At 62.5% G+C, this 85,146-nt stretch carries 74 protein-coding genes and 1 pseudogene (1 of these 75 running past the window's edge); 48 read left to right on the plus strand and 27 right to left on the minus strand.

The genetic code is table 11. From position 1 onward, the window contains the following. The 8 genes and pseudogenes from CQ012_RS12430 to CQ012_RS12470 form a co-directional block, all read left to right on the plus strand. A protein-coding gene (locus CQ012_RS12430; protein ID WP_105656616.1) for a hydroxypyruvate isomerase family protein crosses the window boundary here: on the plus strand, positions 1-674 show its 3' portion. Its footprint begins 130 nt before the window's first position; only the last 674 of its 804 coding nucleotides appear in the window; the start codon falls outside the window, past its left edge; it ends in the stop codon at positions 672-674. A 25-nt stretch (positions 675-699) separates the two neighbouring features. Next, a complete protein-coding gene (locus CQ012_RS12435; protein WP_286134666.1) occupies positions 700-1,611 on the plus strand; it encodes a 2-hydroxy-3-oxopropionate reductase in 912 nt (303 codons plus the stop codon). 267 nt (positions 1,612-1,878) lie between these two features. Continuing rightward, entirely contained in the window at positions 1,879-3,672 is a 1,794-nt protein-coding gene (gene gcl / locus CQ012_RS12440) for a glyoxylate carboligase (RefSeq protein WP_105656403.1), read from the plus strand. Positions 3,673-3,823: 151 nt separating this feature from the next. Next, entirely contained in the window at positions 3,824-5,203 is a 1,380-nt protein-coding gene (allB, locus tag CQ012_RS12445) for an allantoinase AllB (RefSeq protein ID WP_105656402.1), read from the plus strand. 249 nt (positions 5,204-5,452) lie between these two features. Further along, a complete protein-coding gene (locus CQ012_RS12450) occupies positions 5,453-5,770 on the plus strand; it encodes a hypothetical protein (protein ID WP_105656401.1) in 318 nt (105 codons plus the stop codon). A 426-nt stretch (positions 5,771-6,196) separates the two neighbouring features. After that, positions 6,197-7,250, plus strand: a pseudogene (locus tag CQ012_RS12460) (IS3 family transposase). 130 nt (positions 7,251-7,380) lie between these two features. Beyond that, complete coding sequence (locus tag CQ012_RS12465; protein ID WP_146112961.1) at positions 7,381-7,821, plus strand: hypothetical protein; 441 nt, start codon at positions 7,381-7,383, stop codon at positions 7,819-7,821. Positions 7,822-8,054: 233 nt separating this feature from the next. Then, positions 8,055-8,393 carry a hypothetical protein gene (locus CQ012_RS12470; RefSeq protein ID WP_146112222.1) on the plus strand — a complete coding sequence of 113 codons (339 nt, stop codon included), beginning with the start codon at positions 8,055-8,057 and terminating at the stop codon, positions 8,391-8,393. A gap of 463 nt (positions 8,394-8,856) precedes the next feature. Here the strand turns inward: CQ012_RS12470 and CQ012_RS12475 are convergent, their stop codons facing one another. The 4 genes from CQ012_RS12475 to CQ012_RS17470 all read right to left on the minus strand — a co-directional run bounded on the left by CQ012_RS12475 (position 8,857) and on the right by CQ012_RS17470 (position 14,150). Continuing rightward, a complete protein-coding gene (locus CQ012_RS12475; protein WP_105656397.1) occupies positions 8,857-9,084 on the minus strand; it encodes a hypothetical protein in 228 nt (75 codons plus the stop codon). A gap of 162 nt (positions 9,085-9,246) precedes the next feature. Further along, positions 9,247-10,197 (minus strand): class C sortase, encoded by a 951-nt coding sequence (locus tag CQ012_RS12480; protein ID WP_286134068.1) that lies wholly within the window; start codon positions 10,195-10,197, stop codon positions 9,247-9,249. A 96-nt stretch (positions 10,198-10,293) separates the two neighbouring features. Next, entirely contained in the window at positions 10,294-11,790 is a 1,497-nt protein-coding gene (locus CQ012_RS12485; protein WP_181148774.1) for a SpaH/EbpB family LPXTG-anchored major pilin, read from the minus strand. A gap of 131 nt (positions 11,791-11,921) precedes the next feature. Next, entirely contained in the window at positions 11,922-14,150 is a 2,229-nt protein-coding gene (locus tag CQ012_RS17470; protein ID WP_105656395.1) for a SpaA isopeptide-forming pilin-related protein, read from the minus strand. Positions 14,151-15,118: 968 nt separating this feature from the next. Here CQ012_RS17470 and CQ012_RS12500 point away from each other — a divergent pair. The 4 genes from CQ012_RS12500 (at position 15,119) to CQ012_RS12515 (ending at position 19,513) form a co-directional block, all read left to right on the plus strand. Beyond that, a complete protein-coding gene (locus CQ012_RS12500) occupies positions 15,119-15,400 on the plus strand; it encodes a hypothetical protein (protein WP_105662320.1) in 282 nt (93 codons plus the stop codon). An 871-nt stretch (positions 15,401-16,271) separates the two neighbouring features. Beyond that, complete coding sequence (locus CQ012_RS18055; protein ID WP_219844368.1) at positions 16,272-18,512, plus strand: sigma-70 family RNA polymerase sigma factor; 2,241 nt, start codon at positions 16,272-16,274, stop codon at positions 18,510-18,512. A gap of 71 nt (positions 18,513-18,583) precedes the next feature. Further along, on the plus strand, positions 18,584-19,114 hold the full coding sequence (locus CQ012_RS12510) for an ASCH domain-containing protein (RefSeq protein ID WP_105658909.1): 531 nt from the start codon (positions 18,584-18,586) through the stop codon (positions 19,112-19,114). A 102-nt stretch (positions 19,115-19,216) separates the two neighbouring features. Then, entirely contained in the window at positions 19,217-19,513 is a 297-nt protein-coding gene (locus CQ012_RS12515) for an antibiotic biosynthesis monooxygenase family protein (RefSeq protein ID WP_105662322.1), read from the plus strand. Positions 19,514-19,587: 74 nt separating this feature from the next. Here CQ012_RS12515 and CQ012_RS12520 read toward each other — a convergent pair whose 3' ends face one another. Together CQ012_RS12520 and CQ012_RS12525 are read right to left on the minus strand one after the other, a co-directional pair. Continuing rightward, positions 19,588-20,985, minus strand: coding sequence for an MFS transporter (locus CQ012_RS12520; RefSeq protein ID WP_105662323.1), 1,398 nt, complete (start codon positions 20,983-20,985; stop codon positions 19,588-19,590). Continuing rightward, positions 20,982-21,416: a MarR family winged helix-turn-helix transcriptional regulator gene (locus tag CQ012_RS12525; RefSeq protein WP_105662324.1), complete on the minus strand. Its 435-nt coding sequence runs from the start codon at positions 21,414-21,416 to the stop codon at positions 20,982-20,984. The genes CQ012_RS12520 and CQ012_RS12525 overlap by 4 nt, the downstream gene beginning before the upstream one ends. A 472-nt stretch (positions 21,417-21,888) precedes the next feature. Here CQ012_RS12525 and CQ012_RS12530 point away from each other — a divergent pair, with 472 nt between their 5' ends. The 3 genes from CQ012_RS12530 to CQ012_RS12540 all read left to right on the plus strand — a co-directional run bounded on the left by CQ012_RS12530 (position 21,889) and on the right by CQ012_RS12540 (position 24,627). Beyond that, complete coding sequence (locus CQ012_RS12530; RefSeq protein ID WP_105658913.1) at positions 21,889-22,539, plus strand: cyclodeaminase/cyclohydrolase family protein; 651 nt, start codon at positions 21,889-21,891, stop codon at positions 22,537-22,539. Further along, positions 22,536-23,423, plus strand: coding sequence for a bifunctional 5,10-methylenetetrahydrofolate dehydrogenase/5,10-methenyltetrahydrofolate cyclohydrolase (locus CQ012_RS12535; RefSeq protein ID WP_105662325.1), 888 nt, complete (start codon positions 22,536-22,538; stop codon positions 23,421-23,423). The genes CQ012_RS12530 and CQ012_RS12535 overlap by 4 nt, the downstream gene beginning before the upstream one ends. Before the next feature lie 487 nt (positions 23,424-23,910). Then, positions 23,911-24,627, plus strand: a complete 717-nt coding sequence (locus tag CQ012_RS12540) for an NADPH-dependent F420 reductase (RefSeq protein WP_105662326.1) — start codon at positions 23,911-23,913, stop codon at positions 24,625-24,627. A gap of 180 nt (positions 24,628-24,807) precedes the next feature. Here the strand turns inward: CQ012_RS12540 and CQ012_RS12545 are convergent, their stop codons facing one another. Genes CQ012_RS12545 through CQ012_RS12555 form a run of 3 tightly spaced genes read right to left on the minus strand, consistent with a single transcriptional unit; the run spans position 24,808 to position 30,062 of the window. After that, on the minus strand, positions 24,808-27,327 hold the full coding sequence (locus CQ012_RS12545; protein ID WP_105662327.1) for a GcvT family protein: 2,520 nt from the start codon (positions 27,325-27,327) through the stop codon (positions 24,808-24,810). Between the two features lie 42 nt (positions 27,328-27,369). Then, a complete protein-coding gene (locus CQ012_RS12550) occupies positions 27,370-28,761 on the minus strand; it encodes a flavin reductase family protein (RefSeq protein WP_105662328.1) in 1,392 nt (463 codons plus the stop codon). After that, positions 28,758-30,062, minus strand: a complete 1,305-nt coding sequence (locus CQ012_RS12555; protein ID WP_105662329.1) for an aromatic ring-hydroxylating oxygenase subunit alpha — start codon at positions 30,060-30,062, stop codon at positions 28,758-28,760. Before CQ012_RS12555 ends, CQ012_RS12550 begins: the two co-directional genes overlap by 4 nt. A gap of 151 nt (positions 30,063-30,213) precedes the next feature. Between CQ012_RS12555 and CQ012_RS12560 the strand changes: the two genes are divergently transcribed. The 3 genes from CQ012_RS12560 to CQ012_RS12570 all read left to right on the plus strand — a co-directional run bounded on the left by CQ012_RS12560 (position 30,214) and on the right by CQ012_RS12570 (position 34,566). After that, positions 30,214-31,152, plus strand: coding sequence for a LysR family transcriptional regulator (locus CQ012_RS12560; RefSeq protein ID WP_105662330.1), 939 nt, complete (start codon positions 30,214-30,216; stop codon positions 31,150-31,152). 128 nt (positions 31,153-31,280) lie between these two features. Then, entirely contained in the window at positions 31,281-32,495 is a 1,215-nt protein-coding gene (gene fdhA / locus CQ012_RS12565) for a formaldehyde dehydrogenase, glutathione-independent (protein WP_105658920.1), read from the plus strand. Between the two features lie 199 nt (positions 32,496-32,694). Next, positions 32,695-34,566 carry a BCCT family transporter gene (locus CQ012_RS12570; RefSeq protein WP_105662331.1) on the plus strand — a complete coding sequence of 624 codons (1,872 nt, stop codon included), beginning with the start codon at positions 32,695-32,697 and terminating at the stop codon, positions 34,564-34,566. Positions 34,567-34,593: 27 nt separating this feature from the next. Here CQ012_RS12570 and CQ012_RS12575 read toward each other — a convergent pair whose 3' ends face one another. Further along, entirely contained in the window at positions 34,594-35,262 is a 669-nt protein-coding gene (locus CQ012_RS12575) for a GntR family transcriptional regulator (protein WP_105658922.1), read from the minus strand. Between the two features lie 450 nt (positions 35,263-35,712). Between CQ012_RS12575 and purU the strand changes: the two genes are divergently transcribed. The 10 genes from purU to CQ012_RS12620 all read left to right on the plus strand — a co-directional run bounded on the left by purU (position 35,713) and on the right by CQ012_RS12620 (position 46,366). Continuing rightward, a complete protein-coding gene (gene purU, locus CQ012_RS12580) occupies positions 35,713-36,585 on the plus strand; it encodes a formyltetrahydrofolate deformylase (protein WP_105658923.1) in 873 nt (290 codons plus the stop codon). 295 nt (positions 36,586-36,880) lie between these two features. Next, positions 36,881-37,009 carry a hypothetical protein gene (locus CQ012_RS17925; protein WP_286134668.1) on the plus strand — a complete coding sequence of 43 codons (129 nt, stop codon included), beginning with the start codon at positions 36,881-36,883 and terminating at the stop codon, positions 37,007-37,009. Next, positions 37,006-38,553 (plus strand): sodium/proline symporter, encoded by a 1,548-nt coding sequence (locus tag CQ012_RS12585; protein ID WP_105658924.1) that lies wholly within the window; start codon positions 37,006-37,008, stop codon positions 38,551-38,553. The genes CQ012_RS17925 and CQ012_RS12585 overlap by 4 nt, the downstream gene beginning before the upstream one ends. Next, positions 38,546-39,040, plus strand: coding sequence for a hypothetical protein (locus CQ012_RS12590; RefSeq protein ID WP_105658925.1), 495 nt, complete (start codon positions 38,546-38,548; stop codon positions 39,038-39,040). The genes CQ012_RS12585 and CQ012_RS12590 overlap by 8 nt, the downstream gene beginning before the upstream one ends. Positions 39,041-39,118: 78 nt before the next feature. Continuing rightward, the gene (locus tag CQ012_RS12595; protein ID WP_105658962.1) at positions 39,119-40,186 is read left to right on the plus strand and encodes a M14 family zinc carboxypeptidase; all 1,068 of its coding nucleotides are present in this window, start codon (positions 39,119-39,121) and stop codon (positions 40,184-40,186) included. Positions 40,187-40,334: 148 nt separating this feature from the next. Then, positions 40,335-41,558: an amidohydrolase family protein gene (locus tag CQ012_RS12600; RefSeq protein ID WP_105662332.1), complete on the plus strand. Its 1,224-nt coding sequence runs from the start codon at positions 40,335-40,337 to the stop codon at positions 41,556-41,558. A 238-nt stretch (positions 41,559-41,796) separates the two neighbouring features. Beyond that, a complete protein-coding gene (locus tag CQ012_RS12605; protein WP_146112962.1) occupies positions 41,797-42,705 on the plus strand; it encodes a hypothetical protein in 909 nt (302 codons plus the stop codon). Between the two features lie 398 nt (positions 42,706-43,103). Then, entirely contained in the window at positions 43,104-43,676 is a 573-nt protein-coding gene (locus tag CQ012_RS12610; protein ID WP_105662334.1) for a copper chaperone PCu(A)C, read from the plus strand. Then, positions 43,676-44,878, plus strand: coding sequence for a Dyp-type peroxidase (locus tag CQ012_RS12615; protein WP_105662335.1), 1,203 nt, complete (start codon positions 43,676-43,678; stop codon positions 44,876-44,878). The genes CQ012_RS12610 and CQ012_RS12615 overlap by 1 nt, the downstream gene beginning before the upstream one ends. Positions 44,879-44,917: 39 nt before the next feature. Beyond that, the gene (locus CQ012_RS12620) at positions 44,918-46,366 is read left to right on the plus strand and encodes a PepSY-associated TM helix domain-containing protein (protein ID WP_105662336.1); all 1,449 of its coding nucleotides are present in this window, start codon (positions 44,918-44,920) and stop codon (positions 46,364-46,366) included. 537 nt (positions 46,367-46,903) lie between these two features. Here CQ012_RS12620 and CQ012_RS17655 read toward each other — a convergent pair. From CQ012_RS17655 to CQ012_RS12640, 5 genes are all read right to left on the minus strand, one after another. Next, complete coding sequence (locus CQ012_RS17655) at positions 46,904-47,041, minus strand: hypothetical protein (RefSeq protein WP_181149073.1); 138 nt, start codon at positions 47,039-47,041, stop codon at positions 46,904-46,906. Positions 47,042-47,106: 65 nt separating this feature from the next. After that, entirely contained in the window at positions 47,107-47,934 is an 828-nt protein-coding gene (locus CQ012_RS12625) for a class II fructose-bisphosphate aldolase (protein ID WP_286134669.1), read from the minus strand. 18 nt (positions 47,935-47,952) lie between these two features. Further along, entirely contained in the window at positions 47,953-49,341 is a 1,389-nt protein-coding gene (locus CQ012_RS12630; protein WP_105662338.1) for a GntP family transporter, read from the minus strand. A 58-nt stretch (positions 49,342-49,399) separates the two neighbouring features. Continuing rightward, the gene (locus tag CQ012_RS12635) at positions 49,400-50,293 is read right to left on the minus strand and encodes an NAD(P)-dependent oxidoreductase (RefSeq protein ID WP_105662339.1); all 894 of its coding nucleotides are present in this window, start codon (positions 50,291-50,293) and stop codon (positions 49,400-49,402) included. Positions 50,294-50,321: 28 nt separating this feature from the next. Then, positions 50,322-51,791: a four-carbon acid sugar kinase family protein gene (locus tag CQ012_RS12640; RefSeq protein ID WP_286134670.1), complete on the minus strand. Its 1,470-nt coding sequence runs from the start codon at positions 51,789-51,791 to the stop codon at positions 50,322-50,324. 147 nt (positions 51,792-51,938) lie between these two features. Here CQ012_RS12640 and CQ012_RS12645 point away from each other — a divergent pair, with 147 nt between their 5' ends. After that, positions 51,939-52,640 carry a FadR/GntR family transcriptional regulator gene (locus CQ012_RS12645; RefSeq protein WP_105662341.1) on the plus strand — a complete coding sequence of 234 codons (702 nt, stop codon included), beginning with the start codon at positions 51,939-51,941 and terminating at the stop codon, positions 52,638-52,640. Positions 52,641-52,765: 125 nt separating this feature from the next. Here CQ012_RS12645 and CQ012_RS12650 read toward each other — a convergent pair whose 3' ends face one another. Next, the gene (locus tag CQ012_RS12650) at positions 52,766-53,683 is read right to left on the minus strand and encodes an LLM class flavin-dependent oxidoreductase (protein WP_105662342.1); all 918 of its coding nucleotides are present in this window, start codon (positions 53,681-53,683) and stop codon (positions 52,766-52,768) included. 280 nt (positions 53,684-53,963) lie between these two features. Here CQ012_RS12650 and CQ012_RS12655 point away from each other — a divergent pair, with 280 nt between their 5' ends. Both CQ012_RS12655 and CQ012_RS17930 read left to right on the plus strand, forming a co-directional pair. After that, positions 53,964-54,464 (plus strand): hypothetical protein, encoded by a 501-nt coding sequence (locus CQ012_RS12655; protein WP_105662343.1) that lies wholly within the window; start codon positions 53,964-53,966, stop codon positions 54,462-54,464. Between the two features lie 556 nt (positions 54,465-55,020). Continuing rightward, positions 55,021-55,275 carry a DUF3253 domain-containing protein gene (locus CQ012_RS17930; protein WP_286134677.1) on the plus strand — a complete coding sequence of 85 codons (255 nt, stop codon included), beginning with the start codon at positions 55,021-55,023 and terminating at the stop codon, positions 55,273-55,275. Between the two features lie 637 nt (positions 55,276-55,912). Here CQ012_RS17930 and CQ012_RS12670 read toward each other — a convergent pair. Further along, positions 55,913-56,395, minus strand: a complete 483-nt coding sequence (locus CQ012_RS12670) for a hypothetical protein (RefSeq protein ID WP_105662345.1) — start codon at positions 56,393-56,395, stop codon at positions 55,913-55,915. Positions 56,396-56,530: 135 nt separating this feature from the next. Next, a complete protein-coding gene (locus tag CQ012_RS12675; RefSeq protein WP_105662346.1) occupies positions 56,531-56,974 on the minus strand; it encodes a hypothetical protein in 444 nt (147 codons plus the stop codon). Positions 56,975-57,181: 207 nt separating this feature from the next. Here CQ012_RS12675 and CQ012_RS12680 point away from each other — a divergent pair, with 207 nt between their 5' ends. Beyond that, on the plus strand, positions 57,182-57,730 hold the full coding sequence (locus tag CQ012_RS12680; protein ID WP_105662347.1) for a MarR family winged helix-turn-helix transcriptional regulator: 549 nt from the start codon (positions 57,182-57,184) through the stop codon (positions 57,728-57,730). A gap of 284 nt (positions 57,731-58,014) precedes the next feature. Further along, positions 58,015-58,314 (plus strand): hypothetical protein, encoded by a 300-nt coding sequence (locus tag CQ012_RS12685; protein WP_105658941.1) that lies wholly within the window; start codon positions 58,015-58,017, stop codon positions 58,312-58,314. A gap of 88 nt (positions 58,315-58,402) precedes the next feature. Here CQ012_RS12685 and CQ012_RS12690 read toward each other — a convergent pair whose 3' ends face one another. Continuing rightward, the gene (locus CQ012_RS12690) at positions 58,403-58,663 is read right to left on the minus strand and encodes a GlsB/YeaQ/YmgE family stress response membrane protein (RefSeq protein ID WP_105662349.1); all 261 of its coding nucleotides are present in this window, start codon (positions 58,661-58,663) and stop codon (positions 58,403-58,405) included. Between the two features lie 178 nt (positions 58,664-58,841). On the opposite strand from CQ012_RS12690, the gene CQ012_RS12695 reads away from it, so the two are divergent. Next, complete coding sequence (locus tag CQ012_RS12695) at positions 58,842-60,728, plus strand: glycerophosphodiester phosphodiesterase (RefSeq protein ID WP_105662350.1); 1,887 nt, start codon at positions 58,842-58,844, stop codon at positions 60,726-60,728. 10 nt (positions 60,729-60,738) lie between these two features. Here CQ012_RS12695 and CQ012_RS12700 read toward each other — a convergent pair whose 3' ends face one another. Beyond that, positions 60,739-61,971: a glutaminase gene (locus tag CQ012_RS12700; RefSeq protein ID WP_105662351.1), complete on the minus strand. Its 1,233-nt coding sequence runs from the start codon at positions 61,969-61,971 to the stop codon at positions 60,739-60,741. Positions 61,972-62,196: 225 nt separating this feature from the next. Here CQ012_RS12700 and CQ012_RS12705 point away from each other — a divergent pair, with 225 nt between their 5' ends. The 3 genes from CQ012_RS12705 to CQ012_RS12715 all read left to right on the plus strand — a co-directional run bounded on the left by CQ012_RS12705 (position 62,197) and on the right by CQ012_RS12715 (position 63,820). Beyond that, positions 62,197-62,412: a cold shock domain-containing protein gene (locus CQ012_RS12705; RefSeq protein WP_105662352.1), complete on the plus strand. Its 216-nt coding sequence runs from the start codon at positions 62,197-62,199 to the stop codon at positions 62,410-62,412. A 191-nt stretch (positions 62,413-62,603) separates the two neighbouring features. Then, positions 62,604-62,924 carry a putative quinol monooxygenase gene (locus CQ012_RS12710; RefSeq protein ID WP_105658946.1) on the plus strand — a complete coding sequence of 107 codons (321 nt, stop codon included), beginning with the start codon at positions 62,604-62,606 and terminating at the stop codon, positions 62,922-62,924. A gap of 95 nt (positions 62,925-63,019) precedes the next feature. After that, a complete protein-coding gene (locus CQ012_RS12715) occupies positions 63,020-63,820 on the plus strand; it encodes an IclR family transcriptional regulator (RefSeq protein ID WP_105662353.1) in 801 nt (266 codons plus the stop codon). A 17-nt stretch (positions 63,821-63,837) separates the two neighbouring features. On the opposite strand, the gene CQ012_RS12720 is transcribed toward CQ012_RS12715, so the two are convergent. Next, positions 63,838-65,424 (minus strand): GMC family oxidoreductase, encoded by a 1,587-nt coding sequence (locus tag CQ012_RS12720; RefSeq protein WP_105662354.1) that lies wholly within the window; start codon positions 65,422-65,424, stop codon positions 63,838-63,840. Then, a complete protein-coding gene (locus CQ012_RS12725; RefSeq protein ID WP_286134671.1) occupies positions 65,421-65,870 on the minus strand; it encodes a gluconate 2-dehydrogenase subunit 3 family protein in 450 nt (149 codons plus the stop codon). The genes CQ012_RS12720 and CQ012_RS12725 overlap by 4 nt, the downstream gene beginning before the upstream one ends. A 416-nt stretch (positions 65,871-66,286) precedes the next feature. Between CQ012_RS12725 and CQ012_RS12730 the strand changes: the two genes are divergently transcribed. The 3 genes from CQ012_RS12730 to CQ012_RS12740 all read left to right on the plus strand — a co-directional run bounded on the left by CQ012_RS12730 (position 66,287) and on the right by CQ012_RS12740 (position 70,123). Beyond that, positions 66,287-67,075 carry an SDR family NAD(P)-dependent oxidoreductase gene (locus CQ012_RS12730; RefSeq protein ID WP_105662356.1) on the plus strand — a complete coding sequence of 263 codons (789 nt, stop codon included), beginning with the start codon at positions 66,287-66,289 and terminating at the stop codon, positions 67,073-67,075. A gap of 661 nt (positions 67,076-67,736) precedes the next feature. Continuing rightward, positions 67,737-69,083: a hemolysin family protein gene (locus tag CQ012_RS12735; RefSeq protein ID WP_105662357.1), complete on the plus strand. Its 1,347-nt coding sequence runs from the start codon at positions 67,737-67,739 to the stop codon at positions 69,081-69,083. Next, positions 69,080-70,123 (plus strand): hemolysin family protein, encoded by a 1,044-nt coding sequence (locus CQ012_RS12740; protein ID WP_105662358.1) that lies wholly within the window; start codon positions 69,080-69,082, stop codon positions 70,121-70,123. Before CQ012_RS12735 ends, CQ012_RS12740 begins: the two co-directional genes overlap by 4 nt. Before the next feature lie 209 nt (positions 70,124-70,332). On the opposite strand, the gene CQ012_RS12745 is transcribed toward CQ012_RS12740, so the two are convergent. Then, a complete protein-coding gene (locus tag CQ012_RS12745) occupies positions 70,333-72,114 on the minus strand; it encodes an ABC transporter ATP-binding protein (protein WP_105662359.1) in 1,782 nt (593 codons plus the stop codon). After that, positions 72,111-73,859, minus strand: coding sequence for an ABC transporter transmembrane domain-containing protein (locus tag CQ012_RS12750; protein ID WP_181149074.1), 1,749 nt, complete (start codon positions 73,857-73,859; stop codon positions 72,111-72,113). Before CQ012_RS12750 ends, CQ012_RS12745 begins: the two co-directional genes overlap by 4 nt. 133 nt (positions 73,860-73,992) lie before the next feature. Here CQ012_RS12750 and CQ012_RS12755 point away from each other — a divergent pair, with 133 nt between their 5' ends. The 5 genes from CQ012_RS12755 to CQ012_RS12775 all read left to right on the plus strand — a co-directional run bounded on the left by CQ012_RS12755 (position 73,993) and on the right by CQ012_RS12775 (position 79,097). Continuing rightward, the gene (locus CQ012_RS12755) at positions 73,993-74,982 is read left to right on the plus strand and encodes an ABC transporter substrate-binding protein (RefSeq protein WP_105662361.1); all 990 of its coding nucleotides are present in this window, start codon (positions 73,993-73,995) and stop codon (positions 74,980-74,982) included. A gap of 143 nt (positions 74,983-75,125) precedes the next feature. Next, positions 75,126-76,001, plus strand: coding sequence for a siderophore-interacting protein (locus CQ012_RS12760; protein WP_105658956.1), 876 nt, complete (start codon positions 75,126-75,128; stop codon positions 75,999-76,001). 5 nt (positions 76,002-76,006) lie between these two features. Then, a complete protein-coding gene (locus CQ012_RS12765) occupies positions 76,007-77,116 on the plus strand; it encodes a FecCD family ABC transporter permease (RefSeq protein WP_105662362.1) in 1,110 nt (369 codons plus the stop codon). A gap of 62 nt (positions 77,117-77,178) precedes the next feature. Then, on the plus strand, positions 77,179-78,213 hold the full coding sequence (locus CQ012_RS12770; RefSeq protein WP_286134672.1) for a FecCD family ABC transporter permease: 1,035 nt from the start codon (positions 77,179-77,181) through the stop codon (positions 78,211-78,213). Next, a complete protein-coding gene (locus CQ012_RS12775; RefSeq protein ID WP_286134397.1) occupies positions 78,210-79,097 on the plus strand; it encodes an ABC transporter ATP-binding protein in 888 nt (295 codons plus the stop codon). Before CQ012_RS12770 ends, CQ012_RS12775 begins: the two co-directional genes overlap by 4 nt. Before the next feature lie 237 nt (positions 79,098-79,334). Here CQ012_RS12775 and CQ012_RS12780 read toward each other — a convergent pair whose 3' ends face one another. Further along, entirely contained in the window at positions 79,335-80,564 is a 1,230-nt protein-coding gene (locus CQ012_RS12780; protein ID WP_286134674.1) for an MFS transporter, read from the minus strand. A 453-nt stretch (positions 80,565-81,017) separates the two neighbouring features. Here CQ012_RS12780 and CQ012_RS17485 point away from each other — a divergent pair, with 453 nt between their 5' ends. From CQ012_RS17485 to CQ012_RS12795, 3 genes are all read left to right on the plus strand, one after another. Beyond that, positions 81,018-81,275, plus strand: a complete 258-nt coding sequence (locus tag CQ012_RS17485) for a hypothetical protein (RefSeq protein WP_146112340.1) — start codon at positions 81,018-81,020, stop codon at positions 81,273-81,275. A gap of 446 nt (positions 81,276-81,721) precedes the next feature. Beyond that, positions 81,722-82,153 (plus strand): transporter substrate-binding domain-containing protein, encoded by a 432-nt coding sequence (locus CQ012_RS12790; RefSeq protein ID WP_105662383.1) that lies wholly within the window; start codon positions 81,722-81,724, stop codon positions 82,151-82,153. Between the two features lie 106 nt (positions 82,154-82,259). After that, entirely contained in the window at positions 82,260-83,111 is an 852-nt protein-coding gene (locus CQ012_RS12795) for a cation diffusion facilitator family transporter (protein ID WP_353616149.1), read from the plus strand. 119 nt (positions 83,112-83,230) lie between these two features. Here the strand turns inward: CQ012_RS12795 and CQ012_RS12800 are convergent, their stop codons facing one another. Both CQ012_RS12800 and CQ012_RS12805 read right to left on the minus strand, forming a co-directional pair. Beyond that, positions 83,231-83,671: a hypothetical protein gene (locus tag CQ012_RS12800; RefSeq protein WP_105662366.1), complete on the minus strand. Its 441-nt coding sequence runs from the start codon at positions 83,669-83,671 to the stop codon at positions 83,231-83,233. Between the two features lie 701 nt (positions 83,672-84,372). Next, the gene (locus CQ012_RS12805) at positions 84,373-84,576 is read right to left on the minus strand and encodes a cold-shock protein (protein WP_105658961.1); all 204 of its coding nucleotides are present in this window, start codon (positions 84,574-84,576) and stop codon (positions 84,373-84,375) included. Positions 84,577-85,146: the final 570 nt, after the last annotated feature.

Here is an 85,146-nt window from a genome sequence, read left to right on the forward strand (position 1 = left end):
GCAAGCAGGTCGACGAATTTCTCGCCTCGCTGGCCAACGCGGGCGTCCAGCTGGACGGATTGAACTTCTTCGCCGGCGACATGCCGGCAGGCGACCGCGGACTGGTTTCATGGCTGGGGCGCGAGTCCGAATTCAAGGACAATGTCGACGCCGTCGTGGCCATCGCCGAAGCTACCGGCTGCAAGGCCTTCAACGCCCTGTACGGCAACCGCATCGAGGGCGCCGACCCGGCGGCCCAGGATGCGCTGGCCTTGGAGAACCTGGTGTCCGCGGCCCAGGGCGTGGCCAAGGTCGGCGGCACCGTGCTGATCGAGCCGGTCTCCGGCACGGAAGCCTACCCGCTGAAAACTGCGGCCCAGGCGCTTGCAGTCGTCGAGGCTGTCAAGGCCCAGGGCGAAGGGAACATCGCGCTGCTGGCCGACTTCTACCACCTGTCAGTCAACGGCGATGACGTCGCCGCCGTCATTGAAGCGCATGCCAAGGACTTCGGCCATATCCAGATCGCCGATGCACCGGGCCGCGGAGCTCCGGGCACCGGGGACCTGCCGCTGCAGGACTGGATCAAGCGCTCGCGCGAGTTGGGCTACACCGGCAACGTCGCCCTGGAGTACAAGCAGGAAGCGGCCACCGCCTTCGACTGGCTCCAGAACGCCAGCAGCAGCGCCGCAGTCTAGAGAACACCTTTTCGCACAAGAATTTTTGGAGAATCACATGTCGCAGAACATCGCCTTCATCGGACTGGGCATCATGGGCCTGCCGATGGCCAAGAACCTGGTCAACGCCGGCTATCACGTCACCGGCTACAACCGCAGCGACAAGGCCGGCAACGAGCTGGCCGCCGCTGGCGGAACCAAGGCCGCCTCCATCGCGCAAGCCGTGGCCAATGCAGACGTGGTCATCACCATGGTCCCGGATTCCCCGGACGTCCAGGCTGTCACCCTCGGCGAAGAGGGCGTCTTCGCCAACGCGAAGGCCGGAGCCCTGTGGATCGACAACTCCTCGATCCGTCCCGACGTGGCCGTCGAGCTTGCGGCCTCGGCCCGAGACGCCGGACTGCGCCCGCTCGATGCCCCGGTTTCCGGCGGCGAAGCAGGGGCCATCGAGGGCGTGCTGTCCATCATGGTCGGCGGCGAGCAGGCCGACTTCGAGGCTGCCGCCCCGGTCCTGGAAGCTATGGGCAAGACCATCGTGCTGGTGGGCCCTTCGGGCTCGGGGCAGACGGTCAAGGCGGCCAACCAGCTGATCGTCGCCGCCAACATCCAGGCCCTGTCCGAAGCCGTGGTCTTCCTCGAAGCCTATGGCGTGGACACCGACGCGGCCATCAAGGTCCTCGGCGGCGGCCTGGCCGGCTCCAAGGTGCTTGACCAGAAGTCCCAGAAGATCCTGGACCGCGAATTCGCCCCGGGCTTCCGCCTGGCCCTGCACAACAAGGACATGGGCATCGTGACCTCCGCGGCCCGCGAAGCAGGCGTCGTGCTGCCCCTGGGAGCATTGGTCGCCCAGCTGGTCACCTCCACCGTGGCTTCCGGCGACGGGGCACTGGACCATTCGGGCCTCTTCCGCGGGGTGCAGCGCCTGGCCGGAAAGATCGACGCCCCGGTCCCTGCCTAGCACCACCAAATCTTCCTACGGCGGGGACAACTAGGTAACCCGCTTCTTCAGCTAGCGGCCGCGCAATACCGGCTACGCTCCGGTGCCGCCGGACCCCTGGTACACGGCAGGGGCCCGACGCGCCGTATCCGCTGCGCAATGGGCTTTGTTCCAGTTCATCGCCGCTAGCTGGTGCTCAAGGAAGCGGCGTTGTGGTGACTCATGCACCTTGGCTTCCCGCCGTAGGTATCCTTCTTTTCTTCTTCTCGTTCCAAAGGACGTATTCCCATGCCTAAGATGCGCGCAATCGACGCCGTCGTCCAGATCCTGGCCAAGGAGGGCGCCACCGAGGCGTTCGGCCTGCCAGGAGCCGCGATCAACCCGCTGTACTCGGCCATGAAGGCTCACGGCGGCATCCGCCACACCCTGCACCGCCACGTCGAGGGGGCCAGCCACGCCGCCGACGGCTACTCGCGGGCCACTGGCAAGATCGGCCTGTGCCTGGGCACCTCCGGTCCTGCCGGCACCGACATGATCACCGGCTTGTACGCCGCGATCGCCGACTCCATCCCGATGCTGTGCATCACCGGGCAGGCCCCGACCAATGTGCTGCACAAGGAGGACTTCCAGGCCGTGGACATCGAGTCCATCGCCAAGCCGGTGACCAAGTACGCCTCGACCGTGCTGGAGCCGGGACTGGTTCCGGGCACCTTCGCCAAGGCTTTCCAGATCATGCGCTCGGGCCGCCCGGGCCCGGCCCTGATCGACCTGCCGATCAACGTGCAAATGGCCGAGATCGACTTCGACATCGATGCCTACGAGCCGTTGCCGGTGGAAAAGCCGAAGGCCACGCGCGGCCAGGCCGAGAAGATCGTGGACCTGCTGCTCTCCGGAAGCAAGCCGATCATCATCGCCGGCGGCGGCGTGATCAACGCCAACGCCAGCGCGCAGCTGGTCGAACTCGCCGAGGAATTGGACATCCCGGTCTCCCCGACCCTGATGGGCTGGGGCGCCATCCCGGATGACCACCGCCTGCAGTCGGGCATGGTCGGCATCCAGACCCACACCAAGTACGGCAACCAGACCTTCCTGGAATCGGATATGGTGCTGGGCCTGGGCAACCGCTGGGCCAACCGCCACACCGGGGATCTGGCCACCTACCGCGCCGGACGCAAATTCATCCACGTGGATATCGAAGGCACGCAGATCGGCCGGGTGTTCTCCCCGGACCTGGGAATCACCTCGGATGCCGGGGCCGCCATCGAAGCCATCCTGGAAGTCGTGCGCGAGCGCAAGGCCGCCGGCACCCTGCCGGACTACTCGGCCTGGGCCAACGAGGCCACGGCCCGCAAGTCCACCGGGCACCGCAAGACCAACTTCGAGAACGTGCCGATCAAGCCGCAGCGCGTCTACCAGGAAATGAACGCCGCCTTCGGCCAGGGCACTACCTACGTGTCCACCATCGGGCTCAGCCAGATCGCCGGTGCGCAGATGCTGCATGTCTACAAGCCGCGCAACTGGATCAACGCCGGACAGGCCGGCCCGCTGGGCTGGACCGGACCGGCCGCCCTGGGCGTCGTGCGCGGCAAGCCGGGGGAAAAGGTCGTGGCCCTCTCCGGAGACTACGATTTCCAGTTCATGATCGAGGAGCTGGCCGTCGGCGCCCAGTTCAAGCTGCCGTACGTGCACGTGGTGGTCAACAACTCCTACCTCGGACTGATCCGCCAATCGCAGCGCGCCTTCGAGATGGATTACCACGTGTCCCTGGGCTTCGATAACATCAACTCCCCGGAAACCAACGGCTACGGCGTGGACCATGTGAAGGTCGCCGAGGGCCTGGGCTGCAAGGCCGTGCGCGTCGAGGATCCGAGCCAGCTGGCTGCCGGATTCGCGCAGGCCAATGCGCTGGCCGAAGAGCACCAGGTGCCAGTTGTGGTGGAAGTGATCCTGGAAAAGGTCACCAACATCGCCATGGGCGCGCAGCTGGATGCCGTCAATGAATTCGAAGACCTGGCCTTGGACGCCGCCGATGCACCAACCGCGTTGGTGCCGATGGCAGCCTCGGCCACCGTGGGTGCGTGAAAGGGCAGTCGTCGCTGACCTGCAACCCGCAAAGTTTGGCGCGGGGCACCGGTTCACCAATACGGGTGTGCCCCGCGCCACAACAACCTAGACTTGGCATAGAGCTGCCGAGCCCCAAGAACACCTAGCAATTAACGAGTAGGAACGCCTCATGAGCATCAACGAAGCTGTTGGCCGCACATCGTCCCAAGCCACCGAAACCACCTATGACCTGGTGCTGCGCGGGCAGCAAGTGCTGGCCGGGCAGGAAATCGCCCCGCGGGAAATCGGTGTGCGCGACGGAAAGATCGTCGCCGTGCAGGAATTGGGTGCTGGACTGGCCGCAGAGCGCGTCATCGAGGTGGCCGCCGACGAGGTCCTGCTGCCCGGACTCGTTGATACCCATGTGCACGTGAACGAGCCAGGCCGCACCGAATGGGAAGGCTTCGAGTCGGCTACCAAGGCCGCCGCTGCCGGCGGGGTGACCACCATCGTGGACATGCCGCTGAACTCCATCCCGCCCACGGTGAACCTCGAAGCGCTGGAAATCAAGCGCGCGGCCGCTTCCAAGAACGCCTATGTCAACGTCGGCTTCTGGGGCGGTGCCATCCCGGGCAACAAGAAGGATCTGCGCGAGCTGCACGAAGCCGGAGTCTTCGGCTTCAAATGCTTCCTGCTGCATTCGGGCGTCGACGAGTTCCCGTCCCTGAGTGTTGGCGAGATGGAAGAGGACATGGCCGAACTGGCGTCCTTCGACTCGCTGATGATCGTGCACGCTGAGGACTCCGATATCATCGGCAACTCCCCGCAACCGGTGGGCGGCAAGTACGCCGGCTTCCTGGACTCGCGCCCGCGCGATGCCGAGAACACCGCCATCGCGCAGGTGATCGAACGCGCCCGCACAACCGGAGTGCGCGCCCACGTGCTGCACCTGTCCAGCTCGGATGCGCTCCAGATGATCCGCGAGGCGAAGGCCGAGGGCGTGCTGCTCACCGTGGAAACCTGCCCGCACTACCTGACCTTGCTGGCCGAGGACATCCCCGACGGCGCCACAGCCTTCAAATGCTGCCCTCCGATCCGCGAGAATGACAACCGCGAGCTGCTGTGGAAGGGCCTGGAGGAAGGCATCATCGACTGCATCGTTTCGGACCATTCCCCGTCCACCATTGACCTCAAGGATGTGGAGAACGGCGACTTCGGCGTGGCCTGGGGCGGGGTGGCCTCGCTGCAGCTGGGCCTGCCCCTGATCTGGAGCGAGGCGAAGAAGCGCGGACTGAAGCTGGAACAGGTCGTGCAGTGGATGGGCCTGAATCCCGCGAAGCTTGCCGGACTGGGCTCCAAGGGCAGCATCGAGGTAGGCAAGGACGCGGACTTCGCGGTCTTCGCTCCGGAGGACACCTTCGAGGTGGACGTCCAGAAGCTGCACCACAAGAACCCGATCTCCCCGTACCAGGGCAAGACCCTGAACGGCGTAGTCCGCCGGTCCATCATTGCCGGGACCGATGTGGATTTCCAGAATCCAACGGGTCAGCTGATCCGCCGCGAGAGCTAGGAACCGGTACCTCGCAAAGCCCCTGTCCGCAGGACGGGGGCTCTGCTGCGCCGTGGGCAATAATAGCCCCGGCGTGCTTTGGCCACCACAGATTCGCAGTGTATTCACCGGTGGTACGCAGGCTATTTCCCTGGCGCATAACAAACAGGTATCGATTGGATGTGGCGTTAAAGGATTGGGCTGCCCAGCTCATAGACTGTCAGCACTATGGGGATAGAGCAGCCGTCACTCTGAATACAGGAAATGGGTATGAACGCGATTACTGCTGCTTCGATAATGAGCAAAGAAGTCGACGATCTGGCGTTGGGCGAAGTGGTCCAGGCGTCGCTGGTCTTCGGCGCAATCCTCATGGCTGTGCTCCTTGCCTTCGGGCTCAAGACCTATGCCCATTGGCGCCGTCATGCCAACGGCACTCCAGCTGATCAGCGTCCGGCCGAGCGTGATGAGGCTCCGAGTCCAGCAAGCGGTACCCGGAAACTTCCAGCACCGCGGATTGAAGTGCTTTCGGCGCTCGGGGACCTGCGCCGGACCGGGGCCTTGAAGCGCGGTTTAGAGGACAGCAGATGAAGACAGGGATTCGGCCGGACGCAACGGGATAGTTAGTCAAAGACGAGATTGGTAGTCTCAAGCCCATGCAGGGCCGCACTTGGCTTGGCCCACGCGATAACGGGCTGGAGGTATAGCGGTGGTTGAAGCAACCCGGGTGCACCCGGCCTTGCCACGCCTCTTGCTGGTGCGCGCAGCGCCCGAAACCGGGCGGATCTGGTTCGCGAAATCCTGGATGGGGACCGGAAGGGTGCCGTCCATGATTTCTCGGAGCGGCCATTCGAGGTGCTGGAAGAACTCGAGAAGATTTCCCTGCTGCTAGCCCGAGACCCGCAACTCCATGCCGCAGTGGTGCTTGCACCGGGGCATACGGTGTGCTGAGGGTTTGGTTGACACTTCGACCGCATGACCAAGCTTTGGTTATGCGCAAACGAAGGAACAAAAGCCATGCCAAGAATCTTCACCGAAGAATTCAAGAAGGCCGCAGTCGCTCTCGTCGAATCAGTGATGTCGCAGAAGCAAGTCGCTGCGGATCTGTGAGTCTCAAAGACAGCACTGCAAACTTGGGTTCGCGATGCCCGCTACCAATCCCACGGATTCGCCCCATCCTCCGATGCTGACGAATGCAAAGAAATGATCCAGGCTCTCAAACGGATCCGGGAGCTCGAATTGGAGAACGAAGTGCCGCGCAAGGCTGCAGCTTACTTATCCCAGCCGCACATCCGTTGCCCAATATATTGGGCCCGTTCGTCCAAGAATTAGTCGCCAGAACAGGCAGTAAACGCATTTCTGTGGCGGTGACGCGCCGGGTCTTGGGATTCAGCACCCAGGCGTATTACAAGTAGCTGAAGAGCCCCGTCTCTGAGCGGCGGGTGTGGAGGCTGTGTCGTGAGGCTGCAATCCGCTTAGTGATCAGTCAACACAAGCGCAAGCACGTTCCGGCAGGCCCTGTGGTGCATGATGACCTTAGTGCAGCGGAACTTCACCGCCGAGCGGCCCAACCAGTTGTGGTTGACCTATATCATCGAGCACCACACGAGTGAGGAAAAGCTATACCTATGCGCGATCAAAGACGTCTTCATCAACCGGATCGTTGGCTATTCAATGGATTCGCGGATTAACGTCCAACTGGCTGTCAACGCCGTGGAAATGGCAGTGGCGCACCGAGGCCATCCGTGTGGGGTCACAGTTCACAGCGACCGTGGCAGCCAATTCCGATCCAGGAAATTCACCCAGGCTCTCGAGCGTCAGGGGCTGGTTGGTTCGATGGGCAGGGTTGGGGCAGCTGGTGACAATGCGGCTATGGAGTCGTTCTTCAACATGCTGCAGAAGAACGTGTTGGACCGTCGCTGGTGGTCCTCCCGCCAGGAACTTCGTCTGGCCATTGTTGGGTACCTGGAGGGGAGGTATAACCGCAAGAGCAGGCGACGAGGTTTTGGGGAAAATGACCGCGAGCCAGTTCGAGGCTACAATGTTCGAGTCTGTCGCTCTGGCAGAATAAACCTTCGTGTCAACCAAACCCTCAGCAGACCCCGCAGCAGGGCTATTCCTCAACCTGCGAAGCCCCTGGTGGTTTCAACTTTGGTGACCTGGAAGCGGATGAATGGGCACACCTCATGCCCAATTCGAGGATGACCTCTCCATTCGGGCCGCGTGCGTGCCCGCTGGCCAGCTGCTGTGGCATGCCTTTCCTGATGATGCAGGAAGGCGTTTACCTGGCAGGATCAGACCCCTACTTCCACGATCCCACGGACATGAAAATCACGTATGCCAGAGTCGGCAAGATCGACAAGCTCTACGACTCCAATGGCAACTACATCGTCGCCCAGTTGACCGAAGCATTGTATTCGGAATTCGAGTTCCACGAAGCCCAAGGTCACTCCCTGCTGGTCAAAACCGGGGATGTGGTGAGAAGGGAAAACCGCTGGGCAAACCGGGTGCTACCGGCAATTCCAGCGGCATCCACGTCCACCTCCAGACCAACAACCCGAAAACTTCAGGTTTCGACCGCCCAGCAATCAACAACGGCAATACCTATGACCCGGTATCGATCCTTCGACAGCAAAAAGTGAACATCCAAAGACCCCCCCCAAACTCATGAGCCTCGCCCTGGTGGCGGCACGCGTTACAGAGCTGGCCGGATGCACCAGTGCGGGAACAGACGCCGAACCTATCAGTTTCCCGCCCATGACGGCTATGCGGACACCAACTGCCAGTAGCCCCTCCCTAAGCAGCGGCCCCAAGCACGGGGATGCTGTGGATGATCCCGCCAAAATCGAATTGACCAAGCAAAGCAGCAATGTTCATGACCACCTGGAAACCGAACAAGGATTTCAACCGCACCGCAGCTGAACTGCGCGCCCGCAAGCTCATGACCAGCGAACGGCCCAAAGAGGTCATCGGCTCGGAACGGCCCTCAACCGGTGTTGAATGGTTGACAGCCGCAGAAAAGAAGGCGACCAGCAAGCCCTCGGTGAAGCTGATGGCAGAGCGCCACGAGCCAGACCGTTGCGGTCACCGCCACCTGGCAATGGGTCGCCAAGAACGGAGTATCCTGGGCTGGGGAGGGAATCAGACGTTCTTCTCCACTTTCACCGACACCGCACCGTACAAGGTTCACGACTACGTTTCATTGAGCAAATAAGCAGCCTGGACGGCGCTGCCGATTTGCCTCTTGGAAAAGACAAAGCGACATGAGAACTACAGAAAGATCCTGCGGGCCCGCATTCTCGAGGTTCTATGCGTTACGACATGCACCGCTGGCAGCAAAAATGGTACGGAATCCTCCGCTTATCGTGCGGTCCAGCATGTCGGCAAACCGAAGATACGGATTTACAGCTAGGCTAGTTTCGTTTGCTAGATTTTCAGATCCAACCACTGGGCGGCGAATCGTTTTTTCCCCCAAGAATAACGATTCCCAGTGGGCCCGCTGGTTTTCCCCAAAAACTTGCGGGTTGCTTTCCTTGCCGATGAGAAGACCCCGCGTGCATTGACAGCGGGGGTCTTCTCATCAAGGGACTGATGCTGGTTATGCAGCCACACACCCAAGAAGTGTTCTTCTTCAGCATTACAGGCCGTAGATTCCCAAGCAGACCATTTGCTGGCATTCAGTCTCCCAATACCAGTGTGGCATCACCATTCGGCGATTCTTCCCATGCTTCTTCGACCACCTGGATCAAATGAGTGACGGAACTAAGGATTGCCGGTGATTCCGATGGGCCCGATAACAAACCATCTCTGTATCTTTTCAGCGCTTCATACAAGGCGTAGCTGGAATCATCATCTTCCATCCGGATAGTGAGCGAGTATGGAACGAAATGCTTGTCAGAATCCATGATTCCTGCTTGATTGTCGTGTCGGAGAACTATCCGCGGCGTATTTGATTGGATGGGCGCTCAGCCGAGATACCGAAGACGTATCTCTCGTGAGAGGTTTGGCTGTTATCGGAATACTTCTAACTCTGCATGCTGTTGGAAGCCGTAAACAGCAAATGGTACTCATGTGTTTTCTTCAGCCATGCGCTTCGAGGCGCGGGTATGTCTGTTGGCCTGCGCGTAGCCAGCGCGCCAGACGAATGCAACTGCCGCTAGAAGCACAGCGCTCAGGACTACGGCCCACCACGGAAAGCCAGGTAGTTCGGATTTTTCTGCTGCGGCGAGTTCATCTGCTGGTGGAGTCGGTGTTACTCGCACTGCATTGACGAGAATCCTGTGGCTGTTCAGCCCGAGAGGAGTGCAGGTAACAAGTGTCAGCATGTCGGTATTGGCGACAGGGAGTATAGCTTCGGTTTCGTCTGGGTCAATGACCACCGTTTTTACAACTTCGTAGGTTAAAGTCTGATCGAGCACCGAAACAGTTAGGCGGTCTCCGATCTGTGCCCGATCCAGATGGGTGAATAGCGTAGATTCCGGTAGTCCGCGGTGCGCTGTCAATACAGAACGGGTTTCATTTCCACCGACCGGCAGCGAAGTTCCCTCCAGATGGCCAATGCCGCGTTGCAGTGTTTCGTCACTTGTGCCGTGGTAAATAGGAAGGTCAATGTCGAGAGATTCATATCGAAGGCGCCCCATGAACCCGTTGCCGGTGGTGTCCAGCATTGAATCGTAGTCCAACTTTTCTTCAGCGACGTTGATATCACTGCTGGCGATGTTCTCATTGGCCCGGTATACCGCGCCACTAGCTAAGGCGTCATTGTACTCATGGGCGCGGCTAATCTGTTCTGCCCGATATGCTGCGTCATTGGTCGGAGCTTCTCGCATCTCGTTGAGCGCCATCTCAGTCACGCGGGACTGCTCGCGCTGCGAGAACCATGACGCCGTGCGAGGATACATGAAAGTCATGACTCCTGCGAGGATCAGGATGGCCGCGAGGCTCTCCAGCCAGGGCAGCTTCCAACTCCGATGGCGCCCGCTGTGCGGTGCGTGACGCCTAAGTCTCGATGTACTCACTAGTTTTCCTCATAGGTGGTGAAATAGATTTGGCGGCGGCACATGAATGCACCGCCGCCAAATTCTGGGCCTTTATACGTTCAGGCCAGCTGGAGCTTAGGCATCCTGCTTGTTGTTACGGCGACGGGCTGCGAGGAGGAGTCCTCCGCCTGCCGCAACGATTACCAGTCCGCCTACGGTCAGCAGGATCGTGCCCTGAGCACCGGTCATCGGAAGATCTGGACCTTCAGTCTTGGCGTTCACCACGGTCATCGAATTGACATTGTTCTCACCCGGGGTGATGGTGACAGGATTGTCGATTGGCGTTGCGGTGTGGCCAGCTGGAACCACAGTTTCATAAACGCAGTAGTCCTTGGATGGGGCAGGCGCCGCTGGACCGTTGTCAACGTTGGTGATCCAAAGGCCCAGAGGGCTGCTGGCTGGGGTGGTGTGGCTCCACTGCACAAGACCGTTGGCATCGGAGGTGCCGGTGGCCACGGTGCCATTAGCTGGAGCTTCTGCCGGGCAGGTCTCACCGGTGAGGTTGAAGACCTGGAACTCAGCGCCTGCCAGCTTTAGCGCGTTGGGCTTGGAATCATCGGTCTTCAGAATCGAGAGTTGTCCCCAATAGGTGTAAGGAACTTGTTCGCCTGGAACCGTGGTGCCGTTGAAGGTGCTCTTGTAATCGTCGTTCGGGATAGCCCCGTTGCCGACAGAAATCACGGTGGTGTCGAAGCTAAGAGCGATGCTTTCGCCCATATTCGCATCGAGCACTGCGCGGCCAGCTGCGGTGAAGGTCCACACGGCGTTTCCAGTGACGTTGTAGTGGGTTCCTTGAACAAGTGGCGTACCTCCGACCGTGGCAACTGTCGAGTCAGCTACGTAGCGCAGGCGGGAATCGAGGGCGTCGCGAACGATGGCTTCAGTGAACTTCTCGCCATTGTTAAGGGTAGGTACTGGAACGTTCAGCGTCCAGGTCACATCGCTGCCTACGGTCAGTTCGGACTGTGCAGGATCGATGGTCTTGGTTGGTTCATCCAGGATCTGGTTCTTCGGGTCGGCTACTACGTTGTAGTTCCAGCCGCTGCCTTCGGCACCTTCAGAGGTAGGGATCGAAACATAGAAGTCCGGGACCTTGGAGACGATGTTGTTTTGGCCTGGGTCAGTTTCGCGAACGAAGTAGACACCTAAGTCCAAGTTGAAAACAGTAGAGCCATCCACTGTCGACTGGGCAACATCGGTCCCTGAAATCAAGCAGTACGGCGCGGAAGGAGCAGCTGGTGCTGAGTTGAACAATCCGTTCAAGCCGTTCCAGTCGGTAGCCGCAGACAGATCGATTGGATCACATGAATTCCCTGCGTTGAGCTTACCGACCTGCTGCACGGTGAATTCAACCCCATCAAGCAAGTTTTCGGGGTCAGGAGTTTCCTCAGTACCAACTGGTGAACCCGAATACTTGTTCACCGTCAGGGTGCCGCTAGACGGAGCGCCCGGCTGGTCGGGGCCCACAGCTGCAAAGGCAGGTGAACCAAGAAGCAGCAGCCCGCTAGCTGCGATCGAGATGGCTCCAATGGCGGCGGTTGCGCGCCTTAGGAGCGGATTCTTAACGGTCATTGTTTTTCCGTTTTCCTTTCGTTCCCTCACCGCGCATCGGGTTCGGGTGGACTGATGAATTGTTCTTCGAGTGGATTCGAGATGAGGGATTAGTGTGCGCATGATGCGGGTTTTACAAGGAGGTATTGATGTTATGAAACCCCCTGACGGCGTTTGCGCAGACGGATAAGCCCTGCACCAACAAGACCCGCGGCCAGGATCCCGCCACCGAGCATGCTGTAGAAATCACTGCCTAGCCCGCCAGTCAGTGGTATTGCCGGGCCCTCGCGCCGGGTGTTCTCAATTGGGCCGAGGTCGAGAGTCAGGGTATCGGCAGATACTTCAAACACGAGTGGGTTTTCGAGTGGGTAATAGCCAGCTGGTGCTTTGGTTTCTTCCAACTGGTATTCTCCCCATGGCAATTCAGGTATCTTGAAGCCGCCTGCCCGCGGATCACGGTCTGCACCGGTGCACGAAGAAGCTTCCTGCGCGGTGCAGTCCTGGATTGCTAGCCCCTGCCCGCCATTGAAATTCGATGGCCCGGTGAGCGTCCACTGCGATCCGGAGAGGGCCTTGCCGGCCTCGTCGATCTTTTCCCAGAGAACTGCTCCGCTCTTGGGCTTATTGGTGAAGGTGCATTCAGCAACGTCACCTGGTTTAAGACCTGTCAGGACTGAAGCCGCTGAAGAGAGGCTTTTTTCTGCTTTGGCTCCGCCGGCACTAGTCACCGAGCACACACCGCTGACGAAGTCGTACCCGGTCTGCATGGTCTCGCTGATAGTCACGTTGGCAGTGGCCGTAGGATTGTTCGGAAAATTAATAGCCCATGGTGTCGCGACCTCGCCATCGGCACCAGTCAGCGCGGTTGGCGGGGTGCTGATGCTGGTTCCAGAACTGCTTCCGGCTGCCAGGGTGGCGCCTACGGTCCAGTTGTTGGCTGGTTTAGGGTTCTGTCCCTTGAAATCCTGAAGGTGCTTTCCGATTGATACGCTTGCCGGTTTCAAGCTGTTGACGAACGTGCAGTCAACTACGTCCCCGGGAACGATTCCAGCTGCAGGATTGTTGTCCGGACCGGTCAAAGCGATAGTCGTTTTGGTTCCGTCAAGCTTGGTCACGTCGCATTTTCCGCTAGCGAATTTGTAACCGTCCTGCATGACTTCGCGTACTTTCAGGTCAGCTTTGTGGGTGCTTGCACCGAATTGGAAACGCCATGAGGACGATCCTTCCGCATTCGTCTGCTGCGTAGTTGCTGATGGGCTAGAAGATACGGAGCCGGTTACAGATTGCGCAGCAGCGCCTACAGTCCAGTTCCTTCCTGGCTGAGGGTTCTCACCTTTTGAGTCGGTGACTTGCTTGTGGACGTTCACTTGCGCGATGAGCGGTGAATTGTAGAACCGGCATTCCACTGCTTGGCCGCTGGAAGGAATCGTGATTTTTCCTGCAGTACCTGTGCCTTGAACGGTTTGAACGCCATCGACCAGACAACGGTAGCTAGAGGCGTAGTTGCTTAGGGTTGTGGTTCCTGCGGCGGTTTCCGCGAAATGCAGTTCGACATTGCGTACAGTCGGCAGGGGACCAACACGCTCGGGCTGCTGCCCATTAGCGTTGCCAGTAGTTGTTGCCGTGCCGATGACAGTGCCGCTAGCGCTTCCCTGGCGTAGGGACAAACCGAATTGATCACCTGATGCTACACGTCCACCTTCAACAAACTTCTCAATGGTGATGGTCGGCGGTGATCCGCATGATGCGAGGTCCGTACTTCCGCCGAAATTCGAGCTCACGACGGTTTTCGGATTGCTCCACCCAGGCATGTCATAAGATTGCACAATATCGCCCGAGCTCAGATAACCCTTGCCGTCGGCGTCGAAGGCCACACCGTTGACGTTGGTCGTGGTGTTATTAACCGTGTTACTGACTGACGAAGTGATAATTCCGCCATTCGCAGACGCCAGATTAGCTGCCGTCACAGAGTATATGGTCGCAGTGCTTCCGGAGCCACGGACAACGAAGAGGTTTCCGTTCGCATCGAAACCCATGTCGCCGTTCGCCGCAGCGGTGGATCCAGTATCTGTAGCGATCCGCCCTTTGTAAGAGATCGCATTTGTCGCAGGATTGTATTCCCATAGCTGGAATGACCGTGTGCTATTGCCGGTAGGGGTGTAGCCGCCGATGTAATAGCGACCGGTGCCCAGATCGACTGCTCCTGCAACGAATACTGCCGAACGATTCAGTGTGCTGGAGTTTACCGCAGCGCCGGTGGTGGACCAGGAACCTGTGTTGACGTCGAAACGGTAAACCGTGGCACCTAGCGTGTCCGTGCTGCGGTGGTAAGCGAATACTGTGGATCCGCCGGCACCGATTCCTAGGCCGTTCATCTGCATGTTTGCCTGGTTGACAGCACTGCCCAGGTTTGAAACAGCTCCACCTGGTGCGACGGCACGGATTTGTCCAGCAGAGGTCAGCCCGTAGACATATCCGGGACCACAGATTGGGGAATAGGTTGCCGCAGCTCTAAGAGCTCTGGACTCCACTACGGAAGCACCCGACTCTTTGGCTGTTGGTTCCGAAGAACTTGGCTCTGGCTCCGGGTCAGTGGTTGACTCGACCGACTTCGAGCTGGAGGGGGACGGCGCTGGTGTTTCCGAAGGATTGTTCAGGAGAGCCGAGGGGAGCGATTCGTCGGTTATACCGGACGACTCTTCCAAGGAGGAGCCCGATGGCTGCGCAGATTCGGAAACTTCAGGGCCGGCAGTGGACGCTGGACTCTGGGATGCCATTACTGAAAGTTCGCCAGTGTCGGAAGTGGTGCTGGACAATGGCGTGGCAAATGCGGCCCCGGAGTGCTGAAAACTTAGGCTTCCGATTGCAACGAGAGCTGCGCAGAAAATGAGCCAGTTCCGAGCTCTTCGGTGCTGAAGAACATCCCGGCCTTGGGAGTTTCTTGGCGCTGGCAGGCCGCTAGGCAACTTGGTTCTGCCGTTACTTTTGCGAGTGCGACGATTCTCGTAGTGCTTGCCCAGCATTTATCGTTCCCCAACTGATGAAAGGCGTGGGGAAGAATGTCACTAGGAAAAGGAAACAAAACCAGAGAGAACTCGCATTAAGCGTTTAACGAAAAATCCCCAAGGTAATAAATCCAGGCCCCCACACCTGAATGTATGATTCGGGATCAACCTACCAAGGAGTTGATGAATAGTCATCTTTGGACTTAGTAACATTTCGTAATAAAGTTTGCTCTCATGCATTTCGATGGGTGCATTCGGGGCCGCTATCCTAGGCCCGACCAAGGGCGTCGATGAGTTGTCCGGTGTCCAATTTGGCATAGCCTCCGCCCACGTCGGATTAACTGGTGGATGGACGTTCTCGCAGCTATTTCTACTTCCTGAGAGGGGCATCCTTCCGAAAACTGGCAAGCATTTCGGTGTGGAAAGAGGGTGGGCTTGATACCAGGCTTGTCGAGCTGGTTAGTGAAGTCGTTCGGCGCTATGTGCGCGATGGCATCAACGTCACCGAGCTGATGTTTCCCAGTTGCGCGTTCGGCGATGAGGACTTGGAGAATTTCGCGAAGTTCAGCGAGTGCCCTGATTGGCCGAGGTCGGCTGACGGAACGATCGATTCTATGTCAGATTAAATCTACCTATAGCGGTCAAACCCGGTCACCTCCATCATGAAGAAAGTGGCTGGAACTCTGGACGAAGCCGGTCCGGTGCTCACCATGGATGTGCGATCACCTGCCAACGAAGATCCGAGGGGGACGTCCTGATCCCGGCCAAGATTACGGGCAGCTTCTGAACGTTGTTGACCGCCTGAACATCTGGAATTTTCGGGGCATCGCATCGTCCAATCGGGTTTCGACAGACGAATTGGTGTAGCGGTACATGAAGCAGGAACCTGAAAATTATTCCTTGGAAATCGGGCGTTGGGAAGGCGCAGGCTCCATGCACAGCAGATCCGTGAGCAAGGAACTGCGAAATGCCGAGGGCCATTCGTTGCTGCATGTCTCCGCTACGCCACTTCGTTGATGGACGACAGCGTGGGGTCCGCATTGGAGGGGGCTTCGAGCCAATTTCCTGCTACTCGCCAGGATGCGGACCAGCCGTGGAATCTATACGAACTCCGGCTCGAAGAAAAAATTCCAAATTAATACGGATTCTTGCGTCATGATTCCCTTTTCCGCGTATCTAAGTGGTGTAGGCGCTGAACTGGGCAACAAGGAATTATGAGGTTTCGAGACGTCCAGTTGTCTTATGGGGAAGGTGCTGACGGGTGGGCGAGTTGCAAGTTTGGGGGATGGAACTCGCCCACCTTTCGGGATTTTCAGGTCCATTTCACAGATATATTGGAAAAATCCTGATATGTTCTAGAGGATGAAAGTGGCGCCCAAACTCGGGCGGCATCGTCGACGGGGCGCAGGTTGCCGTTAGTCGGCCCCAGGGGTTGGGGAATCTTTGGGGGGCGGCTGCGAGCACCTGCCTTGTCGCACGAAACGTTATGGGGACGTAGTGACAATTGATTCTGGGGCACGCTTTACTGAAGTCGGCGATGCAGATTTAATTCGTGGTGTTAGGACAGGAAGCCGCGAAGCCCAGGAGCACCTGTATCGACGGCACAAGCAAGTGGCGCTGAATGTAGCGTTCAGGCATACGAACTCTCCTTCCGACGCCGAGGATGTTGTCTCTGAAGCTTTCTTGCGGGTCTTCCGCATCATCGAGCGTGGGGCAGGACCGGATGAGTTCTTCCGCGCCTATTTAATGACTGCGGTATCCCGTGAAGCTTTTTCCAGGAATAAGTCGGCCACGAAGCAAATTGCTGTCGAGGATGTCCAGGAATTCCTTCCAGGCGATGCACACGCGGACGAAGCGATGGAACGCCATGAATCCAACTTTGCCATCGCTGCGTTCAATGCCTTGACCGAACGCTGGAAGACGGTGCTATGGCTCACCGAAGTAGAGGAGCTGCCGCCGAGAGACGTCGCGCCAATTCTAGGAATGACACCCAACGCGGTTTCAGCATTGGCGGTACGGGCGCGCGAGGGATTGCGTGAAGCCTACTTGGCCGCGCACATGAATGGTCGGTCTGGGGTTCCTGCAAATTGCGCCGACATTCGAGAGCATTTGCCTGCCTTTATCCGAGGTACGTTGGGGATCCGGAACGAGCGTGATGTCAAAGAGCATTTGAAATCGTGCCCGAACTGCGCAGTAGTGTTCGGGGAATTGAACGAAATCGGTGCCACGTTGCGCGCTTATGTCCTTCCTCTGTTTGTTGGCGGGATAACTGCGCTGGGGATTCCTGCCTCGGGAGGTATTGCTGGAATGGGATTTTCAGCTGCCTCAGCAACGGTGTCTGCGGGAGCTACTGCTGGTACAGCATCCGCTGATGCATCGGGCGCCGGATTGAGCATAACGGGAGGAAGCAGCCTGGCCGTCACTTTGGGCATTGGGTTGGTGAGCGTCGCCGTAACCGCGTCCGCTATCGGCCTGATACCGAAACTGATTGTTCAGGAGGAAAGGGAACGGGCCGCACCGTCCAGCGCGGACCAGACCCAGCCGCAGGTGCAAGGTGTTGAAGCCCCGATAGCTGGGGCCCAGCCACCCGTCGTAATGAGTCGTGCCATGTTCTTGCGAGACATGATTGCGCAGACTGTTCCTGATGCGAAGGACGCACCAGCAATCACGAACCAAGTGGAGTCGCCATTCAGTAATCCATTTTCTCCGCTGACACGTGTGCCAGCGGCTATGCCGTCGCCTGAAGAGATCTCTGAATCTACTCTTGATTCGACTCCGGAACCAACTCCGGAACTGACGGTGGAGCCTACTCCGGAACCAACCCTTGAGCCGACGGTGGAGCCGACTCCGGAACCGACCCTTGAACCGACGGTGGAGCCGACGGTGGAGCCTACTCCGGAACCGACGGTGGAGCCGACGGTTGAGCCGACTCCGGAACCGACTCCGGAACCGACCCTTGAACCGACGGTTGAGCCGACTCCGGAACCGACCCTTGAACCGACGGTGGAGCCGACGGTTGAGCCGACTCAGGAACCGACCCTTGAACCGACGGTGGAGCCGACGGTTGAGCCGACTCAGGAACCGACCCCTGAACCAACCCCTGAACCGACGGTGGAGCCGACTCAGGAACCGACCCCTGAACCGACGGTGGAGCCGACGGTGGAGCCTACTCCGGAACCGACCCCTGAACCGACGGTGGAGCCGACGGTTGAGCCGACGGTTGAGCCGACTCAGGAACCAACCCCTGAACCGACGGTGGAGCCGACGGTTGAGCCGACTCCGGAACCGACGGTGGAGCCGACGGTGGAGCCTACTCCGGAACCGACCCCTGAACCAACGGTGGAGCCGACCCCAGAACCATCCCCTGAGCCGACGGTGGAGCCTACGGTTGAGCCGAGCGCTGAGCCGGAAGACGGCCAGGCCGGTTCTGAATTCCAGGTCGCCATGACGCAAGAGGAAGGCGGATTCTTTGCGAATTACACCTTCGATATCAGCGGAGCTTCGGAAAGCGATCCCATAAGTTTCGAGGTGCGGCTCAACTGGCTTTGGCTGGATAACATGACCTACGAGGGGAATTGCATTCCCTCGAACGTAAGAGCCAATTCATTCAGGCTTACCTGCGAAGGCCCAGCAACGTTAAAGTTGAAGCAGTTCTACCTGCTTGGAGACCGGGCTATCGCATTTGAGAGCCGAGGGAACTCGAAGGAGAAGTTCGAATTCAAGATTCCAGGACTCTAGACGCAGTCCAACCGTCCTCCCATAGCCATTCCAGGGCCATGCGGAATGTCCTTCGCGGCTAGGATCGACACATGGCAGAAAATTCCATGCCTGAGCTGCCTCCCGTCGATGCAGAAGCTGCTGAACAGATGTGGTTTGAGTATCTGGCGAGCAAAGGGATTCCGCGGGCCGATGCACCGCACCATGTCGCCGAATCCTTCGGGGACCATCCCGCGCTTGCTGATGAGCTTCTGGATGAAATGCTGCACGGAACCAAGCGAGCGACTTCGTCTCTGGCTAGCGACTACGTTTATTACAACGAACGTGTCCCGCAACCTGAAGACCACTGCATTGTCTGCGATGGCCAAGGGCAGCCGCGAGCAATTTTGCGCGTGCTTTCCGTCGAGCGCTCCACGTTCTTCGAGGTAGGCGCGGAGTTTGCCGCGGCCGAGGGAGAAGGGGATCTCTCGTTGGAATACTGGCGCGCAGAACATAAGAAATTCTGGCGCCGTACGCAGAAATCCATAGGAATCGATTGGAAACCTGAAGACACCGCCAAAGCCGGGGGAGAGTTGGTCTTGGAACGCTTTGAAATTTGCTGGCCAGAGGAGCATGCCGACTAGCCGGTCGAACTTCGTCACGCTGGCCTGCGGTCGAGGATATGCAAGCGTAGGGTGGATGCAGTGGGTTTCCCGTGAACGAAGCCCGGACAAGAAAGGTTGAACATGTCGATTGTCGTCATCAATGCCCTATCGGTTCCCGGCGAAGCTGGGCCGGAACTGGAGAAGCGTTTCGCTGCTCGCAAGCATTCGGTGGATTCTTCACCGGGGTTCGAGGGGTTCAAGCTGCTGCGTCCGGTCAATGGTGGAGACAAGTACTTTGTGTACACCCAGTGGGCAACCCGCGAGGACTTCGAGAACTGGCGTACCCAGCGCGCTGATGCGGCCCATGCTGGCAGCGATGCCAAGAAGCCAGTGGCCAGCGGCGCTGAACTTCTGGAATTCGAGATCGTGGAATTCTAGGCGCTGCAGCCTGCTGGCAACGCCCCGATGCCTTCGTGGTATCGGGGCGTTATCTGCATCCAGGACCTTTTTGCCTACCTGCGTCCCTTGAACTTGCGCCGTGCCGAATCGGCCAGCAACGCAGCACCCAAGGCGATGCAAAGCAGTGCGCCGATCAAGAAGGTCATGTCGATGCCTTCCGGACTGGCCTCGCCATTGAGTCCGGGGTGGGTGGCGATAATGGCGGCGGAAATCGCCGTGCCGAAGGAAGAACCTACAGTACGCAGCACCTGGTTGAAACTTACCGAGCTGCCTAGCTCCTTGGTCGCTACGCTGCGGGCGATCAATGCCGGCATGGCCGCATAGCTTGCGCCCATGCCGATGCCGAAGACCAGCATGCTCAGCAAGATCTCCCAGAGCGCCGAGTGGGGCAGCCAGAGCATGGTGCCTGCTGCGGCCATGATGATCGCTCCAATGGGAAGCATGACCTGGATGCCAACGCGTTTGGCAAGTATGCGCACCACGCGGTTGGCAGCCAAGCTGCCGACCGAGAGCGGGAAGATGACAAATCCTGCCCAGAAGACCGGCAGGCTCAGCCCGTAGCCAGTTGCCGCATCTGCCTGGGCTACCAGTGATGATACGGACATGCCGATATACAGTGCGGCGCCCAGGGCGATGGCCGAGATATTGGCCAAGAGGACTTCGCCCTGCTTGAGCGTGCGCAGATTAATCAGCGGGTGGCCAAGGCTGTTTTCCACCCTCACCCAGATGATCAGCACGATGACCGAGAAAGCGCCCAAAGCAAGCGTTGCAGGTGAAGCCCAGCCCCACTTGGGCCCCTCGGATATGGCCAGCAGCAGGGAGGTGAGCCCCAGGGCCAGCAAGCCGGAGCCGGTGTAGTCGAAGGGACGTTGCTCGGCCTGGGTATCGGGGCCTGCAGGAACAACTTTCCACACCACGCAGATGGTGGCCAGCACGAATAGCGCACCGAACCAGAACGCGTAGGAGTAGTCGAAAATGCCAGCGATGATGCCGGTCAATGGATAGCCGATGCCGATTCCGGAAGCAACCGTCACCGACAAGGTGGAGATGGTGTTCTGCAGGTGCTCGGCCGCTACATAGCGCCTGGCGATGGCGATGGTGACCGGAACAATGCCGTAGGACAATCCCTGGAGCACGCGTCCGGCAAGGAACACGCCAAAGCTCGGTGCGGACGCTGCCATGACAGAGCCTACGAACATGGCCGCCAGCGAGACGAGCAGCAGCCGCTTCTTATGTGGTCCATCGCTGAGGCGTCCCATGATGGGTGTTGCCACGGCGCCGGCCAGCAGATTCACGGTGAGCATCCACTGGGCGGCGGCAATATCGACATTGAACCGCAAGGAAATCGAGGGGACCAGCAGCATGCCCAGCGAGGAGACGATTGCCGTGGCAAGCGCGGCGAAGACCAGCGTGGGCACCAGCGGGCTCTGGTTGGATGCGTTGCGGCTCATGGGCGGACCGCGGTATTGATTTTCTTGAGCGCGGGCAAGGCGGAGCGGATCAGGGAACGGTCCTCCTCGCTCAGGTTCTCGCCCATGGCTTGGAGCAGCGCGGTCCGGCCGAGCAGGATTTCCTGGTCCAGCTTTTGGCGGCCGTCATCGGTGAGCTGGAACCAGAGCTTGCGGCGGTCGGCCTCGTCCCGGTGCCGCTCGATCAGTCCGAGGCCTTCCAATTCCTTGGTCGTCAGCGAGATGGCCTGCTGGCTGACCCCGATGGCCTGGCTCATCCGGGCGGCACTGGCCCGGCCTTCGATGGCCAAGGTGTGCAGGATTCCCAGTTTGCCCGGGGAGATGGATCGTGCCGTGCGAATCAGGCTCAGCAATGGCGAAAGCACCTCGAGCATCTGCTGGGGAAGGTCTGCGGGCTCGGGATCAATTTCCATAGCTATAGAATACAATTAACTTGTACAAGCTTCTTGTGGAATGCTCGTGAGGCTGCACACTGCCCCGATCCATCGGGCGCGAGAAGGTGGTACTCGCTCGCTTGGCCCCGTGGCTCGCAGGCATGTCGCCGCAGCAAGTGGTTGTCGTTTTGGTGCGCTCCTGATGGATTCCGGCTCGTGCCGCGCACTCCTGGCCCTGCGCCGGGACCGCGTGTGCGCCGCAGGGAAAATGCCTTCCGGACCCTGTTGGCCGGCATGTGCAAGACCTGGATGGGCTAGCGGGGGATCCGGTCGCGTGGCGCTTGGATGCCGGGGGTGTTCCGGGCGGCAGAAAACCCTTGACCGGCGTTCGGTAGGTGCTCTAGGCTTCAAGATAACCTGATATACCAGTCGGATACTAAGGGGTTCCGGCGGCCTGGACCGTGGTCCTGCGCGCCGGAAATCCCGCCGAACGGTGCAGGGATCAACTTCCATGCGTCCCGAACGAGGGGAAACCCCATTGATCTCCAATGAAACTGTCAGCAGCTACCTTGAGCGGCTTGCCTCGGGCGCCCCGACGCCAGGAGGGGGCGCGGCCGCGGGCCTGCATGCGGCGCAGGGCGCGGCATTGGTGTCCATGGTTGCCGAATTCACTTCCGGACCGCGGTACGCGGACGTCCAGGAACAGGCCCAGCAGATTTCCGAGCATGCCCGGCTGCTGATGCGCCAGGGGCTCTTCGCCGCTCAGGAAGACGAAAGGCTGTTCGGCGCCCTGGGTGCCGCGTACAAGCTGCCCAAGGAAAGCAGCGAGCAGAAGTCGGAGCGCAGCGCGGCAATTCAAAACGCCACCATCGCCGCCGCCGCACCGCTGGTCTCTACCGTCGAGGCCTCCATTGAGGTCATCAAGCTGGGCCAGCGCCTGCTGCCCATTGGCAACCGATCGGTTCTCAGCGACGTGGCCGCCGCGGCCGAAGCTGCCCGGGCGGCCTTGGCTACCGCGCTGGCCACCCTGGAAATGAACATCAGCTCAATCAAGGACATCGCCCAGCGCGACCGGCTGGTCCAGGCGGCCAGCCAGGCCAGTGAGGCGATCGCCCACGCCGAAGAGCTCAGCGCGCACGCCCGTGCGGTGGTGGCAGCATGACGGCACGCAATTTAGCCGGGCAGCCGGTGGCTGAAGCGATCCGCGCCCGCACCGCAGAACTGGTGGTGCGCATGGCCAGCGAGGGCACCAGTGTCCGGATCGCGGTCGTGCTGGCCACCGATAACGAGGCCACCGCCTGGTATGTGCGCTCGATCGAACGGGCCGCCGCGCAGCTCGGGGTGGACTGCCAGGTCGTGGACCTGACCGGGTCCGGCCAGGAGCAGCTGTCCGAAGCGATCACCGCCTTGAACGAGGACAGTTCGGTGCACGGAATCATCTTGCAGACCCCGTTGCCGCCAGGGGTGGATGCCGCGGCGCTGGTGGCGCTGATCGACCCGGCCAAGGACATTGACGGGGCCAATCCGCTGAGCCTGGGACGGCTCAGTGTCGGCCAGCCGGCCTTCGCCCCGGCTACCGCACGCTCGGTCATCGAGATCCTGGAGCACTACCGGATCCCGCTGCCCGGGCAGCATGTCGCGGTGGTCGGACGCTCTGCGGTGGTGGGCAAGCCGTTGGCCCAGCTGCTGCTGCAGCGCGATGCCACGGTGAGCATCTGCCATTCGAGGACCGTCGATCTGGCCCAGTTAACGAAGTCCGCCGCGGTGGTCGTCATGGCCGTGGGCAAGGCGAACCTGCTTACCGGCAGTGAGGTGGATGAAACCTCCGTGGTGATCGATGTCGGAACCAATGTCAACGCTGAAGGCAAGCTGGTGGGGGACGTCCATGCGGCATCGGTGCGCCCGCTGGTGCGGGCCCTGAGCCCGGTTCCGGGGGGCGTGGGCACGGTAACCACGGCGTTGCTGGTCCTTCATGCCGCGCAAGCCGCGGAGGCAAGCCTGCAGGCGGCCCCGGCGAAGGGAGCGCGCATGGCCGGACGCCGGTAGCTGGCTGGCCGGTGTTCCGGGTTCCGCTGCGGGCAAGCCAGCGTGCAGCGGAACCCGGAATGCCGGAACCGCAATTGCCATGGCGAAGCGAATTACGTGCACAGTGCACGCCGGAGGGGAACATGAACTGGGATCTGCCGCCGGCCAGATGCACCACGTGCCGCCGCCGCATCATCGATTGGGAGGTTGATGATGCGGTGGCTTTCTGCTGCCCGCCGGTTTTAGTTCGCCCGGGTTAATGCCGCTGGCCTGGCGATTTCTCCCCGGGCTCCCTTGCGTCTACCTTCGCTCGGAAACGGGCGCCAGGGCGTTCAAGGCCGCCTCGGATGCGGCCCCGCTGGGAGCGTTGCCGCGCAAGCACTGGATAGCTTCGCCAGTATGTCACGTAGGGAATTTTGGTGCCCGGAAGGCAGTTCAACCAAAGGGGATAGCTGCTGCGAAGAGCGGCAGGCACCCGCAATGCCGGACTTTGCTGAAGGGAAATGGAATGCCAACGCTGGGAATCATCGGAAGCGGGAATATCGGATCTGCAATCGCCCGATTGGCCGTTGCCGCGAATGTGAACGTGGTGATTGCGAATTCCCGCGGAGTCCAATCGCTGCAGGAACTCGTGGCCGAGCTGGGGCCGCTGGCCGCAGCCGGCACGGTTCAAGAGGTGGCCGAAGCGGGCGAAGCCGTGGTGCTGTCCATTCCGCTCGCTGCGGTACGTGAGCTGCCAGCCGGGTTGCTGCGCGGCAAGACAGTGCTGGACACCAGCAACTACTATCCATCCAGGGATGGACGCATTGCCGAACTCGACAGCGGGACGATGACGACCAGCGAACTGGTGGCGAGCTGGCTCGATGGTGCTCGCTATGTCAAAGCCTTCGGCAACATCCTGGCCCACCACATTCCGCTGCTGGCCCGTCCCGCCGAGGCTGCTGGCCGCTCTGCGCTTCCCATTGCCTCCGATGATTCCCAAGCGAAGGAGCAAGCAGCAGCAATCATCGAACGCCTCGGCTTCGATACGCTGGACGCGGGCGCGCTCGCGGAAACGTGGAAATTCGAGCCCGAATCCGCCGGATATACGCGCATCTACCTGGCGGATTCCACGACCCCGGATGACCAGCTGCTTTCCTCGATTCCAGCGCCAACACCAGCGGACCAGGTCAAGGCAGCACTGGATTCCGCGGCTCGCGTGAATGTTCCCGAACGCGCCTTCTGAGCGGCCCGTTGCCCTCCAGCGGAAGGCCATCCGCGGCCGCTATCGGCAGGCCACCCCTATTAAGAGGCATGAATGCATGGCGTACCGCCTCGGCGTGCAGGCAGCCACGCAGGTTAACGACGACAGGCCGGGCACCGCTCGCATGAGCGGTGCCCGGCCCCGGGTACGTGCGTATAGCCGCTAGCTGGCCGAAGTGGCCAGCGAAACTCCGCGCAAGCGGTCCATCTGCGGATCGTACAGCGGATCATCGACCACGGTGGCGGCAATCTGCTTGCCGAAGTACTCGATCGCCACCGGGTCTCCGGTTTCCACCGAGATCGGCAGCCACGCGTAGGCGATCGGCTTGCGGACCGTGTATCCGTAGGCGGCGCTGGTGACGTAGCCGGAAGGCTTGCCATCCACGTAGACCGGTTCCTTGCCCAGGACCATGGACACGCCATCATCCACGGTCAGGCAGCGCAGGCGCTTGGTGGCCGCCGCGGCACGTTCGGCCAGCGCCGACTTGCCCACGAAGTCCGCGGTCTTGGCGGCCTTCACCGCGAAGCCCAAACCGGCCTGTTCCGGTTCGTGCTCGCTGGTCATATCGGTGCCGAAGGAGCGGAAGCCCTTCTCCAGCCGCATGGAGTTGAACGCCTCGCGCCCGCCGGCAATGATGCCGTGCTCCTGCCCGGCTTCGAAGATCGCATCCCAGAGCTTGGCGCTGACATCCGCCGAGGCGTAGAGCTCCCAGCCGAATTCGCCCACGTAGGACAGGCGCATCGCGGTGACCGGGATGCCGGCGATGGAGATCTGCTTGGTGCGGAAGTACTTCAGCCCCTCGTTGCCCATATCATCGCCGCTGATCTTGGCCATGACCTGTGGGGCCAGCGGGCCCCACAGGCCGATGCAGGAAGTCCCGGCGGTGATATCGCGAACTGCCACCCACTGGCCCGGGTTGGCCTCATTGAACTTGCGCGCTTCGCGGTCCAGGTAGGCGACATCCACGTTGGAGTTGATGCCGGCCTGGTAGACCTGTTCGGAGAGCCGGGCCACGGTGATGTCGCTGGTGATGCCGCCGGCATGGTCCAGCAGCAGGGTGTAGCTGACCATGCCCGGGGCACGCAGCATATTCGCCGTGGTCAAGCCCTGGAGCATCGGCCCGGCACCGGGGCCGGTGACTTCCACGCGCTTGAGCGGGGTCATGTCGAACATGGCCACCGCGGTGCGGGTCTTCCAGGCTTCCACCGCGGCAATCGGCGAGTGGAACTTGCTTGACCAGCTGTCGCGCTCCGGGGCCGCCCACTCCGCCGGCAATTCATCGAGCAGCGCCGCGTTGGCCTCGTACCAGTGCGGGCGCTCCCAGCCGGTGCCCTCCAGGAAGAAGGCGCCCAGCTTTTGCTGGCGGGAGTAGAACGGGCTGGTGCGCACGGCGCGGGGCTTGGTGCGCGGTTCCAGCGGGTGGCGGACATCGTAGATTTCCACGAAGTTCTGCTGCGAGGTCTCGCTGACGTACTCCTTGGTGGTTTGCACGTCCTCGAAGCGGTTCAGGTCGCAGTCGCTCAGGTCCGTCGTGGAGGTGCCGGTGGTGATCAGCTCGGCCACGGCCTTGGCGATGCCCGGCGCGTGGGTCACCCACACAGCCTCGGCCGCGTAGAAGCCGTCCACTTCCCTGGACTGGCCTACCAGCGAGCCGCCGTCCGGGGTGAAGGAGAAGATGCCGTTGAAGCCGCGCTGGATCCGGGTGTTGCGCAGATCCGGCAGCAGCTCCTGGCTGGCTTCCCATTCGGCGGCGAAGTCCTGCGGGGTGAATTCCAGCGAGGAAGGCATCCGCTCGTGGGTGATCTCTTCCGGGCGGTAGGCCTGCAAGGTGTCCAGGTCCACCGGCATCGGGCGGTGGGCGTAGGAGCCGATGCCGATGCGATCTCCCCACTCGCGGTAGTAGAGGTCGCGGTCCTGGTAGCGCAGGATCGGGCGGCTGGCACCGGCCGGCAGCTCGTTGACGCCGGCCAGCGACGGGGCCGGGGTGCTCCAGGCGAACTGGTGGCCCAGCGGCAGCAGCGGGATCGAGGTGCCCACCATCTTGCCGATATTCGGTCCCCAGAAGCCGGCGCAGGAGACCACGATGTCCGCTGCGAAGCGCTCCTCGCCGCAGATGACCGCGGCGACCTTGCCGCCGGAGACCTCAATATCGGTGACGATGGTGCGGTCGCGGAACTCGACTCCCGCGGCCTTGGCGCGTTCCATGACCAGCGCGGTGCCCTTGGCGGCCAGGGCCAGGCCGTCGCCCGGGGTGAACAGGCCGCCCAGGACCTTCTCCGGGTTGAGCATCGGGAACTTCGCCAGGCAGGCGGCGGCGTCGATGACTTCGGCGTCGACCCCGTAGGAGCGGTTCCAGCCGGCGCGGCGATGCAGGTCGGCCAGGCGCTCATCGGTGGTGGCGATTTCCAGCCCGCCCACCGGGAGGAAGGAGCCGCGCCCGTCGGCGCCCACCAGGCCGGTGAGCTTCTCGATGGTGTACTGCGCGAATTCGGTCATGGACTTGGACGGGTTGGACGAGAAGACCAGGCCCGGGGCGTGCGAGGTGGAGCCGCCGGGAAGATCCAGCGGACCCTGCTCGATGACCAGGGTATTGGTGTGGCCCAGCGCGGCCAGTTCGTCTGCGAGGTTGGCGCCGACGATGCCGGCGCCGATGATGACGATCCGAGGGGAAAGACGGGACATGGGGACTCCTTGAAAGCTGATGGTGTGGTGGTGGCCGGCGCGCTAGGCGTCGATGACCAGGTCCGATTGGGCGGTGGAGCAGCAGGGCAGGAATTTCCCGGCCGCGATTTCACGGGCGCGGATACCGCCCTGGTGGTTCATCGCCACCTCGCCTTCGAGCTTGACGACCTTGCACGAGCCGCACATGCCCTCCTGGCAGTTGGCGCCGATGCGCACCCCGGCCCGCTGGGCGACACCCAGGATGTGCTCCTGGGAACTGATCCGGACAGTCACCGCGGTGCGCAGGAAGGTCATGGTCAGCTCGCCTTCGCCCACGGTGGGGAAGGAAGCGGTATCCGGCGGGTCCTGCGCGGGAACCAGCGGCGCGGCTGGCGGCAGCGGGGCATTGGAATCGACCGCCACCAGCTTCTGGCCGCTGGCCTCGATGGTGCCGCTCTGGTCGTACTCGGGTTCGTACATCCCCAGCTCCGGCGGCTGGCTCTCGTAGAACTCCTCCACGGATTCGGCCACCTCCTCGGCGATGGACCCGGCCAGAGCGATTTCCTCCTGGTATTCGAGCAGCGTCTTGCGGTCCCCGGAGAAGAACTCCATGAACACCGAGGTGTCATCCACCCCGGCCTCGCGCAGCAGCTGGGTGGCCGAATTCAGGTAGCCTTCCGGCCCGCAGGCGAACACCTTGCGGCCATTGGCATCCGGGGCCACCGCGTCGATCATCGCCGTGGTCAGCCGCCCGGCAAAGCCCTTCCAGCTCTTGGGCTTGGCCCGGTCGCCCAGCGAGTAGAACACCTTGATCCGCGAATCGACCTGCGCGATGTATTCCAGCTCGGGCCAGAAGGCGAAGTCCCCGGGCACGGTGCCGTGGCAGAGCACCACCACATCGGCCTGGCCGGGCAGCGAGTGGATGGTGCGCACCATCGACATGATCGGGGTGATCCCGGCTCCGGCCGCAAGGAACAGGTAGCGGGCGCGCCGGTCGGAATCGCCCAGGTGGAAGGCGCCCACCGGGCCGAGCATCTCCAGCACCATGCCCGGACGCAGGTTCTCATGCGCCCAGGAGGAGACCAGGCCCTTGGGATCGCGCTTGATGCTGACATTGAAGGTCCAGGGCACGGTGGGCGCGCTGGAAATCGAGTAGCTGCGGTCCACCGGGTCCTGGTCTTCGCCGTGCACCGGGAAGGCGACGTTCAGGTACTGCCCGGCGCGGAAGGCCAGCGGGGCGCCGTCGGCGCGGCGGAAGACGAAGGTCATCAGCCCGCCGGCTTCCTCGATGGTCTGCACGCATTCGGCCAGGAACTCCTGGGGGTGCCATGGTCCCAGCGCGCGGGCCGCGCTCGCCGGGCCTTCCTGGGAACTGAGGACCCGGTTCCACGGCATTTCCAGCCCGCGGATGCGCTGGGCCGCTACGCTCGATGCCAGCTGGGCGCCTGCGCTCATGCCAGGTGCTCCAGCACGCGCTGGGTGTACCAGTTGATGAACGCCTCGACCTGGTATTCGCTCTTCATGTACGGGCCCGGCTGGTAGGCGGGGCTGGCTGCGCCCTTCTGGCACAGCTCGACGAAGGCCTTGTCCTGCAGGTTGGTCTGCTTCCAGGTGTGGGTGAGCTTCTCCAGATCGTAGTCGTCTCCTTCGACCGCGTCATCGGCCACCAGCCAGGTGGTGCGCACCAGGGTCTGGTGCTCGTTGATCGGGAAGGCGGCGAAGGTGATCACGTGGTCGGACTGGAAATGGAACCAGCTGTTGGGCTGCAGGTGCATGGAGCAGCGGCCCAACCGGAAGTCGCGCAGCTCGCCGAGCAGCTTCTTGGACAGGCGGTGCCCGTCGGCGGAGAAGGATTCCCCGTCGCCGTCCAGGGATTCGCGGGAGATGCGGATGCCGGCGATGCGGGTGTCCAGCTGCTCCACGACCTCGTAGGGCAATCCGTAGCGGCGGCAGCGTTCCTCCAGGGCCGCCTGGGCTTGCTGGTTGCGCTCCCATACCTCTTCCAGGTGCGGCGGAACGGTGTCGTCGCTCAGCCCCCAGGTGGGGAACAGCGAGCAGGCCAGCTCGGGGTGCCCGTCGCAGTGGTAGCACTCGCGGTTGTTCTCCATCACCAGCTTCCAGTTGCCCTCCTCGATGATGTCCTGCTGGTAGGCGACCTTGGCGCGGGCGATATCGTGCGGGGCCAGGTAGGGCTCGAAGATGCCGGCGACCTCGTCGAAGTCCGCCGGCGGTTCCTGGGCCAGGGAAACGAAGACCAGCCCGGCGTGGACCCGGCCGTGGGCGCGCTTGAGCGCGAAGCAGCTCTTGTCGAACTTGCCTTCGCCCGGGGCGGAGGCGTGGATCAGGTCCCCTTCGGGGGAGTAGGTCCACGAGTGGTAGCCGCAGACCAGGTTCCCGGTGCTGCCCGAGGCTTCGGTGAGCACGCGGGCGCCGCGGTGCCGGCAGACGTTGTGCAGCACGTTGACCCCGCCCTCCTCGGTGCGCAGCACGATCAGCGAATGCGGCCCGTAGTCCACAGTGACGTAGTCCCCGGGCTCGGGGATCTCGGCAATGCTCGCGGCGAACAGCCAGTGGGTCCCGAAGATGGCCTGCATTTCGACATCGAATACTGAGGGGTCGGTGTACAGCGGGGCTTCGAGCGAGTAGCCCTTGCGCCGGTTGCGGAAGAGTTCGGTGATCTCGGCGAGCTGTTCTTGGTTCACCGACGTAGCGAGCTTCCCACGCGTAGTGCGCGGTGCGCTTACCGAAGCGGTCATCTGTTACTCCTTGGAACACGACGCGGCTGGCGTCCTCGGGCTGTGGTTGCGCGGGCCGATGTGAGGCCGGTCACCGCATGAATCGAGACTAGGAAGAAATAGTCGGCAAGAAAAGCGCAAGAAATTGAACGGAACCGTGCACAATTGGTGCATGATCGATCCACGCTTCGCCACCCTGCGGGTCTTCTCCTCCACGGGCTCGGTAGCGCGCACCGCGGAACTGACCGGCTACTCGGCCTCGGCGGTCTCCGCGCAGCTGCGCGAACTGCAGCGCACCCTGGGCATCAAGCTGATCACCAAGGAGGGCCGCGGGGTGCGGCTGACCTCCGCGGGCCGGCATTTCGTTGCGGGCCTGGACGGGATTGTGACGCAATGGGAGCTGCTCGCGGCGTCCGCGCGCAACGCCTCCGGGCAGGTGCAGGGGCAGTTCGGCCTGGGCGGTTTCTCCACCGCTGCCGCGCAGCTGCTTGCCCCGCTGGCCGCGAACCTGCGAGCCACTCGGCCCGATACCGAAGTGCAGCTGATCGAAGCGCAGCCGCAGCGCTGCCTGGACTTGCTGCTCGCGGAGCGGATCGACCTGGCCGTGATCGTGGCCAGCCAGACGTCCGGGGGTTCTGCCGCCAGGGACCGGTTCGAGCAGACCGTGCTGCTCGATGACCCGCTGGATGTGGTGCTGCCCGCCACGCACCGGCTGGCGCAGCACAAGTCCGTGGCCCTGGAGGACCTGGCCGATGACCCGTGGATCTCGGAATCCGGGCAGTCGGTCTACCGGGCGCTGTTCGTTGCCGCCTTCACTTCGCTGGGGGTCACCCCGCATATCGCCCACGAGGCGGTGGAGTGGGAAACCATGATCGCGTTCATCGGGGCGGGCCTGGGCGTGGGGCTGCTGCCCCGGCTGGCCACCCTGGGCGATGCGCAGAACGTGGTGCGCCGCCGGATTTCCGGGGCGGCCAAGCCCTCGCGGCGCATCGTGGCGGTGACCCGCAAGGGCAGCCGCGGCTCGCCGCTGATCGAGGAATCCCTGGATATCCTGCAGCGCACCGCCAAGGACATCATTTCCCTGCGCTCGGCCGAGGAACTGGACGGGTAGCCGGTCGCTGGCGGGCTGCCGGACCCGGCGGATTTCAGGCCGGGCTATTGACATGGATCACATCCAGTGGTCAGACTTGGGCACATCCGATTTGGTATCCAACTGATATTTCAAGGAAGTGGTCCGCTATGGGCAACTTGGCAGTAAGCTACGCCGGGGCAGGCAAGGTCGAGCTGATCGACACCCCGTACCCCGAATTCGAATTGAAGGACGGGCCCGGGGTCCACCCGGCAAACGTCGGGCGGCAGGTGCACCACGGGGTCATCCTGCGCACCATCGCCACCAACATCTGCGGTTCGGACCAGCACATGGTCCGCGGCCGCACCACCGCGCCCGTCGGGTTGGTGCTGGGCCACGAGATCACCGGCGAAGTGGTGGAAGTAGGCCGCGATGTGGAATTCCTCAAGGTCGGCGACGTCGTCTCGGTGCCCTTCAACATCTCCTGCGGCCGCTGCCGCAACTGCAAGGTCGGGCAAACCGGCATCTGCCTGAACGTCAATCCCGACCGCCCCGGTTCCGCCTACGGCTACGTGGACATGGGCGGCTGGGTGGGTGGCCAGGCCGAATACGTGCTGGTGCCCTACGCTGACTGGAACGCCCTGAAATTCCCCGACCGCGACCAGGCCATGGAGAAGATCCTGGACCTGGCCATGCTCTCGGACATCTTCCCGACCGGCTACCACGGAGCCATCGGCGCCGGGGTCACCGTCGGCTCCACCGTCTATGTCGCCGGCGCCGGCCCGGTGGGCCTGGCCGCGGCCACCTCCGCGCAGCTGCTGGGTGCGGCCACCGTGATTGTCGGGGACCTGAACGCCGACCGGCTGGCCCAGGCGCGCAGCTTCGGCTGCGAGACCGTGGACGTCTCGCAGGGCGACCCGGCCGAGCAGATCGCCCAGATCCTGGGCGTGCCCGAGGTCGACTGCGGCATCGACGCAGTGGGCTTCGAAGCGCGCGGGCACGGGCACGACGCTGGCAAGGAGCAGCCTGCCACGGTGCTCAATTCGCTGATGGAAATCACCCGTGCCGGCGGCAGCCTGGGCATCCCGGGACTCTATGTCACCGGGGATCCGGGCGCCGAGGACGAAGCGGCCAAGGTCGGTTCGCTGTCCATGCGCTTCGGCCTGGGCTTCGCCAAGTCCCACACCTTCGTCACGGGCCAGTGCCCGGTGATGAAGTACCACCGCGGGCTGATGCAGGCGATCCTCTCGGACAAGGTCTCGATTGCCAAGAACGTCAACGCCACGGCCATTGGCTTGGACCGGGCCCCGCAGGGCTACGCGGCCTTCGACGAAGGCGCCGCGCAGAAGTTCGTGCTCGACCCGCACGGGCTGATCCGCGCTTGACGCGCATTTAACCGCTGCCCGCCGTGCCGGCCGGGAACAATTCCCGGCCTGCACGGCGCACTTCCGGCCGGCTCTTGAGCCCGGCCGATTTGCCGGCCCCGGCCACCACTCACGAGCAAACCCGGGACCCCGGCTGATTCGGCGCGCCCGCATTCCCCTGCCGGCCCGCCACCTATTGCCTTTATTGAAGGAAACCGAAATGAAACGCACTGAGCAACCCGTGAACGACCTGGTCAGCGAGCTGCACTCGGCTCGCCGGCGCCGGCCCAGAAGATACCTGTCCTCCGGCACCGACTACTGGGTCTTCGGCATTGCCGGACTCCTCGCCCTGGCGTTCATCGCCTGGGGCTTCGCTTCGCCCGAAGGGCTGGGCTCCGCGGCCGGGAAGGCCCTCGACTGGGTGATTACAAACACCGGCTGGGTCTTCGTGATCGCCGCGACCGTTTTCACCCTGTTCGTGCTGGTGGTCGCGGCCAAGAGCTTCGGGCGCATCCCGCTGGGCAAGGACGGGGAGAAGCCGCAGTTCAGCACGGTTTCCTGGATCTCGATGATGTTCGCCACCGGCATGGGCATCGGGCTGGTCTTCTACGGGGTGGGCGAACCGCTGTACTTCTACATGTCTCCGCCGCCGGAAACCGTGGGCGGGCAGACCTCGGCCGCGGTGGGCACGGCCATGGGCACCACCATGTTCCACTGGACGCTGTTCCCCTGGGCCATGTACGCGATTGTCGGGCTGGGCATGGCCTACGGCAGCTTCCGGCTGGGCCGCCCGCAGCTGTTCTCCTCGATGTTCACCTCGATCTTCGGCGAAAGGGTCGTCCACGGCTGGGGCGGGAAGACGATCAACATCCTGGCTATCCTGGCCACGCTTTTCGGCTCGGCCTGCTCGCTGGGGCTCGGCGCGCTGCAGATCGGCGGCGGCATCCAGTCCGCCGGGCTGCTGTCCTCGGTGGGTTCGGGGGTCCTGGTACTGATCATTGCGGTGCTCACCGCCTTGTTCGTGGCCTCGGCCGTCTCCGGAATCGAGCGCGGCATCCAGTGGCTGTCCAATATCAACATGGTGCTGGCGGTGATCCTGGCGCTGATCGTGTTCATCGGCGGGCCGACGCTGTTCATCCTGAACGTGATTCCCAATGCGGTGGGCTCCTTCATCGCGGATCTGCCGGAAATGGCATCGCGGACCGCGGCTTCCGGGGACGGCGACATGGCCGCCTGGCTTTCCTCCTGGACCATCTTCTACTGGGCCTGGTGGGTTTCCTGGACCCCGTTCGTGGGCCTGTTCATCGCGCGGATCTCGCGCGGGCGCAGCATCCGCCAGTTCGTCACCGGGGTGCTGCTGGTACCTTCCACCGTCACGCTGTTCTGGTTCGCCATCTTCGGCGGCGGCGCCATCGGCCTGCAGGAGCGGGCCGAGCGCAACGGGGATATGGGTCAGGCGCTGGCCCAGATGGTGGACGGGGCCCCGGACATCGACTTCAACTCGGTGCTCTTCGAGCTGCTGGGCGCACTGCCATTCCCCGAATGGTTCTCCATTGCGCTGATGGCTCTGGCCGTGGTGCTGATTGCCATCTTCTTCGTCACCGGGGCGGACTCCGCCTCGATCGTGATGGGCGCGCTGAGCGAACGCGGCGCGCAGGAGCCCTCGAAGAAGTCGGTGGTCTTCTGGGGCGTCTCGGTGGGAGCGGTGGCCGCGGTCATGCTGCTGGCCGGCGGGGACCATCCGGCGGCGGCCCTGAACGGGCTGAAGAACATCACCATCGTCTCGGCGCTGCCCTTCGTGCTGGTGATGCTGTTGCTGTGCGTGGCGCTGTGGAAGGACCTGTGCCGTGATCCGCTGGTGCTGCGCGGCAAGGTGGCGATGGAGGTGCTGGAGCAGGCGGTGGATGACGGAATCGACCGCCACGAAGGCGAGCAGTTCAGCCTGATGACCAGGGAGAACTCCATTGTGGCCGCGTCGGGCCTGCCGGCTGGAGACCGGCCGGAGCCGGTGGCCCAGGAGCTGGAAGCCCCGGTGCGCGAACCGCAGCCGCGGCCCGAAACTGATCTGGAACCCGAGGGCGCCGGCCGCTAGCGGCCGGTTCGCGTCCCCGGCATCCAGCTAGGGGGCGCGGCGCAGGGCCTGCTCGAAGTGGGCCACATGCTCGGAGACCAGCCGCGCTGCCAGCTGCGCGTCGCCGTCGAGGATGGCGCGCAGCAGGGCCGAATGCTCGGAAATGTGCTCTGCGATCGGAGGCATCTGGTCGATGACCAGGCACCAGATCCGGGTCACCAGATTATCCAGGCGCACCAGGGTTTCCTCCAGGTACTTGTTGGCCGCCGCTTTGTAGATGAGCCGGTGGATGCGCACATCCAGCAACAGCAGCGAACGCTGGTCCAGGGCGGGATCCAGGGCATCGATCTGCTGCAGGTAACTGGCCAGCTGCTCGCGGATCTGCGGGTCCTTGTTCGCGGCCGCGTTGCGCGCGGCCAGCGGCTCGAGCACCTGGCGCATTTCGGAGATGTAGTTCAGCTCATGGAAATCCACGGCCGTGGCGAAGGTGCCGCGGCGCGGATAGGACACCACCAGATGGTCGGTTTCCAGCCGCTTGAGAGCCTCGCGCATCGGGGTGCGCCCAATGCCCAGTTCTTCGGCCAGCTGCGGCTCGTGGATCGGGTGCGTCGGAGCGATTTCGAGCAGCACCAGCCGGTCGCGCAATGCGTTGTAGGCTCGATCAGCCATCGAGCCTTGCTCGGTGGCGGCGCTGGTCAGTTCGGTGGGCCTTGGCATATCGCTCTCTATCACTGTTCAAAAATCAATTGCCGACACACAAAGAGTATCTCCCCGGCTTCGATTTGGGCGCTTTTCCTGTGCCGATGCGCTCAACAGCCCTTGGCTTGCCGGCCAGCGGCAGAGCGGAAAACCGTACTGGGGGCTTTGGGAAAGGCGCCAGGAAGAACCGCCGGAAAAGTTGTTGACGCTGTGTTGAAGCACACATAGTATTGTGATCATCAATTGATATATCAGTATCCGGCCAGAGGTTGGCGAGTCTGCCCGCAGCTGCTTCCGAAGGCAGGGGCGGCGCGCAGTTCCGCTGGGAAAACTCAGACCGGACGGCTTTGAATCCGCGGCGCAGAGCACTGCGCGGAAGCCAGGTGCAACCGCATGAAAATCCCCCGAAAAACCACTACGAGCCATGGCGAAGCTAATGCCATCTCGGCGAAACCAAGGAGCGGCACGATGACCGAACCGAACAACAAGTATGTCCTGACCCTCACCTGCGCCGAGCGCCCGGGCATCGTGCATGCGGTCACCGGGTTGCTGCTCAAGCACCATGGCGACATCCGGGAGCTCAAGCAGCATGACGACCAGCTTTCCGGGACGCTCTTCATGCGCATCGAATTCGAGGTCGCCGCGGCGGAGGATATCCCCGCTGAGATCGCCGAACTCGAGTCGGGCCTCGGCCAACTCGCCGATGAGCACCAGGCGACCTGGGGTTTGCGCCCGGCCGGCAACAAGAAGCGCGTGGTGGTGATGGTCTCCAAGTTCGGTCACTGCCTGCACGACCTGCTGTTCCGCGCCCGGATGGGGGAGCTGCCGGTGGAGATCGCGGCAGTAGTCTCCAACCACCCAGACCACCGGCAGCAGGTCGAGTGGAACGGGATTCCGTTCTTCCATATTCCTGTCACCCCTGAGACCAAGCCCGAGGCCGAGTCCAAGCTGATGGACCTGGTGGAGCGCTTCGAGGTGGATCTGGTGGTGCTGGCCCGCTACATGCAGGTGCTCTCCGATGATCTCACCCGCAAGCTCACCGGCCGGGCCATCAACATCCACCATTCGTTCCTGCCCTCCTTTAAGGGGGCCAAGCCCTACCACCAGGCCTTCGAACGCGGGGTGAAGACCGTGGGCGCCACGGCGCACTACGTGAATTCGGAGTTGGACGAGGGACCGATCATCACCCAGCGCGTCCAGGAAGTGGACCACAGCTACGCGCCCGAGCACCTGGTGGCCGCCGGACGCGATACCGAGTGCAAAGCCCTGTCCGATGCGGTGCGCTGGCACTGCGAAGACCGGGTCTTCCTCAGCGGCTCGCGCACCGTGGTGCTGCGCTAGCACCCTCCGGGCCAAAGGCCCCGGCGGGGATTCGACGGACATCATATGACGATGCCCGCCGAACCCGGCCGGGGCCTTTGCTGTTGCCCGCCGTTTGGGCCCGGAGGCGCTCGACCGGTGGCGAAAAGGCCGGGAAGACAGTGCGGTCGAATGCAGGGGCACGGAAGTTTTCCCAAGTTAACCTAGGAATTATCCTTGTCTTGGCCACTGGGGCTATGCAAGGCTATGGATCAAGCGGCTGCTTGTGACCCAGCTCATGAAATAAGAACCAGCGGCTCCCAGAAGGAATGTGTCGATGTTTGGACTACCGGCGTTCACGACCATGGTCATCATCGGGGTTCCGGCCCTCTGGGTGATCTACACAGCTGTTTTCCTGTGGCTCAGCCGCGGCTGGAAGCGCGAGGATGCGAAGGAGCAGCAGTGAGCATCGAAATCCTGTTCCTGGTCATCTATTTCATCGCCATGGCCGCCATCGGCTTCTGGGCGATGAAGCGAGGCAAGCAAGATGCCGAAGGGTTCCTGCTCGGCGGACGCAGCCTCGGCCCCGGTGTCACCGCGCTGCGGCTGCAGAGTTCTTCCATGTCCGGCTACATGTTCATGGGTGCCGGATCCATGGGCTACACCCAAGGCTATTTCAGCATGTGGTATGCGCTGGGCGACCTGGGCGGCGGCATCCTGAACCTCTCGGTCCTGGGCCGGCGCATGCGCAAGCTATCCCAGATCCTGGGGTCCATCACCTCCATCGAGTACCTGGAGCACCGCTATCCCTCGAAGTGGATCCGGCTCATCGCCGCTCCCGTGGCGCTGTTCTGCATGTTCTTCTACGTGCTGGCCCAGTTCATCGCCGGCGGCCGCGGATTGGAAATGGTCTCCGGGGTGTCCTTCCCGGTGGCCTTGGCGATCGCCATCGGCGTGATTGTCCTCTATACCTTCCTGGGCGGCTACCTGGCTGTGGCCTACACCGACTTCGTGCAGGCCATCATCATGGTGGTCGGCATGGTCTGGATCCTGGTTGCCACGCTGATGGCCGTGGGCGGTTTCACCAAGGGCAATGAGACTGTGGGCGGGATCAACCCCAACCTGCTGACCATGTGGGGAGCGGATCTGGGCTACCAGGGACAGTGGGGAGTCATTCTCGGTGCGCTGCTGGTCTTCTCCATCGGCTACATGGGCTGGCCGCACGTGGTGGTCAGCCACATGGCCATGAAGAAGCCTTCGGTGGCACGTACCGCAGGGGTCTACTCATTGGTATTCAACTTGCTGTTCATCCCCGGCCCCTACCTGGTGGGCCTGTTCGCGCTGATCCTGCTGCCCAACCTGGCCAACCCGGAAACCGCGATCTTCGAGGTCGCCGACGCGGTGCTGCCGACCTTCGCCGTGGGCATCGTCATGGCAGCGATCATGGCAGCCATCATGTCCACCGCCGATGCCCTGCTGCTGCAGGCCGGCACCATCGCCAGCCAGGACATCTACGCCCGGTTCATCAACAAGAAGATGAGCGATGCGCAGATGGTCTGGGTCTCGCGGATCACCGTGCTGGCCCTGGCCATCATCGGCTATGGCATTGCCGCTTTTGATCCTCCCGCGGTGGCCGCCGTGGTGATCTTCTCAACGACCGTGCTGGGCAGCGCCTTTGTCCCTTCCTATATCTGCGCGGTGTGGTGGAAGAAGGCCAATACCGTTGGCGCGATCTCATCGATGGCCGCCGGCACCCTGGTCTCGGTGCTCTGGCAGGTGTCCGGCGCGCCGGATGCCACCGGCATTGATCCGATGGTCACCGGCATCCTGGCCTCCACCGCGGCCATGGTCATCGGCAGCCTGGCCAGCCAGAAGTCGCATCCCGTGCCGGAGCATATTGGCCGTGCCCTGGATGAGACTGCGAAGATCGGCCCGATCCCGAAGAAGATGCTCATGGGCCAGGATGCACTGCTGGCCAGCCAGGCGGAAATGGCGGCCCGCGGTGAATGAACTGGTGCTGAAAACCTTGGTCGATGACCAGGACGCGCAACGCATCCTTGCCGCCAAGGCGCCAGGGCTGAGAGTCGAGTCGGCCAAGCTGCGCCATCATCCCTTTGCGGGGTTCATCTTCGAGGTGCCGCAGCTGGCCGGGCGGTCAGGGCAGGCGCACGCCTTGGTGGACTACTACTCGGGCAAGGCCTTCGTCTGCGATCCGTGGCAAGCCGAAGATGCGGAAACCGGCCAAGTGCTGGACCGGGTGGCTGATCCCCAGTGGAACACCATCGATTTCGACACTGCACGCCGGCGGGCCAAGGCCCTGCTATCCACCGCGGCACTGCGCCGGGCCCGGCTGGCCTGGCGCGGCGGGGTCCGGGAAAAGAGCAGTGTCGCAAAGGTCTGGAAACCCAACTGGATGGTCGAAGCGAGCCTGGAGAAAAAGTCCTACCGCGTCATGGTGGACGGACTGAACGGCGGCTACTTCATCATCGGCAGCTGAGACTGGAAACGCCGGAGGACGGCGCAATGACCAAGATCCATCCCATCACAGGAAGACATCGGAGATTCAATGAAGAATATGCCAAAGCAGTTCCCCGCTCAGTTGCTGAAGAAGGGCTCCTGCATCGTTGCCGGCTCGGCACTGTTCCTCGGCTTGGGGCTTGTCCCGGCCAATGCCGTAGGCAACGGGCCGGATTACACCGGAAATGAAACCATCAACACCTCGATCCTGCATACGCACGAGTCGATGGCCGCCGAACTGCGCAAGCAGGATGCCAAGCAATCGGCGATGGAACTGGAAGTCATCGGCCAATCCGCCAAGGGACGCGATCTGTTCCTGGCCAAGTACCTTTCTAACCCGGAAAATCCCACGATCATGTTCCTCACCCAGCAGCACGGCAACGAGCAGCTGACCACCGAGGGGACCCTGGAAGTGATCAAGCACCTGGGCTCGGGGCGGATGAAGGAGGTGCTCAAGGACGTCAACATCCTGGTGGTGCCGATGCTGAACCCGGATGGCGCCATGGGCGATGTGGACTTCCCGCTCGATGACTACATCGCCTCGGGGGACCGGCACCTGACCCGCTACAACGCCAACAACGTGGACATCAACCGGGACCACGTGGCCAAGACGCAACCGGAAATCCAGGCGCTGCACAACAATGTGCTCTCCGCCTACGGCATCGACTACATGATCGACCTGCACCATCAGGGCACCCGCTCGGCGGTGGACGGCAAGCTGGTGTCCGGCTCGATCCTCTACCCGACGACCCCGGACGTGCCTGAGGAAGTCCGCGAGGGTTCCAAGCGCCTGGGCGCAGTGGTCTACCAGAATGTCGACCGGACCGGCTGGGGCCACTTGGGCAAGTACGTGGGCGGGACCGCCAACACCATTGCGCGCAATGGCATCGCGGCCGAATACGGCATTTCCACCTTGCTCTTCGAAATGCGCGGCATGAGCGATCACAGCAACCCGGATTATGTCCTGGGACAGAAATCCAATGGCTACTTGCGCCAGCAGACCATCCTGACCCTGGAGAGCACCATCAAGGCGGTAGCCGATGGCTCCGTGGAAACCATGGATACCTCCTTCTGGGACAGCCTGCCGGAGCAGTCGACGTTGCCCGGAGAAGAGGCTGACGAATAGCCGATCCAGTTGATGGCGGGCCCGCAAGGGCCCGCCATTGTCCTGCCTGGAGCAGGAGAACCGCGCTCGGCCCGAAGCGCTGCTGGCCCTAGGGGCGCATGCGGTACGTTTCTACTAGCACTGTCCATACCGGCAAGGAAGCTGAACCATGCTCATCCGCAATGCCCGCCCTTGGGGCGGTCCGCCCAGCGACATCCTGATTGGCGACGGCAAGATTTCAGCGATCTCCGTGCACGACCCGCAGCAGGTGCGCAACCTGGCGGACGTCGATGGCCGGGGGCGCATCCTTCTCCCCTCCTTCTCCGACGTGCATGTGCATCTGGATTCCACGCGCATCGGACTGCCTTTCCGCGAGCACACCGGACGCCCGGGGGTGTGGGGCATGATGAGCAATGACCGGGAGAACTGGCGGGATGCCGAAATCAGCTTGCCCGAGCGCGTGGCCGGAACCCTGGAACGGATGATTGCCCGCGGCACCACGCGGGTGCGTTCCTTCGCCCAGGTGGATGTGGATTCCAAGCTGGAGAAATACGAGGCCGTGGTGGCCGCGAAAAAGAAGTTCGCCAACGAGGCCGAGGTGCAGATCATGGTCTTCCCGCAGGCAGGGATCCTGCGCGAGCCGGGTACCGTCAAGCATCTCGAGGACGCGCTGGAAGCCGGTGCGGATGCCATGGGCGGCATCGACCCCTGCGCACTGGACCGCGACCCGGTCCGCCACCTCGACGTGGTGTTCGGGCTGGCCGATAAATACCAGGTGGATATCGACGTGCACCTGCATGAGCCCGGTGCGCTCGCCTTCTTCTCGGCAGAGCTGATTGCCGAACGCACCCGGGCGCTGGGCATGCAGGGCAGGGTCAACCTGTCCCATGCCTACGAGCTGGGCAGCGTCAGCGAGGCTGCCAGCCGCCGGCTGATCGACACCTTCGCCGAGCTGGACATCTCGCTGACTTCCGTTGCGCCCAGCACCTCCAATCATCTGCCGCTGGTGGACCTGGTTGGAGCCGGGGTGCGATTCGGCCTGGGGGAGGACGGGCAGCGCGACTACTGGAGCCCCTACGGGAACTGCGATCTGCTGGACCGGACCTGGCAGCTGGCTTTCGTCAACGGGTTCCGCCAGGATGAACTGATCGGGCATGCGCTGGCCGTGGCCACCATGGGCGGCGCCTCGATCATGGACCGCACGGTGCCGCGCCTGGCTTCGGTGGCCGACCGCCCGGGATTGGCCGTAGGGGACCGGGCCGATCTGGTGCTGGTGGATGGCGAGAGCATTGCTTCCACAGTGATGGACCGGGGCACCGACCGCACCGTCATCCACGACGGGCGGGTGGTGGCCGAAGGGTTGAAAGTGCTCTCGGTAAGCGAGCCCTACTGAAATCGAGCAGGTGTTCGCGTGGAACTTGTCGGCGCAACTCAACAGCGTAGTTGCATTCCAACAGTGCACCAGTGCATTCAATATTGCGGAACGCACCAGAGAGTCCACGGCGGGCTTCGATAGGACGCGGAACTGGCTGCGCTGCAGCCTGGCCGGGATCTCGAGCCGCTCCCAATTCTCCTCCGAACTTTGGTCCCGGTGAGCTCGTCGGCGGCGAATTCGCCCTGAGGCCTCCAGCATGGATCTGGACAGGGAGAACCCAGCGATGCAGGGCTACCTTGCCAATGTCCACCGCCGATTGACGCATGCAGCGGGGAGCGGCGTGGGCATTCCTCAGCGCCATGGCGCTGCGCGGATCTTGCTTTCCGGTGCGCAGATTGGGCCCGCTATCCATTTACCCAGTGGAAAGCACCATGAAACCCGAGGCGATCCACGTAACCGCCCGGCATTGAATGGCCAAACGATCCCGCCTTCAGTTTTACACGTTGTCGAAATACAGTCACCGATCTGTAATACTGGTGGTGTGCAAAAGACCTCCCGCTCATCACGTGCTCTCAGAGGCACCGCCGCCGCGTTCTTCGCGACGTTTGTTTCTCTGGCTTCCCACGTGCTTGCGGGCGGAGCCATACCGGACATCCTGAACGTCGCTCTCCCGCTGTCTCTGTCGCTCATGGTCTGCATCTTGCTCAGCAGCAAGCGGTTCACCTTCTGGCGGTTGTCCATCATGGTGGGGTTCAGCCAGGTGCTTTTCCATCTCCTGTTCTCCATGGGAGCCGGGCATTCCGCTCTTTCATCCGCAGGGCAAGGCATCCACGCACATCATGGGATGTCCCTGGCGGTCGATGCGACCGGCTCGGCAAGTACCGCCATGGCAATTCACGGCGATGGCACCATGCTGCTTGCTCACTTCCTTGCTGGGTTCGCAACAGTTCTGGTGCTTCACCGTAGCGAGCAGCTACTCATCGCCGCTTCAGACATCATTAGCCTGTTCACCTGGAAACTCTTCTGGCGACTGGTCAACTTCGCCGTTCAACCAGTGCGACCGCAACCAGTTCCTGCCGCACCGCGCGATATCCCTGGCTGCACAGTGGCTGTGTATGCAACGTCTGTCGTTCGCAGAGGCCCACCCGCACTGGCAAAGGTGTAAGGCAACAGTTGCAGTCCATTTGGCCTGCTGCTTTTCCGCTCTTGCTTTCAAAGGCCCCGGAATCGGGCCCTGACATGCCCCATCCCGGGACAAGTTTCCATGCTCGTGCGCACTGGCTTGCTTGAAAGCATGCCGGTGAACCTATCCTTCTGAGTTCGTTTATCGGCATTGCCTGTCCGGACTCCATTGCGCGCTCCGGCTAGAACTTCAGCGGCCAACCGACCCAGCTTCGCACCTCACCTTCGCAAGCCCTATCCGATCAGGGCTATTTTCTCCTCTGCTGTGCCCAGCACCATGCGTCCTGCCCACCGGCACCATGCCTCGGTGGTTGCAGGCACCACAGCAGCAATAATTCAGAGCGCGCTATTCGTGCTTCCCTCATTTTCCTAGGATTAACAGTGAAAACCTCTTTTGCCCTGCGCACCACCGCCCTATCCGCAGCCGCATTGATCGCCTTAGCAGGTTGTGCCGGCACCCCTGCTGCCAACAGCAACCCGGCTCCGGCTGGCGCCACTGTCACCATGAAAGATCCTTGGGTGAAGGCTATCGATGAGGGGATGTCGGCGGGATTCGGCACGATTCGAAACACCGGAGGCCAGGACATCACCATCACCTCGGTCACGAGCCCGGCCTCCAGTGATCTGGAACTGCATGAAACGGTAGCCAACGAATCCGGGGCCATGGTGATGCGTGAAAAAACTGGCGGATTCACCATCCCCGCCCACGGCGAACTGCATCTTGAACCAGGGGGAAGCCACATTATGCTCATGGACCTCGCCGAACCGCTCAAGCCCGGCAGCACCGTGAACATGAGCCTGGAATTCTCCGATGGCACCAGCTCCGAGACCATCGCCCCGGTGAAGGATTTCGCCGGCGCGAATGAAAACTATGACGGCTCCGAGCACGAGGGCATGGATCACGGCGAGATGGACAAGGACGACTCCGAATCCGAAAGCGCCCACGATCACTAATGCCACACGTAGACGCACCCGCCAAACAAGGACCAAGCAGGCGAGGAATTCTGTTCGGCGGCGCCGCAGCCGGACTGGGAGCGATCGTAGCTCTGGGGATCGACTCCCTGTCCAGTGCCGCAGCGCCGGCCGGCGGCTCGGAGCCGCTGCACGGACAAGCCGTGATTCCGTTCTACGGCTCACACCAGGCAGGAATCACCACGGAGCCACAAGCCCACGCCAGCTACGTCGCGTTGAACTTGCGTGATGGCCTTGACCACGAGTCCCTGCAACGCCTGCTCCGTCTGCTCAGCGATGACGCGGCAAGGCTCACCCAAGGCCAGGCGGCCTTGGCAGACACCGAACCGGAACTGGGCACTGTTCCCGCACGGCTCACGGTGACCTTCGGATTCGGTCCGAAGCTCATGGAACTCGCCGGCTCCTCGGCCGGCGAAAGCCAGCCGCTGCCGGAGTTCAAGATCGACGAGCTCGAAGAGCGCTGGAACGATGGGGATCTGCTGCTGCATATCGCCTCGGATGATCCATTATCCGTTGCACATGCCCAGCGGATGATGCTCAAGGATGCCCGCCGGTTCGCCTCCGTGAAATGGGTGCAATCCGGGTTCCGCCGGTCCCGGGGATCCGAAGCCAGCGGCACCACGATGCGGAATTTGTTCGGACAAGTCGACGGAACCGTGAACCCCGTTCCAGGTTCGGAGGATTTCAACTCCGTGGTGTGGAACGCGGATGGGAGCACCACGATGGTCATCCGGCGCATCCGAATGAATGTTGATACCTGGGATGAGCTGGACCGTTCTGGCCGGGAATTCAGTGTCGGGCGGACCCTGGGCAACGGGGCGCCGACCACTGGAAGCAAGGAACACGATGAGCCGGATTTCGAAGCGACCAATGCCCTGGGATTCACGGTCATCGCCGCGCACGCGCACATCCGCAGAGCCCGTTCCGAGAACACGAACGAGCGGATCTTCCGGCGCGGATATAACTACGACGAGCCGCCTACCGGGAGCGAGATCTCCAACTCCGGGCTGATCTTCGTGTCCTACCAAAAGAGCGTGGCCGAACAATACACCCCGATGCAGCAACGGCTATCGGACCTCGATGCGCTGAACCAGTGGACGACTCCCATCGGCTCGGCCGTCTTCCTGATTCCGCAGGGCTGCGCGGAAGGAGGGTTCATCGGTGAAACTCTCTTCGCAGCTTAGCCGCCGATACTCGTCCTGCTTTGCCACCAAGGATCCCTCATGACTCTTCTGGAAACCACGACCCCCGAATCCCAGCCGCCGACCGGGATTTCGAAGCCCAACAGAAAAGGATGGTTCGGCCAGCTGCTGCTACGGCTGCACTTCTATGCGGGAATCTTCATCGGCCCGTTTATCCTTGTCGCCGCCGTGAGCGGCGCCTTATATGCAATTACTCCGCAAATCGAACAGGCTGTCTATGCAGATCAGTTGCGCGCGCCGCTAGCCGACGCCTATTTGCCGCTGGCCGATCAAGTAGAGGTGGCTAACACCTACATGGGCAGCGGTGATGCGCTGGTGGCGGTTCGACCGGCACCACACCCCGGTGATACCACTCGGGTGATGTATGCGGATGAGAACCTGGGAGCCAGCGAAACCAGGGCTATTTTCATCGACCCGGCCACCGCTGAAATCCGCGGTGACTTGACCGCCTACGGAACCAGCGGAGTGCTGCCCCTGCGAACGTGGATCGACCACTTGCACCGCAACCTGCAGCTCGGCGAGCCAGGGCGCATGTATAGCGAACTGGCAGCCTCCTGGCTGGGAGTGATCGCCCTGGCAGGATTTGCCTTGTGGATTCTGCGCATCAGGAAAACCAAGCGCAAAAAAGACCTCATCCGCCCCGCTGCCAAGGCAACGGGCTACCGGCGCCTGGCCAGCTGGCATGGATCGCTTGGGATCTGGGTCTTGCTCGGCGCATTCTTCCTCTCCGCCACCGGCATCACCTGGTCGACCTACGGTGGCGCCAACGTCAGTGAGCTCCGCGCCGCGCTGAACTGGGGAACCCCCTCGGTGGACACTGAACTGTCTGCCGCGGAGAGCAGCGCAGGTGATGAACACGCCCACCACCACGGGGCAGCGCCCGCGCCAACCGGCGAATCGGTGAACCCGGCGGCATTCGACACCATGCTCTCGATCGCCAAGGAAGTCAATGTCAATACTGGACTGGTTGAGATCAAGCCGCCAGCCGCTGACGGCAAGGCGTGGGTGGTCCAAGAGATCCAGCGGTCCTACCCGACCGAAGTTGACGCTGTCTCCATCAATGGGCAAACACTGGACGTCGTTGACCGCGTTGATTTCAGCGAATTCAACCTCGCAGCGAAACTCTCGCGATGGGGAATCGACATCCATATGGGCTCCATGTTCGGACTGTCCAACCAGATCCTGCTGTTCCTGGTGGCCTCTGCCATCGCCTCCATGGTGGTGCTGGGCTATGCGATGTGGTGGAAGCGCCGCCCAACGAAGAACCCGGGACAACGCGTGGGCAAAGCACCTGCACGTGGCGGCCTAGCCCGCGCCCCGTGGTGGGGCAACCTGCTGGTCTTGCTGGCTGCAGCTGCCGTCGGCGTCTTCCTACCCCTGATGGGGATCAGCCTGGCCCTGTTCCTGCTCGCAGACTTGGTCATTGGCTGGACTCATGGAGCTAGGAGCCAACGCCCGGCCACAGAGTAGCAAGCTGGCCTCAGTGGTGTTTGTGCAGTGTTCTGTGTGCGTTGCACGCGGATCACTGCCCCTCCTTGACTGAGCGATCTTGATGCACTGTAAAGTGCGCGCCCAGGGAGGCCATTTGCGATGCCGGATCACGAAGCTGGCTTCGTGCCAGCGGCGAGTTCGGAAGGGACGACGAAGGTCCGGCCGGAATTCGGCAGATCAAGCACATCATGGGCCTCGGCTTGAGGGGCGCCAAGGATCTGGCCACCGGGACAGGCATGCCAGGAGCAGTGGAATTGTCTTGTGGGGAGAGGAAAAGCGAGCAGTCGCGCTACGGTTTTGTCCGAAATCGCGAATGAAAATTACGATGTCCACTATGGATTGCAATTTTTCCATCACTGCGCAGGCAACACATTCCAAGTGAATGCTGCAAAAGCGCTCGGGGACAGACGAAGGGGCTGCCTCGGCATATTTGTTCGGGGGAACTCACATGATTGCGAGTTAGCGCTAACGCGGGTGCAGCGAAGCTGCCCAGAGCTCGCCGAGGATCAGCTCACTTCAACAGTGTGCCATCTGTGGCCGAGGCGGCCGCTTGTCGATGATCTGGGTCTGCAGCTCGCTGCTGTTGGCGACAATGATATCGACCAGGTAGTCCTGGCTGACGCTGATATTATGCAGGGCAAGCGATCCGGGCAAGGCCAGTGCCTTCTGCGCGAGGTTCGTGACGGCACGCCGCCACCGGATGAGCCGATGGCAGCAAGCTATTTGGCGCGCAGCGCGGCGAACGTCGCCGAAGCGACCTCGGTGACCGCGCGCTCCCAGTCACCGAGCAGGCCCAGGATATTCTGCCCATCGGCGCGACGGGCGTCCAGCTGCCCAGCCAGCGCGGCCATGGTCCCGGTGCGCAGCTCGGTGTTCAAATTGACCTTGCCCACCCCGAAGGAAATGGAACGCGAGAGGTCCGCAGGCGCGATGCCCGACGCCCCGTGTAGCACCAGCGGCACCGGTGATTCGGCATTGATGGCTTCCAGCACATCCCAATGGATCTTCGGTTCGCCCTTGTAGCGGCCGTGGACATTGCCGATGGCCACGGCCAGCAGCTGCGCGCCGCTGTCCTGGACGAATCGGGCCACCTGCGCCGGATCGGTCAGCTGGGAGGCGCTCTGCTCGAAGGCCTTGTCCTCGTTGCCGGGCAGGGCTCCGAGTTCGGCTTCCAGCACCACCTCCGGGCCGATCAGCGAACGCACCTGCTGGACGAACGCGGTATTCTCCTCCAGCGTCCCGGCCGAGCCGTCGGCCAGCACCGCGGTGGCGCCGGCCTGCACGGCGCGGGCGATCAGCTGCGCGTCGCTGGCATGGTCCAGCTGGATCGCCACCGGCACGGCGGCGTGCTCGCCCAGGGTGCGCAGGGCCGAGATCAGCCGCAGGCCCGCGGTGGACCCGGCGGCCTTCGGCGCGACATTCAGGATGACCGCGCGGTCCTGGGCCTCGGCCTCGGCGACCACGGCCAGCGCGGTGGTGAAGTCGTAGCAGGTGAAGGCGGGGACGGCGTGCCCGGCGGCAATGGCCTGGGCGACCATCTGGTTCATGGGGGTGAGCATCGGGAATTACACTCCTGCAGCGGTGATAATGGCGTAGGTGATGGCGGTGAGCGCGAAGCCGGCCACGCCCAGCACCGTGGTCAGCACGGTCCAGGTGCGCAGGCCGTCGGCCACGGACAGGCCCAGGAAGCGGGTGACAATCCAGAAGCCCGAGTCGTTCACGTGGCTCAGGCCGAAGGCGCCGAAGCCCACCGCGGCCAGGATCAGCGCGGTCTGCACGGTGGAGAAATCGCCGGCTTCCACGGCTGCGGCCAGCAGGCCGGTGGTGGTGATAATTGCGACCGTCGCAGAGCCCTGCGAGGCGCGAAGGATGGCGGCCAGGATGAAGGCCATCACGATGATCGGCAGGCCGGCCGCAGCCAAGGACTCGGCCAGCACGGTGCCAATGCCCGATTCGGTGAGCACCTTGCCGAACACGCCGCCGGCGCCGGTCACCAGGATCACGATGGCCGCCGGGGCCAGGGCCGAATCCATGACCTTGCCGGTCTGCTCGCTGCTCCAGCCGCTGCGCACGCCCAGCAGGTAGTAGGAAACCAATACGGTTACCAGCAGCGCGACGGACGGCGAGCCGATGAAGCCCAGGATGTTCGCCGCAGCGGATTCCGCGGCGACCAGGGAGCCGCCCACGGTGCCGAGCATGATCATCACGATCGGCAGCAGGATCATGGAAATGACCATGGACGAGGTCGGGGCCTTGGTTTCCACCATGGTGCTGCCCCCGCTAGTTCCCTGGCCGGAGCCGAAGGATTCGAACTGCGCTGCGGTTTCCGGCAGCATCGGGATCTCGCGGCGGTTGATCCGCTTGGCCACGAAGTAGCTCAAGACGCCCAGCGGGGCGCAGAACGCCAGGCCCAGGATGGTGGCCCAGCCGATGTCGGCGCCGAGGATCTCTGCGCCGCCGACCACACCCGGATGCGGCGGAACCACTACGTGGATGGCCAGCATGATTGCGCCCACCGGCAGGCCGATCTTCACCGGCGAGACCCCCAGGGCCTTGGCGAAGCCGTAGATGATCGGCACCAGCACGATGAAGCCCACGTCGAAGAACACCGGAATGGCCAGCAGGAAGGCCGCGGTGGTCAGCGCGGCGATCACCCGGCGCGGGCCGAAGAGTGCGGTGAAGCGGGTGGAAAGCACTTGGGCTCCGCCGGAGATCTCGATGACCTTGCCGAGCATGGCGCCCAGGCCCACCAGCACGGCGACGCTGCCCAGCGTGCCGCCCATGCCCTCGGTGACCAGGCCGGCCACCTCCTGGATGGGGATGCCCGCGGCCAGGGCCACGAGCATGCTGACCAGCAGCAGGACAATGAAGGCGGGCATCTTGAACTTGATGACGCCGAGCAGCAGCAGGGCCACTCCGGCCACTGCGATCAGTAGCAGCATTAGCGGGCTCATGGGTTGTGTCGTCTCCTTTGACGCGGTGCGCGGGTGTCGAACTCGCGCGCTGATGACTTTACTGGGCAGCCTTCGGGGCTACGACCTTGATGACAGCGGAATCGTCGGCCGCGGCCAGCTCGTGGGCTTCGCCCAGCAGGTAGAGCTGTTCGGCCGCCGAGGCCACCGGGGTGGACAGGTGCAGGGAGCGGGCCGCGGAGGTTACGATGCCCATGTCCTTGACGAAGATGTCCAGGCGCGAGAGCACTTCGGCACCATCCTCGGAGTAGGCCTCGAGCATGCGCGGGCCGCGGTTGCCGAGCATGAAGGAGTTCGCGGCGCCGGCCTGCAGCGCTTCCAGGGTGGTGGCCTGGTCCAGGCCGAGCTTGTCCGCCAGGGCCAGGGCCTCCGCGGCCGCGGCGATGTGCACGCCGCACAGCAGCTGGTTCACCGTCTTCAGGGCCTGGCCATCGCCGGGCTTGTCGCCCACGATGCTCAGGGTGGAGGCCAGCAGCTCCAGCACCGGGCGGACCTTCTCCAGCTGAGCCGGCTCGGCTCCGACCACGATCAGCAGGTCGCCTTCGCCTGCGCGCACCGGGCCGCCGGAGAGCGGCGCGTCCACCAGGCCCAAGCCCAGTTCGGCCAGGCGCTTGGCGGTGGCGGGCACTGCTTCCAGGCCAACGGTGGAGGTCAGGATGACCACTGCGCCGGCTTTGAGCTGCCCGGCCACGCCCTGCTCGCCGAAGAGCACGGCATCCAGCTGCTCGCCGTTGCGTACTGCCAGCAGCAGTGCATCAGCGCCGGTGACCGCTTCGCGGGCGGAAGCGTAGGTAGTGATGCCCGACTGGCTGGCCAGGGCCATGCGTTCGGCCGAGATGTCGAATCCGTTGACTTCCAGCTTGGTGGCCAGGCGGGTTGCCATGGGCAGGCCCATGGCGCCCAGGCCGAGGACTGCAACTTTGGTAGTGCTCATTGGGATCTCCAGGAAATTGTAAAGATGGTTAGAAAGTGGCGCTCAGCTTGGCGGTGACGGCGGTCAGCGAGCTGTCGTCGCCCACGTTGCCGGCGAAGACGATGTAGGGGATGCCGGCGGCAGGTCCGTCCACCGATTCCCAGAGCGAGACAATGCCCGGGAGCATCGGCCCGCGCACGATGGCATGGCGGATTTCCAGGCCATGGGCGGCGACATCCGAGGAGGTGATCCCGCCCTTGGCGATCACGAAGCGCGGGGGAGTAGCGTGCAGGATCAGGTTGACGACCGAAACCACCGCAGCGCTCACGGTGCGGGCGATCTCCAGCGACTGCGCCGCGTCATCGGTTTTCACCAGCTTGCGCGAGGTGTGCACGATGACATCCTGGGTGGCCAGGGCGGCGCTGATCTGCGCGGCCTTGCCCTTCAGGTAGGCCTCGGAGCCGTCGGCGAGGATTTCCGGGACGTCCAGCTCGATCACCGTGGCATTCGAGTGCCGGCTGGTCAGGTCGGCCAGCTGGCGGGTGGTCACGCCCACATGGGAGCCCACCACGATCAGCCCGCCGGCGGTGCGCCGCTCGGCGCCGTTGCCCGCGTAGATCTCCTCGGCGGACAATGGCTGCCGTTGCTGCTGGCCGATGCGGGCACGCACGAAGGGCGGGCCCACGCGGCACAGCACGCGGGTTCCGGCCGCTTCGGCCTGCTGCAGGCCCTCGGACAAGGCCAGCAGGTCATTTTCCGTGACGATATCCGCGGTGGCGACCTGTGCGTTGGAAGCTTCGGCCAGGCGGGTGGCGATGGAGGAAGCGCCGGAACGGATGGTGTCCAAGTCCAGGACCATCACGTCCTTGGCCGCGATGCGCCCGGCGGTCTTCTCGGCGACGTAGTCCGGCAGATAGCTGGTGCTGAATCCGAAGGTGGCGTCTTTGGCAAACTCAGTCTCGCTGACCTTGGCGACCTGGCCATCGATGGTGCGCATGTAGTGCTCGCCGGCCACGGTGATCCGCCCGGCTTCGCCGAAAGCAGGAACCATCAGCACGGCATCCACCGAGGAATCCGGATCCACGGCGGCCACGGTGGCGGCCAAGGTGTCGGTTTCCAGCGGGAAATGCCCGCGCAGGGTGGAGTCGCTACGGCTGACAAAGGACACCGACAGGCCGGTTTCCGCCGCTGCCTGCAAGGCGGCCCGGGCTACCTGCTCATTGCGCAGTGCGGCGTCGTCGGCGTCCAGGGAGCGGGTGTTGGTGAGCACGTAGACGGCCAGCGGGCGTTCGCCATCCAGCTGCAGGGCGAAGGCCCAGCGGAAGTCCTCGACTTCCCAGCTGGTGAGCACCGGAAGGTTGCTGACCGATTGGGTTCCGGTCGGGTCGTCATCCAGGACCACCAGCACGCTGCCGGTGGAGCGCGCGGCCTCGGCGATTTTCGCGGGCGCGATCTCGCGCTCCGGGAGGTATCCGGCGAGCAACTCGGACTCAAGCATGGTCAAGGACTCCTTTGTCATTGGGCAATGCCTCGGCATCATAGGTAAGATGTCAGACATCTGTCATGACGATTAGTGTTACATGGATCGCGGTCAGCCGCAACTGCCTGCGGGACATAGACTGGACAGGTCTTTGGCGGGATGAATTGTCCCGGGGATGGAGGAAGCATGGCCCGGAAGTCATTGGTCGTAGAGGTCGCCGACAGCGTCTTGGACCGCATAGTCAGCGGTGAACTGTCGGTTGACGAGTTGATTCCTGGCGAGCTGGAACTCTGCGAGACCCTGGAAGTCAGCCGGATGACGGTGCGCGAAGCGATCAAGACACTCGCGGCGCAGAACATCATCCGCGTCGAACGGGGCCGCGGGACCTATGTGAATCCGGTCAACATGTGGAATTCGCTGGAGGCGGTAGTACGCGCCACAACCGCCGGCGTGGGGGCGGCCGCGGCTGCCGTGCAGCTGATCGAGTTGCGCCGCATGCTGGAAACCGGCGCCTGCGAGCTGGCCGCTTCGCGGATCACCGAGGAGCAGCTGGCAGCAATGGGCGAACTGCTCGAAGCCATGCGCGCAGCACACGCGGCCGCCGATCTGGACGGCTTTGTCGAAGCGGACCTGGAATTCCACGACGTGATCCTGCGGGCCTCGGGAAATGTTTTCGTTTCGGCGCTCTACGAGCCGCTGGGCCGAGTGCTCTCCTCACGGCGGCGTGAGACCAGCGCCTTCGCGCAGATCCAGCAGCACGCCATCGCCGAGCATGAGCACATCCTGGTTGCGCTTCAGCGGCGCGACAGTTCCCAAGCACGCCAAGCCATGGACAACCACATGCAGCAAACGCTGGATGATTTGAACACCTTCGTGCTCAATAGATAGCCACCCAGCCAATTGCCGTTTGGCACCCTGGCGGGAACGCGGTATCCAGGGATACGGAGTGCATCCCTGCGTGCTGGGCCATGAGCAGCTGGCCGGGATGCGAGGCAATGACGCAGAAGCCGAGCTCAGGCATTGAAACTCTCGGCGAGCAGGCGATAGGCATCCAACCGGTCTGCCGGGTCGCAGACCAAGGTATTGAGCATCAGCTCGTCGGCACCGTGCTCCTCGGCCAAGGCCAGTAACCGGTCGTGGACCTGGTCCGGGGTGCCTACGATCAGCGCCTTGCTGCGCTCCTCGGCACGGGCCAGTTCCTGCGTATTCCACGGGTGGCTCGCCGCCGTTGCCGTCGAGGGGATCGGTCCATCGTGGCCGAGGTCCTTGCGCACGCGCCAGAGCAAGAGCGCATTGGCCAGGGCCTGCGCCTTCTCTTCGGTTGAGGCGGTGGCAAAGCGAACGGCCAGCACGGTGTGGGCGGCGTGCCCTGCGTTGGCCGCGGCCTCGCGGTAGGCCCGGGTGGCAGGCTCGCCGCCAGCAGGGCGCAGGAAGTGCCCATGGACGTAGCCCGCCCCGAGCATTCCAGGCAAGGGCGCGGTGGAACCGCCAGCGCCCAGTACCCAGACGCGGCCTGCCGGTTCGGTATCCGAGGGCTCGTGGACGGCGTCCGAATCATGCACCAGGGCGGCAATCTTCTGCGCGTAATGCGGGTCCGAGAGTGCAGCGCGGCCCACGCCGATGTCCACCCGGTCCGGGTGCACGGCGGCCAGCAGGCCCATGGCTTCGGAGACCTTCTGCGCCTGGTAGTACGGCAGCAAGATGGCACCGGTGCCGACCCGAATGGTTTCCGTGCGTTCCAAAGCCAGCGCGGTCATCATTTCCGGGGCGGCACTGGCGAAGGATTTCGAGTGGTGGTGCTCGGCAAACCAGATGCGGTGGTAGCCCAGCGCTTCCGCATCCTGAGCCAATTGCAGGCCGCTGGACAAGGCCTGGCCTGCGGTGGGGGCATGCTCGGTGAGCGGGACCTGGTCAAGTATGGAAAGCCTCATGCAGGCAGGCCTGCTTTGCGATTCTCCGGGGCAAGCTGCAGCTGCATGATCATGTCCTTTCAACGGCGAGGGTCCAGTCAGTGAGCTTACCGCGTTGCGCAGGGCAGCGGGGCATCCAAGACGCGGCAAGCAGGGGAACGCTGGCGATCTTTGCCTCCACCCTGAGGGGGAGGCGGGGCAACGGATATCATTCGCGGTCGGGAGGACATCGCCGGCGCGCGGAACTAGTGTTGACACGTAGAGAAAGCAGCAGCTGCGTCCACCTGAAAAAAGGAATCCCATGCACGGCACTTCGCGTTCGACATCCAACCGCACTTCGACTTGGCTGGCGGCCAGTTCCGCAGCGCTTATCCTCGGCATGGGCCTGACTGGATGCGGCGCCATTGAAAGCTTCGACAAATCCACTGCGGATGCCTGGGCGGTGACCTACGAGATCACCGTGAGCGGGGAAGCCGCCGATGCGCTGAGTGATGTGTCCTACCTGGACTCGCCCAGCCGCGGCGAAGACTCGGCCGAAGTGACCGAGCAAGCGGTGGCCACGACCAGCGGTGCTGGCAAGAACAGCGAATCAATCTGGACTGCGCAGAGCGTCATCACGGCCGAAAAGGATGCAGCCATCGCGGCTACGCCTGCCGCAGGCAGCACCGCCACCTGCCGGATCCTGCTCGACGGGGTAAAGGAGATCGCGGCGCAAACCGGCAAGCCCGGCGAACGCGTGGAATGCGCCGTAACGACCCCTGCCTTCGGGGAAAAATTGAACCCGGCATCAGCCAAACCATGATCGGAGCGGGTATCGGAAGCATTTGACGAGTAGTTGGCGTGCTCCGAAACCAAGCGAGCATCCCCAGAGGTCGGGGGAGTGCCAGCGCCTATCTGGCACTAGCCACGAAGATAAAATGCCGAAGCCCTGCAGCTATCAAACAGCTGTAACCCTGCGGCAGTCCGCGAATGCAATTGCCCTTCATCAAGTTAATTTTCGATGATTTATAGAAAGCAAATTCTCTAGTAGTTGACTCATTCGCCATAGGATGCGATCAGCGCGACGGTGCGCTTCGGGAGTCGGACTTTGAATGGAGATGGGGTACAGGATGGCACCTTCAGAGAAGCCAGTACAAACCACCACCGACGGGCGCTACCTGATAATCAAGGGGCGGCGGTGGAGAGCCAGTGATCCCTCGATCCCTGCGAAATTACGACAAGAGCTGGTCAACGAGCTGATGTCAGCCCGCCGGGCAGTCAAGCAAGGCGAAATCGGCGCTAGCAAGCGTGTGAATAATGCCAAGCTCGCACTGGGCGAACGTGGACAGCCGTGGTGGGAGGAGCCGGAATCGGATTCAATGGGAGAGCGAATCCGCGCGACCATTCGCAGCTTGCTGAGCCATAGGGCAAACACGTCAATCTGCCCGAGTGATGTTGCACGCATAGTGGGCGGGCCGGACGAAGGGTGGCGTAAGTGCATGGGCCAAGTGCGCCAGATTGCCGCGGCATTGGCCGTGCAAGGTGAAGTCGTTGCAACTCAAAATGGCGAGCCCGTGGAAGCTGACGGTGTCAAAGGGCCAATTCGGATTAGACGCCGACACCCAGGCGAATAAAATTGCCCGATCTCTAGGGGAAGAACCGAGAATATGCTGGCACCGAGGTCTTCATGCCCGGTGAAGAGGGAGTGCTTCGGGCAAGGAGTCGACCCTCTAGACGCCGTGCTCGGTGACCATGAGCCGGCTGTGGTCGCTAAGCTATCGACCGTAATGCTGGAGCGCTTTAAAGAGGCAGTAGCTGTCGTCTTCGCGGTCAATATCGAGCATAACTCGGTAGGGGATGAACTTTTTCGCTGAGCTCCGTCCTCAAATGTTTAACTGCCGAAGTTCCAACGAAAGGAGGCAGTTGACTGAAGTGGACGCTGCGTCCCAGGTAACTTTACGTGCTGATGGTGAGCATTTCTTAATGATTTTCACGAAAAGGCGTCATTGAAAGGGAACTGGCAGGCAGAAGATCCCGGTTCGAAGGCTACGAAAGGGGAGCATCATCGCTTCATGGGTAATGCCATCACGCTTTGTGCACTTTGTTGTGGCTTAGTGGCTGTTCTGGATCCTGGTATCCGCAACCCTGGATAGAGGACCGAGGCCAACAACTAGCCCCCAGAAGAAGCCCGGTTCTGGCCCATTAGCGGTCCAACCCAACATGGGTATTGACCAGCCATGAGAATGAGCCAGGACCGCTGGCCTGAAGGGCTTACTGGCTGGCGCCCGCCGCGACGGGCGCTTCTGCGTGGCAGCGTTCCGGGAGAGGATATCGAGCCGGTGAGGTGGTTCGCGACTGCATAGCGGGGCAGGCTGGGATCTTGTGGGCGACGGCAGTGTTCTTCCAGAATTTCACACGGAACTCAGCAATGAGCTCGGTCGCCAGGCGTTCGAAGAACTCTTCCATGGTGAGTCGATCAGCGCAGGCCCTGGTGACTTTCAGTGCTGCTTGGGGGACGGTGACATGCATCATGTGCAGTTCTTCGGTTTGCGGATCGAGCATGGCCACCAGCACTGCACGGCCATGGATTGATGCCATGCCCATGGCATCGTTGAGCGATTCGGCAGGCTGCGTCATGATGATCGGCATTCCCTGCGTCCAGCCGTAGTCGGACAGGTGGGACTTGCCTTCACGGGTGGCGAGAAAATCAGCGACTCTGACTGCGGTTCGGGTTCGTGCGATTCGACCTGGCATTTTAGATACTTCCCTTTCGTGCACTGCTCATGAAAAATATCGATGTGGACGTAATTCTCCGCAGTGAGATGCGCTTCGGAAAGGTCCCGTCGTTTTGGTGGTGCCGCTCTTGGCGTGCGGCGGGTGCTGCAGATCCTAGGCCATGCTCAAATCTGCATGGGATCCATCTGATTCACTTCCCAAACTGGTAGATTCGAACCCTAAACCATTGGTGGGGGCCAGCGAAGGTGCGGTGGAAGGCTGATCGAGCCAATGTGCTGGGAGTCCAGCTTCGGGCGCGTGCTCTGGTGCTGCGAGCAGGCTCTCCTTGCCGGCGACGGCGAACTGCAGATTCTTCACCTCGAATCGGACACCGAGCGCTGTCTCCATCTGCGGCATGAGGGTGTCGTTGACATATTGCATCAGCGAGGATACGTCCCGTTCACTCTTCGCGGTGCAGGCCAAATTCACGACCAGCTGCTCCGGGGACCCGGTAATGGTGCATATTGCTGAATGCACCGCGTCCCGGCTCCGACACTCTTCAGAGGCGAAGGCGGCGATCTTGTGGATTCGCGTGGTCCACGAATTGGTGTCATGCATCGTTGTTTCTACGGGAACTGCTAAGGATTCTTTCATCTTTCACTCCGGTACTGATAGCTGTTTCGTAGTAGAATATCTTTAGACAAGCTAACTATTAGATAGGTTACATGATTTTTTCTGTGTTGAGCAAGCTGGACCTCGCGAAGAAGGGTATTGGAACCCCAGGGGTTGCGGGCATGGCGTTCGCATCCGGCGGAAGGAGTTTTCATGAGTAGGTATCAAGCCAGTGGGTATTGGTACGGCGAGGGCCGTTCGGTGCCCGAGGCGGTGGATTTGTTGAATCTGATGCGCAAGTACCGTGAGGCGGAGCGCAAGATGCGAGCTGCGACCCGCGGTTCGATGGGAATGAATGAGACCGATATGTCGGCGCTGCGCTTCCTGCTCGCTGCGCACCGTAAGGGGTTGGTTCCCCGCCAGCGGGATTTTGCTGAGGAACTGGGGATCTCCAATGCCTCGGTGTCGGTATTGATCGACCGGTTATGCCGCGATGGGTATGCCGAGCGTATTGTGCATCCTGCAGATCGGCGGTCTGTGGGAATTGTGCCCACTGACTACAGTGATACGGACGTTCGAGGAACGCTGCATCGGATGCATGAGCGGATGATGGATGCCGTATGCACGCTCTCCGAGGCCGAGAGGGTTGCGGTTGCCAAGTTCCTGAAGGCCATGATCCGCAGCGTCGAGATCGAGGACGAGCCAAGCCAGCCTTCCAGGGGGAAATCTCAGATGGCGGAGAGCACCGCGTCTTCCCGGTAGGTGCAGAGCGCATAGCACCGCTTTATCCACGCTGGAAGATCTGACCGATACCTTAGTTAGCAGACCGACCAAGGGATAGTAGCCCGTTTAGTTTCCTTCAGTGATTTTGATTCTCCACGTGCTCTAGTTGAGTGATCATCTGACGCGCGAGGGGCCTAGTTCCTGTGTTTCTGAAGACAGGTTTCTGAGGAAAACCTTGTGGTAGCTGTCGCAGGCAACTTGGACGCGTAAGTTAGACGAAACCAGAAAGTATTTAGCCTTTCTAACAAGTTAGGATGATGCAAATGCCACGAAAGCACGTTGATGTAAGTGTCAGTCATGCTGAGTTCGAGGATCTGAATAACGCTTTGGAGGACCATCGAGATGGTTTCAAGAAGATGGCCGAAGAAGCGACTAATGGCTTCGGCTTAGAGCCGGCCTACTGGGAAGGACGGGCCCAGGAAGTCGAGGGTCTACGCGAGACGATTCACGAGCACAGTACTGACGAGCTCGAACAGAGCGAGTCTTCCACCAAGGAAGCGGACACTGGCCCCGAGGTTGATTCGGCTCGGGATCGGGACTTTGAATCCGATTCTCGCCAGTGAGCATCCGGCGCAGGCATGCGAGAGGCACTTCCTCATACGGCAACGGTCCACCACTATTCCGTGGTGGACCGTTGCTTTGCAGGTGCAGTTAGGCACGCTTGCGCGTGAACAATCCCCAAATCACCAATACGATCAGCGACCCGCCGATGGCCAGGAGCCAGCTGGACAGGGACCAGAACTGGTCCACGCCTTCGCCGAAGACTGCTGAGCCGATCCGGCCACCTACGATTGCGCCGACGATGCCCAGCAGCAAAGTAGCGAGCCATCCGCCGCCCTGCTCTTCGGGTTTGATGGACTTGGCAATAGCACCGGCGATCAGTCCCAAAACGATCCAACTTAAAATATCCATGGGTTCTTCTCGACTAGTTCGTATTGGGTCTTGCCCGTTGGCGGCGACACTCGCCCATTGTCCAGCAAGCTACCCGCAGGTGCCATCCAGCAGGCGCTCAGCGAACGGCACGTGGCGGCGATAGGATTGCAAGGAGCCGCCGAGGTGTACCCGGCGGGCGGGAAGGCATAGCAAAGCAGTGGACCCAAGGATTTCATCGCGCAAGGACAGGCAGAACTATCCTGCCGCTGCGCTGCCCTCGGGCCGCGGCCTGCCTGCCCTGAGGCAGATCCTCGGTTTCCTGCTGCGCGTGCTGAAGCTTGGGCACGTGCGCGTTTTCCGCTACCTGGCGGTGATCACCACCTTGCAGGCAGCTAATGGCTTGCTGGTCATCCCTGCGATCAAGTACCTCTTCGGCCTGGCGCTGGAAATCAGCAAGCTGAACAACGTCACCGACCGGACCTACACCGTGCTGCTGGCACATCCGGTCTCGGTGCTGCTCCTGCTGGCCATCGCGGTGCTGGCACTGGGCGCGGTGAGCGTGCAGTTCGTGGCACTGATCGTGATGGTCAACCGCCAGCAATCCGGGAAGCCTCCCAACCTGCGGGCCGAGTGCCGCGAGACCGCCGCCTGCCTTGGCCGGATGCTGTCCTACCCCTCGCCGCTGATGATGGTGTACTTTTTCCTCGCCCTGCCGCTGGGCGGCTTGGGCCTGTCTTCGGTGCTGATCCAGGGTGTGGGGATCCCGCCCTTCGTGACCCGCGAGTACCTCAAGGCGCCGCTGAGCACGGGGATCTACCTGCTGATGATCGGGGCGATCATCTACGCCAACCTCCGCCTGGTGCTCACCTTGCCGCTGCTGGCTGTCGGGCCGAAGCGGCCGCTGGCTGCCTTGGGCACCAGCCTGAAGGCCACGCACCGCAACAGCCTGCGCTACCTGCTGCTGATCGGGATCCCGCTGGGAGTCTGCGCCCTGTGCGCCTCGCTGCTGGTCGAGGCGCTGGTATGGACCTCGGATCTGGCCGCCAGCCTGCTCGGCGTGCAGAACTCCGCGCTGGTGGCGACCCTGTGCATCGGCGTGGGACACACGCTCGGTTTCCTGCTGATCGGAGCCGCGACCGTGGTGGCGATCCAGATTGTGGTGGCCCTGAGCCGCGAGCACCTGGCACTGCCCGTCACCCTGCAGGAGCGCTCGCAGCGGCATCGCAGCGCGCAGTCGCGCGCACTGAAGGCCACCGCCGGGACCGCGGCCGCAGCCTTGGTGCTTTCAGCGAGCTTTGCCGCATCCCCTGCCTTGGGGCAGACCGCAACGGGAGCCGGGGACGCGCAGATCCTGGCCCACCGCGGCTACTCGGCGGGCGGGGTGGAAAACACCTTGGGAGCCCTGGAAGCCGCGGCAACGCATCAGGCCGACATCGTCGAGGCCGATTTCCAGGAAACCGCGGACGGGCATTTCGTAGCCAGCCACGATACCAACCTGCTGGTGGTCGCCGGGGTGAACCGGAACATCCACGAGATGACCCTGGCCGAAGTCCGGAAGGTCACCGTGCGCGAAGGCGGCTTCGCCGACCGCATCCCCACCATGCAGGAGTACCTGGAGCACGCCGATGAGCTGGGCATCCCGGTGCTCGTGGAGCTGAAGGTCACCGGCCACGAATCCAAGGGCTACCTGGAGCGCTTCCTGGCGCAGCTGGACGCGACCGGGACCACCACGCAGAACATCTACCATTCGCTCAGCCCCCGGGCAGTCAAGGAAATCAAGGCGCAGCGCCCCGAGCTGCGGGTCGGGCTGACCGTGGCCATGAGCGTGGGCGGGCTGCCGAAGGCGAACGCCGATTTCTACACCCTGGAGCAGGCCTCCTTCACCCGCGAATTCCTGGAGCAGGCCCACGCGCTGGACCGGGAGGTGTATGCCTGGACCGTTAATGACGAGTCCACCATCCGCGAGCTGCTGGGCCTCGGCGTGGACGGCATCGTCACCGACAACGTGGAACTGGCCATCCGGGACCGCTACCTGGTGGCCAACAACCCCGCCGCGGAGTACCGGGTGGGTTCCGCGCTGGCGTACCTGGACATCTTCCGCTAGATTCCGGCGCTCAGGGCGTCTCCGGATAGGTGCCATCGCCCAAATCCGGATTTGCCAGCGACTGCAACGGATCATGCAAGAACACCCGACGCCCTTCATTGCGCAGCCGGCGCAGCCCTTCCAAGGTCATTCGCCGGGCCACATCGGTGAAGGAGAAGACCCGGGAAATATCCACGTGCACGTCTCCGTCGAAACGCGACTCGGACATGATATCGAGCAGTTCGGCAGCAGCGGTGAACTGCACGTTGCCCTGCAGCGAGAAGGTCTCGCGCGTGGCGCCGCGCTGCACGTCGATGACATCGAGCCGGCCATGGCTCGGGGCCAGCAGGTGCATGCCCATGTCCGTGGACAGCCGCTCGAAGGCCCGCCGCGCCCGCTGGCTGTTGCCGTGCGAATCCAGCCGCGGCGAGAACGCGCCGATGCCCACCTGGTCCGGCAGCACGCCCACCAGCCCGCCGGCCACCCCGCTCTTGGCGGGGATCCCGACGCGGGTCAGCCAGTCGCCGGCCCCGTCGTACATTCCGGCCACCGCCATCACCGACATCACCTGGCGGGCCGTGGCCTCGTCCATGATCCGCTCGTGCGTGCACGGCTGCACCCCGCCATTGGCCAAGGTGGCGGCCATCGCCGACAGATCCGCCACGGTGACCAGGATGGAGCACTGGCGGGTGTAGCCGGTGACCACCTCATGCGGGTCATCGTCGATGATCCCGTGCTTGCGCAGCATGTGGGCCATGGACAGGTTGTGGTCCGCGGTGCCCAGCTCCGAGTTGAAGACCGCCTCGTCGATGCGCAGCCGGCGCCCGGCCAGTGCGGAGAACAAATCCAGTGCCCGGTCAACGCGCTGCTCGCCGGTGGCGTCGGCGCCGACCATCAGGCCGTGGGCGGCGATGGCCCCGGCATTAATCATCGGGTTCTTCGGCCGATTGGTGCCATCCTCCAGCGACAGCTCGTTGAAGGCCTCGCCCGAAGGCTCCACCCCGATATGTTCCAGCACATGCTCCAGCCCGCGGTCCATGATGGCCGCCGCATAGGCGAAGGGCTTGGAAATGGACTGGATGGTGAACTCGATCCCGGCATCCCCGGCGGTGTAGGTGCTGCCCATGGCGGTGGTCACGGCCAGGGCGAAGAAATCCGGATTGGCGTCGGCCAGTTCGGGAATGTAGCCGGCGCGCTGCCCGGAGGTGTCGTCGCGCAGCGCATCGAGCACTTCGTGGAGGTAATCGGGAATCGGATTCTTCATGGTGCCATTTCCTCTTGGATCTCGGGTGGATTCTGCCATTGTTCCGGTTACGGCCCACCCTATCGGCAAGAGCGCCCTATGCCGTGTACCCATGCTTACGGCCGGTCAGAAAGTGCCTGCAGAAGTTGCTGGAATTCTGGGACGTTCAGCCGCGCAGGCTTTGCCGTGCGGGGACTTCTATGGGGACAGAAAGCTGGCCCCGATCATAAGGAGAGAGATCATGAAATGCAGGCTGATCATGCGTGCAATTTCGGATTCATCCAGCCTTCTGGCGGATTTGCCGATGCCTTCGCGCATTGCAGTGCAATTCAGAGCTTCGGATCCATGAGCGTCGAAGAAGGCCAATCAGTCGAATACAAGATTGAAGCGGGACCGCCGAAGGATGCCGTGATGGGCGATGAGGATCTGGCCGGCAACCACTCGCTGCTGAGGCTGCTCTGATTTGGATTTCACTGCCACTATCGCGCCTGGAGCCGCGGACAGGATGGCTGCTGCAGGACACTGTTGTCCTCTTGGGATTGCCGCATTCTCGCCTGTCGATAATGCGTATAGGCCCAGCCGCGTGGCACCGGGGAAACTGGCAGTAGGCCCTGTTTCTGCAGGGATGTGCTGCTTACCGAAAGGACGTCATCGTGTACTTTATTGTCGTTAAATTCAAAGTCAAGCCGGATTGCTCAGACCGCTGGCCGGATCTGGTGCGCAGTTTCACCGAGTCAACCCGTGCGGAACCAGGCAACCTTTGGTTTGATTGGTCGCGCAGCCTTGAAGACCCCAACGAATTCGTTCTGGTTGAAGCCTTCCAGGACGACGCAGCTGGAGACCACGTGGGCAGCGACCACTTCAAGCAGGCCATGATCGACATGGCGCCGGCCCTGGTTGAAACTCCGCGCATTGTCAGCCGGCAGATCGAAGGCGATACCTGGGACCGCATGGGCGAATTGGAAATCAGCTAGCAACTTTTGCGATGAACCCTGAAATTGCTGGGACAAGGCCAGCGGCAGCTGCGACTCATATTGAAGTTCCCAGCTCACCTCGACAAGATGGGGTTATGGGATATAACGATTCACTAGCTGGCCTTGCTTCAGTTCAAAAAGCATTCGCCTTGCTGGACGTGGTGGCCGCGCATAACCGGGGTATGGCGGCCAAGGAGATCGCTGCAGAACTGCAGATGCCCTTGCCTACCGTTTATCGCCTGCTCAAGACCTTGACCCTGTCGGGCCACCTGGTCCACCTGCGCGATGAAGGGCTCTATGCCCTGGGCTACAAGCTTCACGCCCTGGATAACTCGCTGCGCCGGCAGGTAGGCACCCCGCCTTCGGTGGCGCGCTTGATCCGCGAATTGCATGTGCGGGCCGATGCCGCCGCCTACTACGCAGTGCACCGCGGAGAAGATATCGTGGTGGCCCACGTCGTTGAGTCGCCACTGCGCCCGCGCATCACCCCCATGGGCTTCGGGTTCAACAATGGTGCCCATGCCACCGCCTTCGGCAAAGTGCTGTTGGCGGCCATGGATGCCGAACGCTGCCACGCCTACCTGAACAAGCACGGCATGCCCGGGATGACCTCCGCGACCATCTGCGATCCGCAGGTCTTTGCCGCAGAACTGGACGCCGTACGCGAGACCGGCATTGCCATCGAACGCGAAGAATTCATCCGAGGCGCCTCCTGCATGGCCGCCCCGGTAACCACGGGCGCCGGGCAAGTCATCGGATCGGTGGCAGTTTCCATGGACCCGGCCGAATTCCAGACCCGCCACCGAGACGTCTCCGTCCTGCTGCGCGATGTGGCTTCGCGGGTGAGCCGCGCGCTGCGGGGCACCTCGATGCTAGGCGCAGCTTGCGCCGACTAACGAGGTGCCCGGACAGCCTACAACTTGGCCTGGGCCATTTGCTCGACGATGTACTCGGCCTGGCGGATGGCCAGCGCCACGATGGTCAAGGTCGGATTGGCCGCGGCTCCAGTGGTGAATTGCGAGCCATCGGAGATGAACAGATTCGCAACATCATGGGCCTGGCCGAAAGCGTTGACCACCCCGTCTTCAGGACGCTGGCTCATTCGCGCCGTACCGAGATTATGCGTCGACGGGTACGGGGGAGTGTGGTGCGTGGACCGCGCGCCCACTGCCTCGAAGAGCAGCGAACCCTGCTGGTAGCCGTGCGTTCGCATGGCGAGGTCATTGGAGTGGTCGTCAAAATGGACATTCGGCACCGGCAGGCCCAAGCGGTCGCTCACCGTGTTGTTCAGCGTGATTCGATTGCTTTCCTGCGGCATATCCTCACCGGTAATCCACATGCCCGCAGTGTTCAAGTAGTCGTCCAGCAGCGTAGTGAATTCCGGTCCCCAGCCGCCGGGCTCCACGAAGCTGGCGAGGAACGCCGGCCCCAACGCGATGGTTTCCATGTAATAGCCACCGCAGAATCCGCGATCCGGATCATGGCGGGATTCGTCGGCAATCAGCCCGGCCATCGTCTCGCCCCGGTGCATGTTCACCGGCTGGTCGAACTTGGCATAGACGCTGCCGGTGGTGTGGCGCATGTAGTTGCGGCCCAGCTGGCCCGAGGAGTTCGCCAATCCATCGGGGAACAGCGGCGAAGCTGACAGCATCAGCAAGCGAGGGGTTTCAATGGCGTTGCCGGCCACCGCCACGATGCGTGCTTTTTGGCGCTGCGGGTTCCCTTCGGAATCTATGTAGATGACTCCGTCCACCTTGCCGGCAGCAGTATGGGTAACTTGAACAGCATGCGATTCGGGACGCAAATCCAGCAGGCCGGTGCGCAGCGACTTCGGGATTTCCGAGACCATTGTGGACCATTTGGATTTGTTCTTGTCGCCCTGGAAGTTGAACCCATCCTGGATGGATGCTGGGCGGCCGTCGTAGGGTTCGGCATTGGTTGCGTAGGGCCCGGTGGCGTACTGGCGGTAACCCAGGCGCTGGGCCCCATTGGCAAAAACCTTGTAGTTGTTGTTGGCCGGCAGAGGGGGACGCCCGTGGCGGTGGGTGCTGCCCATCTTCTGCTCGGCACGGTCGTAGTACGGTGCCAAATCGTCCAGGGTGATGGGCCAGTCCAGCAGGTTGGCCCCGTCGACCCGGCCGTAGGTGCTGCGCGCCTTGAACTCATGTGCCTTGAATCGCGGGGTGGCCCCGGACCAGTGGGTGGTGGTGCCTCCGACCGCCTTGACGATCCAGGCCGGCAGATTGGGGAAGTCGCGGGCCACGCGCCATGACCCCGAGGTGGTCCGCGGATCCAGCCAAGCCATCTGGTTGAAGGCGGCCCATTCGTCCTGGTGGTAGTCCTCATTCTTCAGATACGGGCCGGCCTCCAGCATGACCACCTTGACGCCCTTGGAAACCAGCTCATGGGCCAAAGTTCCGCCGCCGGCGCCGGAGCCGATGACGACAACTACCGAGTCGTCGTCATGGTCGTGCACTGCCGATTGCTCTTCGGTGCTCATCGGGTTGTCCCTTCCTCGAGGATTCCTGAATCACCCAGGACGTTGTCCACGGGTTTGCTGCTGGTTTCCGGTGCGTAGGCTTTCACGGCGTAGGGAAGCGGGCCCTGGTCTTGTACGGGCTCTCCGCTTTCCTCGATGCGCGGTTCGGGCAACCAATTCAGATCATTGAAACCGCGGTTCACGTAGCCGCCCTTGGAGAAGGATTCGCCTTCGTAGCCCAGGGCCTGATGCACTTCGGGGTCATCGTAGAAATTGAGGACTACGGTGCGGCGGATGAAGGCGAAGAACTCCAGATCCGCGATGCGCTTGAGCACCGCCAGTGCACGGTCATCGGGAAGATCCAGGAAATGCTCTTCGCTGAGCGTATCCAGGGTCATCAAGCCCTGGGTCAAAGCCATGCGGAACCAGCTGGATTCGGCTGAAGCCTCGATGATTTTCTCTGTCATGCGCTCGTAGGGCCCATCCGGGAACTGCGGGTGCGGAAACGAAACCCGAATGATCCGGGTCAAGATCCGCCGAGCCTCATCCGAGAGCTCCAGGGCGTTGAGAGATGAATATTTTGCTGGGAACACCATTGTTGTCACCTCGATTATTAGACGGTTAGGTCAGTTCCTGCGCTGATTCTGCAGGGAAACCGGCAGTGAAGCCTTACTTGGATTATGTAGTGCACGTCACAGTGCTGCCAGCGTCGTTATCGGCTGGTGAGAATGGCCCGGCAACTCGCTCGGCGCCACGTTGCGGGCATTATCGCTCTGCGAGAACGAAGCTATCCCCGGAGCGAGCGCGGGCCCCAAGCTGGGCAGACTCGACGGGCCAAGGGGCCGCTTCAAAGTCCGAGCAGCATCTAACAGGAGGAATCACCATGGCAGGATCCACCGCAGGGGTCGCACTCATCACCGGAGCAGGACGAGGGATTGGAAGGGCCATCGCCGAGCGCCTGGCTGATGATGGGCAGGACATCATCGTTGCCGATGTCCCGGGAGCCCAGGAGAACGTGGATGAGGTCATCGCCGCCGTCCAGCAGCGCGGGCGCCGTGCGGTCGGGGTAGCCGGAGACGTGTCGAACCCCGAAGACGTGGAACGGATGATCAAGGAGGGTACCGAAGTCTTGGGCGACCTGACGGTGTTCGTGGCCAACGCCGGCATTGCGCAGGTTGACGAGATCCTGGACGTGAAACCCGAGGCGTTGGACCGCATGCTCGACGTGAACATCAAAGGCGTCTTCTATTCCTACCAGCTGGCGGCCAAGCGCTTCATTGAGCAGGGCAGCGGCGGGAAAATCATTGGCGCGGCATCCATCGTTGCTTTCCGTCCGTTTCCCATCCTCGCCTCGTATTCGGCCACCAAATGGGCGGTGCGAGGACTGACCCAAGCGGCCGCCATGGAGTTCGCCAAACACAACATCACCGTCAATTCCTATGCGCCGGGCGTGGTGGGAACCGCGATGTGGGATTTGATTGACGAGCGGCTCACGGCGCGTGAAGGAACCCCGAGGGGCAGTGCCCTGCAGGCGCAGGTGGACAACATTCTGGCTGGCCGTGTTTCCGAGCCGGAGGACGTCGCCAAGCTGGTGAGTTATTTGGCAGGGCCGGACTCGGACCACATGACTGGCCAGACTGTCTTGATCGATGGCGGCATCAACTTCTCCTGACGCATGGGCATTGACGAGGTTCGCCATGGAGCACTGTAGCTCCGCGGCGAACCTCTTCGCTGTTGGGTGAGCCGGCAGGCGGCCGGCTCAGTGCCCACCGCCCAGGCATTTGCGCATCTTCAAGCAAGCGGTAGTCAGCCCTTCGACGTCCGCATTCTTGGGAGCCGTGCCTGACGATGACGAAATTCTGCGGGTCTTCGGCCTAGTTGAACTGCGTGTCCAGGTCGTTGGAAGAAGCTAAGAGCAATACGCCAGTGAGCCACGCCCGTCAGGAACCGCCGAAGACGGTAGCGCCCGGAAATAGAGCTTCTCCTTCTTGGGCGCCATGCGCCGGACCAGCGTATTTCGCGGACTTAAAAGAAGCCAATGGATCTGAATCGAAGATGCAGGTTTGTTGAATCTCCGGCATAGCCGATCAGCTCGGCTGCCGGTAATCTTGTGAAATCTCTATGCAAGAGCAGGGGATTGGGCAAACAATTGTACGGTTCAACCAATTTGGCGCGCAGCATGCCGGATAATTGATGGAACACAGCAGGCCGGAGGAAGATACTCCGGTCGGAAGGGAATGATGGACGCTTCAGGCGACAGTAGATCTCATAGTTCCAACCCTCTGCCCGGAAGGCATGCCGGCCAGGCTCCGCAGGTCAGGGGGTGCATGTAATTGGAATGGATCTCGCTACTCATAGCGCTTCTCCTCATTCTCGGTTGCGGATTATTCGTTGCCGCTGAATTCGCGCTGATCACGGTAAACCGGAATCAGGTCAAGCAGGCCGCCGCGAACGGCGACCGCCGTGCCTCCGGTGTTCTCAAGGGCATGGAAACATTGTCCACCCAGCTTTCGGGCGCCCAGCTGGGCATCACGCTGACCAACCTCGGCATCGGCTTCCTCGCCGAGCCGGCCATCGCGGCCCTGGTCGTCGGGCCGCTGCAGGACTTCGGTCTCGACGAAACCCTGGCCCGCTCGGTCTCCATTGCCATTGCGCTGATCCTGGCCACCATCTTGACCATGGTCTTCGGCGAATTGGTTCCCAAGAACCTGGCCATTGCCAAGCCTTTCGAAACCGCCAAGGCCGTGGTGGGGTTCCAGCGCGGCTTCAGCGTCGTGACCAAGCCCCTCCTTTCATTCTTCAACGGCAACGCCAACTGGATTGTCCGCCGCTTCGGCATCGAGCCGCAAGAAGAGCTGGCCTCGACCCGTTCGGCCGAGGAACTGGTGGCCTTGGTGGGGCACTCGGCCCGCGAGGGACTGCTTCCCTCGGAAACTGCCGAAATGCTGCGCCGGACCGTGGCCTTCGGCAACCGCCGGGCCCATGATGTGATGACCGCCCGATCGCGGATGATCACCGTGACCGCCCAGGAGACGGTGCACGAAGTGCTGGAGCTTGCCGCGCGGACCGGGCATTCCCGCTTCCCGCTGGTGGACGAGGGCGGGCACCGCGTGCTGGGCATGGTGCACATCCGCGCCTTGCTCGCCATCCCCTACGCGCAGCGGCAGCAGTCCGCGGCCGGGGACAGTGCAGAAGATGCCTTCCTGGTCCCGGATACCATCGAGCTCGATGAGCTGATGGACCAGATGCGCAACGGCGGGCTGCAACTGGCGGTACTGATCGACGAGACCGGCGACGTCGCCGGGATGCTCACGCTGGAAGACCTCGTGGAGGAAATCGTCGGCGAAGTGCGCGACGAGCACGACCCGGAGGATTCCACCATCCAGGTGCTCTCCGGGAACTCCTGGCGGCTGGATGCGGCACTGCGGCCGGATGAGGCCAATGAGCTGCTGGGCTGCCAGATCCCCGAGGACTCGGACTACGAGACCTTGGCAGGACTGCTGACCGTGCAGCTGGGCAAGTTCGGCGAGGTGGGCGATGTCGTGCGCCTCGTGGTCCCGGGCGAGCCCGGTGGACCGCATAAGGAACTTGAATTCACCATCCACGCCACCGATGGGCAGCGGATCGCCAGTGTCGATGTGACGGTGTCCGAGCAGGCAGAAGGGGAGGACGCACGATGAGCGACCTTATGGGAATTCTGGTGACGGTCGCGCTGCTGGCAGCGAACTTCTACTTTGTCGGCGCCGAATTCGCGCTGATCTCCGCACGCCGGAGCATCATCGAGCCCAAGGCCATGGAAGGCAGCCGCAGCGCCAAGATGACGCTGTGGGCCATCGAGAACGTTTCGCTGGTCATGGCCGGTGCCCAGCTGGGCATCACCGTCTGCTCGCTGGCGCTGGGCTATGTCACCAAGCCGCTGGTGAAGTACGCGGTGGCCGGGCCCTTCGAAGCCATCGGCGTTCCGGCAGGCATGATCGACGCGCTGTCCTACGCGATTGCGCTGATCGCGGTGACCTACCTGCACGTGGTGCTTGCCGAGATGGTGCCCAAGAACATGGCGTTGGCCGGACCCGAGCGCATGGCGCTGATCCTGGGCCCGAGCATGGTCATCCTGGTCAAGGTGCTGCGCCCGGTGCTGTGGCTGATGAATGCCATGGGCAACCTGGTGCTGCGGATCTTCGGCGTCGTTCCGAAGAACGAAGTGGCCAGCACCTTTACCCGCGACGAGGTCTCTTCCATGGTGGCCGAATCCCGGGAGGGAGGCCTGCTCGATGCGCATGACGAGCAGCTGCTGCTGGGCGCCTTGCACTTCGATGCCCGGAGCATCGAGTCCGTGGCGATCAGCTTCGAGAAGGTGCAGACCTTGCCGGTAGATGCCACGATAGAGCAGATCGAGGCGGCGGCCGCGCACGGCTTCTCGCGCTTCCCGCTGGTGGACGCCGGCGGCACCCCGGTGGGCTATGTCCACGTCAAGGACGTGCTGGGCGCCGATGCGCAAGCCCGGACGCAGCCGCTGCAGCGCAGCGGCATCCGCGAGCTGCCGTCCTTCGGGCAGCAGCAAAGCGTGCGCACCGCGCTGCAGGAAATGCAGCTCTCCGGAGCCCATTTGGCCCTGGTGCGTGATGGCGAAACGGGCAAGGTCACCGGCATGGTGACCTTGGAAGACATGCTCGCAGAGCTGGTCGGCCAGATCAGGGACGAGCACCGCAGCGCAAGCTAGCCGCGCAAGCCGGACAATAAAGCACCGGGCAGGGGCTGGAGGCAGGATGGGACATCTCGGGCCTCCAGCCCTGCTCGTCCAGGGCATCACGGCGCCTTGGCATAGGGGGAATCCTGCGCGAGAGCACCAGCGCCGCCCCGAGCGGTGCGAAGCCCGTAGCCAGCAGCTATTCGACGTCGGACTGAACATGGCTGCCAGGAGAACGTGAACTATCCTTCCCACGCGGCCCAGAGCTGGGCATAGCGCCCACCGGCTGCCAGCAATTCCTCATGGCTGCCATCCTCAATGATCTGACCGTGCTCCATCACAATGATCCGGTGGGCCAAACGCGCTTGGGAAAGCCGGTGGGCAATCACCAAGGCGGTGCGCCCGGCAGCCAGCGCGGCGGCAGCCGCATCCAGCACCCGCGAATTGCTGGATCCGGACTCGGCCGTGGCCTCATCCATCACAATGATGCGCGGGTTGAGCAGTGCAATGCGGACCAACGCCAGGTGCTGTTGTTCGTGGGCCGTCAATTGATGCCCATCGGAGCCGAGCAGGGTATCAAGGCCTTCGGGCAGTGCATTAATCCAGCCAGCGTGACAGGTTTCCAACGCCTGCTGAATCCGGGCATCGGTGCACGGCGCCGTGGATCCCAGCAGCAAGTTCTCCCGGACGGTTCCCGCAAAGACATGGGTCTCCTGCGAAATTAATGCGATGTTGCGGCGCAGGGTCGCGGTGTCCAGGGCGGCCAGCGCGGTTCCATCCAACGCGGCGGTGCCTGAGCTCGGCTCGATGACGCCGGACAAGATCTTGGCTGCTGTGGATTTCCCGGCGCCGGTCGAACCGACCAAGGCGACGCACTGGCCATCGCGCAGATGCAGGTCGAGATTGCCCAGGACCTGCGGGCCGGTCTCAAAACGGTGGCTGACACCACTTAGAATCAGTCCCTCGGCAGGGGAAGAAGCTGAGGGAACCGCGGATCTGGCCAGCGGGGTGCGCCGAGCGGCCAGCAACACTCCGGTCACCCGGCGCAACGCGATCCCCGCTTCCTGGAGCATGTCGAACAAGGTGACCACCTCGGAGATCGGGTCGAACAGCCGATGGTAGAGCAGAGCCGCGGTGGTGACAGCGCCAACCGTCGCTGCATTGGCCTGGACCAGGAAGAACCCCGAGGTCAGCAGCGCGGCCATGGTGATGAATTCGGCCCGGTTGTTGCGTGCGAAGTAGCGGGTCAGCATGCGGAAAACCCGGTCCGCGACGTGGCGTGAATCGTCGCTTGCGTGTTCAAGGGCATCGATTTGCGTTTGCGCCCAGCCTTGCGAATGCAGCATAGCCCGGCCATGGAATGCGTTCAAGAAGGTATTGGTGCGTCGAGCGAGGATCTCGCGTTCTTCGCGGTAGAGCGGTGCGCTGCGTGGCAGGTACCAGCGCAGCGAGAGCAGGTACATCGGGACAGCGATCAGCCCGGTGAGCCCCAGCACCCAGTGCAGGGTGAACAGCCCTGGAACCGACAGCACCAGCAGCGTGCCGGCGGACAACAACGCGGGCAGCAGCCAGGCTACTGCCTGGGAGATCAGGCGCGAGTCATCCGAGACACGCGAGACAAGCTCGCCATCACCGGCGCGCTCCAGGATTCCCGACTCCAGGTGGAGCGCGTGCTCTACCGCGTCCTCGCGCAGCGTGGCCACCGTCGGCTCAGCAATGCGCGCGTACAGCACCCGGGCGTACCAGGTCAGCAGCGCGCCGCCGAGCAAGGAGGCGGCAATGGAGGCCAGGCACCACACCAGGGCGGAGCCCGGTGCGCCGGTGCCCAGCGCATCCACCAGGATGCCAATGGCAAACGGCGGGACCATGGCCGTTGCGGAGGCAGCCAGGGTGATCACGGATGCCCAGGTGATCAGCAGGCGGTGCGGGCGAAGCGTTCGCCGCAGTGCCCGCCAGGCCGCAGCGGCGCTGGCGGTCGGCAGGGCGGGAGCGGAGGGTTCTGCCCGGTCGTGAACAGCGCTCATCGGCCGACCACCTTTTCATAGGTCGTATTTTCTGCAAGTGCGCGGTGGGTGGAACGCGTGATGCTTCCATCGGCCGCGAGGAAAAGCACCTCATCTGCGGCATGCAGCAGGGTGGGGGATGTGCTCAGCACCAGCAAGGTGCCTGCCCCGGCTCCGTTGCTGGCGGCATGCGCGCGCAGCTGGACCAGGCCCTGGGCGATGTTCGCCTCGGTGACCGAATCCACTGCGCTGGTTGGATCGTGCAGCACGCGCGCCAACGGTCCGCCGGATAATGCGCGGGCCAGTGCGATGCGTTGACGCTGGCCGCCGGAAAGGTTATGTCCACGGCCCTGGACCTGGTGTTCGAGCCCATCGGGCAGCGTGCCCAGCAGCTCGTCGACGCCGCTGGCGCGCAGCAGCAGCTGCAGGGTCTGCGGGTCGGGCAGCGCTGCGTCGCCCACAATGTTTTCCTTCACGCTGCCCTCGATGAGGTGCGCCTGATGCGGGGCCATGCGCAGCAGCTGCGGCAGGTAGGCGGGATCGATCTGCGCGGCGTCGATTCCATCAACCAGCAGCCGCGCGGCAGCCGCCGCCGCTGTACCTTCGCGGACTGCCGCGGTGCCAGGATTTTCCGAGCCTTCGCTGAGCAGCTTGGCCAGCCGGTGGCGCATGCTGTCGTTGGCGCAGACCAGCACGGTGAACCTGCCGGGCACGAAAACCAGCGGGCGTTCGCCAAGCCCGGGCACATCCAAGGCAAGTGCTGCATCCGGCTCGGCTGCCGGACGCCGGGTTCCGGGTTGCCGCCCGCCGTCGGCCAGCAATGCGGCAACGCGATCCGCCGCGGCGATGGACCGGGTGCCGGCTTCCACCGTTGAGACCAGGATGCCCAGCGGCGTGGACAAGAACTGGGCCACGCCCAGCACACCCAGCAAGGTGCCGATGCCCATGGCTCCTTCAGCAACCTGCCAGGCGCCCAGGCTGGCGGCGGACAGCAGGACCAGCCCCGAGATCAATACCTGGGCGCCCTCGATCCGTCCGGTGGCCGAAGCGGAGGCCACCCCCGCGGTGGCGGCGCTGCGGCTGGCGGCACGGTAGCGCTCGGATGCCTGGTCCTGGCCGCCGATGCCACGCAGTACCTGGACTCCTGCCATGAGATCGGCGGCCGCCGCGCCGGATGCGGCGATATCGGACTGCAACCGGTCGCTGGCCCGGCTCAATCTGGGGGTCAGCCAGCGCAGGGCGGCCATGCCCAGTGGCGTGATGGCCAGCACCGCCAGGCCAACCCAGAGGTTGGCCCAGAGCAGGTATCCGGCGCAGACCAGCAGGCCCGCCAAGGCGCTGAAGCCCAGGGAAGCCTGGCGGATGATCGTCGCGGTGACGGTGGTGTCCACCGAGGTGATGGCAGCAATTTCCCCGGGCATCCGTGCGGTGGCAGGCCGATAGCCGGGGTCCATGACATGCTCGGCGATCCGGGTTCGCATCAGGTGCACCTGGCGGTTCATTCCGGAGTTGCCCAGCCGTGCACCCAACCGGTAGCCGAAGGACAGCATGAGGAAGCACAGGCCGAGGGCGGCGAGCCACACCAGCAGCAGCGGCAAGCTCTGCCCGGCGATGGCGTGGTCGATGGTGGCACCGACCAGCGCGGGGACAAGAGCTTCGCCCGCTGTCCAGCAGGAAAGGAGGGCGATGGCGCCGATGATGCGGCCGCGTTCGGCTCGCAGCATGCCGCGCAGCAGAGTGCGCCCGGTGAGCATAGATGAGGACATGCTACCCATAATATGCTATTAATTATTTTCGTAACTCACATAGGTTAGCCTATGCTCAGTGCCGATTTGTGGTGCGCTCCGTGGGACCTCGCAGTCCACGCACCCGGCGGCCGACCGTTTAAGGATCACCCGCATGACCCGCAAGATCACTCGCACTTTGTTGGCCCCAGCCGCGCTGCTTGCCGCCACGGCCTTGGCCCTGACCGGCTGCGGCCAGTCCTCCGAGGCCTCCCAGGCGCCATCGTCCCCAGCGGCCGAAGGAACCCCGCTGAAGACCGTGGACCCGCAAGGCCACGAAGTTTCGCTGGAGCAGCAACCCGCCGCAGCCCTGGGTTTCTACACCACCGACGTGGATATCCTGACCATCCTGGAGGTGCCGCTGGCCGCTGAACAGCCGATTCGCGGCGACTCCGGCTTCACTACCTTCCCGGACTACTTCGACCAAGAAGCCTTGGAGGGGGTCACCCCGTTCGCCAACTACCCGGAATTCAACTACGAGCGCGTCCTCGGCGCCGCCCCGGACTTCATCCTCAACGGCCTAGGGTATGACGCCGAGGTGCATGAGAAGCTCGCGGCCATTGCCCCGACCTACACGACCAACGCCTTTGACGGTCAAACGTGGCAGTCGCACTTCGAGCGGACCGCCAAGGACCTCGACCGGCAGGCCCAGTACGACCGGTGGCTGCAGGACTACCAGCAGGCGGGTGCCGAAGCCAAAACCGCCATCGATGAAGCAGGAAACGGCGACCTGACCGTCGCCACCCTGGGGTACTGGGATGGCAAGGTCAACGTCGACTGCTACGCCTACCTCGAATGCGGAGTCTTTGACACCATTGGCCTGGAGACCACCGAGTTGAGCCGCGAAAAAGGCCTGTCGCTGAGCTTGGAGGAACTGGACCGGCTCAAGGACGTGGACGCGGTGTGGATGTCCACCGGCGTTGGCGAGGATGCGAAGGCCGAGCTGGACAAGTCCATCGCCTCCATGGCCAAGTCGCCCTACTGGAAGGATCTGCCCTTTGTGAAGAATGAGCGGATCTACACCTACAACATGGAAATGGCCTACGGTTCGCCGTCGGGCGCCACAGCGTTCCTGCAGCAGGTCCGCAGCGACCTCGCCGGATAATCCAGACATGACCGCATCCGTCCGGCCCCGTCAAGTTTCCCGGCCGGACGGATACGGCCATTGCCTGCGCCTGAGCGCAGCTCAACCACCCCTCCTGCGTTCGCACTTCAAGCAGCCGACGCCCCCAGATTCAGGATCCTTTCATGGAAATTTTTGAAGCAACCGTGCAATCCACCCGCCTGCTCTCGCCTACGCTGAAGCGGCTGCGCTTCGCAGTGCAGGGCTTCACCAGCACGGGGGTCGGCGACGAATATGTTCGCCTGTTTTTCCCGCATACCGAGGACCGCAGCCTGCTGTGCCTTCCGGTAGCCGATGGGGATACCTGGCGCACGCCTCCGGGGCAGCCGGACGCGCCAATGCGCACCTACACCATCCGCGACTGCGGCGAGGGGTGGATCGATATCGATTTCGTGGTCCATGACGGAGGCATTGCCGCCGCGTGGGCACTGGCCGCCGAACCAGGAGACCGGATCGGATTGAACTCACCGACCGGGCTGTACGATTGCCCGCCGGAAGCAACCTCGCAGGTGCTGATCTGCGACCTGACCGGGCTGCCGGCCGCGGTACGGCTGGTGGAACTGACCGGTGAACAGGTGCGCACCGAGCTGGTGGTGGAGATCCCGGATGAGGCCTCGCGCCTGGACCTGTCGGGTTTGCCGAACCTGGGCGTGCAGTGGATTGTGGCCGGAAACGGCGTGGCCCCCAGCGTGTTGCCCAAGGTGGCACGCAAGGCGGTTGAGGCGGCGGCCGGATCGGAAACCCGCCCGTACGTCTGGGTGGCCGGGCAATCCGCTGCGCTGCGTGAGATCCGCAAGATGCTGCACCGGGAACTGCGGTGGCCAAGCACCCAATACAAGGTGATTGGCTACTGGGTCGAGCAAGCCGAGAAGTGGCGTGCCCAGTGGGATGCCTTGGATGCCGGTATAAAGGAGGCCCTTGATGCCCTCTGGGACAGCTTCGAAGACCACGACGAGGCATTGATCGCATACGAGTCCGAACTTGCACGCCTGGGGCTCTGAGCACGGTGGCAACCACACGGGATCCCGGGCTGTTGCTGGCCCCACCCGGCGCAGCACCACCGGGCAGCGCGGCCGGTACCGATGCGGACCAGCGGCACCGGGTGCTGGTGGGTTCACCGGGAGCCAAGCTGGTATGGCTTGCCGGCCTGATTGCCCTGTTGGCGTTCACGGTGCTGTGCTCGCTGGCCTTCGGCAGCCGCCAGATCGACCTGTCCGTGGCCTGGCAGACCATCACCAATCCCTCCTTCAATACCGATGAGGCGCAGGTCATCCGGCAGTTGCGGGTTCCACGTACGGTCCTGGGCGTTCTGGCCGGGGTCGCGTTGGGCGTAGCCGGGGCCCTGATCCAGGCGCTGACCCGCAACCCGCTGGCGGATCCAGGCATCCTGGGCGTCAACGCCGGAGCCCAATTCTCCTTGGTGATGGCAAGTTTTGCTTTCGGTTCGCTGAGTGTGCTCGGTGCCATCTGGTGGGCCTTGGGCGGTGCGCTCGCCGCAACCTTGGCGGTATACGGATTAACCCTCTCCAAGGGAGGACGCGCCGCCGACCCGTCGACCTTGGTGCTGGCTGGTGTGGCCTTCGGCGCGGTGCTGTCGGGGATCACCACCGCGCTGGTGCTGCTGCGTCCGCAGATTTTCGACATGATGCGGGTATACACCGCAGGAAATCTCAACGGCCACGAGCTTCCAGCAGTGCTGCTGATTGTCCCCTTCGTGGCAGTGGGCCTTGCCATCGCGCTGTGCTGCGCCGGGTCGCTGAATGCGATTGCCCTGGGGGATGCTCCGGCCAAGGCGCTGGGCGTGCGCATCGCCCCGGTGCGGATCGCGGTCATCGCCGCGGTGACATTGCTCTGCGGCGCGGCAACCGCGCTGGCAGGCCCGATTGGTTTCGTCGGACTCATGATTCCGCACGTGGTGCGCTGGCTGTTTGGCGTGCAACAGGGCTGGATCCTGATTTTCACCATCGTCCTGGCCCCTGTGCTGCTGCTTGGTTCCGACATCCTGGGCCGGGTGATCCTGCCCAATGCGGAGGTCTCGGCGGGAATCATCACCGCCTTTGCCGGTGCACCTGTGCTCTTGGCCTTGGCCCGGCGCAAGAACGCGAGTACCCTATGAACCTCAAGCCCCTGATCCCAGCACCGGCTGAGGCAGCCGGTGGGCGTGTGCAAGGGTGCCAGGTGCCAACCGGACGACGGGAAGTGCGGATCGGTCGTGGCCGTTGGAGTTGGCGGCTTGATCGCACCTCGCTGCTGGTGGGTACGGCCCTGGCCCTGTGCGGGCTGCTGGTTGGGCTCATATCCCTGGCCCTCGGGGATGTGCGTGTGCCGATGGACCAGGTGATTCCCGCGCTGCTGGGAAACTCCGAGCACCGTTATGAAGTGGTGGTCCGCGACTGGCGGCTGACCCGGGTGGTCCTGGCACTGGCATTCGGATTCGCCCTCGGAATCTCTGGTGCACTCTTCCAATCGTTGACCCGGAACCCCCTGGGCAGCCCGGACGTGATTGGCTTCAGTTCGGGGGCTTACACCGCGGCGCTGGCGCTGATGCTTTTCACCACCGCGAGTGCCGCACAGATTGCCGTGGGTTCCATTGCCGGAGGCCTGGCGGCCGCGGCATTGGTTTTCATGATCGCCAGCCGCAACGGGACCACAGGGTTCCGGCTCATTGTGGTCGGTATTGGCGTTGGCGCCATGCTGGCCTCGGCCAACACGTTCATGCTGTTGGCAGCTCAACGCCAGGTAGCCATGTCTGCAGCGGTATGGGGTGCTGGTTCGCTGAACTCGGTCGGCAATGCCGTAGTGGGTCCTTCGCTGCTGGGCATTGGCATTTTCGCGCTTGCCGCGGTTCTGCTGCAACGCCATGCCCGGATCCTGGAATGCGGAGATCCGCTGGCCATTTCGCTGGGCGTGAATGCCAAGCTGGTGCGCGCGTCGATGGTGGTTGTAGGAGTTGGCCTGGTGGCGGTGGCCACCGCGGCGGCTGGGCCGATCGCCTTCGTGGCCCTGGTGGCCCCGCAGATCTCGGCCCGGCTCAGCGGCCGTGCCGAGCTGGACCTCGTTCCGGCTGGATGCTTCGGAGCGTTGCTGCTGGTGTCGGCGGACACCGTGGCACGCATAGCTTTCATGCCGATCCAGCTGCCGGTCGGCATTGTGACCGTCTGCCTTGGCGGAGTGTATTTGATTTGGCTATTGATAAGGGAGAGTCGCGCATGAGCGCATTGGGAACCGAACCCGCTCAGCAGGCAGCCGACGCGGTAAGAGCGGGTATGGTGGCGCGGAAGCCAGCGCCTCGGCTTGAGGTGCAGGGGGTGCAGCTGGGATATGGCCGTGAGCCAGTCATCGATTGCCTCGATGCGTCCTTCGAAGCGGGCAAATTCACCGCGATCATCGGGCCCAACGGCTGCGGCAAGTCCACGCTGCTCAGCGCGCTGGCCAGGTTGCTGAAGCCCATGGCCGGCCGGGTGCTGCTGGATGGCAACCCCATCGCATCCTACAAGCCCAAGGCCTATGCACGGGAAGTGTCGCTGTTGAGCCAGCAAGCCATCGCTCCCTCGGGGATCACCGTTGCCCAGCTGGTAGCCCGCGGCCGCTTCCCGCATCAGAAGCTGCTGGCCCAGCATAGCGAGCAGGATGAAGCGGCGGTCCACGCTGCACTGGCCGCGACCGGAACCCTTCCCTTGGCCACCCGCCGGCTGGCCGAGCTTTCCGGCGGCCAGCGCCAGAGGGTCTGGGCGGCCACCACCTTGGCCCAGCAGGCACCCATTCTGCTGCTGGATGAGCCGACAACCTATCTGGATGTCGCCCATCAGGTGGAGCTGCTGGACCTGTTCGCCCGGCAACGCGATGCGGGAAAAACCGTGGTCGCGGTGCTGCACGACATCAATCAGGCAGTGCGATACGCCGACACCGTGGTGATGATGCGTGGCGGAAAGATACTGGCTTCCGGCGCACCAGAAGATGTCATTACGGCGCAGAGCCTTGGCGAGGCATTTGGCGTGCACTGCGAGATTCACCCCGATCCGGTGACATCCGGTCCGATGATGGTCGCCGTCCCCGGCAGGCTGCGTCACGAGTCCGCGCCGAAATCAGTCGATTGATAGCTCGGATCCGGGGTGGCCCACGGCGCAAGATGCTGCCATGGGCAAGAACCCGGTCGCTTGGTTGAGCCTTGGTGGGGGAGTTTAGAGACCATCCCATGAACCGGGCTGGATACAAGCCTCCTGACTGCTTGGGAACCGGTCCGGATAGCCGGGGCTCTTGGTGCGCAAATTTGGCTGACGGGGTAGTTCCCGCAGCCTTTTGTGCAGTGGTCAAGCGCCGCGGGCTGGCATCAGCTACCGGGATCGCCGAGCGGACTCGAAGGGCGAGTTCTTGCGCGAAAGCAGCAAGGTCAGCATTGCCCCGAGCAGCGCGAAGCCTGTGGTCAGCAACCAGGTGGCATTCCAGCCGCCGGTGATTGTGGCCATGGATGCCAGCAGCATCGGGCCGGTGAAGTTGCCGATGTTGAAGATCTGCTGGGTCAAGCCCATCGAGGCAGGGGCCGAACCGCCGGGCGGAGCCAGATCGACCACCACGCGGGTCATGGTGGTCGGGATGGCCGCTCCGGCCAGCGAGAAGAAGCCAACGCAGATCATCTGGATCCACAGCAACCCAGGCGGGTAGTCGAAGGCGAAGGTGCAAAACGATGCCAGGGACATCAGCGCGAAGCCGGCTAGCAGCAGCGTGCGCCCATTGGCGCCACGCTGGAGCAGCCCTCCGCAGAGGATCGCGCCCACCGCGTTCAGCCCGCCCACCACGGCAGAAGCCAAACCACCGGCCACCGGATCCAGGCCGAATTCCTCGTAGATGGTGGGCAGGAACCCCACTACTGCCATCCATTGCACCGTGTAGCAGCCGAAAATCAGGCCGCTGATCCACACGCGCGATGCCCGGGCGGTGATGGCGATGCGCCGGGCGGCCTCACGCAGGGCCGCCGATCCGGCGGGTTCATCCGCACCCACGAACTTGAGGATCAGCGGAATCGGCAGCAGGGTGATGAACGCGAGGATGCCCCACCACAGGTGCCATGACAGGTGCTGGAGCACCAGCGCCGTGGAGAAGACCCCGATGAAGGTGGCCATGCCCATGTAGGCGGCCCACCACCCCACGGCCATGTTCAGGTTCCGGATGGGGGCATGGAGGCGCACCAGCCCCGGCCCCATGACGGTCGCCATGATCACGCCCGCCCCTTCCAGGACGCGGGTGGCCAGCAGCAGCGGCGCGCTGGGGGACAAGGCGCCCAGTGCGCTGCCCAGCACCAGCAGCAGCAAGCCGAGGACCAGCGTTCGGCGCTGGGAGATGACTTCCGAAAGCAGGGAAACGGCCAGGCCGCCGGCCATGCCGGCTACCTGCACCACGCCCAGCAGCACGCCGGAGAAAATCAGCGAGAAGCCCAGTTCGTCCTGGATCACGGTCAGCGCGGGGGCGAGCTTCCAGATGTGCAGGCCGGCCATCACGCCGGAGGCTACGATGATGATCCAGGCCGCGTTGGTCCGCTGCTGGACCTGTTCCATTTTGGCTTGCACTGCCGCCGATGCCTCCTCGCATAGGACGCGCCAACTGGTGCTCGGCGCTACTGTCCACTTCGGATTGTGGCACGGGCCGGGCAGCGATCCGGCATTCGTGTCATTGAACGGGAATCCCTGCCGGCGGCACTCCGGGCTGGATCCACTAGCCCAGGGTGAATTCACGCGGCCGCAACCTGCGCGTCGTTGAGCTTACCCGTGGCCTCGCGGAAATCCAGGTCGGCGCGGTCCAGTCCTGCGGCAGATTGAACGAAGAAAATTCGATTTCCGTTTGAGCGTGTAGTGGGCTTCTTTAAAGCGCAAAACGCTTATTACGCATTAAGCGAACCGATACTGAGCGATCCAAGTTTGGACCAACGGGGGATTGGGCTGTGTCCTGAGGGCGTCGCGAAGTGGCGAACGTTAAACTGCAACGAGAGTTAACTTCCTCAACATCGTAAAGAAGTAAAAATAATGATCGCAAGAAGCATCGATCCCCGCTACCCGCATGAAGAGGAGTTAGCACCTGCCTATCGCGTTGATTTTTGGGAACAGGATGGCGCAAGCGACGAATGGCGACTTACTGAAGTCACAGATATTCACGAAGTAATTGACTGGGTTAATTCAAATTCGAGTGGGCGAGAAGCATCAATTTGTATTGAATACTCGCATTCGAGCGGGATAGAAAATACCACGGTGCTTCTTCGTCTAAGCGGCCCAGAACCAGCTTAATCAAGGACGCGTGAAGGATCTGGATTGTGCATTCGTCAAATGCTCGAAGCCGAGAATCACGCAACTTCAGAGATTCTACGCATGCTGACTTAACCGATTGGTTAAGGCGGTGTATTTTTGCCCAGTGCAGCGCCCCCAGGATCTGGGTCTGGCACATGCCAAACGACTTAGGGCACCTAAGTTGATAGCTTGCTCCGTCTCGCAGCGTCTGGTTACCGGGATTGGTCCGGAAGCCCATAATGCAAACACCTTGTGCACAGGCGGGTCTGACGTTCAGAAGCGAGCTGAGAGTTCGCCGATATTTCCCGGGCGTTGCATTGCAGCACGAGTCCTCGGAGTAGTTTGGAGGCCAACCCGGCCGATCAAGCTCAGGAGGAATGATGTTCCGGCACAGTTCGTCCCGCACCCGGCAAGTGAAGGCAGCAGCGGCTCTTGGATGCGTCTTCATGGCGACAGCCTGCTTCCCAGCGGTGCCGGTGGACCCCGAAGGAACCCTGGACACGGTTCGTTCCGGGACACTTCGGGCCGGAGTATCTCCTGCTTCGGATTTCGTGGAAATCCGGGATGGAGTACCCCAGGGCGCCGAACCAGCGCTCATAGAAGACTTTGCCCAGCATGCAGGTGCCGAAATCCAATGGACCATTGGTGGCGAAGAACAGCTAGTGAAGCAGGTGGAAGCAGGCCAGCTGGATTTGGTGGCGGGAGGCATCACCTCCAAGACGCCGTGGTCGGAAAAGGCTGGAGTCACTCGTCCCTACACGACCGCCATTGACGCCAAGGGCAAGGAAAGGAAAATAGTCCTGCTCGTGCCTCCAGGCGAAAATGCTTTCCTGTCCGAGCTGGAGTACTTCCTGGACCAGACGCAGGAGATGCCATGAAAAACGCTGCCGGAACGCACTTGCCTCCCGAGCAACGCGAACTCATGGCGCGCGCTGCGAAGCTCGAGTGGATCAGCATCGGATACACGGCGCTCACCATTACCTTGTGGCACTAGTGGTGGGAAATTCGCAGGCCATGCGCACAGCGTGGATCGAAGACATGCTCTCAGTCCTGCCGCAGCTGGCCTTTTTGGCATCACTGCAGTTCACCCGGAGGGCTCGTCGGCGCTCGCACCCCTACGGCTACCACCGGTCCATGGGAGCCGGGCATCTGGTCGCAGGAGTGGCGTTGCTGGTCGTCGGAGCGATGCTCGCGTACGAATCGGTATCGGCTCTGGTTAAACTGGAGCACCCGACCATCGGAACCATGAACCTGTTTGGCCATACGGTATGGCAAGGATGGATCATGATGGCGGTCATGGCGCTGATCGCGGCACCGGCCGTGGTGCTGGGACGGTTGAAAATCAAGATTGCCCAACCGCTGCACAATAAGCTGCTCTACGCCGACTCCAAGATGGCCAAGGCCGACTGGCAGACCAATGCTGCTTCGATCGTCGGTGTCGCCGGAATCGGCGTTGGATTGTGGTGGCTTGATTCCACCGCGGCGCTGGTGATCGCTGCCGGCATTCTCAAGGACGGCTGGGACAGCACGAAGTCCGCAACCTCGGATTTGCTGGATCGCCGTTCCAAAGGTGTCGACGGCACGGATCCGCACCCGCTGATCCCGGCCATGGAGGAACAGCTCCATGCCCTGGATTGGGTTCGCACTGCGGGATTGAGGGTCCGCGAACTCGGCCAGGTCCAGCACACGGAAGCGTTCATCGTTCCGGAATCCGATACCGTGACGCTTGCCCAATCCGAGGAAGCGCGGAAAGTGCTAGAGGGAACCGACTGGAAAGCGTATGACGTGGTGGTGACGATAGTTCCCGAGCTGCCTGAGTTCCTCAAGCAGGGCTGAAATTCGAGGTCTAGGCCCCCGCCTGGAGCGCAGTGGAAGCACGGCGATCCGGCGAGGAAAACCGGCGAGGCAGGGTGCTGGCGCTGGAGCTAGCAGCCCGCCTCGGCTGCCCCGCCGGACTAGCCGATATCGGTGGGTGACGTGGCTACTTGGCCAGGCCAGTCGTTGCGCACAAAGCAGGGAATCTCATGGATTGCCGCGCTATGGGACCAGAAAGCGACGCGAAAGGGCATCATTTTCTCCGTGTGCTGCCGGGAGCAGAGTTCGCTGATGGTGGTTCCAGCTGGCAAATGGGGAACTTTGGGAAACAGCGGGCTGGGTACCGTGATGTGCCATAGCTGCAGGTCATCGGTTTGGTCATCGTCAAGAACCATGAGTACAGCCCGGCCATGGACCGATACGAAGCCCATTACTTCATCTACTGGATCAGTGCGTTGCGCGAATACCACGGGCATGCCCTCCATCCAGCCGTACGCAGTGAGATGGGTTCTGGCCTCGGGGCAATGCAAAAGTTTTTCGACGCGGTGCATGGCGCGCATATTTAGTTCAGGCATGTTCATTTAATCCTCCGCTGATGGCAGCTCTCCGAAAGGTGACCGCCCACGAAGTTCTGCGGCATAAAGCCGCGGAATCCCCCGGGTTTCGCCTTTGGCGCTCGGTGTTCATCGTGGAGTGTTCTTCTGATAATACATCTTGTTTCCAACCGCCGAGCGGAGCCTTATGTGGACACATGCCCAATGTGGTGCAATTCGCAGGTTTTCAAGTGGGATGTCCCTGTGCAAGCAGTGGAGCAGAGATCCATTTAGCAGAACGAGATTGCCGGGTTAACTAGAGTCGAAGAATTGAATGAATAGCGAATGGGCACTTTCCTGTTTCGCCTCTTAAAGCTGTGGATCGACGTAATTCTGCACTCAATACCCAGAGCGTTTTGGACCGCGCAGGTCCCGGAAAAGCTTCAGATGCCTGAAGCGGCGCGTATCAACGAGCCGGTCAAGTGCTTGGAAGGAATATAACTGTAGGCTATATAACCCTCGTTGGTCTCGCTTGGCTTGAAATCTTTCGTTAGTCCGGCTCATGATCGAAGCGTTGCGTCTAGCCCGGTGTTGGTCTTGCTCTTCAGGACCGTGTCGGGTTGCTGGGTGCTGATCTTTGGCGTAAAAAGGTACGGTCGTTGCAATGCCTGATTGTTCAGGATGTTGCAACGACCGTTAGAACCCGTCGACCGCCTGCCCCGCTTTTGGGGTGATCGGCCTAAACGCGCTTAGCGTGCCTGGATGTCCGCAGCCTGAGGTCCCTTTGGACCGGATTCAAGCTTGTATTCGACCGATTGTCCTTCTTCAAGATTCTTGAATCCGAAACTCTGAATTGCGCTGTAATGCGCGAAAACGTCAGCGGATCCATCAGAAGGCTCAATGAAACCGAAGCCCTTTTCGGAGTTGAACCACTTTACAGTGCCAGTAGCCATGTGTATTCCTAAATCGTAATTCGCGATATGTCGCGATTTGAGCTTGTGCCACCGTAGCAGCACTGAAGCCATTATTTTTGTTGCATCCCGTGAAACTTAATCAAGCATGAATAGCTTGGAGAGCCAGAACATCGAATTCTGAGTTCTGGAGTAAGAATTCACTGGAGACGCATGTAATAGCGGTCGAAGAGGTTCTATAGAAACGCAGTTTCAAACCGACTGCCCCACCACGGAAGTGGGGACGAATATTTCAAGTGACGCGATTCGCTCTCATGGGAAAAGATACCGAGGAAACGCTTATTAAAAATCCAAGGGAGGAACAATAGGAATTTTCAATTTTCCTTATTGGCTCTAATATCTAGACTACCATGAGTAGCTCACTTAATCTCGCCGGTTTGCTGTGAGGGGAAGTCGAAGTCCTGCCCGGGACGCCGATTTCGTTGTTCTGTGCCTGCAGCAAAACCGTTATGGGATTCGGTATCCGGAGATCATTGGGCACTCGAAAGGATCCCGGGCCGATAGCCCGACCTTGTTCAGGTAGGTGATCACCTGTGCGTAGGATTCGCGGAC

This window comes from Arthrobacter sp. MYb214 (assembly GCF_002979865.1).
Classification (GTDB): Bacteria; Actinomycetota; Actinomycetes; order Actinomycetales; family Micrococcaceae; genus Glutamicibacter.

What these genes read in the sequence shown, in the direction of transcription:
- CQ012_RS12760 (WP_105658956.1), top strand. Translation starts at nt 75,126, where the DNA reads ATGGAAATTTTTGAAGCAACCGTGCAATCCACCCGCCTGCTCTCGCCT.
- CQ012_RS12605 (WP_146112962.1), top strand. Translation starts at nt 41,797, where the DNA reads ATGGATCTGGACAGGGAGAACCCAGCGATGCAGGGCTACCTTGCCAAT.
- CQ012_RS12790 (WP_105662383.1), top strand. Translation starts at nt 81,722, where the DNA reads ATGGCGACAGCCTGCTTCCCAGCGGTGCCGGTGGACCCCGAAGGAACC.
- CQ012_RS12555 (WP_105662329.1), bottom strand. Translation starts at nt 30,062, where the DNA reads ATGACCGCTTCGGTAAGCGCACCGCGCACTACGCGTGGGAAGCTCGCT.
- CQ012_RS12635 (WP_105662339.1), bottom strand. Translation starts at nt 50,293, where the DNA reads ATGAGCACTACCAAAGTTGCAGTCCTCGGCCTGGGCGCCATGGGCCTG.
- CQ012_RS12575 (WP_105658922.1), bottom strand. Translation starts at nt 35,262, where the DNA reads ATGCCAAGGCCCACCGAACTGACCAGCGCCGCCACCGAGCAAGGCTCG.
- CQ012_RS12805 (WP_105658961.1), bottom strand. Translation starts at nt 84,576, where the DNA reads ATGGCTACTGGCACTGTAAAGTGGTTCAACTCCGAAAAGGGCTTCGGT.
- CQ012_RS12750 (WP_181149074.1), bottom strand. Translation starts at nt 73,859, where the DNA reads ATGTCCTCATCTATGCTCACCGGGCGCACTCTGCTGCGCGGCATGCTG.
- CQ012_RS12515 (WP_105662322.1), top strand. Translation starts at nt 19,217, where the DNA reads ATGTCGATTGTCGTCATCAATGCCCTATCGGTTCCCGGCGAAGCTGGG.
- CQ012_RS12625 (WP_286134669.1), bottom strand. Translation starts at nt 47,934, where the DNA reads ATGAACCAGATGGTCGCCCAGGCCATTGCCGCCGGGCACGCCGTCCCC.
- fdhA (WP_105658920.1), top strand. Translation starts at nt 31,281, where the DNA reads ATGGGCAACTTGGCAGTAAGCTACGCCGGGGCAGGCAAGGTCGAGCTG.
- CQ012_RS12535 (WP_105662325.1), top strand. Translation starts at nt 22,536, where the DNA reads ATGACGGCACGCAATTTAGCCGGGCAGCCGGTGGCTGAAGCGATCCGC.
- CQ012_RS12675 (WP_105662346.1), bottom strand. Translation starts at nt 56,974, where the DNA reads ATGCATGACACCAATTCGTGGACCACGCGAATCCACAAGATCGCCGCC.
- CQ012_RS12650 (WP_105662342.1), bottom strand. Translation starts at nt 53,683, where the DNA reads ATGAGGCTTTCCATACTTGACCAGGTCCCGCTCACCGAGCATGCCCCC.
- CQ012_RS12615 (WP_105662335.1), top strand. Translation starts at nt 43,676, where the DNA reads ATGCCACACGTAGACGCACCCGCCAAACAAGGACCAAGCAGGCGAGGA.
- purU (WP_105658923.1), top strand. Translation starts at nt 35,713, where the DNA reads ATGACCGAACCGAACAACAAGTATGTCCTGACCCTCACCTGCGCCGAG.
- CQ012_RS17930 (WP_286134677.1), top strand. Translation starts at nt 55,021, where the DNA reads ATGGGAGAGCGAATCCGCGCGACCATTCGCAGCTTGCTGAGCCATAGG.
- CQ012_RS12655 (WP_105662343.1), top strand. Translation starts at nt 53,964, where the DNA reads ATGCACGGCACTTCGCGTTCGACATCCAACCGCACTTCGACTTGGCTG.
- CQ012_RS12775 (WP_286134397.1), top strand. Translation starts at nt 78,210, where the DNA reads ATGAGCGCATTGGGAACCGAACCCGCTCAGCAGGCAGCCGACGCGGTA.
- CQ012_RS12730 (WP_105662356.1), top strand. Translation starts at nt 66,287, where the DNA reads ATGGCAGGATCCACCGCAGGGGTCGCACTCATCACCGGAGCAGGACGA.
- CQ012_RS12755 (WP_105662361.1), top strand. Translation starts at nt 73,993, where the DNA reads ATGACCCGCAAGATCACTCGCACTTTGTTGGCCCCAGCCGCGCTGCTT.
- CQ012_RS12550 (WP_105662328.1), bottom strand. Translation starts at nt 28,761, where the DNA reads ATGAGCGCAGGCGCCCAGCTGGCATCGAGCGTAGCGGCCCAGCGCATC.
- CQ012_RS12630 (WP_105662338.1), bottom strand. Translation starts at nt 49,341, where the DNA reads ATGAGCCCGCTAATGCTGCTACTGATCGCAGTGGCCGGAGTGGCCCTG.
- CQ012_RS12705 (WP_105662352.1), top strand. Translation starts at nt 62,197, where the DNA reads ATGCAGGCTGATCATGCGTGCAATTTCGGATTCATCCAGCCTTCTGGC.
- CQ012_RS12545 (WP_105662327.1), bottom strand. Translation starts at nt 27,327, where the DNA reads ATGTCCCGTCTTTCCCCTCGGATCGTCATCATCGGCGCCGGCATCGTC.
- gcl (WP_105656403.1), top strand. Translation starts at nt 1,879, where the DNA reads ATGCCTAAGATGCGCGCAATCGACGCCGTCGTCCAGATCCTGGCCAAG.
- CQ012_RS12740 (WP_105662358.1), top strand. Translation starts at nt 69,080, where the DNA reads ATGAGCGACCTTATGGGAATTCTGGTGACGGTCGCGCTGCTGGCAGCG.
- CQ012_RS12540 (WP_105662326.1), top strand. Translation starts at nt 23,911, where the DNA reads ATGCCAACGCTGGGAATCATCGGAAGCGGGAATATCGGATCTGCAATC.
- CQ012_RS12800 (WP_105662366.1), bottom strand. Translation starts at nt 83,671, where the DNA reads ATGAACATGCCTGAACTAAATATGCGCGCCATGCACCGCGTCGAAAAA.
- CQ012_RS12640 (WP_286134670.1), bottom strand. Translation starts at nt 51,791, where the DNA reads ATGACAAAGGAGTCCTTGACCATGCTTGAGTCCGAGTTGCTCGCCGGA.
- CQ012_RS12475 (WP_105656397.1), bottom strand. Translation starts at nt 9,084, where the DNA reads ATGGATTCTGACAAGCATTTCGTTCCATACTCGCTCACTATCCGGATG.
- CQ012_RS12595 (WP_105658962.1), top strand. Translation starts at nt 39,119, where the DNA reads ATGCCAAAGCAGTTCCCCGCTCAGTTGCTGAAGAAGGGCTCCTGCATC.
- CQ012_RS12485 (WP_181148774.1), bottom strand. Translation starts at nt 11,790, where the DNA reads ATGACCGTTAAGAATCCGCTCCTAAGGCGCGCAACCGCCGCCATTGGA.
- CQ012_RS12700 (WP_105662351.1), bottom strand. Translation starts at nt 61,971, where the DNA reads ATGAAGAATCCGATTCCCGATTACCTCCACGAAGTGCTCGATGCGCTG.
- CQ012_RS12720 (WP_105662354.1), bottom strand. Translation starts at nt 65,424, where the DNA reads ATGAGCACCGAAGAGCAATCGGCAGTGCACGACCATGACGACGACTCG.
- CQ012_RS12510 (WP_105658909.1), top strand. Translation starts at nt 18,584, where the DNA reads ATGGCAGAAAATTCCATGCCTGAGCTGCCTCCCGTCGATGCAGAAGCT.
- CQ012_RS12685 (WP_105658941.1), top strand. Translation starts at nt 58,015, where the DNA reads ATGCCACGAAAGCACGTTGATGTAAGTGTCAGTCATGCTGAGTTCGAG.
- CQ012_RS12620 (WP_105662336.1), top strand. Translation starts at nt 44,918, where the DNA reads ATGACTCTTCTGGAAACCACGACCCCCGAATCCCAGCCGCCGACCGGG.
- CQ012_RS17485 (WP_146112340.1), top strand. Translation starts at nt 81,018, where the DNA reads ATGATCGCAAGAAGCATCGATCCCCGCTACCCGCATGAAGAGGAGTTA.
- CQ012_RS12645 (WP_105662341.1), top strand. Translation starts at nt 51,939, where the DNA reads ATGGCCCGGAAGTCATTGGTCGTAGAGGTCGCCGACAGCGTCTTGGAC.
- CQ012_RS12470 (WP_146112222.1), top strand. Translation starts at nt 8,055, where the DNA reads ATGACCACCTGGAAACCGAACAAGGATTTCAACCGCACCGCAGCTGAA.
- CQ012_RS12600 (WP_105662332.1), top strand. Translation starts at nt 40,335, where the DNA reads ATGCTCATCCGCAATGCCCGCCCTTGGGGCGGTCCGCCCAGCGACATC.
- CQ012_RS12465 (WP_146112961.1), top strand. Translation starts at nt 7,381, where the DNA reads ATGACCTCTCCATTCGGGCCGCGTGCGTGCCCGCTGGCCAGCTGCTGT.
- CQ012_RS12520 (WP_105662323.1), bottom strand. Translation starts at nt 20,985, where the DNA reads ATGAGCCGCAACGCATCCAACCAGAGCCCGCTGGTGCCCACGCTGGTC.
- allB (WP_105656402.1), top strand. Translation starts at nt 3,824, where the DNA reads ATGAGCATCAACGAAGCTGTTGGCCGCACATCGTCCCAAGCCACCGAA.
- CQ012_RS12530 (WP_105658913.1), top strand. Translation starts at nt 21,889, where the DNA reads ATGCGTCCCGAACGAGGGGAAACCCCATTGATCTCCAATGAAACTGTC.
- CQ012_RS12690 (WP_105662349.1), bottom strand. Translation starts at nt 58,663, where the DNA reads ATGGATATTTTAAGTTGGATCGTTTTGGGACTGATCGCCGGTGCTATT.
- CQ012_RS12670 (WP_105662345.1), bottom strand. Translation starts at nt 56,395, where the DNA reads ATGCCAGGTCGAATCGCACGAACCCGAACCGCAGTCAGAGTCGCTGAT.
- CQ012_RS12715 (WP_105662353.1), top strand. Translation starts at nt 63,020, where the DNA reads ATGGGATATAACGATTCACTAGCTGGCCTTGCTTCAGTTCAAAAAGCA.
- CQ012_RS12560 (WP_105662330.1), top strand. Translation starts at nt 30,214, where the DNA reads ATGATCGATCCACGCTTCGCCACCCTGCGGGTCTTCTCCTCCACGGGC.
- CQ012_RS12725 (WP_286134671.1), bottom strand. Translation starts at nt 65,870, where the DNA reads ATGACAGAGAAAATCATCGAGGCTTCAGCCGAATCCAGCTGGTTCCGC.
- CQ012_RS17470 (WP_105656395.1), bottom strand. Translation starts at nt 14,150, where the DNA reads ATGCAGATGAACGGCCTAGGAATCGGTGCCGGCGGATCCACAGTATTC.
- CQ012_RS12745 (WP_105662359.1), bottom strand. Translation starts at nt 72,114, where the DNA reads ATGAGCGCTGTTCACGACCGGGCAGAACCCTCCGCTCCCGCCCTGCCG.
- CQ012_RS12570 (WP_105662331.1), top strand. Translation starts at nt 32,695, where the DNA reads ATGAAACGCACTGAGCAACCCGTGAACGACCTGGTCAGCGAGCTGCAC.
- CQ012_RS17925 (WP_286134668.1), top strand. Translation starts at nt 36,881, where the DNA reads ATGTTTGGACTACCGGCGTTCACGACCATGGTCATCATCGGGGTTCCG.
- CQ012_RS12680 (WP_105662347.1), top strand. Translation starts at nt 57,182, where the DNA reads ATGAGTAGGTATCAAGCCAGTGGGTATTGGTACGGCGAGGGCCGTTCG.
- CQ012_RS12450 (WP_105656401.1), top strand. Translation starts at nt 5,453, where the DNA reads ATGAACGCGATTACTGCTGCTTCGATAATGAGCAAAGAAGTCGACGAT.
- CQ012_RS12525 (WP_105662324.1), bottom strand. Translation starts at nt 21,416, where the DNA reads ATGGAAATTGATCCCGAGCCCGCAGACCTTCCCCAGCAGATGCTCGAG.